The sequence below is a fragment of the Citricoccus sp. K5 genome (assembly GCF_902506195.1).
Lineage (GTDB): Bacteria > Actinomycetota > Actinomycetes > Actinomycetales > Micrococcaceae > Citricoccus.
Window position 1 is genome coordinate 1694830 of the sequence record NZ_LR732817.1, and the last position, 114600, is coordinate 1809429.

General features: G+C 68.7%; 99 protein-coding genes, 1 tRNA gene and 1 rRNA gene (1 of these 101 only partly in view). 34 read left to right on the top strand and 67 right to left on the bottom strand.

The window, feature by feature from the left end; all coding sequences use genetic code 11:
• Positions 1-1177: the 3' portion of a Stk1 family PASTA domain-containing Ser/Thr kinase gene (locus BOSE125_RS07550; protein ID WP_159551379.1), read on the top strand. 1127 nt of this gene lie to the left of the window's left edge; the window shows 1177 of its 2304 coding nt (coding positions 1128-2304); its start codon lies beyond the left edge, outside the window; the stop codon is at positions 1175-1177.
• A 93-nt stretch (positions 1178-1270) separates the two neighbouring features.
• Here the strand turns inward: BOSE125_RS07550 and BOSE125_RS07555 are convergent, their stop codons facing one another.
• Both BOSE125_RS07555 and BOSE125_RS07560 read right to left on the bottom strand, forming a co-directional pair.
• Complete coding sequence (locus BOSE125_RS07555) at positions 1271-2674, bottom strand: class II 3-deoxy-7-phosphoheptulonate synthase (RefSeq protein WP_159551381.1); 1404 nt, start codon at positions 2672-2674, stop codon at positions 1271-1273.
• A gap of 44 nt (positions 2675-2718) precedes the next feature.
• Complete coding sequence (locus tag BOSE125_RS07560) at positions 2719-3417, bottom strand: 1-acyl-sn-glycerol-3-phosphate acyltransferase (RefSeq protein ID WP_159551383.1); 699 nt, start codon at positions 3415-3417, stop codon at positions 2719-2721.
• A gap of 81 nt (positions 3418-3498) precedes the next feature.
• Between BOSE125_RS07560 and BOSE125_RS07565 the strand changes: the two genes are divergently transcribed.
• Both BOSE125_RS07565 and BOSE125_RS07570 read left to right on the top strand, forming a co-directional pair.
• The gene (locus tag BOSE125_RS07565; RefSeq protein WP_159551385.1) at positions 3499-4287 is read left to right on the top strand and encodes a carboxylesterase; all 789 of its coding nucleotides are present in this window, start codon (positions 3499-3501) and stop codon (positions 4285-4287) included.
• The gene (locus BOSE125_RS07570; RefSeq protein ID WP_159551387.1) at positions 4284-4772 is read left to right on the top strand and encodes a hypothetical protein; all 489 of its coding nucleotides are present in this window, start codon (positions 4284-4286) and stop codon (positions 4770-4772) included. Before BOSE125_RS07565 ends, BOSE125_RS07570 begins: the two co-directional genes overlap by 4 nt.
• A 28-nt stretch (positions 4773-4800) precedes the next feature.
• On the opposite strand, the gene BOSE125_RS07575 is transcribed toward BOSE125_RS07570, so the two are convergent.
• Entirely contained in the window at positions 4801-5916 is a 1116-nt protein-coding gene (locus BOSE125_RS07575) for an ROK family protein (RefSeq protein WP_159551389.1), read from the bottom strand.
• A 263-nt stretch (positions 5917-6179) separates the two neighbouring features.
• On the opposite strand from BOSE125_RS07575, the gene BOSE125_RS07580 reads away from it, so the two are divergent.
• Complete coding sequence (locus tag BOSE125_RS07580) at positions 6180-7997, top strand: long-chain fatty acid--CoA ligase (RefSeq protein ID WP_159551391.1); 1818 nt, start codon at positions 6180-6182, stop codon at positions 7995-7997.
• Between the two features lie 3 nt (positions 7998-8000).
• Here the strand turns inward: BOSE125_RS07580 and BOSE125_RS07585 are convergent, their stop codons facing one another.
• Together BOSE125_RS07585 and BOSE125_RS07590 are read right to left on the bottom strand one after the other, a co-directional pair.
• Positions 8001-9431 (bottom strand): mycothione reductase, encoded by a 1431-nt coding sequence (locus BOSE125_RS07585; RefSeq protein WP_159551393.1) that lies wholly within the window; start codon positions 9429-9431, stop codon positions 8001-8003.
• A 61-nt stretch (positions 9432-9492) separates the two neighbouring features.
• Positions 9493-12936, bottom strand: a complete 3444-nt coding sequence (locus tag BOSE125_RS07590) for a pyruvate carboxylase (RefSeq protein WP_159551395.1) — start codon at positions 12934-12936, stop codon at positions 9493-9495.
• A gap of 261 nt (positions 12937-13197) precedes the next feature.
• Here BOSE125_RS07590 and BOSE125_RS07595 point away from each other — a divergent pair, with 261 nt between their 5' ends.
• Positions 13198-14043 carry a ParA family protein gene (locus BOSE125_RS07595; protein WP_159551397.1) on the top strand — a complete coding sequence of 282 codons (846 nt, stop codon included), beginning with the start codon at positions 13198-13200 and terminating at the stop codon, positions 14041-14043.
• A gap of 172 nt (positions 14044-14215) precedes the next feature.
• Here BOSE125_RS07595 and BOSE125_RS07600 read toward each other — a convergent pair whose 3' ends face one another.
• From BOSE125_RS07600 to BOSE125_RS07625, 6 genes are all read right to left on the bottom strand, one after another.
• Positions 14216-14818, bottom strand: coding sequence for a MerR family transcriptional regulator (locus BOSE125_RS07600; RefSeq protein ID WP_159551399.1), 603 nt, complete (start codon positions 14816-14818; stop codon positions 14216-14218).
• 285 nt (positions 14819-15103) lie between these two features.
• Positions 15104-15676 (bottom strand): bifunctional nuclease family protein, encoded by a 573-nt coding sequence (locus BOSE125_RS07605; protein ID WP_159551401.1) that lies wholly within the window; start codon positions 15674-15676, stop codon positions 15104-15106.
• Positions 15677-15686: 10 nt separating this feature from the next.
• Positions 15687-16373 (bottom strand): MerR family transcriptional regulator, encoded by a 687-nt coding sequence (locus tag BOSE125_RS07610; RefSeq protein WP_159554902.1) that lies wholly within the window; start codon positions 16371-16373, stop codon positions 15687-15689.
• Positions 16374-16515: 142 nt separating this feature from the next.
• Positions 16516-16977: an FHA domain-containing protein gene (locus BOSE125_RS07615; RefSeq protein ID WP_159551403.1), complete on the bottom strand. Its 462-nt coding sequence runs from the start codon at positions 16975-16977 to the stop codon at positions 16516-16518.
• Between the two features lie 67 nt (positions 16978-17044).
• Positions 17045-17431, bottom strand: coding sequence for a glycine cleavage system protein GcvH (gcvH, locus tag BOSE125_RS07620; protein WP_159551405.1), 387 nt, complete (start codon positions 17429-17431; stop codon positions 17045-17047).
• Positions 17432-17493: 62 nt separating this feature from the next.
• Positions 17494-18402 (bottom strand): MarR family winged helix-turn-helix transcriptional regulator, encoded by a 909-nt coding sequence (locus BOSE125_RS07625; protein WP_159551407.1) that lies wholly within the window; start codon positions 18400-18402, stop codon positions 17494-17496.
• A 139-nt stretch (positions 18403-18541) separates the two neighbouring features.
• Between BOSE125_RS07625 and BOSE125_RS07630 the strand changes: the two genes are divergently transcribed.
• Complete coding sequence (locus BOSE125_RS07630) at positions 18542-20518, top strand: FAD-dependent monooxygenase (protein WP_159551409.1); 1977 nt, start codon at positions 18542-18544, stop codon at positions 20516-20518.
• A gap of 33 nt (positions 20519-20551) precedes the next feature.
• Here BOSE125_RS07630 and BOSE125_RS07635 read toward each other — a convergent pair whose 3' ends face one another.
• Positions 20552-21061, bottom strand: a complete 510-nt coding sequence (locus BOSE125_RS07635; RefSeq protein ID WP_159551411.1) for a mycothiol transferase — start codon at positions 21059-21061, stop codon at positions 20552-20554.
• A gap of 117 nt (positions 21062-21178) precedes the next feature.
• Between BOSE125_RS07635 and BOSE125_RS07640 the strand changes: the two genes are divergently transcribed.
• Positions 21179-22315: a hypothetical protein gene (locus BOSE125_RS07640; RefSeq protein WP_236557873.1), complete on the top strand. Its 1137-nt coding sequence runs from the start codon at positions 21179-21181 to the stop codon at positions 22313-22315.
• A 40-nt stretch (positions 22316-22355) separates the two neighbouring features.
• Here the strand turns inward: BOSE125_RS07640 and BOSE125_RS07645 are convergent, their stop codons facing one another.
• Complete coding sequence (locus tag BOSE125_RS07645; protein ID WP_159551413.1) at positions 22356-23024, bottom strand: response regulator transcription factor; 669 nt, start codon at positions 23022-23024, stop codon at positions 22356-22358.
• Positions 23021-24256, bottom strand: coding sequence for a sensor histidine kinase (locus BOSE125_RS07650; RefSeq protein ID WP_159551415.1), 1236 nt, complete (start codon positions 24254-24256; stop codon positions 23021-23023). Before BOSE125_RS07650 ends, BOSE125_RS07645 begins: the two co-directional genes overlap by 4 nt.
• 111 nt (positions 24257-24367) lie before the next feature.
• On the opposite strand from BOSE125_RS07650, the gene BOSE125_RS07655 reads away from it, so the two are divergent.
• Positions 24368-25189 (top strand): GAP family protein, encoded by an 822-nt coding sequence (locus BOSE125_RS07655; RefSeq protein WP_159551417.1) that lies wholly within the window; start codon positions 24368-24370, stop codon positions 25187-25189.
• A 57-nt stretch (positions 25190-25246) separates the two neighbouring features.
• On the opposite strand, the gene BOSE125_RS07660 is transcribed toward BOSE125_RS07655, so the two are convergent.
• Positions 25247-26818, bottom strand: a complete 1572-nt coding sequence (locus tag BOSE125_RS07660) for a peptide MFS transporter (protein ID WP_159551419.1) — start codon at positions 26816-26818, stop codon at positions 25247-25249.
• Positions 26819-26935: 117 nt separating this feature from the next.
• Between BOSE125_RS07660 and BOSE125_RS07665 the strand changes: the two genes are divergently transcribed.
• Complete coding sequence (locus tag BOSE125_RS07665; RefSeq protein ID WP_159551421.1) at positions 26936-27169, top strand: DUF2945 domain-containing protein; 234 nt, start codon at positions 26936-26938, stop codon at positions 27167-27169.
• Between the two features lie 4 nt (positions 27170-27173).
• Entirely contained in the window at positions 27174-27719 is a 546-nt protein-coding gene (locus tag BOSE125_RS07670) for a DUF488 family protein (RefSeq protein WP_159551423.1), read from the top strand.
• On the opposite strand, the gene BOSE125_RS07675 is transcribed toward BOSE125_RS07670, so the two are convergent.
• Complete coding sequence (locus BOSE125_RS07675) at positions 27704-29062, bottom strand: MFS transporter (RefSeq protein WP_159551425.1); 1359 nt, start codon at positions 29060-29062, stop codon at positions 27704-27706. The two genes, BOSE125_RS07670 and BOSE125_RS07675, sit on opposite strands and share 16 nt — an antisense overlap.
• Positions 29063-29163: 101 nt before the next feature.
• Positions 29164-29898 (bottom strand): bifunctional 2-polyprenyl-6-hydroxyphenol methylase/3-demethylubiquinol 3-O-methyltransferase UbiG, encoded by a 735-nt coding sequence (locus BOSE125_RS07680; protein WP_159551427.1) that lies wholly within the window; start codon positions 29896-29898, stop codon positions 29164-29166.
• Positions 29899-30013: 115 nt separating this feature from the next.
• Here BOSE125_RS07680 and BOSE125_RS07685 point away from each other — a divergent pair, with 115 nt between their 5' ends.
• A complete protein-coding gene (locus BOSE125_RS07685) occupies positions 30014-30604 on the top strand; it encodes a helix-turn-helix domain-containing protein (RefSeq protein WP_159551429.1) in 591 nt (196 codons plus the stop codon).
• Positions 30605-31079: 475 nt separating this feature from the next.
• The gene (locus tag BOSE125_RS07690) at positions 31080-31364 is read left to right on the top strand and encodes a hypothetical protein (RefSeq protein WP_159551431.1); all 285 of its coding nucleotides are present in this window, start codon (positions 31080-31082) and stop codon (positions 31362-31364) included.
• A gap of 41 nt (positions 31365-31405) precedes the next feature.
• On the opposite strand, the gene BOSE125_RS07695 is transcribed toward BOSE125_RS07690, so the two are convergent.
• The 10 genes from BOSE125_RS07695 to BOSE125_RS07740 form a co-directional block, all read right to left on the bottom strand.
• Positions 31406-31482, bottom strand: a tRNA-Pro gene (locus BOSE125_RS07695).
• A gap of 119 nt (positions 31483-31601) precedes the next feature.
• Positions 31602-32630 carry an NADP-dependent oxidoreductase gene (locus tag BOSE125_RS07700; RefSeq protein WP_159551433.1) on the bottom strand — a complete coding sequence of 343 codons (1029 nt, stop codon included), beginning with the start codon at positions 32628-32630 and terminating at the stop codon, positions 31602-31604.
• 61 nt (positions 32631-32691) lie between these two features.
• Positions 32692-34254: a ribosome biogenesis GTPase Der gene (der, locus tag BOSE125_RS07705; RefSeq protein ID WP_159551435.1), complete on the bottom strand. Its 1563-nt coding sequence runs from the start codon at positions 34252-34254 to the stop codon at positions 32692-32694.
• The gene (gene cmk, locus BOSE125_RS07710) at positions 34251-34994 is read right to left on the bottom strand and encodes a (d)CMP kinase (RefSeq protein WP_159551437.1); all 744 of its coding nucleotides are present in this window, start codon (positions 34992-34994) and stop codon (positions 34251-34253) included. The genes der and cmk overlap by 4 nt, the downstream gene beginning before the upstream one ends.
• Positions 34995-36110, bottom strand: coding sequence for a prephenate dehydrogenase (locus BOSE125_RS07715; protein WP_159551439.1), 1116 nt, complete (start codon positions 36108-36110; stop codon positions 34995-34997).
• Entirely contained in the window at positions 36110-37114 is a 1005-nt protein-coding gene (locus tag BOSE125_RS07720; protein ID WP_159551441.1) for a pseudouridine synthase, read from the bottom strand. Before BOSE125_RS07720 ends, BOSE125_RS07715 begins: the two co-directional genes overlap by 1 nt.
• 65 nt (positions 37115-37179) lie before the next feature.
• The gene (gene scpB / locus BOSE125_RS07725) at positions 37180-37755 is read right to left on the bottom strand and encodes an SMC-Scp complex subunit ScpB (protein ID WP_159551443.1); all 576 of its coding nucleotides are present in this window, start codon (positions 37753-37755) and stop codon (positions 37180-37182) included.
• On the bottom strand, positions 37752-38702 hold the full coding sequence (locus BOSE125_RS07730; protein ID WP_371300582.1) for a ScpA family protein: 951 nt from the start codon (positions 38700-38702) through the stop codon (positions 37752-37754). The genes scpB and BOSE125_RS07730 overlap by 4 nt, the downstream gene beginning before the upstream one ends.
• Positions 38699-39556 carry a ParA family protein gene (locus BOSE125_RS07735; RefSeq protein WP_159554906.1) on the bottom strand — a complete coding sequence of 286 codons (858 nt, stop codon included), beginning with the start codon at positions 39554-39556 and terminating at the stop codon, positions 38699-38701. The genes BOSE125_RS07730 and BOSE125_RS07735 overlap by 4 nt, the downstream gene beginning before the upstream one ends.
• A gap of 218 nt (positions 39557-39774) precedes the next feature.
• Positions 39775-41298 carry a cation:dicarboxylate symporter family transporter gene (locus tag BOSE125_RS07740; RefSeq protein ID WP_159554910.1) on the bottom strand — a complete coding sequence of 508 codons (1524 nt, stop codon included), beginning with the start codon at positions 41296-41298 and terminating at the stop codon, positions 39775-39777.
• Between the two features lie 195 nt (positions 41299-41493).
• On the opposite strand from BOSE125_RS07740, the gene BOSE125_RS07745 reads away from it, so the two are divergent.
• Both BOSE125_RS07745 and BOSE125_RS07750 read left to right on the top strand, forming a co-directional pair.
• Positions 41494-43323 (top strand): ATP-binding protein, encoded by a 1830-nt coding sequence (locus BOSE125_RS07745; protein ID WP_159551445.1) that lies wholly within the window; start codon positions 41494-41496, stop codon positions 43321-43323.
• The gene (locus BOSE125_RS07750) at positions 43313-44110 is read left to right on the top strand and encodes a response regulator (RefSeq protein ID WP_159551447.1); all 798 of its coding nucleotides are present in this window, start codon (positions 43313-43315) and stop codon (positions 44108-44110) included. The genes BOSE125_RS07745 and BOSE125_RS07750 overlap by 11 nt, the downstream gene beginning before the upstream one ends.
• 1 nt (position 44111) lies before the next feature.
• Here the strand turns inward: BOSE125_RS07750 and BOSE125_RS07755 are convergent, their stop codons facing one another.
• Positions 44112-46124 carry an AMP-binding protein gene (locus BOSE125_RS07755; RefSeq protein ID WP_159551449.1) on the bottom strand — a complete coding sequence of 671 codons (2013 nt, stop codon included), beginning with the start codon at positions 46122-46124 and terminating at the stop codon, positions 44112-44114.
• Between the two features lie 140 nt (positions 46125-46264).
• On the opposite strand from BOSE125_RS07755, the gene BOSE125_RS07760 reads away from it, so the two are divergent.
• Genes BOSE125_RS07760 through BOSE125_RS07775 form a run of 4 tightly spaced genes read left to right on the top strand, consistent with a single transcriptional unit; the run spans position 46265 to position 50638 of the window.
• On the top strand, positions 46265-46993 hold the full coding sequence (locus BOSE125_RS07760) for a GntR family transcriptional regulator (protein ID WP_159551451.1): 729 nt from the start codon (positions 46265-46267) through the stop codon (positions 46991-46993).
• Complete coding sequence (locus BOSE125_RS07765) at positions 46990-48507, top strand: MmgE/PrpD family protein (protein ID WP_159551453.1); 1518 nt, start codon at positions 46990-46992, stop codon at positions 48505-48507. The genes BOSE125_RS07760 and BOSE125_RS07765 overlap by 4 nt, the downstream gene beginning before the upstream one ends.
• Complete coding sequence (gene prpB / locus BOSE125_RS07770; protein WP_115931535.1) at positions 48507-49448, top strand: methylisocitrate lyase; 942 nt, start codon at positions 48507-48509, stop codon at positions 49446-49448. Before BOSE125_RS07765 ends, prpB begins: the two co-directional genes overlap by 1 nt.
• A gap of 35 nt (positions 49449-49483) precedes the next feature.
• Positions 49484-50638: a bifunctional 2-methylcitrate synthase/citrate synthase gene (locus BOSE125_RS07775; RefSeq protein ID WP_159551455.1), complete on the top strand. Its 1155-nt coding sequence runs from the start codon at positions 49484-49486 to the stop codon at positions 50636-50638.
• Between the two features lie 100 nt (positions 50639-50738).
• On the opposite strand, the gene BOSE125_RS07780 is transcribed toward BOSE125_RS07775, so the two are convergent.
• The 13 genes from BOSE125_RS07780 to BOSE125_RS07840 form a co-directional block, all read right to left on the bottom strand.
• Complete coding sequence (locus tag BOSE125_RS07780; RefSeq protein WP_159551457.1) at positions 50739-51659, bottom strand: hypothetical protein; 921 nt, start codon at positions 51657-51659, stop codon at positions 50739-50741.
• Positions 51660-51839: 180 nt separating this feature from the next.
• The gene (xerD, locus tag BOSE125_RS07785) at positions 51840-52877 is read right to left on the bottom strand and encodes a site-specific tyrosine recombinase XerD (RefSeq protein WP_159551459.1); all 1038 of its coding nucleotides are present in this window, start codon (positions 52875-52877) and stop codon (positions 51840-51842) included.
• A 10-nt stretch (positions 52878-52887) separates the two neighbouring features.
• Positions 52888-53607 (bottom strand): NUDIX hydrolase, encoded by a 720-nt coding sequence (locus BOSE125_RS07790; RefSeq protein ID WP_159551461.1) that lies wholly within the window; start codon positions 53605-53607, stop codon positions 52888-52890.
• A gap of 32 nt (positions 53608-53639) precedes the next feature.
• Positions 53640-55382, bottom strand: coding sequence for a CTP synthase (locus BOSE125_RS07795; protein WP_159551463.1), 1743 nt, complete (start codon positions 55380-55382; stop codon positions 53640-53642).
• 4 nt (positions 55383-55386) lie between these two features.
• Positions 55387-57183: a DNA repair protein RecN gene (locus BOSE125_RS07800; RefSeq protein ID WP_159551465.1), complete on the bottom strand. Its 1797-nt coding sequence runs from the start codon at positions 57181-57183 to the stop codon at positions 55387-55389.
• On the bottom strand, positions 57180-58358 hold the full coding sequence (locus BOSE125_RS07805; RefSeq protein ID WP_159551467.1) for an NAD kinase: 1179 nt from the start codon (positions 58356-58358) through the stop codon (positions 57180-57182). Before BOSE125_RS07805 ends, BOSE125_RS07800 begins: the two co-directional genes overlap by 4 nt.
• A 70-nt stretch (positions 58359-58428) precedes the next feature.
• Positions 58429-59265: a TlyA family RNA methyltransferase gene (locus BOSE125_RS07810; protein WP_159551469.1), complete on the bottom strand. Its 837-nt coding sequence runs from the start codon at positions 59263-59265 to the stop codon at positions 58429-58431.
• Entirely contained in the window at positions 59262-59480 is a 219-nt protein-coding gene (locus BOSE125_RS07815; RefSeq protein WP_159551471.1) for a hypothetical protein, read from the bottom strand. Before BOSE125_RS07815 ends, BOSE125_RS07810 begins: the two co-directional genes overlap by 4 nt.
• On the bottom strand, positions 59477-60373 hold the full coding sequence (locus tag BOSE125_RS07820) for an HAD-IIA family hydrolase (RefSeq protein ID WP_159551473.1): 897 nt from the start codon (positions 60371-60373) through the stop codon (positions 59477-59479). Before BOSE125_RS07820 ends, BOSE125_RS07815 begins: the two co-directional genes overlap by 4 nt.
• Positions 60374-60376: 3 nt before the next feature.
• Entirely contained in the window at positions 60377-61537 is a 1161-nt protein-coding gene (locus tag BOSE125_RS07825) for a hypothetical protein (RefSeq protein WP_201301161.1), read from the bottom strand.
• Positions 61538-61676: 139 nt separating this feature from the next.
• Positions 61677-61793, bottom strand: a 5S ribosomal RNA gene (rrf, locus tag BOSE125_RS07830).
• 646 nt (positions 61794-62439) lie between these two features.
• Positions 62440-63531, bottom strand: a complete 1092-nt coding sequence (locus tag BOSE125_RS07835) for an IS110 family transposase (protein WP_159551475.1) — start codon at positions 63529-63531, stop codon at positions 62440-62442.
• Between the two features lie 123 nt (positions 63532-63654).
• Positions 63655-64575, bottom strand: a complete 921-nt coding sequence (locus BOSE125_RS07840; RefSeq protein WP_159551477.1) for a YhcG family protein — start codon at positions 64573-64575, stop codon at positions 63655-63657.
• A 373-nt stretch (positions 64576-64948) separates the two neighbouring features.
• On the opposite strand from BOSE125_RS07840, the gene BOSE125_RS07845 reads away from it, so the two are divergent.
• On the top strand, positions 64949-66037 hold the full coding sequence (locus BOSE125_RS07845) for an IS110 family transposase (RefSeq protein ID WP_159554912.1): 1089 nt from the start codon (positions 64949-64951) through the stop codon (positions 66035-66037).
• Positions 66030-67283, top strand: coding sequence for an IS256 family transposase (locus tag BOSE125_RS07850; protein WP_159554914.1), 1254 nt, complete (start codon positions 66030-66032; stop codon positions 67281-67283). The genes BOSE125_RS07845 and BOSE125_RS07850 overlap by 8 nt, the downstream gene beginning before the upstream one ends.
• 106 nt (positions 67284-67389) lie before the next feature.
• Here the strand turns inward: BOSE125_RS07850 and BOSE125_RS07855 are convergent, their stop codons facing one another.
• The 4 genes from BOSE125_RS07855 to BOSE125_RS07870 all read right to left on the bottom strand — a co-directional run bounded on the left by BOSE125_RS07855 (position 67390) and on the right by BOSE125_RS07870 (position 71605).
• Positions 67390-68448, bottom strand: coding sequence for a hypothetical protein (locus BOSE125_RS07855; protein ID WP_159551479.1), 1059 nt, complete (start codon positions 68446-68448; stop codon positions 67390-67392).
• Between the two features lie 327 nt (positions 68449-68775).
• Complete coding sequence (locus tag BOSE125_RS07860) at positions 68776-70149, bottom strand: HEPN domain-containing protein (RefSeq protein WP_159551481.1); 1374 nt, start codon at positions 70147-70149, stop codon at positions 68776-68778.
• Positions 70150-70340: 191 nt separating this feature from the next.
• Entirely contained in the window at positions 70341-70649 is a 309-nt protein-coding gene (locus BOSE125_RS07865; protein ID WP_159551483.1) for a dihydrofolate reductase family protein, read from the bottom strand.
• A 119-nt stretch (positions 70650-70768) separates the two neighbouring features.
• Positions 70769-71605, bottom strand: a complete 837-nt coding sequence (locus BOSE125_RS07870) for a hypothetical protein (protein ID WP_159551484.1) — start codon at positions 71603-71605, stop codon at positions 70769-70771.
• Positions 71606-71972: 367 nt separating this feature from the next.
• Here BOSE125_RS07870 and BOSE125_RS07875 point away from each other — a divergent pair, with 367 nt between their 5' ends.
• Complete coding sequence (locus BOSE125_RS07875) at positions 71973-73805, top strand: DUF262 domain-containing protein (protein ID WP_236557874.1); 1833 nt, start codon at positions 71973-71975, stop codon at positions 73803-73805.
• 1014 nt (positions 73806-74819) lie between these two features.
• On the opposite strand, the gene tyrS is transcribed toward BOSE125_RS07875, so the two are convergent.
• The 5 genes from tyrS to BOSE125_RS07900 form a co-directional block, all read right to left on the bottom strand.
• A complete protein-coding gene (gene tyrS / locus BOSE125_RS07880; RefSeq protein WP_236557875.1) occupies positions 74820-76166 on the bottom strand; it encodes a tyrosine--tRNA ligase in 1347 nt (448 codons plus the stop codon).
• Positions 76167-76249: 83 nt separating this feature from the next.
• Complete coding sequence (locus BOSE125_RS07885; RefSeq protein ID WP_159554918.1) at positions 76250-78490, bottom strand: AAA family ATPase; 2241 nt, start codon at positions 78488-78490, stop codon at positions 76250-76252.
• A gap of 136 nt (positions 78491-78626) precedes the next feature.
• The gene (locus BOSE125_RS07890) at positions 78627-79367 is read right to left on the bottom strand and encodes a DNA-3-methyladenine glycosylase (protein WP_236557876.1); all 741 of its coding nucleotides are present in this window, start codon (positions 79365-79367) and stop codon (positions 78627-78629) included.
• Complete coding sequence (argH, locus tag BOSE125_RS07895) at positions 79364-80845, bottom strand: argininosuccinate lyase (RefSeq protein WP_159554922.1); 1482 nt, start codon at positions 80843-80845, stop codon at positions 79364-79366. Before argH ends, BOSE125_RS07890 begins: the two co-directional genes overlap by 4 nt.
• A gap of 15 nt (positions 80846-80860) precedes the next feature.
• Entirely contained in the window at positions 80861-82108 is a 1248-nt protein-coding gene (locus tag BOSE125_RS07900) for an argininosuccinate synthase (protein WP_159551488.1), read from the bottom strand.
• A gap of 219 nt (positions 82109-82327) precedes the next feature.
• Here BOSE125_RS07900 and BOSE125_RS07905 point away from each other — a divergent pair, with 219 nt between their 5' ends.
• The 3 genes from BOSE125_RS07905 to BOSE125_RS07915 all read left to right on the top strand — a co-directional run bounded on the left by BOSE125_RS07905 (position 82328) and on the right by BOSE125_RS07915 (position 84742).
• Positions 82328-82786 carry an ankyrin repeat domain-containing protein gene (locus BOSE125_RS07905; protein ID WP_159551490.1) on the top strand — a complete coding sequence of 153 codons (459 nt, stop codon included), beginning with the start codon at positions 82328-82330 and terminating at the stop codon, positions 82784-82786.
• Between the two features lie 242 nt (positions 82787-83028).
• Positions 83029-83754 (top strand): resuscitation-promoting factor Rpf, encoded by a 726-nt coding sequence (rpf, locus tag BOSE125_RS07910; RefSeq protein WP_159551492.1) that lies wholly within the window; start codon positions 83029-83031, stop codon positions 83752-83754.
• Between the two features lie 223 nt (positions 83755-83977).
• Entirely contained in the window at positions 83978-84742 is a 765-nt protein-coding gene (locus BOSE125_RS07915; protein ID WP_159551494.1) for a hypothetical protein, read from the top strand.
• Positions 84743-84786: 44 nt separating this feature from the next.
• On the opposite strand, the gene argR is transcribed toward BOSE125_RS07915, so the two are convergent.
• The 6 genes from argR to argC are packed head-to-tail and all read right to left on the bottom strand — an operon-like array spanning position 84787 to position 90833.
• Entirely contained in the window at positions 84787-85284 is a 498-nt protein-coding gene (gene argR / locus BOSE125_RS07920; RefSeq protein ID WP_159551496.1) for an arginine repressor, read from the bottom strand.
• Positions 85281-86306, bottom strand: coding sequence for an ornithine carbamoyltransferase (argF, locus tag BOSE125_RS07925; RefSeq protein WP_159551498.1), 1026 nt, complete (start codon positions 86304-86306; stop codon positions 85281-85283). The genes argR and argF overlap by 4 nt, the downstream gene beginning before the upstream one ends.
• 2 nt (positions 86307-86308) lie before the next feature.
• A complete protein-coding gene (locus BOSE125_RS07930; protein WP_159554924.1) occupies positions 86309-87643 on the bottom strand; it encodes an acetylornithine transaminase in 1335 nt (444 codons plus the stop codon).
• Positions 87644-87652: 9 nt separating this feature from the next.
• Positions 87653-88618 (bottom strand): acetylglutamate kinase, encoded by a 966-nt coding sequence (argB, locus tag BOSE125_RS07935; protein ID WP_159554926.1) that lies wholly within the window; start codon positions 88616-88618, stop codon positions 87653-87655.
• 17 nt (positions 88619-88635) lie between these two features.
• A complete protein-coding gene (gene argJ / locus BOSE125_RS07940) occupies positions 88636-89796 on the bottom strand; it encodes a bifunctional glutamate N-acetyltransferase/amino-acid acetyltransferase ArgJ (protein ID WP_159551500.1) in 1161 nt (386 codons plus the stop codon).
• Positions 89793-90833, bottom strand: coding sequence for an N-acetyl-gamma-glutamyl-phosphate reductase (argC, locus tag BOSE125_RS07945; protein ID WP_159551502.1), 1041 nt, complete (start codon positions 90831-90833; stop codon positions 89793-89795). The genes argJ and argC overlap by 4 nt, the downstream gene beginning before the upstream one ends.
• Positions 90834-90942: 109 nt before the next feature.
• Here argC and BOSE125_RS07950 point away from each other — a divergent pair, with 109 nt between their 5' ends.
• From BOSE125_RS07950 to BOSE125_RS07960, 3 genes are all read left to right on the top strand, one after another.
• Positions 90943-91938 carry a quinone oxidoreductase gene (locus BOSE125_RS07950; protein WP_159551504.1) on the top strand — a complete coding sequence of 332 codons (996 nt, stop codon included), beginning with the start codon at positions 90943-90945 and terminating at the stop codon, positions 91936-91938.
• A 176-nt stretch (positions 91939-92114) separates the two neighbouring features.
• Positions 92115-96263, top strand: a complete 4149-nt coding sequence (locus tag BOSE125_RS07955) for a Pls/PosA family non-ribosomal peptide synthetase (RefSeq protein ID WP_159551506.1) — start codon at positions 92115-92117, stop codon at positions 96261-96263.
• Complete coding sequence (locus BOSE125_RS07960) at positions 96260-97804, top strand: M1 family metallopeptidase (RefSeq protein ID WP_159551508.1); 1545 nt, start codon at positions 96260-96262, stop codon at positions 97802-97804. The genes BOSE125_RS07955 and BOSE125_RS07960 overlap by 4 nt, the downstream gene beginning before the upstream one ends.
• Here the strand turns inward: BOSE125_RS07960 and BOSE125_RS07965 are convergent.
• From BOSE125_RS07965 to pheS, 3 genes are all read right to left on the bottom strand, one after another.
• Positions 97796-98536: a 4'-phosphopantetheinyl transferase superfamily protein gene (locus BOSE125_RS07965; protein WP_159551510.1), complete on the bottom strand. Its 741-nt coding sequence runs from the start codon at positions 98534-98536 to the stop codon at positions 97796-97798. The two genes, BOSE125_RS07960 and BOSE125_RS07965, sit on opposite strands and share 9 nt — an antisense overlap.
• Before the next feature lie 61 nt (positions 98537-98597).
• On the bottom strand, positions 98598-101219 hold the full coding sequence (gene pheT / locus BOSE125_RS07970; RefSeq protein ID WP_159551512.1) for a phenylalanine--tRNA ligase subunit beta: 2622 nt from the start codon (positions 101217-101219) through the stop codon (positions 98598-98600).
• Positions 101220-101225: 6 nt separating this feature from the next.
• Complete coding sequence (gene pheS / locus BOSE125_RS07975) at positions 101226-102296, bottom strand: phenylalanine--tRNA ligase subunit alpha (RefSeq protein ID WP_159551514.1); 1071 nt, start codon at positions 102294-102296, stop codon at positions 101226-101228.
• Positions 102297-102468: 172 nt separating this feature from the next.
• Here pheS and BOSE125_RS07980 point away from each other — a divergent pair, with 172 nt between their 5' ends.
• Positions 102469-102885 carry a hypothetical protein gene (locus BOSE125_RS07980; RefSeq protein ID WP_159551516.1) on the top strand — a complete coding sequence of 139 codons (417 nt, stop codon included), beginning with the start codon at positions 102469-102471 and terminating at the stop codon, positions 102883-102885.
• Between the two features lie 42 nt (positions 102886-102927).
• Here BOSE125_RS07980 and BOSE125_RS07985 read toward each other — a convergent pair whose 3' ends face one another.
• Positions 102928-103917 carry an LLM class flavin-dependent oxidoreductase gene (locus tag BOSE125_RS07985; protein ID WP_159551518.1) on the bottom strand — a complete coding sequence of 330 codons (990 nt, stop codon included), beginning with the start codon at positions 103915-103917 and terminating at the stop codon, positions 102928-102930.
• Between the two features lie 292 nt (positions 103918-104209).
• Between BOSE125_RS07985 and BOSE125_RS07990 the strand changes: the two genes are divergently transcribed.
• Both BOSE125_RS07990 and BOSE125_RS07995 read left to right on the top strand, forming a co-directional pair.
• A complete protein-coding gene (locus tag BOSE125_RS07990; protein WP_236557878.1) occupies positions 104210-105490 on the top strand; it encodes a CynX/NimT family MFS transporter in 1281 nt (426 codons plus the stop codon).
• A gap of 9 nt (positions 105491-105499) precedes the next feature.
• Positions 105500-105880: an iron chaperone gene (locus BOSE125_RS07995; RefSeq protein WP_159551520.1), complete on the top strand. Its 381-nt coding sequence runs from the start codon at positions 105500-105502 to the stop codon at positions 105878-105880.
• 55 nt (positions 105881-105935) lie between these two features.
• On the opposite strand, the gene pcp is transcribed toward BOSE125_RS07995, so the two are convergent.
• Positions 105936-106667, bottom strand: a complete 732-nt coding sequence (gene pcp / locus BOSE125_RS08000; RefSeq protein ID WP_159551522.1) for a pyroglutamyl-peptidase I — start codon at positions 106665-106667, stop codon at positions 105936-105938.
• 56 nt (positions 106668-106723) lie between these two features.
• Between pcp and BOSE125_RS08005 the strand changes: the two genes are divergently transcribed.
• Positions 106724-107842 carry an Rv2578c family radical SAM protein gene (locus tag BOSE125_RS08005; RefSeq protein ID WP_159551524.1) on the top strand — a complete coding sequence of 373 codons (1119 nt, stop codon included), beginning with the start codon at positions 106724-106726 and terminating at the stop codon, positions 107840-107842.
• A 4-nt stretch (positions 107843-107846) separates the two neighbouring features.
• On the opposite strand, the gene BOSE125_RS08010 is transcribed toward BOSE125_RS08005, so the two are convergent.
• Positions 107847-108344: a (deoxy)nucleoside triphosphate pyrophosphohydrolase gene (locus BOSE125_RS08010; protein ID WP_371300763.1), complete on the bottom strand. Its 498-nt coding sequence runs from the start codon at positions 108342-108344 to the stop codon at positions 107847-107849.
• Between the two features lie 113 nt (positions 108345-108457).
• Here BOSE125_RS08010 and BOSE125_RS08015 point away from each other — a divergent pair, with 113 nt between their 5' ends.
• Together BOSE125_RS08015 and BOSE125_RS08020 are read left to right on the top strand one after the other, a co-directional pair.
• Positions 108458-109720 (top strand): MFS transporter, encoded by a 1263-nt coding sequence (locus tag BOSE125_RS08015; protein ID WP_159551528.1) that lies wholly within the window; start codon positions 108458-108460, stop codon positions 109718-109720.
• A 133-nt stretch (positions 109721-109853) separates the two neighbouring features.
• Complete coding sequence (locus BOSE125_RS08020) at positions 109854-110129, top strand: GlsB/YeaQ/YmgE family stress response membrane protein (RefSeq protein WP_159551530.1); 276 nt, start codon at positions 109854-109856, stop codon at positions 110127-110129.
• Positions 110130-110256: 127 nt separating this feature from the next.
• Here BOSE125_RS08020 and BOSE125_RS08025 read toward each other — a convergent pair whose 3' ends face one another.
• From BOSE125_RS08025 to infC, 4 genes are all read right to left on the bottom strand, one after another.
• Positions 110257-111213 (bottom strand): RNA methyltransferase, encoded by a 957-nt coding sequence (locus BOSE125_RS08025; RefSeq protein ID WP_159551532.1) that lies wholly within the window; start codon positions 111211-111213, stop codon positions 110257-110259.
• A 55-nt stretch (positions 111214-111268) separates the two neighbouring features.
• Positions 111269-111655 (bottom strand): 50S ribosomal protein L20, encoded by a 387-nt coding sequence (gene rplT, locus BOSE125_RS08030; protein ID WP_159551534.1) that lies wholly within the window; start codon positions 111653-111655, stop codon positions 111269-111271.
• 88 nt (positions 111656-111743) lie between these two features.
• Complete coding sequence (gene rpmI / locus BOSE125_RS08035) at positions 111744-111938, bottom strand: 50S ribosomal protein L35 (protein WP_159551536.1); 195 nt, start codon at positions 111936-111938, stop codon at positions 111744-111746.
• 126 nt (positions 111939-112064) lie between these two features.
• Entirely contained in the window at positions 112065-113147 is a 1083-nt protein-coding gene (infC, locus tag BOSE125_RS08040) for a translation initiation factor IF-3 (protein ID WP_236557879.1), read from the bottom strand.
• Between the two features lie 360 nt (positions 113148-113507).
• Here infC and BOSE125_RS08045 point away from each other — a divergent pair, with 360 nt between their 5' ends.
• Positions 113508-113879, top strand: coding sequence for a DUF1844 domain-containing protein (locus BOSE125_RS08045; protein ID WP_159551538.1), 372 nt, complete (start codon positions 113508-113510; stop codon positions 113877-113879).
• A gap of 103 nt (positions 113880-113982) precedes the next feature.
• Here BOSE125_RS08045 and BOSE125_RS08050 read toward each other — a convergent pair whose 3' ends face one another.
• Positions 113983-114414, bottom strand: coding sequence for a hypothetical protein (locus BOSE125_RS08050; RefSeq protein ID WP_159551540.1), 432 nt, complete (start codon positions 114412-114414; stop codon positions 113983-113985).
• Positions 114415-114600: the final 186 nt, after the last annotated feature.

Consider the following 114600-nt stretch of genomic DNA (forward strand, 5'->3'; position numbering starts at 1 on the left):
GTTCCTACCACCGGCCGTGCCGCCGTCCGGCCATCACCGGACCTCGGTGCTGCCCACGCTCCAGCCAGACGAGCACGGTAGGCCACCTGCTGTGCCCTCCGACCCGTCCGACTCGTCGGGCTCGTCCGGTGCGCCCGTCTTCGACGCACCGACGACGGACCGACCCGGTAGCACGGGGCGGACAGTCAGGGCACCGGGCCGTTCCTCGTCTGCGCGCCAGGAGCGGCGCCAGGCAGCCCGCCGGGCGAAGACCCCCACGGAGGTCCTCGGTCACCGGAGCGGCAAGCGCATGTGGATCTGGGCCGCCGTCGTCATCATCATCACGGCCATCCTGGTACTGGCGGGCTGGTTCTTCGGTGCCGGCCCCGGCGGCGTGGTCACTGTCCCGGAGGTGGAGGGCCGTAGCAAAGTCTCCGCGGTGGATGCGCTCCAGCAGACAGGAGTCGGCTATGCCCTGGCCAGCGTGCACCATGACGTGGTGGCCGAGGACAGCGTGATCGCCACCGATCCCCGGGGCGGAACCGAGGTGAGGCGGTTCAACACGGTGCTGGTCACCGTGTCCTTGGGACCTGAACTGTTTCAGGTGCCCGATCTGACCGGCCTGGAGCAGGACGAGGCCGAAGCCACCCTCCAGGACGCCGAACTGGTCTTGGGCACCGTGACCCACGAATACTCTGACACCGTGGAGCAGGGCTCCGTCCTCAGCCAGTCCCCCGCCGCCGCAGACGAGCTGCGCCGCAACCACGCGGTCTCCGTCGTCGTCTCGGAGGGACCCCAGCCGGTCGCCGTCCCGGACCTCTCCGGGATGACGGTGGAGGAGGCCACGTCCGAGCTGGAGACGGCCGGCCTGCAACTGGAGATCAGCGGCAGCGAACATTCCGCCTCCGTCGAGGCGGGCCGCATCATCACCCAGGAGCCGGCCGAGGGCGACGTCCTGCCAGGGTCGACAGTCACGGCAGTCCAATCACTGGGGCCGAGGATGATTGCGGTCCCCGATGTCACCGGCCAGTCCCAGGGTGAGGCGCGCCGTCAACTCGAGGAGGCAGGCTTCGAGGTGGAGGAGACCGAGATCCTCGGTGATTTCTTCGGCAGCCGCGAGGGCCGGGTCCGGAACCAGTCACCGGAGTCCGGAGCCGAGGCGGCCGAGGGATCCACGGTGCGGATCCTCATCCTCTAGTCCGCCGGTGCTCTAGGCCTCCCGTGTCCGGCGGCGGGTCGTCCGGACCAATGCGGACGTCCGGCCGATCGGGCCGGACGTCCGCCGCGTGCTCTAGACCGAGCGGCCGGGGTGGGACAGCGCCTCGGTGACCAGGAACGCCATCTCGAGGGACTGCTGATGGTTCAGCCGCGGATCCACCAACGTCTCGTAGCGGTCGGCGAAAGACGACTCGTCGATCGGGTCAGAACCACCCAGGCACTCCGCCACGTCGTCACCGGTCATCTCCACGTGCAGACCACCCGGGTAGGTCCCGGCAGCCCGATGGACCTCGAAGAAGCCACGTACCTCGTCCATGACGTCGTCGAACCGGCGCGTCTTGTACCCGTTGGCGGCGGTGACCGTGTTTCCGTGCATCGGGTCGGTGACCCACAGCGGCTGGGATCCGGAATCCCGGACCGCCTCCACCAGGGCAGGCAGGTTCTCCCGGATCCTGCCGGCACCCATCCGGGTGATGAAGGTCAGCCGGCCCGGCTCGCGTTCGGGATCGAGCTTGTCGATGAGCGCCAGGGCATCCTCGGGTTTCGTGGTGGGCCCGAGCTTCACACCGATCGGGTTCCGGACCTTGGAGAGGAACTCGACATGGGCGCCGTCCAGGTCACGGGTCCGCTCGCCGATCCACAGGAAGTGCCCGGAGGTCGAGTACGGCAGGCCGGAGCGGGAGTCGATACGGGTCAGGGCCCGTTCGTAGTCCAGCAGCAGGGCCTCGTGGGCCGTGAAGAAGTCCGTGCGACGCAGGGCGCTGAAGTCCACGCCCGCGGCGTCCATGAAGCGCACCGCACGATCGATCTCGCCCGCGAGCTCCTCGTAGCGGGAGTAGGCGGGGTTCTTCATGAACCCCTGGTTCCAGGCATGCACGGACCGCAGATCGGCGAATCCACCCTGGGTGAAGGCGCGGACCAGGTTCAGCGTGGCCGCGGAGGTGTTGTAGGCCTGGACCATGCGCTGCGGATCGTGACGCCGGGACTCCGGGGTGAAGTCGAAGCCGTTGACGATCTCGCCGCGGAAGGACGGCAGCGTGACGCCGTCCCGGGTCTCAGTGTCCGAGGACCGGGGCTTGGCGAACTGGCCGGCCATCCGGCCCATCTTCACCACCGGCAGAGAGGCACCGTACGTCAGTACCACGGCCATCTGGAGGATGGTCTTGACCCGGGCACTGATCTTGTTGGCCGTGGCGCCGGCGAAGGTCTCGGCACAGTCACCACCCTGGAGCAGGAAGGCCTCGCCCTGGGCGGCTGCGGCCAACTGGGTGCGGAGCACATCCACCTCACCGGCGAACACCAGCGGCGGGGCGGAGGAGAGCTCCGCCATGGCGGACTCGAACTCGGCCGGATCCTCCCAGGTGGGTTGCTGGGACACCGGCTTCGACCGCCAGTCATCCAGCCCGGGATAGTCGGCCGCCCCATTGGATTGGGCTGAGCCGAAGGCCGGGAAGTCTGTGGTGGGATCCGAAATCATGGTTACAGGGTACGGAACCCGGGCCGTGGATGCGTGCTTGTGACCTACTGCGCGTCCGGTGCGTCGGGGGCAGGCTGGCTCTTCACGGTGGAGGCGTAGACGTCCACGTATTCCTGGCCGGAGAGCCGCCGGATGGCCTCCACGATCTGGTCGGTGACCTGCCGCTCCACGAATCGGTCACCCGCGCGGTCGTAGTACTCCGAGAAGTCCAGGGGCTGGCCGAAGATCATGCCCACGCGGCGGATGCTGGGGATGGTGCGGCCGATGGGCTGAACCTTGTCCGTGCCGATCATCGCAATCGGCACCACGGGAACCCGGGCGTTCAGGGCGAGCTTGGCCACACCCAGCTTGCCCCGGTACAGCCGTCCGTCCGGACTGCGGGTGCCCTCCGGATAGATTCCCAGGAGCTTGCCGTCCTGCAACACCTCGAGGCCGGACCGGAGCGAGTCGAGCGAGGCCTTGCCGCCGGCCCTGTCCATGGGCAGCTGGTTGGTGGCCTCGAAGAACTTCCGGGTGATCCACCCCTTGGGTCCCCTGCCCGAGAAGTACTCCTTCTTGGCCAGGAAATGCACCTGCCGGTCCAGTTGGGCCGGCATGAAGATGGAGTCGGACACCGAGAGATGGTTGCTGGCCAGGATGGCTGCCCCCTCCTCGGGCACATTGTTGAGCCCCTTGACCCAGGGGCGGAACAGGAGGTTCGTCACGGGTGCCACCACGAAGGTCTTGGCGAACCAATAGAACACGGAAGATGAACCTCTCCTCAGACGGCGCGGAACGGCACCAGTCTAGGAGTATGGACCCACCATGGCGGCTAGGCTGGCGTGATGGATCCCCTGCAGAGGCCGATGACGCTGGGCAGCGCCCCGGACGGCGTTCTGGCCCGCGGTCACGGCTCCACCGCTGTTGCGCTGTTCCACGGCTTCACCTCGGGCCCGTTCTCGGTGGCCCCGTGGGCCAAGGCCCTCGCGCAGGCCGGGGCCGACGTCGAGGTGCCCTTGCTGCCCGGCCATGGCACCCGGTGGGAGGACCTGGAACGCGTCACCGCCGCAGACTGGCGTGCCACCGCCCGCCGGACTGTCGATGACCTGCTCGCCACCCACGAGCACGTGTTCGTGGCAGGCCTGTCCATGGGTGGCGCCCTCGCCCTCGACGCCGCAGCCCACCGGCCGGTCGCGGGGGCCGTGGTCGTGAATCCGGCCCTGCGGTTCGCCTCCGCGGCCGCGCCCCTGGCCGGGCTGCTCCGTCTCGCCGTTCGCACCGTCGCGCCCATTGCCAATGACACGGTGCGCCCCGATGCAGACGAACGAGCCTATCCCCGCACCCCGCTGGCCGGCGTGCGCCAGATCGGCGCGCTGCAGGCGGCGGCCCGTCGCGCCCTGCCGGACATCGACTCACCGGTGCTGGCCTTCCGCTCCACCACCGACCACGTGGTGCCGCATTCCTCGATGACCGCCCTGGGGCGCGGACTCACACCGGGACTGCTGAGCGTCCGGCCGCTGTACAACAGCTATCACGTGGCCACCCTGGACTGGGACGCCGGCCTCATCCACGACGAGTCGATCACCTTCATGGCCGCAACGGTGGACTCCCGTCACCGGGAAGGACTGTCATGACTGAGCGCCGGGACGGATCTCACGGTCACGAGAACGACGGCGAAGGAGATCGCGAGGACGAGGACCAGGCTGAGATCGATCGCCAGTGGCAACAGATCGTCGAGGGCCTCGGCCCGATTGAGCCGTCTGGGCCCGCCCCCGGACCGCCCTCGGACGAGCGGTCCGACCTCGCCTCATACTTCTCCGAGACACCGGCGTGGGGGCCTCGGGACTACACCGTCGACGATGAGGACGAGGGTGACTTCGTCCCGCCCGACCCCCCTGCCCTGGCCACGGGACGGCCGGCGATGGTCTTGAGCGTGGTCGGACTGGTCGGCGGCCCGGCGGCTCTGCTGCTGGCCGCCCTCTTCTGGCCTGGCATTCCCGGCATCGTCGTCACGGTCCTCATCGCCGCCTTCGTGGCCGGGGCGGTCGGCTTGTTCCTGTCCCTGCCGCGGGACCAGGACCGCCGTGGCCCGTGGAACGACGACGGCGCGCAGGTCTAGGGGCCCGGCAGGGTTCCGCGGTGGCGGACTACCGTGCCGGCGAGGTGGCTGGACCGGATGACAGCGACCGCACGGGCCAGCCCGCGCGTTCCAGCGCAACGCCCGCTGCCCCCACCCATCCGGACCGATTGCCCAGGTGCGCGACCGAGACCGATGGCAGAGGACGGCGTCGTCCTCCGGGAAGGTGCCGGGCCAGCTCCTCTCGCGCCGGCCCGAGCAGCAACTCCCCTGCGGCGGCCACACCGCCGCCGATGACGAACCGCCCCGGATCCAGGACGGCTGCCAGCGTGGCCAGACCGCGGCCGAGCCAACGGCCGGTGACGGCCACGGCGTCGCGGCAGACCGCGTCTCCGTCCAGGGCGTCGTCGATGGTGGCCCGCGCCGAGGTCCGCCCCGCACGGGCCGCCAGGGCGTCCGCGGAGACCAACAGCTCCCAGCACCCGGAATTTCCACAGGGGCACGGCGGGCCGGCCGGGTCCATGGTCATATGCCCGAACTCACCGGCCATGCCGTGCTGGCCGATGTCCACGGCGCCATCCCGGACCAGCGCACCACCGATCCCGGTGCCGATCGCCACCAGGACCATGCGGTCCGGGCCCGCGGCAGACGGCACCAAGCGGGCCTCGGCCCAGGCCGCCGCGTCGGCGTCATTGATCACCGAAGGCACCGGGACCGTCCCCGGTACGTGACCGCTCGGCCCTCCGGGTGCCAGGGGGAGCCCGGTGAGGTCGGACAGCGCCCGGGAGAGGTCCTGCGGCAGGGCGCGGTCACGCCATCCGCCCAGGTGCGGGCTGAACACCGAATGACCGCTGTGCGGATCTATCCAGGCCGCGGCGGACAAGCCCCAAACGACGGGGAGGCCGGGCCAGCGGGAGCGGAGTCGGCCGTACTGGTCCCGGGCTATGGCGGCACACAGGTCGGACAAGGCGTCTCCGTCAGATTCGACCTGGTGTTCGATCCGGAATTCGGCGGCCTCGATCGCGGAGCCCTGGCCACCCGGCAGGACCGTCCCGGTCACGTCCGTCCCGGTCAGGGTCCCGTCAACGGTCAGCACCACCGTTCCAGCCTTCACGGCGCCCCCGCCCACGTCCAGGCCGATGGCAGCGGCGACCGGAACACTGCCAGCCCGAGCCACGTCACCCACGTCCAGATCCCCTTCGGTCCTCAGCCTGATCCCCCGGTCTCCCGGTGTTCCCGCCCCAGCCAGTGCTCCGGGTACACCGACACGGTACGGCCTCGCACCAAAAGTTACCGACGGGTAGTATCATTACGATTGTGGTACAGGCCACACCGGTGTCGGCCTTGTCCTGTAAGGTCAAAAGTCCCGGGCACCCCCGCCCGGACCGGTCGGCACCGAAGAGCGCCACATCGACACACAGCGGCACCGCCAAGCACCAGGAGCGCACGTTGAAGGAATACATTACCCCTCCCACGGTCCAGGTCCCCCAGGAGACGAACATCACCGATCTCCTCGAACAACAGGTCCTGGCTGATCCCCATCGTCCGCTGTTCGCCCGTCAGGCCGCACCGGGCCAGTGGACCGATGTCAGTTCCTCCGCCTTCCATGAGGATGTCCGCACCTTAGCCCGTGGTCTGGCCGCCGCCGGGCTCGAGGCCGGGGACCGGATCGGGATCATGTCCCCCACGCGCTACGAGTGGACCCTCGTGGACTTCGCCATCTGGTACGCCGGGGCGGTGACGGTCCCCATCTACGAGACCTCCTCCCCCAGCCAGGTGGCCTGGATCGTCTCGGATGCCAACGTGCGTGCCGTCATCTGCGAGACGGCCCGCCACCGCACGGTGGTGGAGACGGCCATCCGTCAGGAACAGCTCGATCCCCTGGTGGACAGCTGGCTGATCGAGGCTGACGGACTGGACGAATTGCGCTCCCTGGCGGCCCGGGGACCGGACGAGGACGTCATGGAGTCTCGCCGCACCGCCGCCGACCTCCCCGATCTGGCCACCATCATCTACACCTCGGGCACCACCGGGAAGCCCAAGGGCTGTGAACTCACCCACGGCAACTTCGCCGAGCTCAGCCTGCAGGCGCTCGGGACGGACCTGGCCGGGATCGTCAATCCCCGCTCCAGCACCGTCATGTTCATCCCCCTGGCGCACGTCTTCGCCCGGTTCATCTCCGTGCTGGCGCTGGCCGCTGGCGCCAAGGTGGGGCACACCTCGGACATCAAACAGCTGGTGCCGGACCTGCAGTCCTTCAAGCCGACCTTCCTGTTGGCCGTCCCCCGCGTCTTCGAGAAGGTGTACAACTCGGCCCAGCTGAAGGCGGAGACGGGCGGCAAGGGAAAGATCTTCGCTGCCGGGGCACAGACCGCCATCGACTATTCGAAGGCCCTGTCCGACGGCAAGGTCCCCCTCGTGCTCCGCGCGAAGCACGCGCTCTTCGGCAAACTGCTGTACGGCAAGATCCGTGATGCCATGGGCGGGCAGGTCGCGCATGCCGTGTCCGGTGGCGGCCCCCTCGGCGCTCGTCTGGGCCACTTCTTTCGCGGCATCGGCGTCAACATCATGGAGGGTTACGGCCTGACCGAGACCACCGCGCCGGTCACCGTGAACGTGCCCAGCGCGGTGAGGATCGGCACGGTGGGCAAGCCCCTGCCGGGCAACGGTGTCCGCATCGCCGACGACGGCGAGATCCTCGCCCAGGGCGTCTGCCTGATGCGCGCTTACCACAACCGGCCGGATGTCACCGAGAAGGAGATTGTGGACGGCTGGTTCCACACCGGGGACATCGGTTCACTGGACGATGACGGCTACCTGACGATCACCGGCCGCAAGAAGGAGATCATCGTCACGGCCTCCGGCAAGAACGTGGTGCCGGCCGTCCTGGAGGACCAAGTCCGTGCGGACGCCCTCGTCTCGCAGTGCGTGGTGGTCGGCGACAACCGCCCGTTCGTGGCGGCGCTGGTGACCCTGGACGCGGAGATCCTGCCGGGTTGGCTCCAACAGCACGGGATCGCGGCAGACACTCCGGTGGAGGAACTGGCCACGCATCCGGTGGTGGTGGAGCATGTGCAGTCCGTGGTGGACAAGTCCAACCAGTCGGTGTCCCAGGCGGAGTCCATCCGAGCCTTCCGCATCGCCCCGGTGGACTTCTCCATCGAGTCCGGCCAGCTGACCCCATCACTGAAGATCAAGCGCAACGTGGTGCTGAAGGATTTCGACGGCCTGGTCGAGGAGATCTACTCGGCGCCCAAACCCGCGTAGGGCCTACACGATTCCGCTGTCCGGAACCTCCAGGCCCAGTAACGCGTTCTCCACGACCTCACTCAGGGCCGGGTGGATCCAGTACTGGCCGCGGGCCAGGGTATGGGCATCCACGCCGAAACTCATGGCCTGCACGAGCAGCTGGATGAGGTTCGGGGCCTCATGGCCGATGAGGTGTGCCCCGATCAGCTGCCCGCTCTGGCGGTCGGCGATGAGCTTGCACAGGCCGGTGGTGTCCTCCATGGCCCAGCCATAGGCGACGTCTCCATACTCCTGCACCTTGACGCTGATGCGCTCACGTCCGTATTCGGCCACCGCCTGGGCCTCGGTCAGCCCGGCTGATCCGATCTGCGGCCTCGTGAACACGGCGGAGGGAACAGGGCCGAGCGTATTGGCCCGCAGGTCGTCCGGATGTTCCAGGTTGTGGGAGACGATCCGCTGATCGTGGTTGGCCACGTGCTTGAGCTGGTGCTCACTGGAGATGTCCCCCAGCGCCCACAGCCCCGGAACCGGCGCTCCGCCAGAGAGCAGCCGTTGGTACTCGTCCACCACCAGCCGGCCGTCGCCGTGCACGTCAAGGCCGGCGGAGGCCGGGTCCAGCCGGTCGGTGTTCGGCGTCCGCCCCTGGGCCACGAGGACCGCCTCGGCGTCGATCACCATCGTGGCGCCCTCCGGCCCCACGAGATGAACCGCCACCCACCCGGACTCCGCCTCCTCGATCCGGGACAGGGTCCATCCGGTCTCGAGCCGCCATTGCCGGGAGGCCAGCTCGGTGAACCGCTCCGAGATCGTCTCGTCATGGGTGCGCAGCAACTGCGAGGACCTGTTGACCTGGACCACCGAGGAGCCGAGGCCGGAGAAGATCGCCGCGAACTCGGCGGCGATGAACCCTCCGCCGAGCACCACCAGCGTCTCGGGCAGTTTCGACAGCCGCATGATCGAATCCGAGGTGTGCACCTGTGGCAGGTCGATGCCCGGGACGTCCGGCCGCACCGGCCGTGATCCCGCGGCCACCACGATGGTCTCCGATTCCAGGACCCGCCCACTCGCCGTCGTCAGCTGGTGGGTGCCGGTGAACCGGCTCTCCTCGGTGATGACGGTGGTGTGTTCGAGTTCCTGGTCGCGGTACCGGAAGCCTCCCGCAGAGATCGCGTCGATCCGGGAGAAGATGCGGTCCCGGATTCCGGCCCAGTCCGTCGAGCCGAGCTCCAGGTCCACGCCCAGCCGTCCTGACTCTGCTGGGACGGCCGCCAAGGAGGCCGGGTACGCGAACATCTTCGTGGGGATGCAGCCGACGTTGAGGCAGGTGCCACCGAAGTCCCCGGCATCGATGATCGCCACCCGCCGGTCGTCCCAGTAGGGGGTGACCAGCGAGTTGCCGGAGCCGGAGCCGATGATGATCAGGTCAAACGATGAGATGGTGTCGGTGCCCATGGTCCCAGCCTACGGTCCACGGGCACCGTCCCCGGCCTGATCTCGCCCGGCGTCGCCGGTGTCAGCCCACGACGAGGAGCAGGTCGCCACCCTCCACCGGGGTGGTCCCGCTCAGCACCACGCGGGACACGGTCCCGCCAGCCTGGGCCGTGATGGCCGCCTCCATCTTCATGGCCTCGATGGTGGCTACGGTGGCGCCGGCCTCCACCGCATCGCCCTCGGCGACGTTGACTGTCACGACTCCGGCGAACGGTGCGGCGACATGACCGGTGGCCGCGGGGTCCGCCTTCTCGGCGGCACGGGCCGTCGATTCCACGGAGCGGTCCCGGACCGTGATCTGGCGCGCCTGCCCGTTCAGGGTCACCATGACGGGCCGCAGACCCTTGGCATCGGGCTCGCCGATCGCCTGCAGCGTGGCCAGCAGGCGGACGCCCTTGCCCAGGGAGATGACGTGCTCCTGCCCCGTCACCATCCCGTAGAGCCAATCGCGGGTGTGGAGTACCGAAGTGTCTCCGAACTCGTCCCGGTTGGCCTCGAACTCCTGCGTGGGGCCCGGGAACAGGAGCCGGTTGAGCGTCGCCTGGCGTGGGGCGCCGGGCTCGGCCAACGACGCGCGGTCCTCAGCTGAGAGCTCGGCCTCCGGACGGCGCTGGCCCCGGTTCTGCAGGGCCCGGCTGCGGAACGGTTCGGGCCAGCCTCCGGGAGGGTCGCCCAGCTCACCGGACAGGAAACCGATCACGGAGTCGGGAACGTCGAAGTCCTGCGGGTTCTCGGCGAAGGCCGCGGGGTCCACGTCCATTCCGACCAGCTGGAGGGCGAGGTCGCCGACCACCTTGGAGCTGGGGGTGACCTTGACGATGTTCCCCAGCATCGCGTTGGCCGCCTCGTACATCTTCTCGATCTGCTCGAAACGGTCCCCCAGGCCCAGGGCGATCGCCTGCTGGCGCAGGTTGGAGAGCTGACCGCCGGGGATCTCGTGGCGGTACACGCGTCCGGTGGGTGCCGAGAGCCCGGATTCGAAGGGCCGGTAGATCTCCCGGATCGTCTCCCAGTACGGCTCGAGTCCCGCGGCGTGGTCCAGTCCCAGTCCGGTGTCCCGCTCCCCGTGCTCCAGTGCGGCGACGAGGGCTGACATCGGTACCTGGCTGGTGGTGCCGGCCATGGAGGCCACGGCGGTGTCCACGGCGTCGACTCCGGCCTCGGCCGCGGCCAACAGGGTCGCCAGTTGGCCACCCGCGGTGTCATGCGTGTGCAGGTGCACCGGAAGGTCGAACTCGCTGCGCAGGGCGCCGACCAGTTCCTTGGCGGCCTGGGGTCGCAGCAGTCCGGCCATGTCCTTGATGGCCAGGACGTGCGCGCCGGCGTCCACCATCTGCCGGGCGAGCCCCAGGTAGTAGTCGAGCGTGTACAGCTCCTCGGCCGGATCCAGCAGGTTGCCCGTGTAGCACAGGGCCGCCTCCGCGACGGCGGTCCCGGTGGCCCGGACCGCCTCGATGGCGGGCGCGATCTGGCCGACGTCGTTCAGGGCGTCGAAGATGCGGAAGATGTCCACGCCGGTGTCCGCCGCCTCCTGCACGAAGGCGTTGGTCACCTCGACCGGGTACGGGGTGTATCCCACCGTGTTGCGGCCGCGCAGCAGCATCTGCAGCGGGATGTTCGGCAGCTCCTCCCGCAGCAGCCGCAGCCGGGCCCACGGGTCCTCGGCCAGGAAGCGCAGCGCGACGTCATAGGTGGCCCCGCCCCAGGCCTCGACGGAGAGCAGCCCCGGCAGGGTGTGGGCGACGGCCGGCGCGGCAGCCAGCAAGTCCCGCGTACGGACCCTGGTGGCCAGCAGCGACTGGTGGGCATCGCGGAAGGTGGTGTCCGTGACGGCCAGTTCGGTGCGGGAACGCAGCTCCGCGGCGAAGCCCTCCGGCCCCTGCTCCAACAGCACCTGCCGCCATCCGGCCGGTGGCTGGCTGGACGACGGGCCGTCAAAGGGGCTGCGGTCAGGCTCCTCGGACTTGTCCCCGGGGAAGTGCGGCAGCTTGTCCCGGGGATCGATCCCGTCCACCCGTGGTCCGTGCGGCTGGTTCACGGTGACGTCGGCCAGGTACTGCAGGGCCTTGGAACCGCGGTTCTGGCTGCGGTTCACCTGGGCCAGCTCGGGGTGTGCGTCGATGAAGTCGGTGGCCACGTCCCCGGCCACGAAGGTCGGGTCGTCCAGCACGTTCATCAGGAAGGGGATGTTGGTGGCGACCCCGCGCACACGGAACTCGGCCAGGGCGCGCCGGGTGCGGCGCACCGCCGTCGGGTAGTCGCGGCCGCGGCAGCTGAGCTTGACGAGCATCGAGTCGAAGTGCGGACTGATCTCGGCTCCGGTGTAGATGGTGCCGCCGTCCAGCCGGACACCGGAACCGCCGGCCGAGCGGTAGGCGGTGATGGTGCCGGTGTCCGGACGGAAGCCGTTCGACGGGTCCTCGGTGGTGATACGGCACTGCATCGCGGCCCCACGGATCCGCAGGTCCTCCTGGTGGATGCCGAGTTCCTCCAGACTGTGCCCCGCCGCGATCCGCAGCTGGGAGGCCACGAGGTCCACGTCCGTGATCTCCTCGGTGACCGTGTGCTCCACCTGGATACGGGGATTCATCTCGATGAACACGTGCTGCCCGGCCCGCTCACCGGCGGTGTCCACAAGGAACTCGACCGTGCCGGCGTTGACGTAGTCCATGGCCCGGGCGAACTTCACCGCGTCGGCATACAGCGCCTGCCGGATGGACTCGTCCAGATTGGGGGCCGGCGCGATCTCGATGACCTTCTGGTGGCGCCGCTGCATGGAACAGTCACGTTCGAAGAGGTGGACCGTCTCCCCCGTCGCGTCGGCCAGCACCTGCACCTCGATGTGCCGGGGCCGCAGAACGGCCTGCTCCAGGAACATCGTGGGATCACCGAAGGCCGTCTCGGCCTCGCGCATGGCCGCGTTCAGGGCGTCCGGCAGGTCTGCCGGGGTCTCGACCCGGCGCATGCCACGGCCGCCGCCGCCGGCAACGGCCTTGACGAAGATCGGGAAGCCGATGTCCTCGGCCTGGGAGACGAGCCAGTCCACGTCCGAACTCGGCTCCGAGGACTTCAGCGTCGGGATCCCGGCGGCCTTGGCCGCTCGCAGGGCCTCGACCTTGTTGCCCGTCAGCTCGAGGACGTCGGCCGGTGGACCGACGAAGGCGATGCCTGCCTCCTCGCAGGCGCGGGCCAGCCCGGCGTTCTCGGAGAGGAATCCATAGCCGGGGTAGATGGCGTCACAGCCCGATTCCGTGGCCACCCGGATGATCTCGTCCACATCCAGGTAGGCGCGGATCGGGTGGCCTTCCTCACCGATGCGGTAGGCCTCGTCCGCCTTCTGCCGGTGGATGGAGTTCCGGTCTTCATAGGGGAACACCGCCACCGTGCGGGCGCCCAGCTCGTAGCAGGCGCGGAAGGCGCGCACGGCAATCTCGCCGCGGTTGGCCACCAGCACTTTGGTGAACATGCCATCGGTCGTCCTAGGGGACATGGGACCTCCTCGGTGGCCGGCGGATCCGCCGGCCGACGTCATCGCGCTGGTCGCGCTTGGGTGAACCACCTCGTTGTGGTTCACATCACGCGACAGTTTCGCACACGCCGGAGCCCAGCCCCTATGACGCCCGTCACACGGGGACCGGCACTAGACTAGAGGCTGGCGCTTCGGCCTTTCGTCGGTCAAGGTCCCACTTCGCCTACCGTGCCCCACCACAGTCAGGATTCTCACGCCGTGCAGATCATCTCCATATCCAGCCTCAAGGGCGGGGTCGGCAAGACCTCGGTCACCCTCGGACTGGCCTCCGCGGCGCGGGCGCAGGGCATTCCCACCTTGGTGGTGGACATGGACCCCCATGCCGATGCCACCACGGGGCTCGGCGTCAAGCAGGGCCAGGACATCCAGGGCAGAGACGACATCGGCACCCTGCTGGACCGTCCCCGGCGAGTGAGCCTGGCCGACCACGTCATCGCCTCCGGCTGGCCCGACCTCACGGCTGGGGCTGCCGAGACCGGCATCCCGGGCGGGACCAAGGTCCTCGACGTGGTGCGCGGCTCCTCCCGTACGTCCCTCTTCGAGCGACCCACCACCCGGTTGCGCGAACTTCGGCGGCTGAGCACCCTGCTGGAGTCCGTGACCAAGTACGCCTTGGTGCTGATCGACTGCCCGCCTGCCCTGAACGGCGTCACTCGCATGGCCTGGGCAGCCTCCACGGACGTACTGCTGGTGGCCGAGCCCAGCCTGTTCTCCGTCGCCGGCACGGAGCGGACCCTGCGGGCCCTCGATCTGTTCCGGAAGGAATATGCCCAGGGCGTCCATACGACCGGGGTGGTGGCCAACCGCGTGCGCCCGGCCAGCACGGAGCACCAGTTCCGCCTGGGTGAGATGGAGCGCATGTATGGCGACCGCCTGCTCCCGGTCGCCATCCCCGAACAGGGCAATTGGCAGCAGATCCAGGGCGCCGCCTGGCCGGTGCACGCCTGGCCCGGGGAAACGGCGGCTCAGTCGGCCGAGCTCTTCGAGGAGCTGCTCTCCGCGCTGCACCGGCCACAGGGCCGCCGCAGTCAACGCCGGCACTGAAGCAGCAGTGGCCGGGTCCACGGCTGAAACCGCATGGAGCCATCGTCGGACCGGCACGGAATGACCAACAGGACCCGTGCACGACGACGGCCCCGCACCTCTCCGGGAGAGGTGCGGGGCCGTCGTCGATCCCCTCCTATACGGGAAGAGGACCTGAGCGTCGCCCTGGGGATCAGGAGGCGGACTTGCGGCGCGTGCGCCGCTGGGACAGTTCGTCACCGGGGAATTCTTCGGGCACACCCGCATGCAGCCGTTCGGACGGCAGCTCGGCCAATGAGCCCTCGACCTCGCGCCACACGCGTCCGACGGCGATGCCGAACACGCCCTGGCCGCCCTGGACCAGGTCGATCACCTCATCGGCAGACATGCACTCGTAGACCGAGGCGCCGTCGCTCATGAGGGTGATCTGTGCCAGGTCGTCCACGCCGCGCTCACGCAGGTGTTCCACGGCCGAGCGGATCTGCTGCAGGGAGACCCCGGTGTCCAGCAGGCGCTTGACGACCTTCAGCACGAGGATGTCCCGGAACGAATAGAGCCGCTGGGTGCCAGATCCGCTGGCGCCCCGAACGGTGGGGACCACCAGGCCGGTGCGTGCCCAGTAGTCGAGCTGACGGTAGGTGATGCCGGCGGCCTTGCACGCGGTCGGACCGCGATAGCCGGCGCCCTCGTCAAGGACGGGTAGGTCTTCGGTGAAAAGCATGCCCTGCGCAGGGGTGCGCGGGGGTGACTCGTGATGCGGATCCGGGGACTGCCCGGCCTCGCCCTTCGGACTCACTGGAACCCTCCTGGTCATGGCTCCACACTGGGGAAGGAAGTGCCCGGCGGTCCGGATCGGCGATCGGTTCCGGGCATCGACCCGGCACCGAACCACCAATCGGTGCGATTGGACCGATGGGCAATGTGGAACCTCTGAACATGACGCTATGCCCGGATGGGTCCACGGTCAAAGACCTCGTGCATTCTTCCCCGTGCGTGTCGCCATCCCGCCGGTCGCCAGGCACGGGCTGCCGGGCCTCCGGCCACGCTCGGCGACCGCACGAATCCGGGGCGGATCCGACGATCAGGACTGGCTGGAGCCGCCGTCGGCGAAGTCCTCGGGGTCCACGTTGTCCAGGAATTCCCGGAACCGGTTGAGTTCCGCATCACGCTCCGCGGCGCCGGTGACCCCGGTGACGGCCTCATCCACCCCGTCTTCGGAATCCTCGGAGTCCTCGTCCACGTCTTCGGCCTGCTCGGGGTCCACGCCGGCAGCCTCCAGCACCTCGGCGGCGCAGAGCACCGGCGCCTCGGCACGCAGCGCGCAAGCGATGGCGTCCGACGCGCGGGCGTCCACTCGCGCGCCGTTGTCCAAGATCAGCTCGGCATGGAAGACGGCATCCTCAACCGATCCGATGCGCACCGATTCCAGGGCGGTGCCCGTGGCTGAGAGGACCTCGATCAACAGGTCGTGAGTCATGGGGCGCGGCGGGGTGAGACCCTGCTGCCACAGGGCGATGGCACTGGCCTCCGGTGCCCCGATCCAGATGGGAACAAGGGTGCCCGTGCCGGGATCCTGGAGAAGGACCAAGGGCTGGTTCCCGGGCAGCTCGACTCGCACGCCCAGCACCGTCATCTCGACATCCGGCAGGCTCATGCGCGCGCCCTCACGTGTCCAGGTCGGCCACGGCTGCCGCCACGAGGGCACTGTGCAGCCCCAGGCAGGCCTCGCTCAGTTCCCGCGCGGCGTCCGCCATCCGAGCGTTGGCGGCGGCGTCCTTGCGCGTGGCCAATGAGGCCGTGGCCCGTTCGATGAGGCCGAGCTCGCGATCGGCCGCAGCCCGGAAGGGACGGAGATGGCGCGGCTCCAGTCCATGGGCGGCCAGTACGACGGCGGACCGCGTCGCCTTGAGGGCGTGCTCGGAGTAGCGCCCGTTCTCATCCGGAGACACCATGCCGAACTGCTCCAGGGAATCCAGCAGCTGCGTGGTGGCCCCGGAGATCCCCTGTAACTCGGCCCGGGTGAGCGGGCGGGTGTGCCCGGCCAACTCCTGGGCCAGCTGGTCGGACACCGAGCGCGGGGTGAGGGTGAGTCCCCCGGGCAGGGATTCGGGGTGCTCGCCGCGGTCCACGGCATCGAGGTAGTCCTTGATGACCTTCAGGGGGAGGTACTGGTCCCGTTGCAGGGCGAGGATGAAGCGCAGGCGGTCCACGTCGGCATCGGTGTACTTGCGGTAGCCCGCGGAGGTGCGGCGGGGCGTGATGAGCCCCTTCTCCTCGAGGAAGCGGATCTTCGAGGCGCTGACCTGCGGAAAGTCGCCCTTCAGCTCCGCCAGGACCTCACCGATGTTCATGACGGCGCGGTTGCCCCCGGTCGCGGCGGCGGATGCGGCGGAAAGGGGGCGGCGGGAAGCTGCTGCGCTCACGGATGTCCTCGGTCGTTGGTCGAAGTGGCGGTCGTCGTCAGGGCGGGCCGGCCCTCGCAGGCCGGTTGACTCAGACGGCGGGGCGCTGGGTGCCGGCGTAGAACGTGAGCCGGAACTTGCCGATCTGCACTTCCATCCCGGACCGCAGGGCCACGGAATCGACCCGGTCGTGGTTCACATAGGTCCCGTTCAAGGAGCCGGAGTCCACGATGACGAAGCCCTCGCCGGAGCGGCGGAACTCGGCGTGCTTCCGGGACACGGTGACGTCATCGAGGAAGATGTCGGCGTTGGGGTGGCGGCCGGCCATCGTCGAGTCCTGGTCCAGGAGGAACCGTGCACCCTGGTTGGGCCCGGCATGGGCCACCAGCAGTGCCGACCCAACGGGGAGGGCATTGATGGCAGCGCGGTCCTCTGCCTCGAGCGAGCGGTCCGGTGACGATCCCAGATCGGGCAGGCCGATGCTGGTGGTCAGCGCCTCCGGCTCGGTACCCGTGTTCCGGCCGTCCGGTTGCTGGGTCCCGTCCTGTGACATGGCTCCTCCGAGGATGTGTCCGACCGATCGCGGTGAAACCGATGGTCGTGGTGGCTTCGTGACCTGACTAGCCTACCTGCTGGCGGTAACCCTCCGCATCGAGCAGGCCTTCAACCTGTGCGGGGTCCGAGACGGTCATCTCCAGGAGCCAGCCGTCCCCGTACGGATCGGAGTTCACCTTGGCCGGATCCGCGTCCAGGGTTTCATTGCGGGCCGAGACGGTCCCGGAGACCGGTGCGAAGAGGTCACTGACGGACTTGGTGGACTCCACCTCGCCGACCGTGGAATCAGCGGTGATCTCCGCGCCCACCTCGGGCAGGTCGACGTAGACCACGTCACCGAGCGCGTCCTGGGCGAAGTCGGTGATGCCGATGCGGACGACGCCGTCGGCGTCCGGCCCGGAGACCCATTCGTGTTCGGCGCTGTAGCGAAGCCCATCGGGGATATTGCTCATGGTTCCTCCAGATCACAGGTGTGAGGTCCGGCCCGTGCAGGCCTCGCGGTACACAGACGACACTACTGGCCTCCGTGGCGGGGTGCCAATGCCCCCGGAGGCTGACTCCCGACGGCGGCCAGCACCTCGACGACCCGGCCCCGGTCCGGCGCGGACACCGGCTCCAGGATCCGCTCCTGGACCCGTTCCACGGCGGGCCAGAGCTCGTCGACGAGCGACCGGCCCACCGAGGTCAGGGAGACCAGGCGGGAGCGACGGTCGTTCGGGTCGGGGCGTCGCTCCGTCCAGCCCCGGGTCTCCAGCCGCCGCAGTACGTCAGAGGCACTGGAGCGGTCGAGCGCGGCCAATCCGGCCACGGCCCCTTGACCCGTGGGACCGGACGTGGCCAGAACCAGCATGACGGCGAACTGCGGGCCGGTGATGATGCCTCCCAGTTCGTCGGCCCACAACACCGTGTGCCGTTGCTGCGCCAGCCGGATCAGGTGACCGGGACGGAGGTCCTCCTCCGTCTGGCGTATCTCGTGGCGGACGGAATCGCCGGACCTCTCCGCCGCGTCGTGATGATCCGAAAGCTCTACCAGCCGGCGCCCGAGCCAGGCGCGATCGGCTGCGGCCAGGGGTGCCATCAGCCGCTCCTGCACTGCGCGGACTGCCGGCGTCATTCCCTCCAAGGCCACCGCGGCGGGCACGGGCAGGGTGATGACATGCCGCCGCGCATCGGCGGGATCACGCTCCCGCCGCAGCCACCCCTGACCCTCCAGGCGGCGGATCACCCCGGCCACCGTGGTCCGGTCAAGCCCCGCGGCCCGGCCCACGGAAAGCTGGTCCAGGGTTCCCTCGGCTGCGGCCACGGTGAACAGCACCGAGTACTGCGGCGATGTCAGCAACCCGCCCACGGCGTCCACCCAGAGCGCATTGTGCACCTGGTGGCATCGGCGCAGCTGATGCCCCACGAGGGCCCTGGAATCCATACGGATCTCCCTTGATATTCAGTACACGGATGAAGATCTGAACCCAGTATACTGTGGTTCACATCACCTGCGTGCGCTATGCTCGGGTCCGAATCGTGCAGTACACGGATGATCTGGCTGATGTTGGAGAAGGAGTCCCATGCAATACCACCTGGACGGCTACCGCTACGGAGATCCCACGATCGAGCCGGCAGCCCCCGGCCGTGACACGGGGCAGGGCCCCCTGCCGGATGAGGTCGATGTCCTGATCGTCGGCACCGGACCGGCCGGCACCGTTCTGGCAGCGCAGCTGGCCGAGTTCCCGGAGATCACCACCCGCGTGGTGGAGCGCCGCCAGGGGCCGCTGCCCGTGGGCCAGGCCGATGGGGTCTCCTGCCGCACCGTGGAGATGTTCGACGCCTTCGGTCTGGCCACCGCACTGTTGGACGAGGCCTACTGGGTCAACGAGACCACGTTCTGGTCCCCGTCCTCCGAGGATCGCGGGGGCATCACCCGCACCGGCCAGATCCAGGACGTCGCGGACGGGCTCAGCGAGTATCCACACGTGATCGTCAATCAGGCCCGCATGCAGGAGATGCTCCTGGCCAAGGCGTCGAAGTCCGCCTCCCGGCTGGAGGTCGACTACGGGTTCAAGGCCCTCGGCGTGGATATCCCGGAGGACCCCGAGGCGCGGGTGACGGTCACCCTGGAGGTGACGGACCAGGACGGCAAGGGCACCGGCACCACCCGCACCGTCCGGGCCCGCTACGTGATCGGATGTGACGGTGCCCGCTCCGTCATCCGCACCTCGATCGGACGGTCCCTGCATGGCGACGCCCAGAACCACGCCTGGGGTGTTCTGGACATCCTCCCGGTCACCGACTTCCCGGACGTTCGCAAGAAGGCCGTCATGCAGTCCGCGTCCGGCTCCCTGCTCCAGATCCCACGCGAGGGCGGGAACCTGGTGCGCTACTACGTGGACCTCGGCGACCTCCCCGAGGGCGACCGCAGCGTCCGCGAGCGCACCACCTTCGAGGACATCCTCGCTGCCGCCCAGAGGGCACTGCACCCGTACACTCTGGACGCCAAGGACGTGGCCTGGTGGAGCGTGTACGAGGTCGGTCAGCGGGTGACGGACGGGTTCGATGACGTGCCGGCAGACGGCGTCGGAGTCCTGGCCCCACGGGTGTTCATCGCCGGGGACGCCTGTCACACGCACTCGGCCAAGGCGGGGCAGGGCATGAACGTGTCCATGCAGGACACCTACAACCTGGGCTGGAAGCTGGCCGCCGTGCTGCAGGGCCGCTCACCGAAGTCGCTGCTGGCCACCTACTCCGGCGAGCGTCAGAAGATCGCTCGGGAACTCATCGACTTCGACAAGCGCTGGTCCAAGATGATCGGCTCCAAGGTCTCCGACCCGAACGACCCGGAGTCCGGAGGCGTCGCCGCGAACGACGTCGAAGCGCACTTCGTGGCCGGCGGGAAGTTCACGGCGGGACTGTCCACGGTGTACGAGCGCTCCCTCCTGACGGGGGGAACGGAGCATCAGGGTCTGGCCCCCGGGTTCGAGGTCGGGACCCGGTTCCACTCGGCTCCGGTCGTCCGTGTGGCGGATGCGAAGCCGGAGCAGCTGGGCCATGTGCACGAGGCGGACGGCCGCTGGCGCCTGTACGCCTTCGGTGACGCCGTTGCCATCGGGTCAGAGACCTCGGCCCTCGGCGCGCTGCTGGAGTTCCTGGACACCTCCGAGCAGTCCCCGGTCCGCCGATTCACCCCGTCCGGGGCACCGGACGACGCCGTGTTCGATGTCCGGGCGATCCTCCAGCAGGAGCACCATTCCGTGGACCTGAACGCCCTGCCACCGTTCCTCCTCCCGGCCAAGGGCAGGTTCGGCCTGCGCGACTACGAGAAGGTCTTCTCTGCCGAGAGGACCAACGGTCACCTGCTCGGCACGGTTCCCGGCCTCCAGGTTACCCAGGACATCTATGACCTGCGTGGCATCGACCGTGAGCGAGGTGCCCTCGTGGTTGTCCGCCCGGACCAGTACGTGGCACAGGTCCTCCCGCTGGGAGCCCACACCGAGCTGGCGGACTTCTTTGCCGCATTCATGATCGATCAGGGCGTCGATCAGGGCTGAGCCCGACGGAGCAGGGCCCGGTGGACAGGCTTCTCAGTCCGCCGGGTCCATCCCGGCCACATAGGCTGCCTGGCCCACGTGCTGCAGTGCGTCGGCATAGACGCTGACCAACCGCACCGCACGGGTGACCGGCGGGTCCCACTGACGGTCGATCACCTCCGCGAGGTCCGCCTCCGTCAGGGTCCCGAGGTAGTCCAGGGACTGCACCGTCACGGCCGCCAGGTACTCGCGCAGCACATCCTTGTCCTGGACGACGACGGCGCGCGCCGTGTCCTCCGACTGGCCGTAGCCATGTTCCTCGGCCGGCACGTCCGGGCCGAACCGATCCACCCAGCCCTGGGCGGTCCACACCTGGTCCTGTCCGCTCAGGTGGGCGATCTGCGCGTCGATCTCACGGCCGGAGTGCCACAGCAGCCAGGCAATGGAGTTGGGGTGGCCGCCCGGGTGGGAGTTCACGTTGGAGGGGCCGATGCGGTCCCAGACCAGGTCCAGCTCATCGAGGGGGCGGCGGGCGAGTTCCTGCAACACGGCGATCGAGTTCATGGCCCCAGTGTGCACCCTCCGCCCGCCTCATCTCCACCATGCCCGTCGGCGCGCACCACCACATCGGGGGACGGCCCAGCTGGTGTACTTTTGTGGCCTCGTGGGTACCGTGTCCCCATGAGTATCGACATACCCTCCGCTGAAGACTTCGCCGAACTCACGCAGCATCGCCATCCCGCGAGCGTGACCGTGTATGTTGCCCCGTCCGGTTCGAGCGAGAGTCGATCGCCGATCGGCAGGAATCCCGAAGCTGCCCAGTTGTCCCTGCGCACGGCCGTGGGTGAGGGCGTCGCCCAGCTGGCTGCCGCCGAGGTCCCCACCGAGGACCTGGACCGGATCACGGACGCCGTTGACCAACTCGTGGACGACCGGGACTTCTGGTCCACCCAGGCACGCTCTCTCGCCGTCTTCGTCTCACCGCTGGGGTTGCGGGCGTTCCGGCTCATGAACAACCTCCGCACCCATTCTGGCGTCGGCGACCGTTTCGACGCCGGGCCGTTGATCCGGGCGACCACCTTCGCCCACAGTGGGTTCGTGCTGGCCGTGACGAAGGGCTCGGTCCGCCTGCTGGTGCTGGAGTCAGACGCCTCCTGCCATGAGGTGGAACTGACCGGGCTGCCCGAGGACCTCGGCCTGGAGTTGCAGACGGCGGACAACGAGGGCCGGATGGACCGTCAGCGGGCGGACGGCGCCCTGCGGCCCAAGATCCAGCGCCGCGACTACTGCTCCACCGTGCAGGAGGCGGTCCTGCGCCAGATCAACGGCTCGAACCACCCACTGGTGCTGGCGGCCAGCCCCGATCTCGAACCGGCCTACCGGGAGATCAACACCTACCGGCGGCTGGTCGAGGAGGGCATCACGGCCAATCCGGCCTCCCTGGGTCTGGACGACCTCGCCCGCCGGGGACGCGACGTCCTGGACCGCAACTATGCTGCCCAGCTCGCCGACTGGAGGGAACAGTTCGGCACCCTCCGCGCCCATGGCCGGGCCAGTGCGAAGCTCCGCGAGATCGCCAAGGCGGCCACAGCCGGCCAGGTGGACGTCCTCCTGTTCGACCTCACGGCGGAACGTGAGGGCACGATCGACGAGTACGGCAACGTCACCCCCGCCGACGAGCCGAGCGCTCACACCTATGGACTGGCGGACGAGGTCGCGGCCCGCGTCCTGCGCACCGGCGGCACGGTCAAGGCGGTCCGCGGGGCTGATCTTCCCGACGGCGCCAGGATCGCCGCGACGTTCCGATCGGCCTCCTGAGGGCACCGGGATCAGACGGTCCCCCAGCGCGTGGCGACGCTCAGGTACTGTCCATCAGGCCGGCGTCGCGGGCCACGAGTGCGGCCTGGGTGCGTGACTGGACCCCGAGCTTGGCCAGTACCCGGGAGACATGGGTCTTCGCCGTGGCCTCGGAGATGCCCAGCTCGCGTGCCAGCTGACTGTTGGAGGCGCCGGCCCCGAGCTGGGTGAGGACATCGCGTTCCCGCACCGTGAGACGTTCCAGCTGCGCAGCGGCCCCGCCTTCCTCCGCCGGGCCGACCCGGGCACTGGCGGTGGCGAGTTCCCGGAGCACGCGCCGGGTCACCTCCGGGGCCACCACCCCCTCCCCGGCGGCCACACGGCGCACGGCGGACACCAGCTCCGCGGCCTCGGCCGTCTTCAGGAGGAATCCGGCCGCGCCAGCCCGGATCGCGGACAGGACCACCTCGTCCTCGTCGAAGGTCGTCAGGACCAGCACGGCAGCGGTGCCCTCGGACACGATCTCCCGGGTGGCGGCCACGCCGTCCACCACCGGCATCCGCACATCCATCAGCACCACATCCGGGCGCAGGGCCCGGGCGTTGACGACTGCCGCCGCGCCATCGGAGGCCTCCCCCACCACCTCGATCCCCTCGGCCCGCTCGAGGATGGCCGTCAGGCCGGAGCGCACGGTGCCGTGGTCATCGGCCAGCACGACCCTGATGCTCATGGCGCAGACCCCGAAGAATCCGAAGACTCCGAAGACTCCAGGTGCCCGGCCGAATCCACGGGCACCTCTGCGCGGATCCGCCATCGGCCGTCGGCCCGCGTGATCTGGACCGTGCCGCCCACGGCCCGTAGCCGCTCACGCATGGAGGACAGGCCGATGCCGGGGCCGGCCGCACCGGAGGCCGATGGCTCGCGAGGACGGGCCGACGTCGGGTTCTCGATGTCCAGGCGGACCACCGTGGGGAGGCCGGACAGGCACAATCGGACGGCGCCGGTCCCATGCTTGGCGGCATTGGCCAGGCCCTCCTGGGCGAACCGCAGCAGCGCTTGGCCCACGGCGGGGCCGACCTCGACCGGCTGCACCTCGGCGGACACCTCCACCCCGGCGGCCTCGGTCCGTTGGAGCAATCCGGGAAGGGCATCCAGCCCGTCCCGCACCTGCAGGTCCAGTGGTTCGCCGGGTTGGTGCAGCAGTCCGATCATGGTGCGCATCTCGTCCAGGGCCGCCAGCGAGGCACTCCGGGTGTGCTGCAGGGCGCGGCGGTCCAGCTCGGTATCCGGTGCACCGGACAGGGCTGCCGCCGAGTGCAGGGCGATCCCGGACAGGTGCGCGGACACGGTGTCATGGAGTTCACGGGCCATGGCGCTACGTTCGCGGCGGACCGCCTCGGCCCGGTCCCGTTCCGCCTCGCGCCGTGCGGTCTCGGACCGTTCGCGTTCCCAGAGGGTGGCGGCACTGGCGCGGGCCGCTCGGTCGTCGCCATTGCGCACTTCGGCTCCCCACCAGAACGGGATGGCGACGCCGGCGGTCAGGGTCAACGCCACGGGCAGCGCATAGTCCTCGCCGTGCGGAAGGGCCGCCACCACCGCCCAGAGCGCGACGACGGCCATCCCGGTCAGCCCGATGGACCAGCGGCGCTGGTGCGGTTCGGCACGCCTGGCCAGGGTGTACGCGGTGTCCGCCCAGGCGAGGAAGACCCCCACGTACAGTCCCAGAGCCGTATCCGCGACGGCGGCCGCGGAGGCCAGGGCGAATCCGGCCGTCACGTGCCGGCGTTGGAGGAGGATGGCGGCGCAGGCCGCCAGCAGGGGCACCACATGCCACACCTCGGACCCAGTCCAAGTCCCGACCAGCGGCGGTGCCATGCCCCAGGTGGAACCGGATGCCAGCAGCGCCAGCCCGACGGCGAGGTACACCAGGGGAGAGAGTGCGGCCAGCCGGGATCGGTTCACGGTCTCCATGCTAGACATCGCCGAGTGGGGGCGAGTCATCCGAAAGGGGTACCTCCCCGGTCAGTCCTTTGGCGGACGACAGCCCGACTCGGCCCGGGAAGGCTGGACGGCATGGACTTCCTGAACGTCATCGACCCGCTCTCCGGCGGACCGCTGTTCGCCATCCTTGCCGTCCTCGCCCTGGTGGACAGCACCAGCTTCGGCACCCTGGCCATCCCCGTGTGGCTCCTGATGGCTCCGGGCAGGGTCCGGGTCGCCCGGATGCTGCTCTATCTGGGGACGATCACCCTGTTCTACTTCGTCGTCGGGCTCGCGGTGCTGCTGGGTGCCGGCTGGATCGTGGAGAACCTGGGACAACTGATGGAATCCCGGCTCGCCATGGCGTTCGGGATGCTCCTCGGGGTGGGGCTGTTCCTCTGGAGTTTCCGCCTGGACTCCCCCGCCACCAAGGAGCGGGCACGGTCCGGCAACGGGCGTCTGGCGGCTTGGCGCCGGCGGGCCACCGGGCAGGAGCCGGGCGGGTTGGGCTCCCTGGTGGGTCTCGCCCTCGGGGCTGGCCTGGTGGAAGTGGCCTCCATGCTGCCGTACCTGGCCGCCATCGGGCTGATCGCGGCCCAGGGACCCGGCTGGCCGGCGTCGACGCTGTGGCTGGCGGGCTACTGCCTGGTGATGGTTCTTCCCGCGTTGGTGCTGCTCGCTGCGCGGTGCGGCGCCGGGCGCCTGGTCGAGCGCCCGCTGGCGCGGCTGGACGCCTGGTTCGCCCGGCATGGGGCGAGCACGGCCGCCTGGGTGGTCGGTGCCGTCGGCGTGGTGCTGGTGCTGAACACCGCACCGGCCGTGCTCTCGGCCGATGCGGTGTCCGATACAGTGCCCGGCGGGCTGCCCGCTGGGCTGTCCACCGGGCTGTTCACTGCCATGGTGGCGCGGACCTGACGGGCCCGGGTGGTCAACCCTGGCGGGATGTGCCGGATCGCCAAACGTGGGAGGGTGTCAGTCGACGCCCTTCATGGCCTTGTGGATCGGCTTGGAGACCAACAGCATGACGACGCCGATACCGATGGTCACGGCCCCGAGGACACCGAAGTAGGTGCCCTCGTTCTCGGCACTGTAGAACCCGGCCAGCGAGCCGGCCAGCGCGGTGCCCAGCGCGACGGACAGGTTGTACAGGGCCACCATCATCACCGGGAAGCTCAGCGGGGCGAGCTTGGTGGACAGGGACAGCCCCACCGGGGAGACCAGCAGCTCGCCCATGGTCGCGGCGAAGAGGATCAGCGCGATCCACAGCACCGGGACGGCAGCGGTGCTCACCATCGGCAGGAACAACAGGAACGCCGAGCCCATCAGGGCGATGCCCAGGGCGAACTTCACCGGGGTGTTCGGCTGCCGCTTGCCCAGCCGGGTCCAGAGCCACGCGAACACCGGGGCGAAGAGGATGATGAAGACCGGGTTGATGGACTGCACCCACGGGATGGGCATCTCCCAGCCGAGGATATCGCGGTCGAGCCGGGTGTCGGAGTACAGGGTGATCACGGTGAACTGCTGCTGGAACAGGGCGAAGAAAGCGGCCGAGCCGATGAACAGCGGAATGAACGCGATGACGCGGGACCGCTCCACCCCAGTCACCTTCGATGAGGCCAGAAGGTAGGCGAAGATGGCGACCGCGGCCGCGGCCGCGAGGATCACCACGACGTCGGCCAGGTTGCCGGCGTGGACCACACCGGTCCCGAGCAGGACGCCCACAACCACCAGGGCGGCCGCGGCGATGGCGATCCACTTGGGGTACTGGCTGCGCGGCAGCGGATCCGGAACGGCGTGCACGTCCTCGGGGAGGTCCTTCCGGCGGACCGAGTATTGCAGGAGGCCGATGCCCATCCCCACCGCGGCGAGCCCGAAGCCGAGGTGGAAGCCCCAGCTCTGCTGGACCCAGCCGGTCAACAGCGGGCCGAAGAGCCCGCCGATGTTGACACCCATGTAGAAGATGGAGAAGCCGGCGTCCCGGCGCGGATCCTCGCGGGTGTAGAGATGTCCCACGAGGTTGGCGACGTTGGCCTTCAGCCCGCCCGAGCCCACCGCCACCAGGAGCAGTCCGAGCACCAGCCCAGGGATGCCCGGGACGAGGGCGAGCGCGATGTGGCCGGCCATGATGAGCAGCGCGCTGTAGAACATGGCCCGCTCGGAACCGATCAACCGGTCCGCCACCCAGCCGCCGAGGATGCAGAAGACATAGACCATGCCGCCGTAGGCGCCCACGATGCCCGTGGCAACGCCCTCGTCGATCCCGAGACCGCCCTCGGTGGTCTGGAAGTACATGTAGATCAGCAGGATGCCCTGCATGCCGTAGAAGGAGAACCTCTCCCACATCTCGACGCTGAACAGGTTGGCCAGGGCACCCGGCTGGCCCAGGAAGGTCCGTCCCGAGGGGTTGCGGTCCACCGCATCCTGCTCGGCGGTCCTGGTCTCGGTGACGTGCGTCAGGCCGGGGTCGCCGGCTCCGCCCAGGTCATGGGGCTCGTTTGAGGAGGGTTTTTTCACCCGTATACCGTGCTCCTGTTTGCCCGTCATTGCAAATCCCGGTACGTCCGGCCCGCTCCGGGCGTACGGTGGGGTCATCCTGAAGGCGTGCCGGGCGGGGCTTCTCAACCGGGCCGCCCGTCATGCTGTCGATGCGAAAGGACCGTGATGACACAGAAATTCTCCGTGGGCGACCACGTGAGCTGGAACTCCGAGGCCGGGCACGTCTCCGGGACGATCACCCAGGTGCACACCTCGGACTTCCAGTACAAGGGCCACACCCGCCGGGCCTCGCGGGACGATCCCCAGTACGAGATCCGCAGCGACAAGACCGACCATGTGGCCGCCCACAAGGGCGGGGCGCTGACAAAGCTGACAGATCCGGCGAAGAAGAGCGGTTGAGCCGTTGGGCACGGCAGCAAGTCCCTTCTTCACCGTCGGTCACTCCAACCGTCCCCTGGAGGAGTTCCTGGGCATCCTGCACGCGGCCGGAGTCGACCTCGTGGTGGACGTGCGCAAGCTGACCGGGTCCCGGCGGAATCCGCAGTTCAACGATGATGCGCTGGCTGGCTCACTGCCCGCAGCGGGCATCGGCTACCGGAAGCTGGAGGCCCTCGCCGGGCGACGGACAGTGTCCCACGAGACCCCCTTCGAGGTGAATGCCTTCTGGCAGAACCGCAGCTTCCACAACTACGCCGACCACGCGCTCACCGACGGCTTCCGGAACGGCCTGGACACGCTCCGCGAGTGGGGTACTGCGCACGCGGTCACCGTGATGTGCTCCGAGGCCGTGTGGTGGCGGTGCCACCGCCGGTTGATCGCGGACCACCTGCTTGCCCGCGGGGAACAGGTCCTGCACCTGATGGGACCGGAGAAGGTGACGCCGGCCGAGATGACGGCTGGCGCCGTCGTCGGTCCCTGGGAGGGGAACGTCACCTATCCGGCCCGGTGATCGGCATCCTCTCCGGATGCCGCCAGCGCGTATTCGACCGAGACACGCCGGTAGACCGGCGTGAGGAACGCCAGGGCGGCGGCCACCACCATGATGAGCCCGGCCAGGAGGAAGACCAGCGCGATACCGCGGGCTGTGCCCTCCCCGAGCAGTGGTGCCAGGACGGCGGCACCGGCCTCGCTGCGGGCATAGGGGATGATCCACACCTCGGCGAGCGGCGCGACCACCAGTGCCGTGACCGGGGCGGCGGACGCCTCGAAGGCCAAGGCGAAGCCGAATACCCGACCCTGCCGCTCGAGCGGGACCACGCGTTGGATGACGGTCTGCTCGGCGGCCTCCACCGCCGGGATCAGGCGCATGTACAGCCAAATGCCCACGACGTACAACCACCCCCATTCGCGCAGGGTGAAGGTGGCCCCGATCAGGCCCATCACCATGACCACCAGCAGCATGGTGCGCAGCGGGTTGCGACCCAGGCCGAACTTTCCGATCACGGCACCACCGATGATGAATCCGGTGGAGGCCAGTGCGAAGACCAGACCCCACGCCTCCACGCTGAACAGTTCGAGGCCGTAGGGGTCCATCAGGGCCATGTAGACGCCGCCGACGAAGTTGTTGAAGGTGCTGAACAGGATCAGGGCGAAGAGGCCGGAGACGGCCATCACCCCTCGCCAGGACCCGGCCAGGTCGAACCCGCCATGGGCATCGGAGAGTACGGGAACCGTCTCCTCCGGAAGGCGAACCGTCAGCAGGTGCAGGTAGGCCGCAGCCGTCAGCACCAGCGCGATGACCACGGTCGGTCCCATGCCGAGCAGCCCGATGGACAGCCCGGAGAGCACGGAGGTGACCATGAAGGCGATGCCCTGCACCATGCCGACCAGGCCGTTGGCATTCGCCCGGCGCTCGTCGTCGATCAGGATGGTGACCGTGGTGGACAGGGCGACGTTGCGCAGGTTCTCCACCACGGCCCCGATGAGCACCAGCAGGGCGAAGACCCAGAACCAGGGCCCGTCCAGCCGGGCGATCTCGGCCGCCGGAGCCAGCAGGAACACCGCTCCCGCAGCCAGGAACATCGCCAGGGTGAACAGGGCCGCCAGGCGCATCAGGTCGAGTTTGCGGTAGCGGTCCACCAGCGTGCCGAAGCTGATGGAGGATCCGGCGAGCAGGAGCATGTACACCCCGCCGGTCACGCCGGTGGCGATGACATTGCGGGTCTCGAGGTAGATCCAGAACGTCAGTCCGAACCACAGGTAGCTGGTGGTCAGGTTGGCCACGGCCGTGTTCGCGAGGATCTGGGCAAAGGTGCGCCAGCGTTCTCCGGCGGGGCGGGTGAGCTGATCCACGCGTAGAGCGTAGGCCCGACCGGGATCCCAGCGGTAGGCGCGGGTGACGGCGGCCGTGGCGGTTCGCGGGCACCGGCACTGGGACCGGCCCCGCGACCGGATCAGACCCGGGTGGCGCGGACGACCACGTCCTGCAGGCTGACGGAGCGTCCCCCTGCCTCCACGGTGCGGGTGTTCTCGTAACCACGCTCCACGGTCCAGCCCGGCGCCGGGAACAGCCCGGTGATCCCGGCCAGGGTGGCCGTGGACCCTTCAGGATGCCCGGATCCGGCCTGTCCGTCATGGCCGTCCTGCTCACGTGGCTCGCCGTGGTCACCGTGGCCGCTGTCCACCCCGTGCTCGCCATGCGCGTGGTGTCCGGCGTGCGGCGCGTGCAGGTGCCCCACGATCAGCAGAGTGCCGCCGGGTGCCACCCAGGAGGCGATGCGCTTGTAGAAGTCCAGCTGCCCGGATTCGGGATGTGCGTAGTGGGTCACCACCAGGTCCCACGTCCGGCCAGGTTCCCACTGGGTCAGGTCCGCCTCCGTCCAGGACACGCGACCAGCCATGCCCTCGGCGTCGGCCCGGACAGCCGCGGCGGTCAAGGCCGTCGCGGAGATGTCGGCACCGGTCACCTGCCAGCCTCGGTGGGCGAGCCAGAACGCCTCGGTCCCGGTCCCGCAGCCCGCGTCCAACGCGGTGGCCGGCCGCAGGTGGCCGATCTCAGCCTCAAGATAGGGGCTCACCGGTGCCAGCCGGCGGGCGTCCTCCCCCGTCTCGGCATCGGGCGTCCAATGCCGCTCCCAGTACTCCTGGTCGAAACGGTGCTGTCCTCGCGGATCGTCTTCTGTGTGCATGTCGTTACCCCTCGGGATGTGGCGTGTTCGTGCCGTCGTCGTTGCCGTGTTCCCTCCAGAATCCCCGCCACCATCCCGAAATGCAAACTCTTGTGCCGAATGGCAAACTGAGGGGATGAACGAAACACCCGAACAGACTCTGGACGCCGTGGGGCCACGCCTGAAGCAGCTGCGGCTACGCCGCGACGTCACGCTCACCCAATTGGCGGCCGAGACCCGGATCTCGGCCAGCACCCTCTCCCGGCTGGAGGCCGGACTGCGTCGACCGACCCTGGAACAGCTGCTGCCCCTGGCCCGCTACTACGGCGTCACCATCGACTCCCTCGTGGACGCGCCGCGCACCGCGGACCCCCGGCTGGACCTGCGACCGATGTCCGGCCTCGACGGGTCGGTGATCATCCCACTGAGCCGCAGGCCTGGAGGCGTCCAGGCCTACAAGTTCGTCCGTCCCACCGGCAGCGATGATCTCGTCCCCGACCCACGGACCCACGAGGGGCATGACTGGGTGTACGTCCTCAATGGAACCCTGCGCCTGGTGCTCGGGGACCAGGACCTCCGCCTCAAGGCCGGGGAGGCTGCCGAATTCGACACCCGCACCCCACACTGGTTCGGTGCCACCAGTGCCGGACCCGTCGAGTACCTCTGCCTCGTCGGCCGCCAGGGAGAGCGTGCCCACCTCAGGGCGGTCGCCTCGACTGCCGACTGACGACGCCGCCCCGGCCCGGAAGACCACCTCTGAGATATCCCGGTCATCGTGAGAATTCCCCGTCATCATGACCGTGATTTTTCACGATCGTCGGGAATGTTCCATTGGGGCGGGGTCAAGGTCAGCCCCAACGCAAAGACCCCCGGAAACCGTGAGGTTTCCGGGGGTCCAACTGCGGAGGATGGGTGTCTGAGTTCACCACATCGTTGACGGCTCTGGCCTTGATCTTTATCCGTGATCGTTTCCCGATGAAGCGCGACATCGTTGACCGGTCAGACCTGGTGATCGTTGACAGATGACTCGGGACATCGACGACACCGCACCGACAGTGGGACCGGCCACGATGTTCCATGGGATCGAAAAACCGCAACCTCGTCATCGTCCAGGCCATCACCCGCCAGGGCCTCACCCCGGCCCAGGCCGCCCAGCGCTTCGACCTGAGTCGGCAGCCCGGAACACACACCCCGAACCGGAAATGCGCACCCGCACCGACCGGGTGGACCGCTACGGCAAGGTCTCCATCCGCTACGCCGGCAAACTACGCCACCTCGGACTGGGCCGGGCACACATCGGAGAGAACGTCCTGCTCCCGATCCAGGACAACCACGTCACCACCACCAACGCAGCCACCGGCGACATCATCGCCGAACACGCCATCGACCCCAGCAAGAACTACCAGAAGCCCCTCAGCCGAACCCCCGACACACCACCACACCCCACCACAACAACCCGAAAAACGAACCCACAAAAAAAGTCCTGAGCCGCGACACCGTTAGTAAACGATGTCGCGACTCAGAACAATGGTCGGGCTAGCGGGATTTGAACCCACGACCTCTTCACCCCCAGTGAAGCGCGCTACCAAGCTGCGCCATAGCCCGCGGAACCGATCCTCACCGGATCAATCCACCAGTCAACTGTACACCAACGTTGAGGTGCCCATGGACCAGTCGGGCGGTGACAGCAGCGGCGAGACCGTCGGCAGCGTCCGCAGCACGCCTCAGCCGACCCGCACCACCATCTTGCCGGTGTTGCCCCCGCGCATCATGTCCAGGAACGCGTCCACGGTGTGCTCGAGGCCCTCCACGACGGTCTCCTCAGAGGTGACGTCTCCGGCCGACAGCCACCCGCTCATACGTTCCCGGAACTCCTCGGTGACCTCCGGATGCTCGGCTGCCACCTCGGCCACGATGAATCCCTGCATCCGCAGGCGGCGGGTGACCATGTTGCCCATGTTGTCCGGTCCGGCCGGGCGTTCGGTGGCGTTGTAACCGGAGATCGCCCCGCACAGGGCCAGCCGGCCGAAGTCGTTCATGACCTCCAGAGCGGCCTCCAGGTGGTCGCCGCCCACGTTGTCGTAGAACACGTCCACGCCCTCGTGCCCCAACGCGTCCACCAGCTGCTCGCGGATCGGCGCGTCACGGTAGTTCAGCGCCACGTCAAAGCCGTACTTGTCCTTCAGCAACGCGACCTTCTCAGCGGACCCGGCGGACCCGATCAGGCGGGCGGCGCCCAGTTGCCGGGCGATCTGGCCGACGGCGGTGCCCACCGCTCCCGCGGCCCCGGAGACGAACACGCTGTCCCCCGGGCGCAACTCGGCGACCCTCGTCAGCCCCACGTAGGCGGTCAGTCCCGGCATGCCGAGCAGACCGAGGTACAGAGACAGGGGCAGCCCCTCGAGCTCCGGCACGGCCTGGAAGGTGGAGGCATCGTCCTGGACCGCGTCGGTCCATCCGTGCTGGTGCAACACCGCGGTGCCCTCGGGCAGGTCGTCCGCCGCGGACTGCACCACCCGGCCGACGGCACCACCGGTGATGGTCTCCCCCAGGCCGTAGGGCTTCACGTAGCTGCGGCCGGCACGCATCCGGCCACGCATGTAGGGGTCAACCGAGATGAACTCGTTGGACACCCGCACCTGGCCGGGTTCCAGCTCGCCGTGGGCCACCTGGTCGATCGAGAAGTCCTCGGGCGTCGGCATCCCCTCGGGGCGGGAGGTCAGGCGGATCTCGGAACTGCTGAACGGGGACATGCACACTCCTTCAGGTCGGTCGTCTCCTGCGACCGACCCTACGCCCCGTCTCTCAGCGCGGTCATCTCTTGCGTGAGCGCTTCTCGCGCACCCGCATGCCCAGCTCGATCGGACTTCCCTCGAAGCCGAAGGTCTCACGCAGGCGCCGGATGATGAAGCGGCGGTAGCCGGGCTCCAGGAATCCGGTGGTGAACAGCACGATCCGCGGCGGCTGGGTGGAGGGCTGCGTCGCGAACAGGATGCGGGGCTGCTTGCCGCCACGCACGGGGTGCGGGTGGGCTGCCACGAGCTCTCCGAGGAAGGCGTTGAGCTTGCCCGTCGGGATACGGGTGTCCCACGAGTCCAACGCCGTGTCCAGGGCGGGCACGAGGCGGTCCTTGTGCCAGCCGGTCTTGGCCGAGAGGTTGACGCGCGGAGCCCAGGCCACGTGGGCCAGGTCCCGGTCGATCTCCCGTTCCAGGTAGGTGCGGCGGTCCTCATCCATGAGGTCCCACTTGTTGAACGCCAGGACCACGGCCCGGCCGGAGTCCAGCACGAGCTGCAGGATGCGCACGTCCTGCTCGGAGAGCACCTCCGAGGCCTCCAGCAGCACCACGGCCACCTCGGCCTTGTCGAGCGCCGACTGGGTCCGCAGCGAGGCGTAGTAGTCGGAGCCGTGGGCCATGTGCTGCCGGCGGCGGATGCCGGCGGTGTCCACGAAGCGCCACATGCGGCCGCCCAGCTCGACGAGCTCGTCCACCGGGTCGCGCGTGGTCCCGGCCGTCTCGTCCACCACCACGCGGTCGGAGCCGGCAAGCTGGTTCAACAGCGAGGACTTGCCCACGTTTGGACGGCCCAGCAGCGCCACTCGACGGGGGCCACCGCGCGGGATGAGCCCACCGTAGGCGGTCACCTCGGGCAGAGCGTCCATGGCCGCGTCCAGCAGGTCGCCGGTCCCCCGGCCGTGCACGGCGGAGACAGGGAACGGCTGGCCCAGGCCCAGGCCCCACAGCGAGGCCGCGTCGGCCTCCTGGGCGATGTCGTCCACCTTGTTGGCCACGAGCAGCACGGGGCGGCCCTTGCGGCGCAACAGCTTGACGACGGCCTCGTCCGTGGAGGTGGCGCCCACCGTGGAGTCCACCACGAACAGGACGGCGTCGGCCACGTCCACAGCGCGTTCGGCCTGCTCGGCCACGCGCTGGTGGATGCCCTTGGCGTCGTGTTCCCAACCGCCGGTGTCCACCACCGTGAAGGTCTTGCCGCCCCATTCGGACTCGTAGCTGACGCGGTCGCGGGTCACACCCGGAACGTCCTCCACCACGGCCTCCCGGCGGCCGATGATGCGGTTGACGAGGGTGGACTTGCCCACGTTGGGGCGCCCGACGACGGCGAGCACCGGGGGTGCCGGTGCCTCCTGGGGCTCGGGGTCACCGTCCTCCCAGCCGCGCAGCAGTGCCGCGTCCTCCTCGTCGAGGTCGTAGTCCTCGAGCCCGGCCCGAAGGGCCTCGGCCCGTTGCTGGGCCTCCTCGTCGGAGAGGGCAGCCAGCTTCTCCTCGATCTGGTCACTGCCGATCGGCTGGTACTCGGTGCCATCGTCCGGCGTTGATGCTCCGGCGTCGCGTGACGCACTGCTCTCGGTGCTCATGCGCGGTCCCCTTCCGGGTTGGTCGTCTGCTTGGTCGTCCGGTTGGACTGTTGGCGGGTGATCTCGGCCAGCATGGCCTCGATGGTCGCCTCGAAATCGAGCTCGGTGGAGTCCACCAGGCCCACCCCGTCGGACGGGCTCATGAAGTCCACCACGGTGGAGTCCTTGGCGTCCCGGCCGGACACCTGCTCGGCCAGGTCCTTCGCCTCCACGGTGCCTCCCAGCTGGGCGGCGCGGCGGGCAGCGCGTGCCTCGGCGGACGCGGTGAGCAGGATCCGCGCGTCGGCGTCGGGAGCCACCACGGTGGTGATGTCCCGCCCCTCGGCCACGATCTTGCGGTGCGCGTCGATCTCTGCTCGCTGGCGGGCCACGAGCAGCTCGCGCACGGCACGGTTGGTGGCCACCACGGACACGACGGCGGAGATGCCGGGTTCGCGGATGGCCTCGGTGATGTCCTCGGTGCCCACCACCACGCGTTCGTGGTCCGGATCCACGGACAGGACCAAGTCCATGTCCTGGACCGCGGCGACGACCGCGTCAGGGTCGTCGAGGACGCCCTGATGGCGGCAGTGCCACGCGACGGCCCGGTACATGGCGCCGGTGTCCAGGTAGGCGGCTCCGAGCCGGCGGGCGATGGCCCGGGAGACCGAGGACTTGCCGGAGCCGGAGGGCCCGTCCACGGCCACGACGAGGCGCTGACTCGGGAGCTGGGGCCCGGTCGGGGTTGTCGTCTCGGTCATTCAGACCACCTTCCATCCCTGCGCTGTCAGCGCGTCCGTCAGATCCTGTTTGCGGCCCGGCAGCACGGAGATCTCCAGCATCCCGACCTCGTGGCCGGCCGAGTGGTCCATGCGCAGGTCCTCCACGTTGACGCCAGCCTCCCCCACATCCTGCAGGACGGCGGAGATCTGCCCCGGGGTGTCGTCCACGATGACGGTGACCACGGCGAAGGCCTGCGGCGGGGCCCCGTGCTTGCCGGGGATCCGGGCGTGGCCGGCGTTGCCCTCGGCGATCAGCTGGGCGATGTCCAGCCGGGCACCGGGAGCCGTGGGCTCCTCCATGGTGGAGATCAGCCGGTCCAGGTCCTCGCGCACCCCGTAGAGGATCTCCAGGATGTCCGGCGCGTTGGCCGCCAGGATCTGCACCCACAGCTGCGGATCCGACGCCGCGATGCGGGTGGTGTCCCGCAGCCCGTTGCCGGACAGGGCCAGGGACTGGGCCGGGGTCTCCTGCAGCCGGGATGACACCAGGGAGGCGGCGATCTGCGGCAGGTGCGAGATCAGGGCCACCGAGGCATCGTGGTCCTCGGCGGACATCCGGTGCACGGTGGCCCCGAGCACCCGGGCGATCTCCTCCGCGACGGACACGGCCTCCGGCGAGGTATCCCCCGTCGCGCAGACCACCCAGGGGGCGGCGGTGAACAAGGCACCGCGGGCGGCCACCGGACCGGAGCGTTCGCGCCCGGCCATGGGGTGGGTGCCCACGTACCGTGCGGCCTGTGCCGGCGTCAGATGCCCGCCCACGACGGCGGCGTCCACCTCGCGCCGGATCGCCCCCTTGACGGAGGCGATGTCCAGCACGACGGCGCCGGGGAACCGAACGAGGGAATCGATGACGACCTGCCCGGCGACATCCGGCGGCGCGGCCACCACGACGACGCCCGGAGACGGGGCTGCCGTGAGGTCCTCCGGGAAGGCCTGTCCGGCACCGATGTCCACGGCGACCGCCTGGGCCGAAGGGGAGGGATCGGAGAGGTACGTGTCCGCACCGGCGGACCGCAGGCCGAGGCCGATGGAGGTGCCCAGCAGCCCGGTTCCGCGGATCAGCACCGGTTCGGGGATACCCCGTGGAGCCATCACAGGTTCACAGCGGCCATGAGGTGGCCCTGTTCCTGGCGGCCCATCTGGCGGATGGTGCCCTGCTTCTGGTCGCCGAGGCCGATCGGCCCGAACTTCACCCGGACGAGGCGCTCGACCGGGTATCCGACCTCCTTGAACATGCGGCGCACGATCCGGTTCTTGCCGGAGTGCATGACGACCTCCACCAGCACGTGGCCCGGAGTGGAGTCCACCAGCTTGAACGAGTCCACCTGGGCGAAGCCGTCCTCGAGCTGCATGCCCTCCTTGAGCTGCGCGCCGACGCCCTTGGCCATCGGGCCGTGGACCTGGACGAGGTAGGTCTTGGGGATCTCGAAACTCGGATGGGTCAGCCGGTTGGCCAGTTCGCCGTCGTTGGTCAACAACAACAGCCCCTCGGTCTCGGTGTCCAGACGGCCCACATGGAAGAGGCGCGTCGAGTCGTACTTGCCCTTCTTGAGGTAGTCGGAGATGCACGGCCGGCCATCGGGATCGTCCATGGTGGAGACGACGCCGCGGGGCTTGTTGAATGCGAAGTACCGCAGGGTGGTGTCCAGCTGCAGGCGGAGGCCGTCCACATGGATGACCGCCGTGTCCGGATCCACGCGGATACCGGTCTCGGTGACGACCTTGCCGTCCACCTCCACGCGCCCCTCGGCGATGAGGTCCTCACAGACACGGCGGGAGGCCACCCCGGCGGAGGCCATGACCTTTTGCAGGCGCACCCCCTCGGGGGTGTGGACCGACGAGAAGTTCTGGTCCCGCTGGGCGCGGTTGGGGCGGACTGGCTTCCGGGCCGCTCCGAGGTTGCGGTCGTATCCCTTCTGGGAGTCCTCGCGGAACGGCCCGCCCCTCTGCCCGGGTCCCGGGGTGCCCCAGGACTTGCGCTGCCCCGGGGAGGACTGGCCCTTGCCGGGCTTGCCCTGCTGCGGCTTGCTCGGCTGCGGTGTGCCGCGGTGGCTGTTGTTCTTCTTTCCGGAGCCTCCCGGCTTGCGGTCATTCATCAGTGCACTGTCCTCTTCGTTGCATTCGGTTGATGGGAATGATGTGCCGTCTTACTGGACGGCGGTCAGGTGTTGAATTCAGTCTGGTCCATACCGGCCAGTTCCGACAGGCCGGGCAGGTGGTTCGAGAGCTTGGGCAGCTCCTGGAGGCTGCCCACCCCCAGCATCTCCAGCAGGTAGCCCGTGGTCTCGTACAGCACCGCCCCGGAGTGCGGGTCGCTGCCGGCCTCCGCCACGAGCCCCCTGCTGACGAGGGTTCTCATGACCGAATCGGAGTTCACGCCGCGGATTCCCGCCACGCGGGATCGCGTGACCGGTTGCAGGTAGGCGACCACGGCCAGGGTCTCCAGGGCGGCCTGGGTCAACCGTGCCGTCTGGCCTTCGACGATGAACCGCTCCACCACCTCTGCATGGGCTGGACGGGAGTAGATGCGCCAACCGCCGGCAAGTTCGCGCAACTCGAAGCCGCGCCGTGGGGAGCCAGACAGTCCATCATAGTCGCTGGCGAGGGCAGAGAGCACATCGGCCACCTGCCGGGCCTCCGCACCGGTCGCCTCGGCCAGTTGGGCCACCGTCACGGGCTCGTCCACGACCATCAGCACGGCCTCGAGTTGTCCGCGCACGTCCTCGGGCTCACTCATGACCACTCCTCGTCGTCTTCCGGACCGTGGTCCGGCCTCTCATCAGGGGCGTCCGGGTCCCACCGGACCACCAACTCGCCCAACGGGACCTCCTGGTCGAAGGTGACGGCGCGGTCCCGGAACATCTCCAACAGCGCGAGGAAACGGGCGACGATCACGAGGGTGGAGCCGGCGTCGGACACCAACTCGCGGAAGGCGAGCCGGCCGGCCTCACGCAACCGGGCGGCCAGCAGGCCGGCCTGTTCGCGGACCGAGACGGGTGGGGCGTGCAGGTGTTCCAGGCTCACCTGTTCCGCCGGCTTCGGGGTCCGGGCGAGGACGTCCTCGGCCAGCGCACCGAACTGTTCGGGGCTCAGTGTCCACACCAGCTCCGGCAACAGGGACGCGAAGCGCGGATCCAGTGTGGTCTGGCGTGGAAAACGGCGGGCCTCGGCCCGCATCTTCTCGCCCAGGAGTGTGGAGATGTCCCGGAAGGCCTTGTACTGCAGCAACCGGGCGAACAGCAGGTCGCGGGCCTCAAGCAGGGCCACGTCCTCCTCCGCGTCCGTGGTGCCGGCAGGAAGCAACCGGGCCGTCTTCAGATCGAGCAGCGTGGCCGCGACCACGAGGAAGGCGCTGGAGGCATCCAGGGCGGCCAGGTTCGGCCGGCGTCGCTGCCCCTCGGTCCGACCGGGATGCTCCTCGAGGTCCAGCCCGGTGCCGGCCTCGTGCCGGAGGGTCCTGACGTAGGCGATGAACTCGTCCGTCACCTCGGCCAGCGCCACCTCGGTGATGTCCATCTGGCGGCGGGCGATGAGGGAGAGCAGCAGGTCGAAGGGTCCGGCGAAGTTGGTCAGGGTGACGGAGAACCCGGAGGGGACACCGTCCTCGGCGTCCAGGTTCTCGGACAGGCCGCCGGCCAGGTTCCTGTCGACGTCCGGGGCGGCTGCCCCGGCGCCTGGGGTCACGGCGCCCCGCCGCGCCAGATCAGCTCGCGGGCCAGCGTGCGGTAGGCCTTGGCACCCTCATGATTCTGGGCGAACGTGGTCATGGGTTCGGCGGCCACGGTGGCATCGGCGAACTTGATGGAGCGTTTGATCACGGTCTCGAAGACCCGGTCGCCGAAGGCCTCGACGAGGCGGCTGACGACCTCCTTGGAGTGCAGTGTCCGGGCGTCGAACATGGTGGCCAGCACGCCGTCGATCTCCAGGTCCGGGTTGATGCGGTCCTGGATCTTCTCGATCGTCTCCACGAGCAGCGCCACGGCGCGCAGGGCGAAGAACTCGGCGGTCAGCGGAATGATCACCCCGTGCGAGGCCGTCAGCGCGTTGACGGTCAACAGGCCCAGGGACGGCTGGCAGTCCACGAGGATGACGTCATAGTCGTCCCGGACCTGGCGCAGTGACCGTTCCAGGACCTGTTCCCGGGCCACCTCGTTGACGAGCTGAACCTCCGCCGCCGAGAGATCGATGTTGGCCGGCAGGAGGTCGATGTCCTCGAACTCCGTCTCCACGATGGCGTCCCGGGCGGTGACAGACCGTTCCATCATGACGTTGTAGACGGTGGTGTCGAGTTCGTGGGGGCTGACGCCGAGGCCGGCGGAGAGGGCCCCCTGGGGGTCGAAGTCGACCATGAGCACCCGCCGGCCGTAGCTGGCCAATGCGGCTCCGAGATTGATGGTGGAGGTCGTCTTGCCGACCCCGCCCTTCTGGTTGACCATGGAGATCACGCGCGCTGGACCGTGTGATTCCAACTGCACCGGCTCCGGGAATTCGTGCTTGGGCCGTCCCGTGGGTCCGATGACCGGGTCACCGGTGATCATGAGGACTGGCGTGGGCTCTTCCTGGTTCACGATGCTGCCGTCTCCTGCCGTAGGTCCAGATGTCCGCCGTGCTGTGAGGTCGCCCACGCTGAACAACGTAAGCTGCTGCGGCATGGATACACCCTAGTCCGGATCGGCGTCCGCCCGGAAAATTTCCCGTTCGTCGCGGCGAGCCTTGACGTTCAACCGAAGCCTGAAGGTGATAGGCCCCCGGGGGTTCAGCGCCGCGGGGCAGGGCCCGCCACGTTGAGGCTGGACTCCGGGTGTCCCTCGAAGGCCTGCTCGGCCGCCGTCGGCGATTCGAGGGGATCGAAGGGGCGCCCCTCCTTCCCGGACTCGGGCGCACCCTGGCCGGCGCCTGACTCCCCACGTTCCGCGGAGCGATCGGCCGGACGAGCATCGGAGTAGTCGCCGAGGCCATGCCCCACCACCATCTCCTCGTCGAACTTGTCCCGCCCGGAGAGGACGTTGTCCGCCTTGACCGGGTCGAACTCACCGACCCACTTGCCGATGAGCATGGTGGCCACGGCGTTGCCGGTGAAGTTGGTCAGGGCGCGGGCCTCGGACATGAACTTGTCGATGCCCACGATCACACCCATGCCGCCGAGCAGCTGCGGCTGGTGTGCCTGGAGACCCGCGGCCAGGGTGGCGAGGCCGGCTCCGGTGACACCGGCGGCACCCTTGGAGGCGATGATCATGAACACCAGCAGGCCGATCTGCTCGCCGAGGCTCATCTCCAGGCCCATGGCGTTGGAGACGAACAGGGCCGCCATGGTGAGGTAGATGGCCGTCCCGTCCAGGTTGAAGGAGTACCCGGTGGGGACGGTGACACCCACCACGGACTTGTGCACGCCGGCGTGCTCCATCTTGGCGATCAGGCGCGGCAGGGCGGACTCAGAGGAGGAGGTCGCGAAGATGAGCAGGTACTCGCGGCCCAGGTACTTCATCAGCTTGAAGATGCTCACGCCGGTGACGAGACGGAGCAGGGTACCGAGCACGACCACGATGAACACGATGCAGGTGGCATAGAAGGCGCCCATCAGCAGGGCCATGGCACCGATGGCGGACCAACCGGTGGAGCCCACGACGGCGGCGATGGCACCGAAGGCGCCGACCGGCGCGATCCACATGATCATCATCAGGATGCGGAACACGACACCTTGGATCAGGGTGAGGCCCTGGAGCAGCGGCTTTCCGGACTCCCCCATCCCCTGGAGGGCGAAGCCCACCAGCAGGGCGACGAACAGTACCGGCAACACCGGCACCGACCCGGGGATGATGTCCAGCAGGAACGCGACGGTCGGATCCAGGTCCGCCTGGGCGGCGTCCGGGTCGTAGGGAGTCAGGGCCAGGCCTTCGCCCGGGTGGATGAGGTTGCCGACCACGAGACCGAGGCCCAGGGCGAAGGTGGACATGGCCATGAAGTACAGCAGGGCCAAGCCGCCCACCTTGCCCACGGTGGCGGCCTTCGCGATGGAGCCGATGCCGAGCACGATGGTGCAGAAGATGACCGGGCCGATCATCATCTTGATGAGCGAGACGAAGCCGTCGCCCAGCGGTTTGAGGGACTTGCCGAACTCCGGGAACAGCAGCCCGACTGCCGCCCCCAGGATCACCGAGGCGATCACCATGATGTACAGCCAGTGCGTGCGGTCCTTCTTCTTCGCCTTCTCCGCCGGTGTGGCCGGCGCCTGGCCTTCCGCGGGACCCGACGCCGGCACGCCGGCGGGGGTGTGCCGCATTGCGGACTGGTCAGATGGGTTCGTCATGGGGGGTGTCCTCTACAGTGGGGGCCGGTGACTCGCGGTCTCTTCGTTGCGACGATCATCACCGTGGGATGTGCGTCACATCACCCTTGCGGTCATAAAGTTCATGGCGCAGAGCACAAGCGGGAGCCGGCGAGACTTCACATCGACGGACCAGAGCGAGGATTCACGGTGGGCAGGACGGCGGGATCGACGGCGGTGGACGGGGTGGGCGAGCGGCGCCGGCGTGCCCGCCGCGACAGGTCCAGAACGTCCCGGCGCCCGTGGAGCATCGCCCGCCGCCTGGCGACGGCCCACCTGGCCGCGCTGCTGATCCTCACCGCCGCCCTGGTGGCCTTCAGCTACCAGCAGACCCAGCGGACGGTCTACGGGCTGGAGCGAGCCAACGTCCTCTCCACGGCGCGCCTGATCGCCGACGAGGAACGGATCCGTGACGGCTTCAGGGCCGCGGACCCCAGCGCGGCGCTCCAATCGCTCACCACCGAGCTCGCCGACCAGGCGCAGGTGGACTGGGTGACGTTCTTCGGCACCGACTACACCCGGGTCGCCCACCGGGACCCGGCACAGAACGGCACCCGGTACCCAGAGGACCTCTCGGCAGTCCTGGCCGGCCAGGGCCAGGTGGACACGGTGGCCACCGGACCCGCAGGCCTCTCCCTCCGCGCACTGGTCCCCGTCCTGTCCTCCGACGCCCCCGGGGCCGAGGTGGTCGGCATCGTCGGCGTGGGGCACCGCGTCTCCGAACTGGACATCGCGGTGACCGCCCAGATCCCGCGCATCCTGCTGGGCATGGGACTCGTCGCCGCCCTTGGGCTGGCCGGCTCCATCGCCCTGGGCCGCTATATCCGCCGGACCACCCACGGACTCGGCCCCGAGGAGCTGGCCCATCGATTCACCGTGCTGGACACCGCCCTGCACAACGTCAACGAGGGCATGGTGCTGGTCTCCGGCACCGGAGAGCTGAGCCTGTACAACGACCGCGCGGCCGAGCTGCTGCATCTCCCGCCCTTCGGCCACCGCGCGGACCACACCCCGGGGACGGTCTCGCTCGCAGACCTTCACCTGCCCGCCCCGTTGGCCGGGCTGCTGGAGTCCGGAAGGGACGCGCGGGACGAGCTGTTCGCCGTCCCCGGACGCATCCTGGTGGTCAACCAGCACCGCACGCGCCCGGCCGGCCCGGCGGCGCGGCTGCGGACACCCGCTGCGTGGCGGCGTGGACGGAGACAGCAGATCCCGGCCGGCGCGGACGGGGGCACGGTGGTGACACTGTACGACCGCACAGAGGTCCAGGAGATGAACCGTGAGCTGGAGAACATCCGATCCCTGACCGACGCGCTGCGTGCCCAGACCCATGAGCACGGCAACCGGCTGCACACCGTGTTGTCCCTCGTGGAACTGGGCCGGATCGATCAGGCACGCGACCTGTTGGCCTCGGGTGTGGCGGCGGGCACCGCCCAGCCTGGCCCGCTGGATCCCACCGGCGAACCGGCGGTGCAGGCCCTCTTGGCGGCCAAGGCCGCCCAGGCCCGCGAGCGCGGGGTGCGGATGGACTACCGGATCGAGGTGGACTCCGCCACCGGATTCTCCGCGCAGGACCTCGTGACGATCCTCGGCAACCTGGTGGACAACGCGATCGACGCCGCGGCGGACCCCGCACGGCCAGCGGAGGACCGTTGGGTGGAGGCAGAGGCCCACGCCGACGCCGGCTGGCTGGTCCTGCAGGTGGCCGACGGCGGCCCCGGTCCTTCCGCGGAGGATCGCGGACACGTGTTCGACCTGGGTTTCTCCACCAAGCCCGCGGGCCCCGCCGGCCGGGGCATCGGCCTGGCCCTGGTCCGGCAGACGGCACTCTCGCTGGGCGGGGACGTCGAGTTGGCCCTGGATTCCGGCACCGTGTTCACCGTGGAGCTGCCCCTGCCGGCGGACGCCGTCCGCCCACCACGGCGACCCGCGGAGAACCCTCCACCCATGACAGCGGGAGGAGGCCACCATGACCGGTGAGCGAGTGCTGATCGTCGAGGACGAGGCCCTGGCAGCCGACACCTACGGGGAGTACCTGGCCCGGGCCGGTGGCTACCAGCCCGTGCATCTCTCCCCCACCCTGGCCGACGCGGTGCGGTTCCTGTCCACCCAGTGGCGTGAACACGGCTCCTTCGGCGTGGACCTGGTGCTGCTGGACATGAACCTTCCGGACGGACACGGCTTGGAGGTGCTCCGCCGGATGCGATCGGCGGGATTCGCCGGGGCGGTGGTGGCCATGACCGCCGCCACCGACGTGCCCACCATCCGCCAGGCCATGGCCCTGGGCGTGATCCAGTACCTGGTGAAGCCCTTCGGCTATCCGGAGTTCGCCGAACGCCTGCGGGCGGCACGGGAGTTGTCCACCGGCCTTGCCGGAACCGGGTCGGTCCGCAGCCAGGCGGAGGTGGACCGGGCGTTCCGCCACCACGGCAGTACCGGCCCGGCCACCCTCCCCAAGGGACTGACCGAGGGCACACTTGACGCCATCGTGGACCTGCTCCGCTCCGACCTGGATGCGGTCCCGCGACCGGCCCCGGACTCCAGCCCCAGGACCGGCCGGGGGTCCGCCGGGGCCGAGGCCGGCACGGTGGCCGGCCGCAGCGCCGGTGAGGTGGGGGCCGCCGTCGGGACGTCCCGGGTGACGGCACGGCGCTACCTGGAGCACCTCTTCCGGCAGGGACTGGTGGACCGCTCGCCCCGCTACGGCACGCCGGGACGGCCGGAGAACGAGTACCGCTGGTCCGGCCGGGGCTCAGCGCCCGGATAGCCTACGGGCCGGTGCGGAGGGTGGGCGCGAGGGCGTCGAGCACGGAACGGTCCTCGATGGTGGAGGGCACCACGTACTCCTCACCATCGGCCATCTGCCGCATGGTCTTGCGCAGGATCTTCCCGGACCGGGTCTTCGGCAGCGCGTCCACCACCGCCACCTGCTTGAAGTCGGCCACGGCGCCAACCGAGGTGCGGACGGTGGCGCGCAGCTCGGCCAGCAGCTCCTCCAGCCCGGCGGAGCCGTCCACCTCCACCCCGGATTTGAGCACCACGTAGCCGGAGGCCCGCTGGCCCTTGAGCGGGTCCGCCAATCCGATCACCGCACACTCGGCCACGGCAGGGTGGGCGGCGAGCGCCTGCTCGAGGGCACCCGTGGAGAGCCGGTGGCCCGCCACGTTGATCACATCGTCCGTCCGGCCCATCACGAAGAGGTAGCCCTCCTCATCGACCAGCCCCGAGTCGCCCGTGGCGTAGTACCCCTCGAAGGCGCTGAGGTAGGAGTCGATGAAGCGCTGGTCATTGCCCCACAACGTGGTCAGGGTCCCCGGCGGCAGGGGCAACCGGAGGCAGATGTTGCCCTCGATCCCGGCCTCCACCGGCTGCCCGCTCCCGTCCAGGATCTCCACGGCGTAGCCGGGAGTGGGCCGGGTGCACGACCCGGTCTTGACGGGCAGCGCCTCCAGACCCACCGGGTTGGCGCCGATCGGCCAGCCCGTCTCGGTCTGCCACCAGTTGTCCACCACCGGCACGCCCAGCAGGTCACCGATCCACCCCTGGGTCTCCGGGTCCAGGCGCTCCCCCGCCGCGAACAGGGTCTGGAGTGCCGACAGGTCATGGTCCCGGGCCAGGTCACCCTCCGGGTCCACCTTGCGGATGGCCCGCAGGGCGGTCGGTGCCGTGAACAGTGAGCGCACCCCGTGCTGGGCGGCCACCCGCCAGAACGCCCCGGCGTCCGGGGTCCCCACGGGCTTGCCCTCGTAGAGCACGGTGGTGGCCCCGACCAGCAGCGGCGCGTAGACGATATAGGAGTGCCCCACCACCCAGCCGACGTCCGAGGCGGTGAACATCGTCTGCCCGGGGCCGACGTCGTAGATGTTCGCCATGGTCCAGGCCAGGGCGACCGCATGCCCGCCTTGGTCCCGGACCACACCCTTGGGCGAGCCGGTGGTTCCGGAGGTGTAGAGGATGTAGAGCGGATCCGTGGCGGCCACGTCCACGGGCTCCGCCGGCTCGGCCTCGGCCACGGCCTCGTCCCAGTCGACCCACCGGGTTCCAGCCTCGGATCCGTTCCCGGCCTCAGTCCCGACGCCGGCCCGCACGCTGTCCCGCACGTCTTCCAGGCGGGTCTCGAAACCCTCGCGTTGCTTGGCCACCACGGCCCCGACCCGGTGCTGCGCCAGTGCCACGGCCTCGGCCACCGCGGGCAGGTACTCCACACGCCGGCTCGGCTCGATGCCGCCGGAGGAGGTCACGATCACCGTCGGCTTCGCGTCGTCGATGCGCGCCGCCAGCTCCCGGGCCGCGAATCCGCCGAACACCACGGAGTGCACCGCTCCGATCCTGGCGCAGGCCAGCATGGCAACGTGCGCCTCCGGCGTCATCGGCAGGTAGATGACCACACGGTCCCCCCGGCCGACGCCCAGGGACACCAGCGCTCCCGCGAAGCGGGACACCCGGTCCGTCAGATCTGCGTAGCTGATGTGCTCCACGGTGCCGAGCACCGCCGAGTCATAGATGATCGCGGTGCGCTCACCGTGGCCGGCCGCCACGTGCCGGTCCAGGCAGTTCACCGCCGTGTTCAACCGGGCCCCGGGGAACCACCGGTAGATCGGTGCCGCCGCATCATCCAGGGCGCGGGTGGGCGGCTCGGTCCAGTCGATGGCAGCGGCCGCCTCCAGCCAGAATCCCTCTGGATCCTCGATGGACCTGCGGTAGACGGACTCGTACGGCTCAGAGGGCTCGGATGGCTCAGAGGACGGGGTGGGCTCACGCATTGAGGACGTTGAGGACATGGGACCAACCTAGGACGTGAGTCACGCCACGTCCACCCTGTGTATACGCAAGACAGGTCCAAAGCTGAAAAATGGCCGGATTCCGGCCTGATTCTCGCCGAATCACCCATCTTCGGCTATTTGTGTATACGCTGGACCCTGTGAGAGCCAGTGAACGTGCGTACCGGACGCTGCGGCAGGAGATCATCGAAGGTCAGCTGCCTCCCGGATCGATCCTGGGCGAGGTCGAGCAGTCGGCCCGACTGGGCCTGTCGCGCACGCCGTTGCGCGAGGCCATCGGACGCCTGGTCTCCGAAGGCCTCGCTGCCCCGTCGAGCGGACGCGGGACCGTGGTCACGGAGGTCTCCCTGGACGAGGCCGACGACCTGTTCGACCTGCGCACGGTGCTCGAGGTGCTGGCCGCGCGTCGGGCCGCCGTGCACGCCGACCCGAAGGTCTTCGGGCAGCTGGCCGCACGCTTCGAGTCCGCCGTGGAACCGCTCCGCCGCAGTGAGGATCCGGAGTCCTACTACCGGCTGACCACGGAGTTGGACGCCGCCGTGGACGCCGCCTGTGCCAACGCCTACCTGGCCCAGCACCTGCGGTCCCTGCGCGTTCACCTCGCCCGGCTGCGCCGCTTCTCCCGCAATGACCCGGCGCGGCTGGCGGCGTCCGCCACGGAGCACGCCTCCATCGCCAGGGCCCTGGCCGATCGGAATCCCGAACTGGCCGCCGCGACCACCACCCTGCACCTGCACCATGCCTTGGCGCACCTGCAGTCACACCAGCCCACCGGCACCCAGACCCACCAGAACCACCAGACCGGACCGGCCGAACCAGCCGGATCTGCCACCGACCACCCCACATCCAGCTTGGAGAGGACCCCATGATCAACCACGACGTCCGCGTCTACCGTTCCGAAGAAAACCTGCAGCGCCAGGACCAGCTCGCCTGGAAGATGGCCGAGGTCGCCACCGACACCGTGGCCATCGACCCCGAGGTGGAGGAGATGGTCATCAACCGCATCATCGACAACGCCTCGGTGGCCATCGCCTCCCTGAACCGCGGACCGATCGTTGCGGCCCGGGCACAGGCCCTGACCCACGCGCCCACGTCCGGCGGACAGGGAGCCTCCGTCTTCGGCATCACCGAGAAGGTCTCCCCGGAATGGGCCGCCTGGGCCAATGGTGTGGCCGTGCGCGAGCTGGACTACCATGACACCTTCCTGGCCGCCGAGTACTCCCATCCCGGGGACAACATTCCGCCCATCCTGGCGGTGGCCCAGCACAGCGGTGCCAGCGGCGCCGACCTGATCCGGGGCATCGCCACCGGCTACGAGCTCCAGGTGGACCTGGTCAAGGCCATCTGCCTGCACGCCCACAAGATCGACCATGTGGCCCACCTCGGCCCCTCCGCCTCGGCCGGCATCGGGACCCTGCTGGGCCTGGACACCGAGACGATCTTCCAGGCCATCGGCCAGGGCCTGCACACCACGACGGCGACCCGCCAGTCCCGCAAGGGCGAGATCTCCACGTGGAAGGCCCACGCCCCGGCCTTCGCCGGCAAGATGGCCGTCGAATCTGCTGACCGTGCCATGCGCGGCCAGACCTCGCCCGTGCCGATCTACGAGGGCGAGGACGGGGTCATCGCCTGGATGCTGGACGGACCGGACGCGAAGTACACGGTGCCCCTGCCGGCGCCCGGCGAGGCCAAGCGCGCCATCCTGGACACCTACACGAAGGAGCACTCCGCGGAGTACCAGGCCCAGGCGTGGATCGACCTCGCGCGCAAGCTGCACGGCGAGCATCCCGAGCTCGCCGATCCCGCCAACGTCGCCTCGATCGTCATCCATACCTCGCACCACACGCACTACGTGATCGGTTCCGGGGCGAACGACCCGCAGAAGTATGACCCGAAGGCCTCCCGCGAGACCCTCGACCACTCCATCCCGTACATCTTCACGGTGGCCCTGCAGGACGGCGCGTGGCACCACGTGGACTCGTACTCCCCCAAGCGGGCCGGACGGCCGGACACCGTGGAGCTGTGGCACAAGGTCACCACGGAGGAGGACCAGGAGTGGACCCGTCGGTACCACTCCCTGGACATCTCGGAGAAGGCCTTCGGCGGCCGGGTCGTCATCACCACCGCCTCCGGCGAGACCATCACGGACGAGATCGCCGTGGCCGATGCCCACCCGCTGGGCGCCCGCCCGTTCGCCCGGGAGCAGTACATCCACAAATTCCGCACGCTGGCCGAGGGCCTCGTGTCCGGCGAGGAGATCGAGCGCTTCCTCGACGCCGTCCAGCGCACCGCGTCCCTCGGCGCCGGTGAGCTGGACCAGTTGAACATCACCGCGGCACCCGGCGTCATCGACCTGGCCGACGCCCCGAAGGGACTCTTCTGATGCTGTATTCGTCACTGACCGCCGCCGAGAAGCGCGTCCGTCTGCGGCAACTGCTGCAGCCCGGTGCCGCCGTGCAGTTCCCCGGGGCCTACACGCCCCTCTCCGGCAAGCTGGTGGAGGAGCAGGGGTTCCAGGGGCTGTACATCTCCGGTGCGGTGTTGGCCAACGAGTTGGCTCTGCCGGACATCGGCCTGACCACGCTGACGGAGGTGGCCCAACGGGCCGGGCAGATCGCCCGGGTCACGGATCTGCCGGCCATCGTGGACGCTGACACCGGCTTCGGAGAGCCGATGAACGTGGCCCGGACCATTCAGGAACTGGAGAACGCCGGGCTCGCCGGATGTCACATCGAGGACCAGATCAACCCCAAGCGATGCGGCCATCTGGACAACAAGGCCGTGGTGGACCTGGCCACGGCCACCCAGAGGGTGGCGGCGGCCGCGAGCGCCCGCCGGGACGAGAACTTCCTGATCATGGCCCGCACCGATATCCGTGGGGTGGACGGCGCCGGCGGTCTGAACGCCGCCATCGACCGGGCCAAGGCCCTGGCAGACGCCGGCGCGGACTCCATCTTCCCGGAGGCCATGAAGGACCTGTCCGAGTTCGAGGCCGTCTGCAACGCGGTGGACGTGCCTGTCCTGGCCAACATGACCGAGTTCGGCAAGTCCGAGTTGTTCACCCGCGAACAGCTGGCCTCTGCCGGCGTGGCCCTGGTGATCTACCCGGTGACGCTGCTGCGCTCGGCCCTCGGTGCCATGGAGCGCACCTTGTCCACCATCCGATCCGAGGGTACCCAGCAGGGCGCCGTCGGTGAGATGCTGACCAGGGCACGCCTCTACGAGCTCGTGGACTACGAGGGCTACAACGGCTTCGATTCCTCCGTCTTCAACTTCCCGGTACCGGGGTTGGAGACCCGGACGGACTCCGGCGCAGACGCCTGAACCCGACCCGACTCCCGTCCCGAAAGGACACTCCCATGACTGACACTGAGATCAAGAAGGGCCTCGCCGGAGTGGTGGCGGACTACACCGCCATCTCCAAGGTCAACCCGGACACCAATTCCCTGCTCTACCGTGGCTATCCCGTGCAGGAGCTCGCCGCGTCTCTGCCGTTCGAGGCCGTGGCCTATCTGCTGTTGAACGGTGAGCTCCCCACGGACGCCCAGCTGGCAGCCTTCACGGACCACGAGCGCTCCAATCGAGCTCTGTCCCCGGATGTCAGGGCCGCCCTGGACATGTTGCCGGTGGCCTGCCATCCGATGGACTCGGTCCGTACCGCCGTGTCCATCCTGGGCGCGCAGCACCCGAAGTCGGAGGACTCCTCACCGGAGGCCGAGATGGAGAAGGCGACGACCCTGTTCGCCCAGCTGCCCGCCGTCGTCGCCTACGAGCAACGCCGGCGCACCGCCGGTGGTCCCACCGAGCCGGTGGCGCCCCGGGAAGACCTGGACTACTCCCAGAACTTCCTGTGGATGACCTTCGGCGAGGAGGCCGATCCCGCTGTCGTCGATGCGTTCCGCGTCTCGATGGTGCTCTACGCGGAGCACTCCTTCAACGCCTCCACCTTCACCGCACGCGTCATCACCTCCACCCTGTCCGATCTGCACTCGGCGGTGACCGGGGCCATCGGCGCGCTCAAGGGCTCCCTGCACGGCGGCGCCAACGAGGCCGTCATGCACACCTTCGACGAGATCGGCATCCGGCCGGACGAGTCCCAGGAGGAGGCCAAGGACCGCGCCAAGGCCTGGATGGAGGACGCCCTGACCCAGAAGAAGAAGGTCATGGGCTTCGGCCACCGCGTGTACAAGCACGGCGACTCCCGCGTGCCGACCATGAAGCAGGCGCTCGACGCGATGATCGAGCACTTCGGCCGCCACGAGATCCTCGGGTTGTACAACGGGCTCGAGCAGGCCATGGACGAGGCCAAGGCCATCAAGCCGAACCTCGACTACCCGGCCGGCCCGACGTACCACCTGATGGGCTTCGACACCGAGCTGTTCACGCCGTTGTTCATCGCCGCCCGCGTCACCGGGTGGACCGCGCACATCATGGAGCAGCGCGCCAGCAATTCGCTGATCCGGCCGCTGTCCGCCTACAACGGGCCGGACGAGCGGCACGTGCCGGGCGCCTGAGCCTGACTGCACCGCACGACGACGACCCGGGCGGGGAAGGAACACTCACGTTCCCTCCCCGCCCGGGTCGTTGTTCAGCGCCGGTGTTCCGGCATCCGGATCAGGGGACCTCGACCTCCATGGAGGTGGCCACGGACCGCAGCTGCCCGTACTCCTCGGTCTCGAGGAACGCCCTCATGGCCTCCTCCCCTTCGAGTCCGGTGACCTCCTCCGCCGTGTCCTGGGTGACGCTGCCGGACAGCAGAGTGGCGGTCCCCTCACCGTCGCCCTGAACCGAGGGCTGCGCGTAGAACCACGAGGACCAGAAGGAGTCGTCGGTCGCCTCGGGGTCGAGGTCCTCGGCCACGTTGACCACCTGCACAGCCAACAGGAATTCCCCGCCCTCGAAGCTCTTGGGGTCCGGCCAGTCCTCGCTGGCCTGGTAGAGGGAGGCCCGGTACCAGACGGGTCCGGAGCCCGTGGCCTCCGGGATGTCCGGCAGTTCCTCGGCCTCCAAGACCTCCACCACATCCAGCTTGGGACCGTCGTTGTCCGTGGGGGCGACCCCGGTGGTGGTCCGGTACTCCACGGTGCCCTCGGGGTCCTGGAAGAGCACCACCTCGTAGGGCACGCCCAGATAGTCCAGGAACTCCTCGTTGTAGTCCTCCTGGCTGGCGCTCCAGGTCTCCGGAAAACTCCACGTGAAGACCCCCGACTCGGAGGTGTAGCTCTGGGTGAGCCCCGTGGTCTGCTCCCCGGACCCGCTGGCGGTCGGTGAGGCGGAGGCCGTCTCGGTCACGGTGGCGCTCGCGGTCGCCGTGTCACTCGGACTCGCGGTCTCCGTGACGGTCTCCACCGGACTCGAACTGGGATCGGTCGTGGCGGAAGGCGATTCCGCGGGCTCGCCACCGGTGCCGCAGGCGGTCAGCACCAATCCAGCACTGAGCCCGAGCCCCACGGCGGCCGCCAGGCGGCGGCTACGGGCTGCGGCTCGGGCGCATCGCCCTGCAGGAAAAGTTCGGTCGGCGGTGCTGGTCATCATGATCCCCTCGTGTGCCTCGGTGTGCTCCGTAGGGCACCTCTTCGGCAGGTGGTGGTCTGGTGGTGGTCCGTCTTCCGCCCGGGGACGTCGTCCGGCTCTCACCATCTGAGCATCGATCCGTGATCGATGTCATCACCGTCCGGCCCGACGTTGTGGGATCGTGATGACCTCTCCCCGGCTTTAGTGGAGGGCGCGGGGGTGCGCCGCGGCGTAGACCTCGCGCAGCGTGTCCGCCGTGACCAGGGTGTAGACCTGCGTGGTGGTGACGGAGGCGTGCCCCAGCAGCTCCTGCACCACGCGCACGTCCGCGCCGCCCTCCAGCAGATGGGTGGCGAATGAATGCCGCAGCGTGTGCGGGGAGACCTCGGCCTCGATGTGCGCCCGTTCCGCGGCCTTCTTGAGGATCGTCCACGCCGACTGTCGGGAGAGCCGCCCTCCGCGCTGGTTGAGGAACAGCGCGGGGCCTCCGGTCCCGGACTGACCGGCCAGCGTGGGGCGTCCGCGGATCAGCCAGGCCTCCAGGGCGGTGGCCGCGTAGGAGCCCAGCGGGACGATGCGCTCCTTGGAGCCCTTCCCGAACAGACGGACGACGGCGGTGCCGGACTCCCCCGGTCCCGTCGCCCCCGGCTCGGGTCGGTTTCCCTGGAGGTCGGCACCGTCCAGCGGGCCGCGGACGGCTCCGACCACGTCGTCGACGTCCAGCCCGACGGCCTCGGAGATGCGGGCGCCCGTGGCATAGAGGAACTCGAGCAGGGCCCGGTCCCGCAGACCCGCCGGGGTGTCCGTAGGCACAGCTTCCAGCAGGGCGGTCACCTGGTCCACCCGAATCGCCTTGGGCAATTCCTGGGCGGGGCGGGGCGGGGTGACGTCCTGTGCCGGATCCGTCTCCGTGACCTGTTCCAGGGTCCAGAAGCGGTGCATACCGCGGACGGCGACGATGGTCCGGGCCGCGGACCGCGGTGAGAGCGGGTGCCCGCCATCGGCACCGGTGGCCAGGGCCTGGAGGAACCCGGTCACGTGCCGGCGCTCCACCTGGCGGGGCTCGTCCACACCCTGGCCCTGCAGCCACGCCAGGTAACGGCTCATGTCCCGGCGGTAGGCGGCCAGGGTATGGGGGGACATGCCCCGTTCCACGGTCAGGTGGTCCAGGTACGCCTCAGCCGGACGGGCCAGGGCGCGCGGCGGACCGTCCGCGGACTCGGCACTCACCACACTCATGACCGGTCACTCACCCGCCGAGGGGACGGCCGTGCCAGGGCGCGTCCGCAGGACGCAGGTCGGCGAAGCCGCCGTCCCGGTGGGCGAGGAGGGCGAGGAGGCCCACCACGGAGGAGGGATTGCGCAGCCGGCCGGCCAGCACGGCCTGAACGGCGTCTGTCACCTGCACCCAGGCCAACGGCATACCGGCCTCCTCGCCGGTGCGTTCGTGGCGTTCCCCCACCGGGACCGGAGACAGGCCCCGGGCCAGGAACACCCGGATGCCCTCGGAGGAGGATCCCGGAGTGGTGTAGAAGTCGGCGAGGACGTCCCACCGGTCCGCGCGCAGGTCGGCCTCCTCGGCCAGTTCCCGCCGGGCGGCCTCGACCAGGTGCTCTCCCGGGACGTCGAGCAGCCCGGCGGGGATCTCCCACAGCTCCTCGCCCACGGGGTGCCGGTACTGCCGGATCATCCGTACCCGGTCCTGATCATCCAGGGCCACCACGGCCACGGCCCCGGGGTGGCGGATGAACTCCCGGACCAACAGGTCCGGATGATCGTCCTCCGTCCCACCCGCGTCCTCCTCCGCGGCGGCGCCCGGCACCATCAGGAAGGCCTCGCGGGTGACGTCCCACACCGCCCCCGCGAAGGCCCTCTCGGTGTGGACCGCGGGCCGCGCGGCGGGCACGTCCGCGAGCGGGCCGCCGTCGTGCTCGGTGTACGGGGCGGGTGGAGGAGTCAGGTGCGTCATGGAGTGGTGGGTGTCCCTGCTGATCAACCTGATCAACTCACCCTGCGGGAGTTCCGGCGTTCCAGTCCCGCGGCCACGAGTCCAGCGAACAGTGGATGCGGGCGGGTCGGCCGGGACTTGAACTCCGGATGGGCCTGGGTGGAGACGTAGTACGGGTGGACGTCCGCCGGAAGCTCCACGAATTCCACGAGCGTGCCGTCCGGGGAGGTCCCGGAGACGATCAACCCCGCCTCCTCCAGCCGGTCGCGGTACTCGTTGTTGACCTCGTAGCGGTGGCGGTGCCGCTCGGTGACCTCGGTGGCCCCATAGGCCCGCGCGACCGCGGAGCCCTCCCGCAGGGTGGCCGGATAGGAGCCCAAGCGCATGGTGCCGCCGAGGTCGCCGCCGCCGGAGACGAAACGCTCCTGCTCGGCCATGGTGGCGATCACGGGGTGCTCGGTGTCCGGTTCGAACTCGGTGGAGGAGGCCTGGGCGAGGCCCAGCACGTTGCGGGCGTACTCCATGACCATGGTCTGCAGGCCCAGGCACAGGCCGAGGGTCGGGATGCCGTTCTCACGGGCATGGCGCAACGCCCCGATCTTGCCGTCGAGCCCTCGGACCCCGAAACCACCCGGGACACAGATGGCGTCGACGCCGTCCAAGGCCTGGCGTGCGCCGGCCTCGGTCTGGCAGTCGTCCGAGGGAACCCAGCGGATGGAGACCGTCGCGTCATTACCGAAACCGCCGGCGCGCAGGGCTTCCGTGACGGAGAGGTAGGAGTCCGGCAGGTCGATGTACTTGCCGACCAGGGCGATCTCCAGCGCATGCCTCGGGTGGTGTACCGCGCCGATCAAGCGGTCCCAGGTGGACCAGTCGACATCCTTGAACTTCAGGTCCAGGGATTGGACCACATAGGCGTCGAGGCCCTGGGCATGGATGATCTTGGGGATGTCGTAGATGGAGGGGGCATCGGCGCAGTTGATGACCGCATCGGTGTCCACGTCGCACATGCGGGCGATCTTGTCCCGCACGTCGGCCGGGACCTCGCGGTCCGAACGGATGACGATGGCGTCCGGCTGGATCCCGATCGAGCGCAGCGCCGCCACCGAGTGCTGGGTGGGCTTGGTCTTCAGCTCATGGGAGGGACCGATGTAGGGCACTAGGGATACGTGCACGAAGAACACGTTGTCCCGTCCGATGTCCTGGCGGACCTGCCGTGCGGCCTCCAGGAACGGCTGGGACTCGATGTCACCGACCGTTCCGCCGATCTCCGTGATGATGACGTCCGGCGCCGGGCGGTCTGCGGCGGCCCGATCCTGCTGCTCCCCGCCCACGGTGGCGTCCTCCGTGGCCGGCAGGCGCATGCGGCGTTTGATCTCATCCGTGATGTGCGGGATGACCTGGACGGTGTCCCCGAGGTAGTCGCCCCGGCGTTCCTTCTCAATGACGGTCGAGTACACCTGTCCGGTGGTGACGTTGTTCAGGCCGTCGAGGTCCTCGTCCAGGAACCGTTCATAGTGGCCGATGTCCAGGTCGGTCTCGGCCCCGTCCTCCGTGACGAAGACCTCGCCGTGCTGGAAGGGGTTCATGGTGCCGGGATCGACATTCAGATACGGATCCAGCTTCTGCATGGTCACGGAGAGGCCTCGTGCCCTCAGGAGATGACCCAGGGAGGACGCCGTGAGCCCCTTTCCGAGGGAAGAGGCCACGCCGCCGGTCACGAAGATCTGGCGGGTAGCGTTGGGCGTTTTCTGGAATCGAGAAGATTTATGCACCACGGAGTTCGATCGTAGCACCCGTTCAGACGTGCGACGCGTCGAGGAGTTCGCGGGCGTGATCGCGGGCTGCCCCGGAGTCGGCGCGGCCGGCGAGCATCCTGGCCAGCTCCCCCACCCGCTGCTCGCCCTCGAGGGTCGCGACGTCCGAGGTGGTGAACCCGGCATCGCCGTCCGAGTTCTTCGTGACCTTCAGGTGCCGGTCCGCGAACGCCGCCACCTGCGGCAGGTGTGTGACCACGATGACCTGGACGTGCCGGGCCAACCGGGCGAGCCGCCGGCCGATCTGGACGGCGGCCTCACCACCGACGCCGGCGTCCACCTCGTCGAACACGAAGGTGGGGACCGGGTCCGTGGCGGCCAGGACCACCTCCAGCGCCAGCATGACCCGGGAGAGTTCACCGCCGGAGGCGCCCTTGCCCAGGGGCCGCGGTTCGGCGCCGGCATGGGGCTGGAGGAGCAGTTGGACCTCGTCGGCCCCGTGGGGGCCCGGCTGGCCGCCAGGGATGACGGCGGCGTGGAACGTGGCGTCCGGCATCGACAGGGCGTGCAGTTCCTCGCTGACCAGTCCGGAGAGGGTGGCTGCGCCGGCCGTCCTCAGCCGGGTCAGCTCACTCGCGCCGGACAGCACGCGTTGTTCGAGGCGTGCAACCTCGGCGGTGAGCTCCTCGATGCGACCGGAGTCCCCCTGCAGAGCGTCGAGGCGCGGCCGGTGGCTCTCGGCCCACCGGATCACATCGGAGAGTTCGGGTCCGTAGAGGCGCATCAGCCGGGTCAGTTCGGCCAGCCGGGACTGGGCGCTGTCCAGGTCGGAGGCGGCGTCGTCATCCAGGCGGGCCGCATAGCCGGCGAGATCCCCGGAGACATCGGCCAGCAGGATCCCCACCTCGGCAAGGCGCTGGGACAGCCCGGTGAGTTCGTCATCCTGGCCCGGGGCCTGCATCAGGGCCTGGCGGGCGGCCTCGATGAGGGCCTCGGCCGATGGGATCTCCACCGCGTCTGCGGCATCTCCGCCGGCGAGGTGGGCGTGGGCGCCCAGGGAGGCCGTGCGCAGCTCCTCGACGTTCTCCAGTCGCTGGATGAGGGCCCTGACCTCCTCGTCCTCCCCCTCCCGGACCGCGGCGTTGTCGATCTCCTCGAGGGAACGCTGCAGGTTCTCCGCCTCGCGGGCCCGGTCCTGCTCGTTACTGGTGATCTCCTGCAGTTCCGCGGCTGCCCGTCTCCAGGCGTCGAAGTCCCGCTGGTAGACGGCCAGGGTCTCGCTCAGCTCCGAACCGGCGAAGGAGTCCAAGGCATGGCGCTGGGCGGCCGGGGACTTCAACCGCAGCTGGTCGGTCTGGCCATGGACGGCCACGAGGTGTTCACCGAGTTCACCGAGCAGGGCCACGGGCACGCCGCGGCCTCCGGCCGAGGCCCGCGAGCGTCCCGAGGTCCCGGCGGCCCCCACGGACCGGGTGACCACGAGTGCCACGTCCCCGCGGCCTCCTGCCGGTGCGCCGACGCCGGCCTCGGAGACCGCATCAGCATCCGCGCCGGTCCCATGGTCTGGACCCTCCTCGTCCAGCACGGCTCCGGCGTCCGTGGCGACCTCGACGGCGGCATGTCCGGCGTCCAGCCGGAAGCCGGCCTCCACGGTGGCCCGGGAGGCCCCGTGCCGGACGGCGCCGGCATCCGCTCGGGCCCCGAGCAGGAGGTTGAGGGCCGTGACGACCATGGTCTTGCCGGCGCCGGTCTCGCCGGTCACCACGGTGAAGCCGGGATCCAGCTCGACGGCCGCGTCACCGATGACGCCCAGCCCGTTGATGGACAGGTATTCGATCATGACTGGTCGGCTCCTCCGCTGTGCGTGTCCGGCTCCTCACTGCCCTCATCTGGGGTGATCCCCGACCGCGCGATCCCCAGGCGCTCGTCCCCTGCCGACACCACGGGCAGGGCGGCCGTGGCCGGCGGTACCACGCCCGGCCTGGGTGCCAGGTGATGGGGCTCAACGATCGAGACTCCGCGGGAGGTGGGGTCCCCCTCGGGCCGACGGGACGCCGTCCGAGACTCGCGGGCGGCAGCCTCGGCCCGGTCCTGTTCGGTGACGGGACCGCGCCAGCCCTTGGTGGGCAGATTGAACTTGCGCACGAGCCGCTCGGTGAACGGCGTACGGGACAACCGGGCGATCCGGACCGGTTGCGGTGAGCGGGTGACCTCGACGCGGGAGCCGAGGGGCAGGTCCACCGTGCGGCGGCCGTCGCACCAGAGCACGCCCGGCTCGTTGGTGCGCGGCAGTACCTCCACGGTGAGCACCGAGTCCGGTGACACGACGAGGGGCTTGGCGAACAGGGCGTGGGCGCTGATCGGCACCATAAGCATGGCCTGGACCTCCGGCCACACCACGGGGCCGCCGGCCGAGAAAGCGTACGCCGTGGACCCCGTGGGCGTGGCCATCACCACGCCGTCGCAGCCGTACGTGGAGATGGGGCTGCCGTCCACGGCGGTCACGACCTCGAGCATGCGCTCACGGTTGGACTTCTCCACGCTGGCCTCGTTCAACGCCCAGGTGCGGGCCACGAGTTCCTCGCCCTGGAAGACCCGGACGTCGATCGCCATCCGCTCCTCGACGCTGTAGTCCTGCGCCACCACGGCCTCGACGGTGCGGGAGAGATCGGTGCGCTCAGATTCGGCCAGGAAGCCCACGTGGCCCAGGTTGACGGCGAGCAGCGGCAGCCCGGAATCACGGACGAGCTCCGCCGCACGCAGCACGGAGCCGTCCCCGCCGAGGACCACACCCAGGGAGACCTCACTCAGGGAACAGTCCACGTCCAGGGTCCGCGGGACGAACTCCAGTGGGGGCACGACGCCGGCTCGTTCGGCCTCGCGGATCGCCGTCACGTCACGGGCCATGAGCACCGGGACCAGCCCGGCCTCCTGCAGTTTGGCGCAGGTGTGGACGGCTGCCCGGATGGCGTCCTCGCGGCCGGTATGGGCAAGGACCAGGATTGAACGGGGCATGGCCCCAAGGATACCCACGTCCAGGCCGGGTCCGGCCGCACCCGCCGGGCTGTGGACGAGGGTCACTCCTTCAGGCCCAGTCGACCGTCTGGGTGCCGAGCCACTCGGCACCGGTGCCGGTCGCCGTCGCTTCGGCCTCCGTCTCGGGGCGGTCCAGCCACAGGAAGAACTCCACGTTGCCGTCCTGCCCCGGCAGCGGAGAGCGGGCGATGCCGCGGGGCCTCAGCCCCGCGTCCAGGGCGGTGTCCAGCACATCGGTGACCGCCCGGCGTCGCTGCTCCGGATCCAGCACGACGCCGGTCTTGGGCAGGGCCCGCCGGCCGACCTCGAACTGCGGCTTCACCATCAGGACGAGGTCCGCGCCCGGCCGGCTCACCGCGGCCAGCGGTGGCATCACCAGACGCAGGGAGATGAAGGACAGGTCCGAGACCACCAGGTCCACCGCTCCGCCGAGGTGCTCCGGCGTGAGGTCACGGACGTTGCACCCCTCGTGGACGTCCACGCGGTGATCGGCGCGCAGTGTCTCGACCAGTTGGTCATGACCGACGTCCACCGCGATGACCTGCTCAGCCCCCGCCCGAAGCAGGACATCCGTGAACCCGCCCGTGGACGCCCCGGCATCCAGGCACCGCCGACCGGCTGTCACGACGCCGGCGAACAGTTCCAGCGCGCCGGCCAGCTTGTGCCCGGCCCGGGAGACGTACCGTGGTCCGCTGGAGCGCAGGGCCACCACGTCGCCGGGGGCGCACCTCAGGGACGCCTTCGTGGCGATGACGCCGTTGACGATCACCTCACCCGCGCTGATGAGGCCGGCCGCCTCGCTGCGGGACCGGGCCAGGCCGCGGTCGGCCAGGGTGATGTCGAGGCGGATTCGGCCACCGCTGCCCGTGGTCCTCGGACTGCTCATGACAGACCGGGCAGCCGCGGTTGTTCCTCCAGCAGCTGCGCCAAGGCGTCCAGCGCCTCACGGTAGGCCGCGATCTCCTCGTCAGGGCTCAGCTCCCCGGCTCCGATGAGACCCGACAGGATCTGGTCCGCGGCAGGGTCACCGGTGGTGGCCGGAGTCCACTCGGTTGGCGGGGATGGCTCGGGCGACTCGGGAAACTCCGAAGACACAGTCATGGCTGGGGTTCCTCCTGGGCTTCGCGGGAGCGCGCTTCCACCGTGGAGTCCGCCAGGAGCATCCGCAGCGAGGGGATGGTCCAGGTGGGTTGGTGGTCCGCCGGCGCGGCCGCGGCGTTTGCCTCGGTGTCCACACCGGTCAGCACGAGGGCGGTGTCGAAACCGGCCCGATTGCCTCCGAGGATGTCCGTGTCCAGACGGTCACCCACGACCAAGGGGTTGCGAGCACCGACGGCCTGGGCGGCCAGGCGGAACAGGACTGGCTCGGGCTTGCCCGCTGCCAGCGGGCGGGTCCCCGTCGCCCGGGACACCGCCTCGATCAGGGCACCGTTGCCGGGCGAGATCCCCTCGGCACGGGGAATGGTCAGGTCCGTATTGGTCGCGATCCACCGGGCTCCCCCGTTGACGGCATAGGAGGCCTGCGCCAGGTCGGTCCAGGACACCGAGGGGTCGAATCCCTGGATCACGGCGTCGGGACGCTCGGCCGCCGTCGTCACCACCTCGTGGCCGGCCCCCGACACCAGTCCACACAGGTAGTCTGATCCGACGACCAGGACCCTCGCCGGGACGGGACGCACACCGGAGGATGCCCCGTCTGCCGACGGATCAGTTGCGGTCCGGGACAGTTCCTGATTCAGGAGGGCCACGCCCGCCGCAGCAGATCCGAAGACCTGATCCCCGGTCACCTCGAGACCGAATCCGAGCAGGTGGTCGGCCACGGATTCCGGTGACCTCGAGGCATTGTTGGTCACGTAGACGACGGGGACACCGCGCCGCCCCAATTCCCGCAGGGTCGGCACGGCGCCATCGATGGCCTCGGTACCGGCGTACACCACGCCGTCCAGGTCACACAGGACGGCGTCATGGCCTCCGAAGAACACCGCTTCCGTCATGGGTCAGCGGTCTCCGCGGTCCTGATCGTCAGCGGGGACCTCACCGTCTGTCTCCTCCGGCTCATCCGCCTCCGGAGACGCTTCCTCGGCCTGGGCCCGCTGAGAGGTCACCATGGACCCGAGATCCTCCTCATCCAGCCGCCCGTCCCCAGCCTGGCCGTCCACGTCCTGAACGCCTTCGTCCCGGCCGTCCGAAGACGCTCCCGGGGGCACCAGGTCACGGGCACGGGGCCGGTCCTCGGAGCCGTCATCGTCCAATCCGAAGTCGATGATCTCCGGATCCTCGAAGGCACCGATGCCCAGCGCCCGTTCAGCCACACTGGCCTGCCGGCGCCAGGCCTTGGCCTCCTCACCACGGCCGGCCTCAGTCAGGACATCCGCATAGGCGCGGAACAGTCGGGGACTGAAGGAGAAACCGCGATGGCGATCGAGCTCGGGAATCTGCAGCACTGCCAGAGCAGAGTCGATATCCCCCTGGTCACGATGGATGCCGGAGAGCACCATGGCCAATTCTGCCCGGATCGCCTTCTCCAGGGACGCCTGGTCGACGTCGCCCGCGAGTTCAAGGGCCTTGTCATGCCGGCCGAGGGCACGTTCACTGTCCACCATCTCCGGCAGGTGGGTATTGTCCCCCGTGATGCGGCGGTAGGTCCGGAACTCCCGCAGCGCCTCCGCGTACTGTCCAGCCCCGTAGGCGGTCAGTCCGACGGCCTCCCGGACGCAACCGAGGCGTCCGCCACGCCGACTGGCAGCCAGGGCGTGTTCGAAGGCCAGCTGCGGATCGATGTCCAGCAGCCGGCCGGCCATCACCAGGTGACGTGCCACCCACGGACGGTTTCGTTCGTCCAGGGTGTCCAGCTCACGGCTGGTCGCGCGGTCTAGCTCCTTGCCGGTCACATCCTCATCGATCTCAGGAGACTTGGCCCGGTCCGGCCGGTTGGAACTGCGCAGGTCCCCCGGATTGTGGGCAGAACCCCGGTTCTCGACGCGCGGGCCACCATCACGTGACCCACGGCGGTCATGCCGAGCTCCTCCGCGTTCCGGCCTGCCCTCCCGGCGGGGACCGCCACCACGGGACCCGGAACCGAATCCCCGCTCGGGCCGTCCCCCGCCGTGACGGCGCGGACGATCAGATGAGCCGGAGCGCTCCTCGTTCTCGGACATCCTGATGATCCTCTCCTCGGTCTTGATGACGGCGGCAGCACGGCATGGCGTACTCCGACGGACAGCTTCACAATCGTAGCCGACACGGTTAAACGAGAAGGGCCCCGCACTCGTGTGCGGGGCCCTTCCCTCAATGGTTGTCCGGCGGCGTCCTACTCTCCCACATCCTCCCGGATGCAGTACCATCGGCGCAGTGGGTCTTAGCTTCCGGGTTCGGAATGGGACCGGGCGTTTCCCCCACGCTATGACCGCCGTAACTCTTTTACCCTACTGTCAACACCCCTGACCCTGGCGTGCGCCGTGGNGAACTGGCACCACAGGGGCTCGATGATTGAGGATGGAAGTGCTGGCACGGGCAAGGGTCCTTCGCCTCGAACGGATAGGTCGCACTTCCATCGAAGCGACAACCCTCCCGTGCCGGCCCACAGCGACACGCCGCCCGCAGGATACGAACCACACCCGCCTATCCGCGCAATCTCTTAGTTCCGATACATAGTTGCGAGAAGCAGCCGGACCCCAAGAAGGCCGGAATTCCGCGACCTCCTCATGTGCTCGCCAAGGCAGCCATGAGACGTCTTGTAACCCATGGGATGCGAGGCAGCTATAGCTGATATGTAGTGGTCTCCTGTCAAGAGGCAGGGCGAGGCGCCCGTCCCTGACCATGGGGGCGGGCGCCTCTTGCTTCGTCCTGGAGGTGTCTGGTGAGCGTGTCTGTGATCGACGCGCGGTCAGGCTGATATGCGCGGGTTGGCTACCGCAGGACGGGGTGTTCGGCAGGAGCGGGACCGCGTGTCTAGGATCGGGCGTCGCCGGGCATGGCGCCCGGCTGCCCATAGCTATCTCGCGGGTCGCTCCACGCGCTGCCACCGGCCACGGCGTCAGGACGAAGCTGTCTATGGGCCTTATTCCTGCATCACGGCCAGCGACCAGCACCAGCCGGCCAGTTCCCGGGCGATGGCCACGTTGGCCACCGTGCCCCGCTTATTGCGCTGAAGGAATCGAACCCACCGGTCATGCAGGCGCCGGTTGCCAGCATCACCACGGAGCCTGGCCTCGGCGGGGGCCAAGTCCCACCGGTCCCGCATGGTCTTGCCGATCCGGTATTGGGGCCGGTGGTGCCAGGCGGCCTCGACCAGCAGGCGACGGGCATGGGTGTTACCGGCCTTGGTGATCGGCCCCTGGACCCGGGACGCCCCGGAGGAGTGCTCCGAGGGGACCAGCCCGACGAAGGAGCCTATGGTGTTGCCGGTGAACCGGTGCCAGTCCCCGATCTCCACCGCCAGGGCGAACCCGGTCAGGGGGGAGACCCCGCGCAGACACCCCAGCCTGTGCACCAGGTCCGTGAACTCCGAGTCCGCGGCCATGGTCCCGATGGCCGCGTCGAGCCGGTCTCGGCGGGCCAGGGTGGCCATCACGGTCTCGTAGTCTGACTCGAACGCCATCTGGGTCGGCCGCTGTGTCAACTGTGGCCGGGCATCGTTGACGAGCCAGGTGTGGTGGGTCCCGGTCCAGGCTTGGCCGCCGTTGTAGACCAGGCCCTGGCGCAGCAATAGTTTCGAGAGCCGGTGGCGGGCGCGCATGAGATCGCCCCGGCAGTCCTCCCGGGCCCGGACCAGGTCCCGGGCCGCTTCTTGGTCCGCGGACGGCACAGCCACCGAAACGACCTCGTCCAGGCGCAGCAGCCGGGCCAGGTGCACCGCGTCCTTCGCATCGGTCTTGACCCGGTCGCCGGCCGGCCGTTGAAGCTTGGACGGGGCCACGACCTCGCACCGGATTCCCGCTGCCGCCAGGGCCCGGTACAGGCCGAATCCGGTGGGGCCGGCTTCGTAGGCTACGGCCACCGGGCCGGGCAGGTCCTGGACCCAGGAGATGATGTGATCGTGTGACGGGGTAAGTCTGGTGTGGATGAGCTCTCCCGTGACGCCGTCGATCGCCGCTGCGGCGACGGATCGTGCGTGCACATCGAGCCCGACACTCGTACGCTCGGTAAACACCGGGGCCTCCCACAACTGTCGGCAAGGCCGGGCAAGGGGCTCCTTGTCCGGTAACCCACGAATCTTTGTGAGTGAGGCCCCGGCCCGCAACCCCTCCATGCCGGACGGGTCACTACATACCGTCTAGGGTTCCTCGTCGGGCAAGGCGTCCAGGGCGGCGGTGAGCTGGTCCTCGGCCGGAACCAGACTCCGGTCGACTGCTGGCAGCTGGTCGTAGGTGTAGGCGGAGACCGCCAGTGGTGACGTTGACCGACCCAGCGCGTATCGGACGGTGTGGTCGTTCTTGCTGCCGCAAATCAGGATCCCCACCGTTGGCGCGTGGGCCTCGCGTTTGAGCCGGTCATCGACCAGGGCGACGTAGAAGTTCAGCTTGCCGGCATACTCCGGTTGGAACTTGCCGGTCTTGAGCTCGATGACGAAGTAACGTAGCTGTTCGACGTGGAAGAACAACAGGTCGATGTAAAAGTCGTCCCCATCCACCTCGAGGTGCACCTGACGCCCCACGAACGCAAAGCCGTGCCCCAACTCCCGCAACGTCTCAGTGATCCGGTCCATCAGGGCCTGCTCCAGGTCCCGTTCAGCGACAGCTCCGGACAAGCCCAGGAACTCGAAGGAATAAGGATCCTTGGCGACCTGCTGCGCCAACTCCGAATCCGGGGCCGCCAGATGGGTGCCGAAGTTCGAGGGGGCGGTGCCGGAGCGCTCCAGGGACCGGTTCATGATCATGTTCATCAGCACGTTCCGGGACCACCCGTGCTCCACGGCAGCGGCGGCATATCGGTCCCGCGCCGATGCGGTGTTGAGCTTGTCCAGCAGGACCCGGACGTGGCCCCACGGCAAATGTCCCACAGGCTGTGGGACATTTGGGTCCCAGTCCGGCCAGGCCGCGGCGAAAGCCCGCATGTAGAACAGGTTGCTCCGGGAGAAGCCCTTCATCTGAGGGAACTCAGCCCGCAGGTCCTGGGCCAGTCGGCCAATGATCCCGCTGCCCCAGCCCTGGTGTTCTTGCCGGGCCAGGATGTCCCGTCCGAAGTAGTGCCCCATAGAGTGGTGTAACGCACGGTGGTCCGGCACGTCGATCCAGACGTAGACGCGGCCACCGGTGTGATCCTTCGAGTCAACCTTGCACAGAATCCTCGAAAGGAGTCACCACGGTGACCGCTCCTCATATTGTCGACAGTGATGATGGAGTTGGGTACCCCGGGCGGGGGTCTGACTCGATTGTCGACGGGCGTCAGTGACTGCCTTTGCATGGGATTTGTCGGCCTCGCAGCCCGGGGTACCACGCACGTGACTGGACCTGTGGTGTGACCTTATAGGAGCTTGTGCAGCAGCCCCATCACTGTCTTGTCCACCTCATGGTGCCGGTCTCGTGCCGTCCCCTGTAGTTGGATCTGAAAGGTGGCACTGCATCATGATGACGGAACATCCTTCGGCCCTGGAGGTCTTTGGCGGAGTTGACACCCACTCGCTCACCCACCACGCCGCGGTGGTCGACACGCTCGGCCGCGAACTGGGCGACCGCGAGTTTCCGGCGACGGTGGCCGGTTACGAGGCCCTGAAGGACTGGCTGGCCGGTTTCGGTCAGCTCGTGAAGGTGGGCATCGAAGGGACCGGTTCCTACGGTGCGGGACTGATGCGGGTACTCACGGGGGCCGGGATCATCGTGGTCGAGGTCGACCGACCTGACCGTACGGCGCGCCGCTCGCTGGGCAAGTCCGACCCGCTGGATGCCTATGCAGCGGCCCGGGCAGCAGCATCCGGACGTGCCACCGGCACGCCGAAGTCGCGCGATGGCATCGTGGAATCGATACGGTGCCTACGCCTTGCGCACCGCTCGGCAGTGAAGGCGCGGACCCAGTGCATCAACCAGATCCGAGCGTTGCTGCTCAACGGGCCGGCCGATCTTCACGAGCACCTCGCGCCACTGCCCAGGGCGAAGATGGTGAAGTCCATCGCCCGTCTGCGGCCCGCCACCAACCTGACCGATCCTCACGTGGCCTGCAAGCTGGCGTTGCGGTCCTTAGCTCGCCGTCACGCCAGCCTGGACGAGGAGGTCAGTCAGCTGCACCGGGGGCTGAGCGAACTGACCCAGGAGGCGGCCCCGCAGCTGCGCGACCGTCCCGGCGTCGGCGTGCTGGTCGCGGCTCAGTTGTTGGTCACCGCTGGTGATAACCCCGACCGACTCGGCTCTGAGGCCTCCTTCGCTCATCTGACCGGAGTTGCCCCGGTCCCAGCCTCCTCCGGGAAGCGCCAGCACCGGCACCGACTCAACCGCGGTGGTGACCGGGCCGCGAACAATGCGCTCTACACCATTGCGCTGGCCCGGATGCGATACCACCCACAGACCCGGGCCTACGTAGAGCGACGCACCGCCGAAGGACTATCGAAGAAGGACATCATGCGTTGTCTTAAGCGCGCGATCGCCCGAGAGGTTTATCGTCTACTCACCAAGCCAGCCGATCCGCCGGCATGGACCATCACGGCACTACCCGCAGCTGCTTGACATCTATAGGAGCATCCCTGCTGGCCTGCTCAGTGAAGCCCTGTCCGAAGCCTCCCCGGACTTGATGCGTTCTCTGTTGCAGACCGTGATCAACTCTCTACTCTCCGCCGACGCCGACGCGGTCGTCGGCGCCGAGTGGGGCAGACCCGCCACGACCCGCACCGCCCAGCGGAACGGTTACCGCCACCGCGAGCTGGATACCCGGGTCGGGATCATCGACGTGGCCATCCCCAAACTCAGATCGGGCACCTACTTTCCCGAGTGGCTGCTGGAACGCAGGAAGCGGGCCGAGTCGGCGCTGATCACGGTGGTGGCGGACTGTTACCTCGCCGGGGTGTCGACTCGCCGGATGGACAAACTCGTGAAGACACTGGGCATCAACGTCCTGTCGAAGTCCCAGGTGTCGCGGATGGCCGAGAACTTGGACGAGCAGGTCGAGGCCTTCCGCCACCGGCCCCTGGACGCGGCAGGGCCGTTCACGTTCGTGGCCGCCGACGCGCTGACGATGAAGGTCCGCGAGGGCGGCCGGGTGGTCAATGCCGTGGTGCTGCTTGCCACCGGCGTCAACGCCGACGGGCACCGCGAGGTGTTGGGCCTGCGGGTGGCCACCTCGGAGACCGGGGCGGCGTGGAATGAGTTCTTCGCCGATCTCGTCGCCCGGGGTCTGGGCGGGGTCCGCCTGGTCACCTCCGATGCCCACACCGGGCTCAAGGACGCCATCGCTGCGAACCTGCCCGGCGCCGCCTGGCAACGGTGTCGGACGCATTACTCTGCGAACCTGATGGGCATCACCCCGAAGTCCATGTGGCCGGCCGTGAAGGCGATGCTGCACAGCGTGTATGACCAGCCAGATGCCGCCGCGGTGAACGCGCAGTTCGACCGGCTCATCGACTACGTGGGCGAGAAGCTGCCCGCCGTGGCTGAGCACCTCGACGCCGCTCGGGCCGACATCCTGGCCTTCACCACGTTCCCGAAGGACGTCTGGACCCAGATCTGGTCCAACAACCCCCAGGAGCGGCTCAACCGCGAGATCCGGCGCCGCACCGACTCCGTCGGCATCTTCCCCAACCGCCAGGCCATCGTCCGGCTCGTCGGGGCCGTCCTGGCCGAACAGACCGACGAATGGACCGAAGGACGCCGCTACCTCGGCCTCGAGGTCCTGCACCGCTGCCGCCTCACCGCCGTCGACGACACCAGAAACGAGGTGAACACCGAACCCGACACCGCCCTCGAACTCAGCGCCTGACAACAACAACGAAGGATCAGACCGTTACACCACTTCCAGGGACTTGACCTGGCGCGTGCGGCAGTGTGGGAATGATGACCAGTGGCGCTAGGACCTCGGAGGGACATCAACGGAGCTGTTCGTTTACCCTCAACAGGTAGTAAAGGTCATGGCGTCGAGCTGTTTCTTTCCGGTCCATGGCTGCCGCTGCCGCCTTACCTGTTGCCCCTAATCCTGCCGAAGCTACAGCTGCAGTGTTCGCAATGACGTCGGACAGATCGGTGGTGGCGCCGATTCCGGCGCAGAACACCGCACCTACCGCACCTACAACGAGGTCCTTCGGGTCTTGGAGGATGTTCCGCGCAGCCTCCCTTAATAGGCCAGTTCCGCTGAGATCTTTCCGCAGTTCCCGGAGACTGGGGTAAACCTCATCACGGTAGAGCTCATTTACCTCAACTTGGAGAGCGGCGTCGAGTGGCCCCGAGGCCAGCTTCGCTGATAACTGCGCAGTGCTGCGTCGATAACGTGACAGTGAGTCGCGGAGATCCTCGCGCGTTTCTAGTACCTGCTCGATATTTGAGTCCGGGAACGCGGGCAACCGCTCGATAAGGCCAGTTCCTGTCGCGATCTTTTTCGCGCGGCTTTCAGTCAAGGGATTCATCGTGGCCACCTCTTCTTTGACCATCAAATCAACAATGCGAGCGGTTGGATGGTCGAACATAAGGTGCGAAGACGGATCCTCGATCAGTCCAGAAAGGCTCTGTTTGTACTTCTCGACGTCCAGGGAGCCATCATCACCCAAAGGCAACGCTTCAGTCGGCAATTCGAGCAGGCCGGATTCCGCCGCCACGGTGAGATCGGAGGCACCGAACTTCACCCACATGTCTTCTGCCCGGGAGGCAACGTCCTGAGCCATTCGCGCCGCAGGTTTTTCAATCGAACGTCGTAGATGTTGAATAGCATCTCGATGTTGAGCGGGAAATGCTCGGCGTTGCTGTCGCGGTATCTTCCGCATTGCTTCCCACTGAGTCATAAGGCGGCGAAATTGTGCGAGGTCCTCCTCAGACACCCCTAGTTGGCATAGGTGTTCATCGGTGAACTGACTCAACATCTGCATCGGCAGAGCCCCACCTACCTCAGACGCGGCCACTGCCATCCCAGCGGTCATCACCGCAATGGGCGACATTAGTCTTACTCGATCGGCATACAGGAGAGCCGACCGCACAAGTCGTACGTCCTCCCGGAGGGAACCTTCTTGGCCGCCGTCGTTAAGGGGGCTGGTGACAACGATGATCTCCAAGTCGCTGCCGCTCGTCAGCAGGAGGGCTGATTTTGCGCGTCGATTCCTGCTCTGCCTGCTGGGCCGTCTCGACGCCTTGCCCATCTTGAGCCCGTCCTTCCTTGATCCATAGCTCTAGTTTGCGGTCCGGCCTTTTCCATCGTCCTCGGCCACCTGCTGGCGCTCTGTATCTGCCGTGATCAGATCAAGGCGAGTTAATGGGACTGCGCCAGGTCACGAAGGTTCTTCAATAGTCTTCAAGTTGGCGTCCTGGAATGCGTCGTATGTGGAGAAATCGGACCAGTACTTTTCTTCGTCGATGTCTGCCAAGGTGTGCAGAAAATCGCTCGAGCGGCGCAACGCCGCCCCTAACTGATCATCGCTGACGAGTTCCTGCAGCAGGCGAATTCTTAGCACCCATCGGCCCGTTCTACTCATCACGTAGTAGAGGGAGACTTCGGCCTGGTTGAAGTCATCATGCTTTGTTAAGGCATGGGCTTGAGTATTCCGGATGTCTCTCAAACTCTTAATCCAGCCCTCCGATGACGGACCTAGCAGCCCTGGAGCGACCTCGGAGACCCTGCCCACGATGTGCTCTATGCGTTCCGCGAAGGTCAGTTCCTCCACGTGCCCTACGGCTTGAGCAAAGGCAGCTTCAACGTCTTTCACATACTCGGGCGATGGATCAAGAGCCTCGACTCCGGCCTTCTTTGCGGCCTTCTTGGCCCTCTTGAGCTCAGCCTTCGGCACCTCTTGAAGTCCGCGGCGCACTTCGTCTGGGTGCAATCTCCGATGCGTGCCCTCCAGCGCTGAGGCGACCACAAAGGCCTCCACCTGTAGCGCCAGGTCACCTGGAAACACCATGAACGGGATAGGGCCAAGCTGGTCCGATCGGTTTAACCACTGGCCCACGATGTCCAAGGTGAGGCTATCTAGACTCAACAACGGTTCGGAGACATGCTTGACGGGTCCGCCGTCATCAATCCGCGCCAGCTCGCACCAGCCGACATCCTCGATGCATACCTGGAGTTCCGTAACCTTATTGATCTTATCGGTCCAAAGGTGGAACAGCGTCGTGAAGACCTGAGGGAACCCGCCCTTAAAATCGTCAATCGAATGTGGGGCGGACGGCCTCCACTCCAGGCCATCGACATGGTTGTCCTCAACCCACGCGCTCAGTGCCCCTGCGGCAGTGATCACTGAACCCTGCTCTGCCCATCCTGTGGGCGGGAAACTAAAGCGCAGGCGGACGGCCGTTGCCTCGACACTTGAGTCCTCAACGTGAGCGCCCCAAAGGATGGAGTGGGCAGAGTAAACTGGCTTCATGCCTAGCGTCGTGCCGACCCGCATGTTGGCTGAAAAAACCGTGAATGGTTGGCCCTCACGCAAACCCCATAGTGTCCGAGAGGACCAGTCGGCTGCCGCATGCTGAGGGTCCGCACTGAGCGCCAGGGCCCCATTGTCTGTTGGCAAAGGGATCACCTGCCGGAGGCTTTCGAACGCCTTCTCGGGATAAAGACGAAAAGCGCCCTCTCCTTCTTCAAGAGTTGCCGGTGACTCAGGGGTCGAACCGACACGTCCAAGCAACACTTGTCGCGGCTCGGTCATGCTGATCACCTTGATCCTTCCCCGCGTCGCAACGCGGCGTACAACGTTTGGCGAGAGAATGTCCTCTGGGGGCCGCAACCTCGGTCTTCGGCAGCCCCAGGTCAATCATGGACTGAGCCTGCTCCACAACGTGGTCAGTGAGCCTGGGTGTCGGCTTCATCAGTCGACGGCACTGTTGTCACAAGTGCTCTTCACTGATCGCCAGACGAGGTGGATACTGGGCCGCAGGGGATCCGCTTGCGGCACGCGCCAGCGGATCGGGTGAATGTGCCGGTGGGGGTGTGTCGGCCCGAGACGTCACGGACTCGCCGGTAGCGCTCGTAGATCACCTCTGAGCCAAACATCCTGGCCTCGACCAGCTGGAGCGGGACAGCGTCGGCGACCGGCGCCAGTAACGGTGTGCCGCCGCCGACGATGATCGGACAGCGGAGCATGCGCAGCTCTTCGACGAGACCGAGCTCGATCGCCTGTGCGGCCAGGCCCGCGCCGCCGATCTCCATATCCTTGCCGGTTGCGTCGAGTGCCGCGGAGCTCGAACGCGAGCTCGAAACCCTGGTCGAGGTGCTGCGCGCCGATGGTGGGCAGTAGAATCCGATGCTCCCGGGCTGTGGGACGAGGGTTACCGGTCGCGTACAGCTTCGGCGGGGTCGTCCAGCAGCTCGCCGTCGACGATCAGGGGATCGCTGGCATGCGCCGCTTCTGGGCGGTGTCCTGGTTTGGTCAGCTCAAGGCTCGCGAGATGCTTCTGCAGTTTCTTCGCCATGGGGAGGAAAGTGCCAAGCGTGAGCCCCCCTGAGAGTACCGCTCCGACGACGGGGATGGCCTTGGCTACTCCACTCGCAAAGATCCTGGTCGTCATTCGAACTCCGAGGTAGCCAGCGACCTTCTTGACGACGGGGTAGATCACGCCCTTGGTGAGTGCTTGCTGCGGTAGTTTCTTCGCCACTTGGGTGGCGATCATGGCTGCTGCTTTCGTAACTCCACCTTGGGCGATCTGGACGCCGAGCATGACGCCGAGGAAGAGCGTGAGGATGCCCTCGGTGGCTTCGTCCATCTCATCGTCGTCTCCGTTGAAGAGATCAGGCCAGCTATAGATGTACGCCAGCTTCTGAGAGACCCGTAGCATGTGGCCGAGATACTGGGCGACGTCGGCGGGTACCGTGCCGATCATGGCGAATCCGCCGGGAACCCCCGCAAGGGCTGACAGACCGGTGACCTTGCTGGTCTCGTGGCGGATCGAAGTATTGGCGGCTTCGGTGATGATCTTGAGCGGTATGCCCGCCGCAGCAGGGCTGTCGGCGATCGCCCGCTCGAGTTGATCCTCTGTGCAGTGGCGCTTCAACGCCGTTCGCAGATAGGCAGCCCGATCGATCCGTACGCCCGGCAACTTTGCCGCAGCGTTCAGTGCCTGGGAGAACGTCGACCCAGCGGTCGCGATCGTGTCGCTGTCATCCATGGGCTGAGAATACCCGGTGCTCCTCACGCGCCATGGCGGCGGCGGCGTGGATCTACGCCGTGGTTGCTCCCCACGTCGATCCGATGGTGCAGTTATCAAAGGCTGGGGACGGACAGCGGCCTACACGGAGTCAGGCGGACGCCAGACGCTCATCCCGCGCGGCATGAACGCGTCCAGGTCACTTTCGCTGATCGGCTCGGGCTCGAAGCGGGCCAGGTTCTCCGGGTCCAGCAGTGGATCGCGGATTCACGCGCGTCGCCGTTGTCGCCTCTGCGGAGCACCGTCACGGCATTGCGAACGCAATCCCGATCCTGCGTCGTTGGCGAGAGGCAACGATTAGGGTAGCAATATGGGGCACAAAGAGCCGATGTCGATCGCAGACGCGCTGCTGCAGATCCTGGACCGAAAGCTGATACTTCCGGCGATTCAGCGGGAGTACGTTTGGAAACCCTCTCAAATCATCCGTTTGTTCGACTCGATCATGCGTGGTTACCCCGTCGGGAACTTTCTCTCGTGGAAGGTGCTTCCCGAGACGATCAGCAAATTCAAGTTCTATGGATTCATGAAGGACTACAGCGCCTTCGACAATCGTCACAACCCCGTCATCGACATCCCCACCGACCGTGAAGTAGTCGCCATTCTTGATGGTCAGCAGCGGCTGACCTCCCTCAACCTCGGGCTTCGTGGCACCTACGCCTACAAGAACCATGGCGGCTGGGCGAACAAGCCGTGGTCTTACCCGGAACGCCGTCTGCATCTGAATCTGGCGGGTGAGGCCCCGGAAAATGAACTCGGCCTCAAGTACCACTTTCAGTTCTTGACCAAGAACGACATCGATTCGTCTGCGGATGACGAGACCAGGAAATGGTTACCGGTGTCAGACGTCTTCGATGCGCCGGAACCTGCCGCAATGATGAAGATCATGGCGAGATACGGAGAGGGGAACAATGAGCGGTCCCTCGATCTCGTTGGGAAGCTCTGGGAACAGGTTCACAAGACTGCCAGCCTCCACTTCTACGAAGAAGACGATCAAGACATCGAAAGGGTGCTCGACATCTTCGTCAGAGTGAATTCCGGGGGCACCGTCCTGTCGTACAGCGACCTGCTTCTTTCTATCGCTACTGCGCAGTGGGAAGGCGATGCTCGTGCCGCTGTTCACGGGCTGGTGGACTCCCTGAATCAGACGGGGAACGGATTCAACTTCTCCAGGGACACGATTCTGAAGTCGGGCTTGGTACTTGCAGACGTCGGTGACATCGGGTTCAAGGTCAAGAACTTCACCACGGCGAATATGGCCAAGCTCGAGGACGGCTGGGACGCCATGAGTACGTCTCTCCAGGTTGCGGTCGGACTTCTGAGCGACTTCGGCTTGTCGGGTGGGTCGCTTACCGCAGACAGTGTGCTGATTCCGGTCGCCTACTACGTCCACCACCGCAAGCTCGACCACTCCTACCGGGAATCGCCGAAGACCCGCGAGGACCGTGATGCCCTCCGGTCATGGGTGCTGCGATCCCTGATCGTTCGAGGCGTCTGGGGTTCAGGCCTGGATACCCTGCTCCGCGACCTACGGGAGGTCATCAAAGCCCAGGGGAACACTGCATTCCCGGTTGCTGCGATCGAGCGGGCGATGTCCCGCCGCGGCAAGCCGCTTGCAGTCACTGACGCCCTGGTCGAGGACATTTTAAGCCTGGAATATGGCAAAGCGCGCACCTTCGCCGTGCTCGCAGCACTGTTCCCACACGTCGACACACGAAACCAGTTCCATGTCGACCACGTCTTCCCGGCTACGCAACTCGACAGGAAGAGGCTGCGCCAACAAAAGAACGCAGATGGCACACCAAGGTTCAGCGCCGACGAGATCAACGACCTCCTCGCCCTGAGAGACCGCCTGCCGAACTTGGAACTCCTTCCCGGTCTCGAGAACATCGGCAAGTCGGACAAGACCCCGGACAGGTGGCTGGCAGCGGAGTTCCCGTCTGAGGATGACCGCAGTGCATTCCTCGCGCGGAACGCACTGCCCCCATCACTTCCCCACTCGGTCGATGAGTTCAAGGACTTTTTCGATCAGCGCCGTGCGAACCTGACCGCTCGCATCTATGACAAGCTCAGGACTCAAACTTCTGCGTCGACAGAGACCGCCGCGAAAGCTCCACTCGTTGATCTTGACGAGGAACTCGCGGAAGGCGACGACTCCGACTGAGGAAGATGCACCGGCGGGCTGCGTTGGGCTCCTCAGCAAAATGCGGGGCTGAGGCCTGATCGGCCCAGACGCTGACGCGGCCGCTTCCCCGTGCTCCGTCCGACCTACACAGCGACCTCCCACCCCGTTGAATATTCGGAGTACTGAGGTCCACTCGTATTGGGGTTGGGAGCCGGTGGCCGGTTGACGCATTTGCTGTCTTCGGAGCCACCGTTATTGTCGTTCGGAGCCACCTGCTTAGGCTCCTTCCGCCGGGTGTAAAGGGCACCCGGCGGAAGGAGCAGTTCTCAATGGTAAGGAAGATTAAGGCCAAGCTCGTGCTGCGGTTGCGGGCCGAGGGTCTGTCGGGNACCCACATGCCACCCAAAAATCCATGGCAAAAAGTCACTGCAAACACACGGGGTGTGTCCCAGCAACCAATCAACCAATTCAAAAAATTGGCATCAACAAACTTGGCACACTATTGAGTTCTCAAACAACAGGTACGTAATAAATACTAACCAGATAAACCCAAATCTTTGGGCCGCTTTCCGGCTTTCCTCATCCGCGGTTCTCAACCTTATCCCTTCGATTTCATCCCGTCAAATCGGCGTTTCCGGCGATTTCTTCGAATCAAATCTCAGTTCTTCGGCTATATCCATCCAGGTGATCCGCGACGGCCGCTCAGGGGCTCAATCACTTCTTCCTGCATGGCCCGTACTTCGTGCGGGACCCTGACATTACACCTTGAAGGGCGCAGTAGTCTAGGCCTGCATTTCAGTTCGGGGTGGCCACTTGTTTTTCCGCTTTCGCGGCTGGCGACTTGAAGAACTATACACACGGATTCGAGTGGCCGCAAAATCCGCCTCTGACAGCGCTCCACGGCCCCGGATGCGTGTGATTCCGGGGTCTTTTCCGGCTTGCGGCCCGGAGCGACCTGAGGTTGTGAGGCAGGTCTCTCCCGCGTTCCCGAGTGATCTGAGACGAAACTGGCCGCCCCCTCCGTGAGGGGACGGCCAGTCGGGGGTCAGATGTTCAGGCGGTCAGGTCCACCAGGGCCATGTTCTTCTTGCCGCGGCGCACCAGGAGGTACTTCCCGTGCAGGGCATCGTCCGTGCCAAAGGTGGCCTCCAGATCGGTGACCTTGACGTTGTTCACCGAGGCACCGCCGTCGTTGACCGTACGGCGTGCCTCCGAGTTGGAGGCCGACAACCCGGTGGAGGTCAACAGGTCCACGATGCCTACGGGACCGTGCGTTCCGAGGCCGGCGGCCGCCGTCGGCAGCTCGGCAGTGGCCGCGGCGAGGGTGTGCTCGTCCACCGACGCCAGATCCCCCTGGCCGAAGATCGCCGCCGAGGCGTCGATGACCTTGCGGGTGGCGTCCTCGCCGTGCACGAGGGACGTGACCTCCCAGGCGAGGGTCTTCTGCGCCTCCCGCCGGAAGGGCTCCTCACGCACCTTGGCCTCGAGCGTCCCGATCTGCTCGCGGGTGAGGAACGTGAAGACCTTCAGGCGGTCCAGCACGTCCGCGTCCGCGGTGTTCAACCAGAACTGGTAGAAGGTGTACGGCGAGCACATCCGGGCGTCCAGCCAGATGGCGTTGCCCTCCGACTTGCCGAACTTGGTCCCGTCCGAATTGGTGATCAGCGGAGTGCCGATGGCGTGGGCAGAGACGCCCTCGACCTTGCGGATCAGGTCCGTCCCCGAGGTCAGGTTGCCCCACTGGTCCGATCCTCCCGTCTGCAGCACGCAGCCGTAGTCGCGGTACAGGTTCAGGAAGTCCATCCCCTGCAGGACCTGGTAGGAGAACTCCGTGTAGGAGATCCCCTCGTCCGAGTTCAGGCGCTTGGCCACGGTCTCCTTCTTGACCATGGTGCCCACCCGGAAGTGCTTGCCCACGTCCCGCAGGAAGTCCAGGGCGCTCATCTGACCGGTCCAGTCCAGGTTGTTGACCATGCGCGCGGCGTTGTCCCCCTCGAAGGAGAGGAAGCGCTCGATCTGTCCGCGCAGGTACCCGACCCATTCGGTGACGGTATCGCGGTCGTTCAGCACACGTTCGGCCGTCTGCCGCGGGTCGCCGATCAACCCCGTGGAGCCGCCCACCAGTCCGAGGGGCTTGTGGCCGGCCAGCTGAAGCCGGCGCAGCAGCAGGATCTGCACCAGGTTGCCCAGATGCAGCGACGGAGCCGTCGGGTCGAAACCGCAGTAGTAGGTGACCGGCTCGCCGTCGAGCAACTCCTCCAGGGCTGCCTCGTCCGTGGAGACGTGGACGAGACCGCGCCACTGCAGTTCCTGCCAGAGGGTGGGGAAGGACGGGTCGTTGCTCTGTCCGGCCAGGGCCGGGTTCGCGGTGGGGGCACCGGTGGTGGACGTGCTGGTCACGGGGAGGGCCTCTCGGGGAGTGTCGATGCGTCAGGGTCAGCGGGTGCGTCGGTGGCGGTGAGGGCCCGACGCCGGCCCGGTGGCTAGTCCAGTCCGGCCGGCAGTTCGCCGGAGGCCAGGATCCGCAGGGTCTGGGTGGACCGGGTCATGGCCACATAGAGATCGCCGACGATGCCGCCGGCCTCGGCCACGATCTGGGCCGGCTCGAGCAGTACGACCGCGTCGAATTCCAGCCCCTTGGCCTCGCCGGGGGTGGTGGCCACGATGTCCTGGCCCAGTCCCCCGCCGCCGGAGCCCACGCGATCGCCGTACTTGGCCCGCAGCAGGGTGGTGACCTGGTCCTCGAGGGAGACCGGCGCGATCACGGCGAGCAGGCCGCCGTCGATCCGTTCCAGGTCTTCGGCGATGCCGGACAGCAGGGCGTCCTGACGGTCCGCAGCGGCCACTCGAGTGACCGTCGGCTCCCAGTCACCCTCTCGCACGGCTTGCGGGTTGGACACCGGCAGGCCCGCCTCCTGGGCCACGCGTGCGGCCAGTCGGGTGATCTTGGCCGGGGTGCGGTAATTCACCGTCAGCTCCTCCAGGTGCCAGCGGTCCTGGACGAACGGCTCGAGGGCTTCGGCCCAGGAGGTCACGTTGGCCGCCGAGGAGGCCTGGGCGATGTCCCCGACGATGGTGAACGACTTCAGCGGACAGCGGCGCACGAGCAACCGCCACTGCATGGGCGAGAGTTCCTGTGACTCGTCGACCACCACGTGTCCGTAGGTCCAGGTGCGATCCGTAGCGGCGCGCTCAGCGGCGGAGACATAGTGGTCCCCGGCCTGATTGGCATCCGCCAGGGCCTCCGCGGAGACCACGCCGTCCACCCCGAAGTCCTCGAGCATGGCGTGGACGTTCTCCAGGGTGGCCTCCGCGTTGGCCACGTCCCGTTTGCGGTCGGCCTGCTGAGTGGCCTGGAGGCGGCCGGCGCTGGCGTCCCACTCCCCCAGCAATTCGGCGGCCTCGTCCAGCAGCGGGACGTCCGCCTCGGTCCAGGGCGCGTCGGCCGCACGCAGCAGGCGGCGGCGTTGCTTCGCCTTGAGGAACGGTGCGGCCATCTCCAGGTGACCCGGTTTGGAGAACAGTTCAGAGAGGAGCTTCTCCGGGGTCAGCGGCATCCAACACAGGTTCAGGGCGATGCGCACGTCCCGAGAGGTCCGGACGTCCTCGGAGAGGTAGGAGCGGTCGATGTTGTTGCCCGCCCCGGAGGACTTCTCCAGCTTGTCCTTCAGCTGGTCGGCGAGCTCGCGCACCATGATCTTGACGAACGTGGTGCGCGCCTCGTTGTGCGGCTTGCCCGTGGCCCGGGCACGGTCGCGGGCCCGGCGGACCTGCTTCGGGCGGATGGTCAGGGTGGTCCCGCCGACGTCCACCCGGCGCGGCCCGTCCGGAAGGCGCTGGCGGTTGGCCACGGCGTTGGCCACCACCTCGGCCATGAACAGCCGGCCCTTCACCTTCGCGACCCGCCGGTCAGCCTCGGGGACGGCCTTGATGCCGGGCATCAGACGGCCGAGAGAGGACATGACCACGCCGGTCTCGCCGAGGGAGGGCAGCACGCGGTCGATATAGCGCATGAACGACTGGGACGGCCCCACGAGCAGCACGCCCGCCGTCTTCAGCCGTTCGCGGTGCGTGTAGAGCAGGTAGGCGGCGCGGTGCAGGGCCACGGCCGTCTTGCCGGTGCCGGGCCCGCCCTGGACCACCAGCACTCCCTTGAGGGGCGAGCGGATGATGGCGTCCTGTTCGGCCTGGATGGTGGCGACGATGTCACCCATCTGGCCGGTGCGCCGGGCCGTGACGGCCGCCAGGAGGGCACCCGCGCCGTGGTGGGTCGATTCATCGTCCAGCAGCGTGGCGTCCAGGACATCGTCCTCGAGGTCGGCCACGGTGCGGCCGCGCAGCATCAGGTGGCGGCGGCGGCGCACCCCCAGCCGTTGATGGGCGGTGGCCTGGTAGAAGGCGCCGGCCTCCGGGGCCCGCCAGTCGACCATGAGCCGGACCTGGTCCTCGTCCGTCAGGCCGATGCGCCCGATGTAGCGTTCGTCGCCTTCGTCCATGTCCAGCCGGCCGAAGACCAGCCGGTCGTCAACGGCGTAGAGCTGGGCGAGGCGGTCCTCGTAGAGACTGGCGAAAGCATCACGCTCGGAGACGTTCTGCACCGAGCCCTGCGGGCCGTCCTTGCGGACACGGGCCAGCTGGCGTTCCTTCTCGGCACGCAGTTCGTCCAGGCGCTCATAGAGCCCGGCGACGTATTCGCGCTCATGCTCCAGTTCGGTCTGGTGGATCGGAACCACATCAGTCATGCCTTGCACACCTTAGGGCTATCGATGGCGCCCGAAGGGTCCGACGAATCCGTCAGAACCCCTGGGCACCTCGGAACGAGTGACCATCCATGGTACAGCCGTTGGGGTGAACGCCGTATTAATCCCGTCTCTCTTCCCGTCTCTCTTCCCGGCTCTCGCGCCGGCGCCGTGGCCGGGACGCCCGGTAGGGAGACACCGAGGGCTCATCCGGCAGCCAGAAGCGCCACGGGTAGTCCGGTCCGCCACCCTCGCCTGAGACCCCGGTGCGTGGACCGCTCAGGGTCCCGGGCCGGCGTCGGGACCGCAGCCCGGACAACCAGATCCCGTCCGGCACCGAGTGCTCCGGGACCGGGTCCAGCACCTGACCGGGTGCCGCGCCGAGGAGCAGGGCTGAGCCGTCGTCACCGGCCCCGATGCCCAGGGCCTGGGCCAGGCGGGCCGGGCCTGAGGCCAGCTGATGGGCTGTCCTGGGCGGTCGGGAACGGACTGCAGCGCCGGCCACGGGACCGGCACCGCGGCGCGCAAGGGCGGTGTCCATCCCCGCGACCACCTCCCCGGCGCGCAACAGCACGCCCGAGCTGGTTCCCTCCGGGCCGCACACGATGTTCACGCACCAGTGCATCCCGTAGGTGAAGTACACGTAGATGTGACCGACCGGCCCGAACATGGTGGCAGTGCGGGCCGTGCGCCCCCGGAAGCCGTGCGAGCCGGGGTCACGGGATCCCTCGTAGGCCTCGACCTCCGTCAGGCGCACGCTGACCGCCGCCCCGTGACGGGCGACGGTCAGCGTGGAGCCCAGCAGCAGCGGTGCCGCGTGCAGGCTCCCGCGTTCCAGAGGCTCCAGTCCTCTCGGAGTCACGGAAGGACCGAGGAGTCCCCGAAGGCGCGCAGCGGTTCCAACTGGGACCTGAGCTCGGACAGCTGCGCCGCAACGGCCACCGGAGCTGTACCGCCCTGCGCGCTGCGAGAGTTGAGTGAGCCCTCGGTGGACAGGACCGTTCGGACCTCCGGGGTCAGGGCCGGGGAGATGGAGGCATAGTCCTCGTCCGTGAGGTCCCACAACTCCGCGTCACGGGACTCGGCTAGCTTGACCGCCTCTCCGGACAGCTCGTGGGCCTCACGGAACGGCACGCCCTGGCGGACCAGCCATTCCGCGATGTCCGTGGCCAGGGCGAATCCCTGCGGCGCCAGCTCTGCCATCTTCTCCGTGTTGAAGGTCAGCGTCGCGATCATCCCGGAGACCGCGGGCAGCAACAGCTCCAGGGTGTCCGCGGCATCGAAGACCGGCTCCTTGTCCTCCTGCAGGTCACGGTTGTACGCCAGCGGCAGCCCCTTGAGGGTCGCCAGCAGACCGGTCAGGTTGCCGATCAGGCGCCCGGACTTGCCACGCGCCAGTTCGGCGACATCCGGGTTCTTCTTCTGCGGCATGATCGAGGAGCCCGTGGAGTAGGCATCGTCCAGGGTGACGAAACCGGCCTCCTTGGTGGCCCAGAAGATGATCTCCTCACTGATGCGGGACAGGTCCACACCGACCATGGCACTCACCCACGCGAACTCCGCGAAGACGTCCCGGGAGGCGGTGCCATCGATCGAGTTCCAGACCGCGGAGTCGAATCCGAGCTCGGTGGCGACCGCGTTCGGATCCAGCCCGAGCGAGGACCCGGCCAGGGCACCCGAGCCGTAGGGCGACACGGCGGCACGGCGGTCCCAGTCCACGAGGCGTTCCACGTCCCGGGCCATCGCCCAGGCGTGGGCCAGCAGGTGATGGCTCAACAGCACCGGTTGCGCGTGCTGCAGGTGCGTCCGGCCGGGCATCGGCGCGTACGGGTGCGCTTCGGCCTGGGCCACCAGCGCGTCGATCGTCTCCACCAGCCGCGCGGCGATCACCCGGGCGTGGTCGCGCAGGAACATCCGGCCCAGCGTGGCGATCTGGTCGTTGCGGGACCGGCCGGCGCGGAGCTTGCCGCCCAGCTCCGGCCCGGCCCGCTCGATGAGTCCACGCTCCAGGGAGCCGTGCACGTCCTCGTCCGCCTCGGAGGCGACGTAGGCGCCCGAGACGACATCGTCCTCCAGGCGGTCGAGGGCGGCCAGCATGCCGGTGAGCTCGCTGTCGTCGAGCAGGCCGGCCTCCTGCAGCACCCGGGCGTGGGCCCGGGACCCGGCAATGTCATACCGGGCCAGCCGCCAGTCGAAGTCGGTGGACTTGCTCAGCGCCGCCAGGGCATCGGCGGGGCCGCCGGCGAACCGGCCGCCCCACAACGAGCCCTCGTTGGTGCCGTGGCGTTCCGCGGGCCCGGACCGTCCTGCGGCCTCGGAGCCCCCACGGTTCCCCGGCACGTTCTCGGGCACGGCTCAGCTCTCGTTCGAGAGCTGGGCGACGTCGGCCAGCGAGTCCACGTCCCCGGCCACGCGCTCGTCGCGTTCGGTGGCCACCTTCGAGGACAGGCCGAAGATGTCGATGAACCCGCGGGCCGAGGACTGGTCGAAGGCATCGCCCTCGTCGTAGGTGGCCAGGCTGAAGTCGTACAGGCCGGTGTCGGAGCGGCGTCCCTGCACGGTGGCGCGGCCGCCGTGCATCTCCATGCGGATGTCGCCGGAGACGTACTTCTGGGTCTCGTCCACGAAGGTGTCCAGGTTCTTCTTCAGCGGGGAGAACCACTGGCCGTCGTAGACGATCTCGGTCCAGCGCTGGTCCACGGTCTTCTTGAAGCGGGCCTGCTCACGCTCGAGCGTCACGTTCTCGAGCTCCCGATGGGCGGTCATGAGCGCCATGGCGCCGGGGGCCTCGTAGATCTCACGGGACTTGATGCCGACCAGGCGGTCCTCGACGATGTCGATGCGGCCGATGCCCTGGGCGCCGGCCCGGCGGTTCATCTCCTCGATGATCTGCAACGCGGAGAGAGAGCGGCCGTCCAGGGCGGTGGGCACGCCCTGGTCGAAGGTCACGGTGACCACGTCCGGAGCCGGCGGGAAGGCCGGGTCGTCCGAGTAGTCATAGACGTCCTTGGTCGGTCCGTTCCAGATGTCCTCGAGGAAGCCGGTCTCCACGGCGCGGCCCCAGACGTTCTGGTCGATCGAGAAGGGGTTCTTCTTCGTGGTGACGATCGGCAGTTCATGGCGCTCGGCATACTCGATGGCCTTGTCCCGGGTCAGGGCAAGGTCCCGGACGGGTGCGATGCACTTCAGGTCCGGGCCCAGGGTCTGGATGCCGACCTCGAAGCGGACCTGGTCATTGCCCTTGCCGGTGCAGCCGTGGGCCACGGTGGTGGCCCCGAACTGGCGGGCGGCGGCGACCAGGTGGCGGACGATGACCGGCCGGGAGATGGCCGAGACCAGCGGGTAGGCGTCCATGTACAGGCCGTTGGCCTTGAGCGTCGGCATGCAGTACTGCTCGGCGAACTCGTCCCGAGCATCCGCAACATAGGCTTCGACGGCGCCACAGTCGAGGGCGCGCTGACGGATGGTCTCCAGGTCCTCGCCGCCCTGGCCCACGTCCACGGCCACGGCGATCACCTCGGCGCCCGTGGCCTCACTGATCCAACCGATGGCCACCGACGTATCCAGTCCGCCCGAATAGGCCAAGACGATGCGCTCTGTCATTGCGTACTCCTTCTGTTGCCTGCGATAGTGCCGGCGTTGCCGCCTGCGAGGGTGCCTGCCACGGGGCCGCGCACCGCGTGCGGAACGGCCGGCCTGCTCTATGCAAGAGTCTACATATTTATGCAGCGCATGCCGAACCACCCTTCGACACCGGGTTGACCGCGCCGCTTTCCCCCAGGGCTTCTGCACGACGCCGTGCCCTCACCGTAATCTGGTGCCATGACGAGCGATACCCCACACGCCAGCCAGTCCGACGACCAGCCGACAGCGAACAGCACGCCGGAGCTGACCGATGAGGAACTGGAGTTCCTGAACTCCCTCTTCGACCTGGCCCGCGCCGGGGACGGCGACCGGCTGCTACCCGTCCTTGACCAGGGTGTCCCCGTCGATCTCGCCAACCACAAGGGCGACACCCTGCTGATTCTTGCCACCTACAACAACCATCCGGGGCTGGTGACGGCCCTGATCGAGCGGGGCGCCGACGTGCACCGGCTCAACGGCCGCGGTCAGTCGGCGTTGTCCTGCGCAGTCTTCGTGCAGAACGAGGAGTCGGTGCGGGCACTACTGGCCGCGGGCGCAGATCCGGACGAGGGCCCCGTGAGCGCCCGCGCCGCCGTCGACATGTTCGGGCTCGAATCGATGCGGACACTCCTGGACGATCCCGAACTCCGCGCATGAGAGCAGGATGAGAATCCACCCCGAATGCCGAGGATAATTTGACGTTATCGTTCTGATGCATTTCACTGGACCTAGTCCTGCTTCGTGATCTTTTCGTGATCTGGCAGGAAGCCTGCGGGGTTCCCCCACCTGCACCGTCCCTTGGGAACCCCGTGCCGTGAAATCCATCGCGGACGGCGGACGGTGCTGCATGGACGGTCGGGGACGGCCTGAGCAGTGGTGGGCCGAAACCCCAAGAAATCATGCAGAAGACTTCCACTGCCTCCCAGTCCACCCGCCGCACCATCATCCGCCGCTCGGCCGCAGGCCTCGCCGGCGTTGCCGTGGCCGGCGCCGGCCTGACCGCCCTCTCCGCACCCGCCACCGCCGCCCCGGCCTCCAGCTGGGACGCCCTGGCCCAGTGCGAGTCCGGAGGCAACTGGTCCATCAACACCGGCAACGGCTACTACGGTGGCCTGCAGTTCTCCCCGAGCTCCTGGAGCGCCGCCGGCGGCTCCGGCATGCCGCACCAGGCCTCCAAGGCCGAGCAGATCCGCGTGGCCGAGAACCTGCTCTCCATGCAGGGCTGGGGCGCCTGGCCCGCCTGCTCCGCCAAGCTGGGCCTCTACGGCAACGGCGGCAGCGCCGAGGTGACCACCCAGTCGGCCGAGACCTCTTCCCAGACCCAGGAGGCCGCTCCGAAGGTCGAGAAGAAGCAGGCCGCGCCCAAGGCCGAGAAGAAGCAGGCCGAGCCGCAGCAGCAGGCACCTCAGCAGCAGGCTCCGGTCCAGGAGGAGCGCGCCTCCGCCGTGTCCCCGGTCGAGAAGTCGGACGAGACCATCACCGTCCAGGCCGGCGACACCATCTCCAAGCTGGCCGACGCCCACGGCGTCGACGGCGGCTGGGAGGCCCTGTACGCGGCCAACTCGGACACCGTGGCTGATGCGAACCTGATCTTCGTCGGCCAGACCCTGCACCTGCCGGCCTGATCCTGACGGTTCAGATCTGCAGCACCGGCTGACGGCACCGGACGGACCAGTGGTCCGCCGGCTGCCAGCAGCACAACGAACGCGTTGGATGGGGAGTACTCCCCATCCAACGCGTTCTGCGTTGGGGGTGGACGCCGATAGGCTGGCGTGGCCCGTGATCGTTTCGCCCTGTCGCACCCTGCGGCCGGACATCACCGGTTCAACAGTCTCGAGGGGGACCTCTATGCCGACGAGCATCACCACCACCCAGCGCAAGCCGCTCCGCGTCCTGGGCATCACCGCACTGGGCGCCGCTGCAGCCCTGACCCTGGCCGGCTGCGCCGGCTCCGGCGTTCCGGCACTGGAGGACGTGTGGCCCGAGGCCCACGCCTCGATCGAGGACGCGACGTCCGTGGCCATCGACGGCAGCGTGAGCCAGGGCGGCCAGGACATGACCGTGGCCATCTCCGGTCAGATCGACAATTCGTCCTACTCCGGCAACGTGGCCATGGGGGACGTCGCGGTCGAGATCCTCGGCAATGACGAGTACACCTACATGAAGCCGAACACCGCGTTCTACGAGGAGAACGGCGGCGGCGCCCAGCTGCAGGAGATGGTGGGTGACAAGTGGCTGGAGATGCCCGCCGAACAGGGCGGTTTCACCATGTCCGCCTTGTGGGAGGCCTTCACCGAGGACATTCCCTCGTCCGATGAATTCAGCGACTCCGAGTACACCTCCGAGGCCGTCGATCTGAACGGCGAAGAGGTCTACAAGTACACCGGCAGCACCGAGGACTCCGATGAACCCGTGAGCCTCTACGTGTCCAAGGACAACAAGCTGGTCCGAGTCGAGGCCGAGGCGGCGTCCTCCGACGACGAGTCCGCCTCCCCTTCGGCCTCCTCCGACTCCTCGTCCGGCACCGGCACGATCGACTTCTCCGAGTGGGACGCCGTGGAGACGGTGGAGATGCCCGCCGAAGACACGATCTTCTCCGTCCCGGGCCTCTAGGACGCCGCTTCACGGACCCGGCCGTCCTTCGGGTCCAGGTGGAGCTACCCCGCGTATTCGAGGAACCGTCCGGCGACGGCGACTCCCCCGTCCGGCGCACGCGTCACGATCATGATCGTGTCATCCCCGGCAATCGTGCCGAGGATGTCCGGTTGGCGTGACTGATCGATTACGCTGGCGAGGAACTGCGCCGCGCCGGGCGGGGTCCGCAGAATGACCAGGTTGGCGCTGGATTCGGCCGCCACCAGGAGGTCCCGGCACAGGCTGGAGAGCCGGTGCTCCAGGGCCTCCGGAGCTCGCCGCGTGGCCAGCTCGCCCGGCACCGGCCCCTCCGGCGGAACCGAGTAGACCAGCTGACCGCTGTCAGCGCGCACCCGGTAGGCGCCCAGCTCGACGAGATCACGGGACAGCGTCCCCTGCGTCACCGAGACTCCCCGGTCGCTCAGCTCCGCCAGCAACTCGGCCTGGCTGTGCACGTCAGTGGCGGCGAGGACGTCCTTGATGGCCGCCTGACGTGCTGTCTTGGTGGCCGGGGCGCTCATCGGACGTCAGAACCGGCGGTGGAGACACGTCCGTCACCGAGGGTCGCGCCGGCCGGCGCGGCGGCCAGACCCGAACGGTAGAGCAGCCAGGCCATCAGTGCCTTCTGGGCATGCAGGCGGTTCTCGGCCTCGTCGAACACCACTGACTGCGGTCCGTCGATGACCTCCGCGGATACCTCGAGGCCCCTGTAGGCCGGGAGACAGTGCAGGAACACCGCGTCCGGCGCGGCCATCGCCATGGCCCGAGCGTCCACGGCGTAGTCACGGAACAGGGTCTGCCGGGCTTCCTTCTCCTCTTCCTGGCCCATGGAGATCCAGGTGTCGGTGACCACGACGTCGGCGCCGTCCAGGGCCTGCGCGGCGTCGGTCGTGATCAGCACCGATCCCCCGGTCTCGGCGGCCCGGGCCTCGGCGGCCGCGACCACGGCCGCGTCCGGCAGGTATCCCGAGGGGCCCGTGACCCGCACGTGCATCCCCGCGGTCACGCCGGCCAGCAGGTATGAGTTGGCCATGTTGTTTGCGGCGTCCCCCAGGTAGGTCATGACCAGGCCCTCCGTGCGCCCCTTGTGCTCGCGCACCGTCAACAGGTCGGCCAGCAGTTGGCAGGGGTGGTAGTCGTCCGAGAGGGCATTGATCACGGGCACGGTGGCGTGCTCGGCCATCTCCTCCAGTCCCGCTTGCGCGTACGTGCGCCAGACGATGACGGACACCATCCGGGACAGCACCTGGGCGGTGTCCGCAATGGACTCCTTGTGGCCCAGCTGAGCCTCGCCGGGATTGACGATCAGGGGCTGCCCGCCGAGGTCGGCGATACCCGCGGCGAAGGACACCCGCGTCCGGGTCGAGGTCTTGTCGAAGAACACGATGCCGGTCTGTGGTCCGGCCAATGGCCGGTGCAGGTAGCGGTCGGCCTTCATGGCCTGCGCCAGGTCCAGAACTTCGGACTGTTCGGCGGCGGTGAGATCGGTGTCGACGAGGAAGTGCCGGAGTGGTGCCGAGGACGGCGAGGTACTGGGGGTCATGCTCAGTTCTCCTGATCGTGCTGTTGCTGGTGCGCCTGCAGGGCCGAGTCCAGGAGCGACGGGAGGTCGGCCACCAGGCGGTCGGCCTCCTCCTCCCCCAGGACCAGGGGCGGGGCCAGACGCAGGGTTGAGGGTCCGGTGGCGTTGAGCAGGTACCCCGCCTCGAGACCGGCGCGGACCACGGCCGGTGCCAGGCCGCCGTCGGGCACCCGGGCTTCCGCGCCGGCGGGCACGGTGATGTCCATGCCGATGAGCAGGCCGTACTGGCGCACCTCGGTGACCGCGTCCACGGCGCCGAGCTTTCGCGCCAACCGGGCGCCGAGGTCATGGACGTGCTCCAGCAGACCGGTCTGGGCGATCGTGTCCAGCACCGCCAGACCGGCGGCCGTGGCGACGGGATTGCCGCCGAAGGTGGTGCCGTGCTGACCGGCGGTGAGCAAGGCGGAGACCTGCGGGCCGAAGCTGATCATGGCGCCGATCGGGATGCCACCGCCCAGGCCCTTGGCCAGCGTCATCGCGTCCGGCACCACCGGCTCATCCTGTCCGGTGACAGCGGGGTTCTGGTGGGCGAACCAGGTCCCGGTACGGCCGGTGCCGGTTTGGACCTCATCGAAGATCAGCAGCGCGCCGTGACGGCGGGTGAGGTCCCGGGCGGTCTGCAGGTAGCCGGCAGGCCAACCGTGCACGCCGGACTCGCCCTGCACGGGTTCGACGATGACGGCGGCCACGGTCTCATCGAGAGCGGCCTCGAGCGCGGCCGCGTCACCGGCGGGGATGAACTCGATGCCCCCGGGCAGGGGTTCGAACGGTTCGCGGTAGGCGGGCTTCCAGGTCATGGCCAGGGCGCCCAGGGTGCGGCCGTGGAAACTGTGTTCCATCGCCAGGACGCGCGTGCGGCGACCGGAGGGGTCCTCGCGGCCATGTCGGCGCGCCAGCTTCAGTGCGGCCTCATTGGCCTCGGATCCGGAGTTGGCGAAGAAGACGGTGGACCCCTCGGGGGCCTCGGCCAGGTCCAGCAGTCGCTCGGCGAGGGAGATCTGCGGGCCGGAGGTGAAGAGGTTGGAGATGTGGCCCAGGGTGCCGAGCTGCTCGGTCACCGCCGCGACGATGGCCGGGTGGGCGTGACCGAGCGCGTTGACGGCGATGCCCCCGAGGAAGTCCGTGTACCGGCGGCCGTCGGCATCCCAGACATGCACGCCCTCACCACGGACCAGGACCCGGCTGGGAGCACCGAAGACTCCGGTCAGCGAGGAAGCATAGCGCCCGAGCAGTCCCGACTGGGCAGAGGCGGCGGAGGCGGCGGAGGCGACGGTGGCGCCAGAGTTCGAATCGTTCATCATGTTCCCTCAGTCAGTGTGGTCATCGGGCAGGACCTGGGTCCCCACCCCGGCCGTGGTGAAGACCTCGAGCAGCATCGAGTGCGGCGCCCGGCCGTCCACGATGTGGGCCTGGGGCACTCCGCCGTCCACGGCATGGAGGCAGGCGGCCATCTTGGGGATCATCCCGGCCTCCAGGGTGGGCAGCAGCTCACGCAGCTCACCGGCGGACAGGGACGAGACCAGCGATGTCCGGTCCGGCCAATGGGAGTACAGGCCCTCCACGTCCGTGAGGACCACGAGCTTCGAGGCACCGAGCGCCACGGCCAGGGCCGCAGCGGCGGTGTCGGCGTTGACGTTGAGCACCTCCCCCGTGGTCAGGCCGTCGGCGCTGATCTCCGGGGCCACCGAGGACACGACGGGGATCCGCCCGTTCTCCACCAGATCCCGGATGGCACCGGGGTTGACCTGGGTGACCTCGCCGACCAGCCCGAGGTCCACCGGTTCGCCGCCCACCTCGGTTCCGGTCCGCTGGGCCTGGAACAGGGCGGCGTCCTCACCGGACATCCCGACGGCATAGGGGCCATGCCCGTTGACCAGGCCCACGAGCTCGCGGCCGACCTGGCCCGTGAGGACCATCCGGACCACGTCCATGGCCTCGGCGGTGGTGACGCGCAGCCCCCCGGCGAACTCCGACTCGATTCCGAGCCGGTTCAGCATGGTGTTGATCTGTGGCCCGCCCCCATGCACCACGACAGGATGGATGCCGCAGTGGTGGAGGAAGACGATGTCCTCGGCGAAGGCTCGGCGCAGTTCATCCGACACCATGGCGTTGCCGCCGTACTTGATCACCATGGTGGTGCCGGCGAAGCGCTTGATCCAGGGCAGGGCCTCGACCAGCACCGCAGCCTTGGCGGCAGCACCGTCTGGGGAACCCGGAGCGTCGGCGTTTCCGGGGCTGTCAGCGGTATCAGTCGTACCGCTGGAGTCGGTCATCTCGCTCATGGTGGCCCTCAGCTCGAATACGCGGAGTTCTCATGCACGTAGTCGTGCGTGAGGTCGTTGGTCCAGATGGTCGCGGTGGCCTCGCCCGCGTGCAGGTCGATCACCACGTTCACCTCGCGTGGGGAGAGGTCCACGAGCTCGCGGTCCTCGCCCACCCCGGAGTCGCGACAGACCTGGACGCCGTTGAAGTGCACGTCGAGACGCTCGGCGTCGAACGGGGCCAGGTCCTCCGGCACCGTGCCGACGGCGGAGATGACACGCCCCCAGTTCGGGTCCTGGCCGAACACGGCGGCCTTGAACAGGTTGGAGCGGGACACGGCGCGGGCCACCGCCTCGGCGGCCTCCTCGGTGCTCGCGTTGACCACCTGGATGGAGATCTCGTGGGCGGCGCCCTCGGCGTCGGCGATCAGTTGCCGCGCCAGGTCCGCGCAGACCGTGCGCAGTCCCTCCTGGAACTCCGCGGTGTCCGGCCGGGTCCCGGTCGCGCCGGAGGCGAGCAGCGCCACGGTGTCGTTCGTGGACATGCAGCCATCGGAGTCCGTGCGGTTGAACGTGGTCCGGACCGCCTCGGTCAGGGCCGCGCCCAGGTCCGCTGCGGCCACGACCGCGTCAGTGGTGATGACGCACAGCATGGTCGCCATTCCCGGTGCGAGCATGCCGGCGCCCTTGGCCATGCCCCCGATCACGTACCCCGGGCCGCGGTGGACCGCGGTCTTGGGCACCGAGTCCGTGGTCATGATGGCCTCGGCCGCATCGCCACCGCCGTCGGCGGCCAGCGCTTCCGCGGCGGCGGTCACGCCCGGGATCAACCGGTCCATCGGCTGGGGCAGCCCGATCAGGCCGGTGGAGCACACGAGCACGTCTCCGGCGGAGATCCCCAGCTGTGCGGCAGCATGCTCTGCGGTGACATGCGTGTCCTGGAACCCCTGGTGACCGGTGGCGGCATTGGCCCCGCCCGAGTTCAGAATCACGGCATCCACTCGTCCGTCCGCGACCACCTGGCGGGACCAGACCACGGGGGCGGCGACCACCCGGTTGGTCGTGAAGACGGCGGCCGCGTGGCGGTCCGGTCCGTCGTTCACGACGACGGCCACGTCCGGTTTCCCGGTCGACTTCAGTCCGGCGGCCACACCGGCGGCACGGAATCCCTGGGCTGTGGTGACGCTCATGGTGCGATCCCCTGTTGGGTCAGGCCCGTCTCCTCGGCCAGGCCGAGAGCGAGGTTCATGGATTGGATGGCGCCGCCAGCGGTCCCCTTGGTCAGGTTGTCCAGGGCGGCGGTGATGATGACGCGGCCGGCGTGCGCGTCCACGGCCAGCTGCATGACCACGTGGTTGGAGCCCAACACGGACTGGGTGGTGGGCCACTGTCCCTCGGGCAGCAGGTGGACGAACTGCTCCTCCCCATAGGCCTGCTCCCAGGCGGCACGTACCTCGGCGGGGTCCACGCCGGGCTTCAGGCGGGCTGTGGCGGTGGCCAGGATGCCGCGAGGCATCGGCGCCAGCGTTGGGGTGAAGGACACCGTGACGGGCTCCCCCGCCGCCTGGGTGAGCCCCTGCTCGATCTCGGGGGTGTGCCGGTGTCCGCCCCCCACGCCATAGGGGCTCATGGAGCCCATGGCCTCACTGCCCAGCAGGTGCGGCTTGAGGGACTTGCCCGCCCCGGAGGTCCCCGAGGCTGCCACGATCACCACGTCCTCCGGAGCGAGGACGCCGGCGGTGAAACCGGGGGCGAGGGCGAGCAGACACGTGGTCGGATAGCAGCCCGGGACGGCGATCCGCGACGCCCCGGCGATCTCCGCCCGCTGTCCGGGCAGTTCGGGCAGGCCGTAGGGCCAGGTCCCGGCGTGGTCGGAGCCGTAGAACCTCTCCCAGGCCTGCGGTGACTGCAGGCGGTGGTCCGCGCCGGCGTCGATCACCAGGGTTCCGGGCGAGAGCAGCTCGAGCTCGGCGGCGATGACACCGCTGGCGCCGTGCGGCAGGGCCAGGAAGACGACGTCATGGCCGGCCAGCACCTCAGCCGTGGTCTCCTGCAGGAGGCGATCGGCCAGGGCATGCAGATGAGGCTGGAGAGCACCCAGTCGCTCCCCGGCGTTCGAGTGGGCCGTGATGGCCCCGATCTCCACTTCGGGGTGGGAGAGGAGAAGGCGCAGGACTTCTCCTCCGGCATATCCGCTGGCGCCGGAGACGGCAACTGTGAGGCTCATGCGCCCATGCTAGGCGAAATATGCAGTGTTGCCAATATTTATGCAGAGTTGGGCTGCCGTACACCCATCACCGACCCACGGGCCGCCGGGCGCGACTACGGTAGGCACCATGACCGAGACTCACCTCCCCAGCACCCAGCATGCCGTTCGCGTCCAAGCCTCCGGGGGGCCCGAGGCGCTGCAGTGGACGGAGGTCCCCGTCCCTTCGCCGGGCCCCGGAGAGGTCCTGGTCAGGACCGCGGCCGCAGGCCTGAACTTCATCGAGACCTATCAGCGCTCGGGCGTGTACCGGATGCCTCATCCGTTCACTCCCGGATCCGAGGGTTCGGGGACGGTGGTCGCTCTCGGCCCCGAGGTCGAAGGTGCGTCCGCGGCGGTCGGTGAAGTGGTCGCCACGGCGGCCGGTGCCGGGACCTACGCCGAATACTTCACCGCCCCGGTGGACCAGTTGCTGCCGGTGCCGAGCGGAGTCGACCCGGCGGAGGCCGCGGCCATCCCCCTGCAGGGCATGACCGCCCACTACCTGTGCCGGTCCACCGTGGAGGTCCAGCCGGGCCAGACGGTCCTCGTCCATGCCGGTGCCGGAGGCGTGGGCCTGCTGCTGACCCAGCTGTGCGTGTCCCACGGCGCCACCGTCATCACCACGGCCTCCACCGAGGAGAAGAAGGCGCTCTCCCGCGCGGCTGGCGCCAGCCACGTCCTCGACTACTCGGGGTTCGCCGACGCCGTGCGGGACCTCACCGGTGGACGCGGCGTTGACGCCGTGTTCGACGGGGTCGGCCGGGACACATTCGACGAGTCCCTGGCCTCCCTGCGGATCCGTGGAACCCTGGCCCTCTTCGGTGGGGCGTCGGGGCCGGTGCCACCAGTGGATCCCCAGCGCCTCAACTCCGCCGGCTCGGTGTTCCTCACCCGCCCCACCCTGGTGCATCACACATTGACCGCCGAGGAGACGCGGTGGCGGGCCGGGGAGCTGTTCTCCGCCCTCGACGCCGGCACCCTCGACTTCCGGATCGGAGCAACCTATCCCCTGGCCGAGGCAGGCCGGGCGCACGGGGACCTCGAATCCCGCCGCACCACCGGAAAGTCCCTGCTGCTGCCTTAGACCAGCCGGCGGCCGGGACGCCGGCGGAGCGCATCGTCGGTCAGTCGTCGGGCGGCGACATCTCCGGACCGACGGACAGGAATCACGATAAGATGACAGGCATTCTTTTTTCGATCCGCATTTTTATCCCGTTTCGATCCCGTTGAACCTGAGCCGGAAGTAGGCCGAACGCCACCGTGTCCCCCCATGTGCCCCAGTTGCCCTCCGCTGAGAAGGCCCCTCCGGTCCGGACCCTGGTCCAGTTGCTGGAGGCCACCGCCCAGCAGCACCCCGAGGCGCCTGCCCTGGACGACGGCGAGACCGTCCTGTCCTACGCGGAACTGCTGGACGAGGTGAAAGTAACAGGCCGAGCCCTGCACAGTGCCGGCCTCGGCGCCGGGGACCGGATCGGCATCCGCATCCCGTCCGGAACAGTGGAGCTCTACGTCTCCATCCTGGCCACCCTGTACATCGGCGCCGCCTACGTCCCGGTGGACGCGGACGACCCGGACGAAAGGGCCCGGCTGGTGTTCTCCGAGGCCAAGGTGGCCGCCATCCTCTCCGGTCAGGGCCGGGTGCAGACATCCTCGAAGCGACCCAAGCCATTCCCCAGTCCCCGTCCACCCGGGCCGGAGGACGATGCCTGGATCATCTTCACGTCCGGGTCCACCGGCACGCCCAAGGGCGTGGCCGTCTCCCACCGCAACGCCGCGGCCTTCGTGGACGCCGAGGCGCGCATCTTCCTCCAGGACGACCCCCTCGGACCCGGCGACCGGGTTCTGGCCGGACTCTCCGTCGCGTTTGATGCCTCCTGCGAGGAGATGTGGCTGGCCTGGCGCCATGGTGCCTGCCTCGTCCCCGCCCCGCGCTCCCTGGTCCGCTCCGGCATGGACCTCGGCCCCTGGCTCGTCTCCCGTTCCATCAACGTGGTGTCCACCGTGCCGACGCTGGCCGCCCTCTGGCCGCCGGAGGCCCTGGAGAACGTGCGGCTGCTGATCTTCGGCGGTGAGGCCTGCCCGCCGGACCTGGCCGCCCGCCTGGCCGAGGACGACCGTGAGCTCTGGAACACCTATGGGCCCACTGAGGCCACCGTGGTGGCCTGCACCGCCCCCATGGACGGCACCGGACCGGTGCGGATCGGTCTGCCCCTGGACGGCTGGGACCTGGCCGTCGTGGACCCCGCCACCGGCATCCCCGTGGCCGAGGGCGAGACGGGCGAGCTCATCATCGGCGGGGTCGGACTGGCCCGCTACCTCGACCCGGCCAAGGACGCCGAGAAGTATGCCCCGATGGAGTCCCTCGGGTGGGACCGCGCCTACCGTTCCGGGGACCTCGTGGTCTGGGACCCGGACGGGCTGCTGTTCGTGGGCCGCGCCGATGAGCAGGTCAAGCTCGGCGGCCGCCGCATCGAACTCGGAGAGGTCGATGCGGCCCTCCAGGCCCTGCCGGGCGTCGCCGGCGGGGCCGCCGCGGTCCAGACGACCCCGGCCGGAACCCAACTGCTCATCGGGTACCTGGCGGTGCCGGCGTCGACCACCGGACGCGGCGAACCCGACTTGAAGGCCTTCCGCCGGCTCCTCGAGAAGGAATTGCCCGGAGCACTGGTCCCCCGCCTGGTCACCGTGGAGACCCTGCCCACCAAGACCTCCGGCAAGGTGGACCGCAACGCCCTGCCCTGGCCGCTGCCGGGTCAGTCGGGAGCTGGTGCGGGCCACGGCGGCTCAGGCCCGAGCACCGACCTTCCTGTGGATCCCGAGTCCCCCGGCGGCTGGGTGCTGACCCAGTGGGCGGACGTGCTGGGCGCCACCCCCGAAGACCTGGATAGCGATTTCTTCGCCTCCGGCGGCGGGTCATTGGCGGCCGCCCAGCTCGTCTCCCGCCTGCGCACCCGCTACCCCTCCGTCACCGTGCGGGACGTCTACGCCCACCCCCGTGCCGGAGCCCTGCTCGAGGCCGTCACCGGCAATGACGGCAGGCCGGTGGAACCTGCTGAGCCCGTGGAGCCGCGCCCGGTGGCCCGTACCGCCCGCAAGGCCCAGGTATTCCAGACGCTGATGGGCATCCCCCTGGTCATCCTCGTGGCCCTGCGCTGGGTCGTCTACCTGGCCGCCGGGTCCAACCTGGCCGCGGCCTGGGGTGTCCTGCCCGGCGCTCCGACCGTCTCCTGGTGGTGGGTGCTGGCCGGCTGGCTCGTGTTCGTGTCCCCGCCGGGCCGCATGGCCCTCTCCGTGGTGGCGGCCCGGCTGCTGCTGCGCGGGATCCAACCCGGCTCCTATCCGCGGTCCGGCAAGGTCCATCTACGCCTGTGGCTGGCGCAGCACATCTCCGACCTCGTGGACCCGGTGTCCCTGGGCGGCGCCCTGTGGGTCCCCACCTACGCCCGGCTGCTCGGTGCCCGGATCGGCAAGCACGTGGACCTGCACTCGGTCCCGCCCATCACGGGGCTGTTGGACCTCGGCTCCGGCGGCTCCGTCGAGCCCGAGGTCGACCTGTCCGGTTACTGGATCGACGGTGACGTGGTGCACATCGGCGCCATCACTGTCGGCGAGGACGCCGTGGTCGGTTCCCGCTCCACGCTGATGCCCGGCGCCGTCATCGGCACGGGGACCGTCATCCAGCCCGGCTCCACGGTGACCGGGAAGGCCAAGGACGGCCTCGAGTACGTCGGTTCCCCCGCCCAGCGTCTCGGCAAGGCCAAGTACGACGGCCCGAACATCGACCCGCCGCGCGCCACCGGATGGCTCGTGCTGTCCACCATCGGCTCCGGTGCCCTGGCCCTGCTGCCAGTCGCCGCGGCTTTGGCAGCCGCCCTCGTAGGCCTGTGGTCCCTGACCTGGTGGCCGGACTGGGAGTCCGGCGGGGCCGGCGCTGCTCCCGAGACCGTGCTCGGCTCCGCCTGGCGGCTGTTGGCCGCCAGCCCCCTGATCGCCGCCGTGTGGTTCGGCGCGAACATGCTCTTCACCGTGGTGTCCGTGCGGCTGCTGTCCCTCGGCGTCGCCGAGGGCTACCACGCCGTCCGCTCCCGCATCGGCTGGCAACTGTGGGCCACGGAACGTGTCCTGGACACCGCCCGTGACCTGCTCTTCCCGCTGTACGCCTCCCGGTTCACCCCGGTGTGGTTGCGCTGGCTGGGGGCCGAGGTCGGTGCCAACGTGGAGGCATCCACCGTCATCCTGCAGCCGGCCCTGACCCAGATCGGCGATGGTGCCTTCCTGGCCGATGACACCATGATCGGCTCCTATGAGCTGCAGCGCGGCTGGATGTACGTGGGGCAGGCGAAGGTCGGCAAGAAGTCCTTCGTCGGCAACTCCGGTATGGTCGCGGCCGGACGCAAGCTCTCCAAGAACGCCCTCGTGGCCGTGCTGTCCGCCACCCCGAAGAAGACCAAGGCGGGCTCCTCCTGGCTGGGGTCACCTCCCGTGCGTCTTCGCCGGACCGAGGTCGAGGCGGACGACGCCCTGACTTATGATCCGCCGGCACGGCTCAAGCTGGTGCGCAGCGCCTGGGAGTGCCTGCGCCTGCTGGCCGTCTGGTGCTCCGTGGTCATCGCCGTGGCCGTGGTGGTGGCACTCAACGGGCTCGCCCAAGTGGGCGGCGGGGCAGCTGACGGCGCCGGGGCCGGGGGCTGGTGGCTCGCGGTCCTGCTCGGCGGAGTGGTGCTCATGGCCGCCGGCGCGTTGGCGGCCGGCTCCTCCGTCCTGGCCAAGAAGGTCCTCGTCGGCCGGATCAAGGCCGGCGAGCATCCCCTCTGGAGCTCCTTCATCTGGCGCAACGAGGTGGTGGACAACTTTATCGAGGTGGTCTCCGCCCCGTGGTTCGGGCGGATCGCCTCCGGCACTCCCTCCCTCGTCTGGTGGCTGCGCGCCCTCGGAGCCCGGATCGGCCACGGCGTGTGGTGCGAGTCCTACTGGCTGCCCGAGGCCGACCTGGTGACCCTGGGCCACTCCTCGACCGTGAACAGGGGCTGTGTGGTCCAGACCCACCTGTTCCATGACCGCGTCATGTCCCTGGATACCGTGCAGCTGGGCGAGGGTTCGACCCTCGGTCCGAACTCCGTGATCCTTCCGGCGGCCTCCATCGACGACGGCGCCACGGTGGGCGCGGGTTCGCTCATCATGCGCGGTGAGATGGTCCCGGGCCACTCCTGGTGGGCCGGCAACCCGGTGGCGCCGTGGAAGGGACCGAAGGTGAAGGGCCGCGCTGCGGCCATCACTAGACTGGAACGGCTCGAGGAGAAGGCCGAGAAGGCAGCCGAGAGGGCCGCCGAAAGGCGATCCTCCGAGCGAGACGCTGAGACAACAGCCGCGACTGCGGCCGAAGACCCTGAGGAGCACAACCGCCCGTGAGTGTGGAAACCCCGGTTCTGCCCGATCCGTACATCCCTGGATCGGGGACGCCGGACTTCACGGTGGGCCACTACGACCTGCAGTTGGAGGTCAAGCTGGCGGCCAATCGGATCGCCGGGAAGGCCCGCCTCGAGGGGACCGTCCTGCGGCCGGCCAAGCGGATCGAGCTCGATCTGCATGAGCTCTCGGTCAGCAAGGTCACCGCTGCCTCGGAGGGCCGTACCGTGAAGGTCGCCAAGTCCGCTGTGCGCCGGGGCCGGCTGGTCGTCGACCTGGCCACCAGGCTCGACGCCGGGGCCCCCCTGACCCTCGAGGTCACCTACGCCGGGGTGCCGAAGATGCTGAACGGGCCCTGGGGTGAGATCGGCTGGGAAGAACTGGACGACGGGGTGCTGGTGGCGGGCCAGCCCAATGGCGCAGCCACCTGGTTCCCGTGCGTTGACCACCCGTCCGTGAAGTCCACCTACCACTTCACCGTGGCCACGGACGCCGGCTACCTGCCGGTCTGCAACGGCCTGCCCACCGGTCACCGCCGCCGGTCCTCCCGTGAGGAGTGGACCTGGGAGCTGCGTGACCCGGCCCCCACCTACCTGGTCACCCTGCAGATCGGCCGGTACCAACTGGTCGCCGTGCCGGAACACCCGACCGGGCGCCACCGCTCCACCGTCTCCTTCCGGCAGCGGGTGCAGGGCCTGGTGCAGGACCTGCTGCCGGGAACGGACGGGCAATGGCGGCCCGGCCATGCCCCGGAGGGCGGCGACGGCCAGGAGGACCAGAGCCGGTACGAGGGCGAGATCCACGGCGAGAGGGCCCCCGCGGGCCTGGCCGAGAACGAGCCGGCTCCCGTGTTCCTGGCGGTCTCGCCGGCCCTGCAGGACCGCGCCCTGGAGGCCCTGGGGCGACAGACCGAGATGATGGCGTGCTTCAGCTGGCACTTCGGCCCCTACCCCTTCGACCGGTACACGGCCGTGGTGACGGACGACGTGCTGGAGATCCCGCTGGAGGCGGCGTCCCTGTCCATCTTCGGGGCGAATCACCTGACGGGTTCCTGGGCCGCCGAGCGGCTGGTGGCCCACGAACTGGCGCACCAGTGGTTCGGCAACGCGCTGACCCTGCGCCGGTGGCAGGACATCTGGTTGCACGAGGGGTTCGCCTGCTACAGCGAGTGGCTGTGGGGCGCGGAGTCGGGGCATGGCACGATGACCTCGCTGGCCCGCACCGCCTGGCGAGGACTGGCGCTGAAGGCCAAGGACCTGGTGGTGGCGGACCCGGGGCCCGAGCTGATGTTCGACGACCGCATCTACAAGCGCGGTGCCCTGACCCTGTTCGCCCTCAACCGGGCCGTGGGCGACGAGGTGTTCACGGACCTGATCCGCTCCTGGGTGGCTGAGCACCGGCACTCCTCCGTGGACACAGGGATGTTCCTGGACCACGCCGATCGCCAGGCCGAGGCGGCCGGACACCCGGCCGGTCACGCACGTGCGGTCATGCGGCCCTGGCTGTGCGAGCCCGCGCTGCCGGCCTTCCCCACGTCACGCTGACGCCGCGGGAGTTCCTTGGAGTTCGGGCCCGGACGGAGGCCGGTCCCCGGCGGGTGGCAGGAGCACGACAGCGCCGAGCAGGTGATCGGGGGCGGACCCCCCTGGCCAGTCACGGTCTGGGACGATGACGGAACCGGGCCGGTCCGGCACCGCCAGCTCCAGGGTCCCGGGCAGTGTGACCGCCACGTCTGCCGGGTCGCCGGTGAAACCGGTGCCATGGGCTTTGGCAAGGCCTTCCTTGGCGCACCACAGCAGGCCGCGGGTTCCCGGGCGCACGCGCTCCTCCAGGGCACCGAGCAGCCGCTCCTCCTCCTCAGAGAAGCCGACGCCGGCCAGTTCAGAGGGCTCGGCGAAGGCCGCGGACCCGGCCTGCTCGAGGTCGACCCCGATCCGCCAGCCCGCCACCGTGTCCGGGACCCCGATCCAGGCGGTGGCGAGCCATCCTCCGGCCCGGCTGAAGCTCACCGCCGGCAGCGGCGCGGCCAGGTCCCCCGGTGCGAGGGCGTCCGGGCCCCGACGGCGCCGGGCCAACCGGCTGTGACGCAGCTCCGGCTGGCCGTGATCCTCGGATCCACAGTGGGAACAGCGGTGGATGACCTCGAAGGTCCCCGGCCGGTGCCCCAGGGACACGGCAAGGAAGTCGAGGGCCTCACGGCGCTGGTCACCGGTCCGGGGACCAGTGACCACCACGTGCCATCCCGGGTCCGACGCCGGCCCGTCACCTGTGCCCATGGTCCCTACTTTCCCTGACTGCCCTGCCGGCGGAGTCCCCGGCCTGGTGGCCGAATACACGCTAGCGCTGCACGGCTCCGTGGCGACGGGCGGCCAGTTCGGTGGCGGCCGTTCGGGCCGCGGAGGCCTCGTCCGCGGTCAGGGTCCGGTCCGGGGCACGGAAGCGCAGCGAGAAGGCCAGCGACTGGTGACCGTCCTCCACACCCTGCCCGGAGTAGACGTCGAAGAGCCTGACGTCCTCGAGCAGCTCCCCCGCCCCCTCGCGCAGGGTCTCCAGGACATCTCCCGCCACCACGTCGTCCGCGACCACGAGGGCCACGTCCTGGCTGGTGAGTGGGAAGGTGGACATCGGCCGGGCCACCACCACGTCGGCTGCTGCGGCGATCAAGGCGTCCAGGTCGAGCTCCATGGCCACGGTGCGGGCGGGCAGGTCGGTGTCCTCGAGCCAGGACGGCAGCAGCTCTCCGGCAACCCCGATGAGGGCGCCGGCGGAATCAACAGAACCGGCCAACCGCAGCACGGCGGTGCGGCCCGGGTGGAAGGCCTGATGGGATCCCTGGGCGACCTGCAGGTCTACGCCGAGGATCGCCGCTGCGTCCAGGGCGGCACCGAGGGCGTCCTGCCAGTCGTACGTACGGGGCTGGTGGCCGGTGCCGGGTGCGGAGTCGTGTCCGGTGAGGACGGCGGCCAGGTGCCGCGGCTGGTCCGGGATGCCGGCCTCCAGGTCCGCCAGCACCTCGTCCGCGGGGCGGGCGCCCAGCGGCGGGATCGTGGCCGAGCCCAACTGCTCACCGGGCAGGAAGACCAGACCCGACTCATAGAGGGCCAGATCCCGGAATCCACGGGAGTGATTGCGGCGGGCGATGTCCAGCAGCCCGGGCAACAGGGAGGTGCGCAAGTACCCGAACTCGGCGGAGATCGGGTTGGCCAGGTGCACCATCCTCTGCGCGGCGCCCGTGTCCTCGGTGGCGGAGCCGAAGAAGCGGTTCTGCGCCTCGGACACGAAGGGGTAGGCCAGCACCTCGGTCAGGCCTGCGTCGGCCAGGCCCTGGACCACCCGGCGCCGGGCTGCCTGTTCCCGGGTCAGCCCGCGCCCCGGAGGGGCCACCGGGAGGGTGGACGGGATCTGGTCGTACCCGATCAGACGCGCGATCTCCTCGACCAGGTCATCCCGGATCTCCAGATCGTGGCGCCAGGTCGGGGCGGTGACCGTGAAGACCGTCCCGGACGGGCCGGCGTCGGGACGTCCCGCGTCCGGTTCCGTGCCGCGCTCGACCGTAGCGCCCAGGTCCCGCAGGGTCGTCTCTATCTGTTCCTCGGTGTACTCGATGCCCATGCGGGCCCCCGGGTAGGAAGCCGGCAGCTCGATGACGTTCGGCTCCGGACGGGTGCCCACTTCGGTGATCCCCGCGTCAGCGGTGCCGCCGGCCAGCTGGACGAGCAGCTGGACGGCGCGTTCGGCCGCCTCGTCCGCGATCTCCCAGTCCACGCCGCGCTCGTTGCGCTTGGAGGCCTCGGAGGGCAGGCGGTGGCGGCGGCGGGTGCGGCCCATGGACACGGGGTCGAAGTGCGCGGACTCGATGACGATCGTGGTGGTGGAATCGGACACCTCGGTCTCGCCGCCGCCCATGACGCCGGCCAGGCCGATCGGTCCACGGTCGTCGGTGATGAGCAGGTCCTCGGCGGAGAGCGTCCGCGACTTGCCGTCCAGGGTGGTCAGCGTCTCGCCCTCGGCGGCGCGGCGGACCACGATCGGGCCCTGCAGCTTCGCCGCGTCATAGAAGTGCAGCGGCTGACCGAGTTCCCACATGACGTAGTTGGAGATGTCCACGGACAGGGAGATGGACCGCATGCCGGCCAGGCGCAGACGCTGGGCCATCCACGGCGGGGTGGGACGGCTCGGGTCGATGCCGGTGACGGTGCGTGTCACGAAGCGGTCGCAGCCGGGGACGCCGTAGATGGGACGCTCGTCCTCCAGACGCACCGGGTGCCCCTGGCCGTTCGGCTCGGGAGCCGTGACCAGGGAAGCCGGATCGGTGAAGGGCAGCCCGGTGGCGTGCGCGTACTCACGGACCACGCCACGGACGGAGAAGGCGTAGCTGCGGTCCGCGGTCACGTTGATCTCGGCGGCCTCGTCCCGCAGGTGCAGGAGGTCGTACACGTCCGTGCCGGGCTCCGGGTCATTGCCGTTCTCGGGCGAGAAGCCGAGGGAGGACAGCACGATGATGCCGTCGTGGTCCTCACCCAGGCCCAGCTCGCGCGCCGAGGCGATCATCCCGGCGGAAAGGTGGCCATAGGTCTGACGCGGCGTGATGCGGAAGTCACCGGGGAGCACGGAGCCGGGCAGGGTGACGACGACCTTGTCCCCCACCTGGAAGTTGTGGGCGCCGCAGACGATGCCCTGCACTCCGGACGGGTCGATGCCCTCGCCGGAGAGAGTCTGTTCCTGGCCCTCGGGCACCACGCGGACCTGGCACCAGTTGATGGTCTTGCCGTTCTTCTGCGGCTCGGGGACCATCTCCAGGACCTCGCCGACCACGAGGGGGCCGGAGAGCTCGTCCAGGGGACGGTGGACGTCCTCCTCCTCGAAGCCGACCCTCACCAGGTCGGCCATGACGTCCTCGGCGGTCGCGTCCGCCGGGACCGGGACATATTCACGTAGCCATGACAGCGGGATGCGCACGGGTGATCAGATCTCCATTCCGAAGTGCTGGGAGAAGCGGACGTCGCCCTCGATCATGTCTCGCATGTCGAGGACCTCATTGCGGAACATCAGGGTGCGTTCCACGCCCATGCCGAAGGCGAACCCGGAGTAGACCTCCGGGTCCAGTCCGGCGGCACGCAGCACATTCGGGTGCACCATGCCGCAGCCGCCCCATTCGATCCACTGCGGACCGCCCTTGGCGCCGGGGTGCCAGATGTCCATCTCCGCGCTGGGCTCGGTGAAGGGGAAGAAGTTGGAGCGCAGCCGGATCGTGGCCTCGGGGCCGAACATCTGGCGGGCGAAGTACTCCAGGGTGCCGCGCAGGTCCGCCATGGTCAGTCCCCTGTCAACCGCCAGACCCTCGAACTGGTGGAAGACCGGGGTGTGGGTGGCGTCCAGCTCATCCGTGCGGAAGGTGCGGCCGGGCGAGAGCACGTACACGGGGACGCCACGCTCGAGCATGGCGCGCATCTGCACGGGCGAGGTCTGCGTCCGCAGCAGGAGGTGTGACTCGGCCGGGTCCACGAAGAAGGTGTCCTGCATCTCGCGCGCCGGGTGGTCCGGCTTGAAGTTCAGCGCATCGAAGTTGTACCACTCCGACTCGAGCTCGGGTCCCTCGGCGATCTCCCAGCCCATGCCGATGAAGATGTCCGAGACGCGCTCCTGCAGCACGGAGAGCGGGTGGCGGGCACCCACACGCCGGCGGCGCACGGCCGTGGTGACGTCCACGGTCTCCTCGACGAGCATGCGGGCGGCGTGCTCGGCCTCGAGGACCTCGGTGCGGGCAGCGAGCGCCCGTTCCATGGACTTGCGGGCCCCGCCCATGAGCTTGCCGGCCACGGCCTTCTGGTCCTTGACCAGCTTGCCGATCCCCCGGTTCGCCAGCGTCAGCGGCGCCTTCTCCCCCGTGTGGGCCAGACGTGCCGCCTTGAGTTCATCGAGGTCGGCGGCGGCGGCAAAGGCCGCCAGGGCCCGCTCGACGGCGGCGTGCACCGCGGTCTCGTCGGCCGGGGAGATCTCCGGCCCGTTGGGGTCCGACTGGGGGGTTTCCGTCATGGTGGGCAACGACCTTCATGTTCTGAGGTTGCGAATGTAAAAAACGTAGCTCTACGGTTTTGACCTTGGGTGTGGCCACCCGCACCCGGCGGAAGGCCTTGGCCAGTCTAATGGCCGGAGGGAGGGCACGGCATACCGACGACGCCTCGGCCTGTCCGGGCAGAATGGGCCCATGCCCCTCCGCCTGCGGTTCCGCCAGCTGTGGAACGCCGCGAACCTGACCACGCCCCTCGGACTGGTGCTGGCCCTGGCCTCGGGTTGCCGGATCCAGTATGGCCCGGACGGCCTGATCCTTGCCTTCGGCTACCGGTGGGCCTTTCCCGACGGCGGCGCCTTCACCGTCGGCAACATGGTCCTGTTCCGGCCCCACACGACTCCGACGGCCCGGCTGCTGGAACACGAGTCCCGGCACGCCACCCAGTACGCGTGGTGCCTGGGGCTGCCGTTCCTGGTGCTGTACTTCACCGCGGCCGGCTGGTCCTTACTGCGTACCGGTGATCCGGCCTCCCGCAACCTTTTCGAACGCCAGGCAGGCCTGGTGGCCGGCGGCTACCGCGAGCGCCCGGTCCGGTGGCCACGGCGGCGGTAGCCGGCTGGTCGGCCGGTGCCTGCCCGTCGAGTCCTGTGGGACTCAGAGCCAGGTTTCGGCCAGCAGTTCCAGGGAGCGGTCCCGCACGGCAGGGTCAAAGGCGTAGGTGACGGTGATGAGCTCATCGGCGCCGGTACGCTCCACGAATTCCTCCAGCTGGGCCTTCACCATCGAGGGGGCGCCAACGGCCTTGATCCGCAGCATCGGGTTCTCCTCACCACCAGGACCGGCAAGGGTGTCCGGGTCCACGGGCGGCTGGAGCTTGCGGCGCTGCCCGCGCTGGATGTCGAGGAACATCTGCTCGATCACCGTGTGTTCACGTGCTGCCTCCTGGTCGGTGGGGGCCACCATCACGTTGATGCCCGCCATGACGTAGGGCTCGTTGATCTGAGCGGTGGGTGCATCGGCCGTGAAGGAGTCCCGGTACACCTGGATGGCCTGATCGAGCTGGTCGGGGGCGAAGTGCGAGGCCAGGGAGAACGGCAGACCCAGCTGGCCGGCGATGGACGCCCCGTTGACGGTCGATCCGAGGACCCAGATGGGCACCTCGGTCCCCGCGGACACGGCGGACATGATGGGCACGCTGTGGGCGGTCCCGGTCTCGCTGAACCAGCCCTGCAGATCGTAGATGCTCTGGGCGAAGGCCTGCGGCTCGGCCGAGGAACGGCTCAAGGCCTGGGCGGTCATCATGTCCGTTCCCGGAGCACGCCCCAGGCCCAGGTCGATCCGGTCCCCGTGGATGTTGGCCAGGGTCCCATACTGTTCGGCCACCATCAGCGGGGCATGGTTGGGCAGCATGACTCCGCCGGAGCCCAGCCGAATCCGTTCGGTGACCGAGGCGGCCTGGGAAATCAGCAGTGCGGTGGCGCTGGACGCCAGATTGGGAGTGTTGTGGTGCTCCGCGAACCAGATCCGGTGAAAGCCCAGCTGATCAGCGGTGCGGGCCGAATCCATCGAGGCGGCGATGCCGTTCCGGGCAGTGGACCCCTCTGAAATGGAGACCAGATCAAGAATGCTCAGGGGCACAGACAATTGTCGAAGTTCCTCACGTTGGCAGAAGCAGGCGCGTACGTCAGGGACAACCACCACTGACGGCCCTTCTATTCCACGGAAGCCGCCGACCAGGACACCGGCCACCCCGTCGTCTTGCCCCGCTCCCCCGTTCCGTCCCAAGCGCCTGAGCGCCTGAGCGTGCTGGTGGGGCCGGCGTCGCCGTCCGTTGACTAGGATCAACACGTTCCGGATTCGGTCCGGTTCTTGTTCTTGATCTTGATCTTGATCTTGTTCTTGATCTTGTTCTTGTTGTTCCCTTGTCCGCTCTCCGTTGGGAGACACCTCGCGCCGCCCTCCTGTCACCAGCCCGATCCTGCCGTGGATCATCGTCGGTATTGTCGTGTTGGCCCTCAATCTCCGGTCACCGATCATCGCGCCCACCGCGATCCTCGGGGAGATTCAGGCCGGGACCGGCCTGAACGCCGCCGGGGCCGGCCTGCTGACCGGGCTGCCGATCCTGCTCTTCGCCCTGGCAACGCCCTTGGCCACCCGGACCATCGGACGCCTCGGTGCCGAGTCCACGGTGTTCGCCTGCCTGGCGGGAGTGCTGGCCGGCACCGTGCTGCGGTCTGCCGGCCCGGCATGGATGGTCCTGGCCGGCACCGTGGTGATCGGCCTGTCCCTGACGTTGGGGAACATCGTGGTGCCCGTCATCATCCGCCGCGAGGTGCCCTGGGACCGGGTGTCTCTCGCCACCGGGCTGTACTCGGCGGGAATGAACCTCGGCGCGATGGCCACCCTGCTCGGGACCGGCCCGCTGGCCGCCGCCGTGGGGTGGCGCTGGGCCCTCGCGCTGTGGGGAGTGCTCGCCGTCGTCGGGATGGCCTATTGGCTGGCACTGGTCCGGCGGCGGCTGCGGGATGCCGCCACCGAGCAGCCCGACGCCCCCGAGACCGGTCCGGCATCCGGGGAGGTGGCTCCGAGCGACCGGAGCACCGCCGGTGACCGGACCACACCGCAGTTCCGCCGTGTCATGTGGTTGCTGGTCATCACCTTCAGCGGCCAGTCAGCCGGCTACTTCACGACCACGACCTGGTTGCCTACGATCCTCATGGAGACCCAGGGTCTGGACACGGCGGGGTCCGGTGCCATCGCGTCCCTGTTCCAGGTCGCCGCCATCGTGGGAGCCCTCGGAGTTCCGATGATGGCAGCCCGTTCCAGGCCCTGGGTTCCCATGGCCGTGGTCGCGGTGCTGTGGCTGTCCCTGCCCATCGGCCTGCTGCTGGCGCCCGATGCCTACGTACTGTGGGCACTCACCGGTGGCGTGGCGCAGGGGGGCGGCTTCACAGCCATCTTCTCGATCATCGCCCGAATGGCCCGCAACGATTCAGAGGCAGCCTCCGGATCGGCCTTCGTCCAGACCGGCGGCTACCTGGCCGCCACGATCGCCCCGCCGTTCGCCGGCTGGCTCCACACCGCCACCGAAGGCTGGACGGCACCGATTCTGCTGGTCCTCGCCGCCACGCTGGCCTTCACCATCGCCGGACTCCTGGCCGTCCAGGCAGCGGGGCGTTCACCCGGCCCTCGACAGGCAGGAGCGGACCCGGCCTAGCCTGGGGACATGAGCACCGAGTCCAAGCCGAGCACCGTCGACGAGTACATCGATTCCGCCCCCGAACAGCTGCGGGGCAGACTTGAGGAGTTGCGGGCGTTGACCCGGTCCGCGACGCCCGAGGTCACCGAGGCACTGAAATGGGGCACCCCGGCCTTCCTGCACCCGAGCGGGACGATCCTGTTCATCGTCAGCGGTCATCAGCGCCACTCCAACGTGGTCTTCACCCCCAGCATCCGCGAGGCCTTCGACGATGAGCTCTCCGATGTCGAGACCGGCAAGGGATCCGTGAAGATCTCCCACGGCGATCCCTTGCCCCGCGAGCTCCTGACACGGATGATGCAGGCCCGCTGGCGCGAGTTCGAGGAACACGGCGTCACCTGGATGTAGCAGGTATGGGCTCCCTGCCGGAGGCGGCGGCTCACCGCCCGTCCGCGAGCTTTCGTCAGTACAGCGAGCCTTCTGGCTCATCGAGGTCCGACTCCGGCCGGGCCGCTTCCAGCGCGGCGATCATGAGCGCCTCGGCCAGCCGGGTGCCCGGCAGGGTCGGCCATGGTTCCGGACGGGCCCTGTCATCGGCGCGGGCTCCCGCCCGTGCTGTTCTTCGCGGCGCGTTCTCGTCCCATGGCACGTGGATGAACCCGGCGGTTCGCACTGAACTGGTTTCAGCCCGGGCCATCAGTGTGTAGAAGAGGTGGTTGCAGACGAAGCTGCCCGCGCTCAGGGACAGCTCTGCCGGGATCTCAGCCTCGCGCAGCGCGGCGACGATGCGCTTGACCGGCAGGGTGGAGAAATAGGCGGCGGGGCCGGCGTCGTCCACGGCCCGCCCTGCCGGCTGGGCCCCGGCGTTGTCCGGGATGCGGGCATCCTGAAGGTTGACGGCCACCCTCTCCACGGCCACCCGCGTCCGGCCGCCAGCCAGGCCGCAGGCGATGACGGTCCCGGGGCGGTGCTCGGCCAGTGCCCGCTCCAGGGCCTCGGTGGATCCGGCGAAGGAACAGGGCAGCCTCACGGCGACCGCTTCGACGCCGCGGTCCCGGAGGCGACGGGCCGCCTCCTGCGCCGCGGGCCACGAGGGGTTGTGCCCATCCCCCGCGAAGGGCTCGAAGCCGGTGAGCAGAAGGGGCGCGAGCCCTGTGCCGTGGTGGGCTGCGATGGCGGGGGCTGGACCGGTCATGGCTTCAGCGTAGCGCCCCCTTGCACCACTGTTAGTACATGTGTTCTAATCGAGGCATGCGATGGGAAGCGCAGACTCTGCAGGCCGGCGACGGGAACGAGCAGGGCGACGGCGGCACTCCAGCCGCACCGGCCGCTCTGCTCCCGCTCTCCGGTCTGCAGCGTTCCATCACCACGCCGGAGTTCGCGGACACCACCTTCCACGAGGTCGTGGCCAAGTCGGCCCTGAACAAGGTCCCGGACTCCTCCCCCATGCCCTTCCGCTGGACCGTCAATCCCTACCGGGGCTGCACCCATGCATGCCGGTACTGCTACGCGCGCAACACCCACGAGTATCTGGACTTCAACGCGGGCGCCGATTTCGATCAGCAGATCGTCGTCAAGGTGAACACCCCCGAGATCCTCCGGCGGGAGTTGGCACGCCCCAGCTGGAATCGCGAGCTGGTGGCCTTGGGCACCAACACGGACCCCTATCAGCGGGCCGAGGGCCGGTACCGGCTCATGCCCGGCATCATCACGGCCCTGGCGGATGCGGGCACCCCCTTCTCCATCCTGACCAAGGGCACCCTCCTGGGGCGGGACCTGGACCTGCTGGCCTCGGCCTCTCGCCAGGTGCCGGTACAGGTCTCCGTCTCCCTGGCCATGCTGGACGCGGGCCTCGCCCACCGGGTCGAGCCGGGCACCCCCACCCCGGCTGCACGGCTCAAGCTCATCGAGAGGCTGTCCTCGGCCGGCGCCCAGGTCACGGTCATGGCCATGCCCCTGCTGCCCTGGCTCACAGATTCCGACCGCCAGCTGGAGGACCTCATGACCGCGCTGGCCGGTGCCGGCGCCCAGTCCGTCCTGGCCGGGGCCCTGCACCTGCGGCCCGGGGCTCGGCAGTGGTATCTGCAGTGGATCGAGGAGGACCACCCGGACCTGCTGGACGGATACCGCCAGCTCTACGGCCGCAGCTCTTATGCGCCCGCCTCCTACCGCAAGGCACTCGGACGCCGAGCCTCCGCCGCAGCCCGGCGTCACGGCCTGCACCACGAGGGGGCCCACCGCATCACCCGCCCGGACGGGGACGGACCGAGCCCGGCGGCCCATCGCCCCGGAGCGGATGACCACCGGCCCCCGACCGGGACCACGGTCCCTGCCCAGCCGGTTCCCGCCCCGCAACTCGCGCTGTTCTAGAGTCTCAGCCCTGGGGGCGCACGAGCTCCACCAGCGCATCCACGATGGGCCGGTCCGCCGGAATCCAGTCCAATTCCTGCAGCGCAGCCCGGTCGAGGGCACGCCACTCGAGCAGGTCGTGGTCCTCCAGCGGCTGGGGGTCGCCCTCGATGATCACCGCGGTGAACACCCGCATCCTGGCCCCGTTGCCCAGCAGCCAACCCTCCGGATGGTCGGCGGTCACCTCGCGGTCCAGCCGGATGTGGACCCCGAGCTCTTCGCGCACCTCCCGGACCAGCGCGGCGCGGGCGTCCTCCCCCGGCTCCACCTTGCCGCCCGGGAACTCCCACAGACCCGCCAGGGCCTCCGGTGCGCTTCGCCGGGCGGCCAGCAGCACCGTCGGGGCCATCTCCTGATCCATGACGGCAGCTCCCACGACCGGCCGGGGCGTTCGGGAGACGGGACGGGACTCCGCATCCGGATCCGTCACCTGGAAGGGCACGGCCGGGGTCTCCGGGGTGATGTCGCTCATCCCCCGAGCCTACCCACCTCCCCCTGCGCCTTCCGGGCGATCTCCACCGGTGGGGATCGCCCGGAAAGCGCGTCGTGGGAGCGTGGGGACCGTAGTCTGGATCAGTGCCGAACACTGCCGACGACCCACCCTCCACCTCACCATCCACGCCATCTCCCGCCTCGCCTTCCTCGTCATCTGCCTCATCGTCCGCTTCGCGCTCCGACCCGCCTGGCCGTCGCGCCATCCTGCCGGGCATCCTCGCGCTGGCCCTCGGCGGCTTCGCGATCGGCACCACCGAGTTCGCCATCATGGGCCTGCTCCCCGAGGCGGTCGCAGACCTGGGCGTCGACCTGCCCGCCGGCGGCATCCTCATCTCCGCTTATGCCCTCGGCGTGGTCATCGGGGCACCGCTGCTGGCCGCCGGCATGGCCCGGATCGACCGGCGTGCCTCCGCCCTGTGGCTGATGGCACTGTTCGTCATCGGCCACGCTGCCAGCCTGTTCGCCCCGGACTTCACCACCATGCTCGTGGCCCGGTTCATCTCCGGCCTGCCCCACGGCGCGTACTTCTCGGCTGCTGCCCTGGCGGCCGCCCACTTGGCCGGACCGGCCCGTCGCGGTCAGGCCATCGCCTGGGTCATGGCGGGATTGTCCGTCGCGAACCTCATCGGGGTCCCGTTGGCCACCTGGTTGGGCCAGAACTCCGGATGGCGGTGGATGTTCATCGTCACGGGCCTCTTCGGCGCCGCCACCCTGGCCGCCGTGGCCTGGCTGGTCCCCCGCGTCCCGGCTCCGGCCGGCGCCTCCGTGCGCAGTGAACTCACGGCCCTGAGATCTCCGGCGCTCTGGAGGGCGATCGTGGTCGGCATCATTGGCTTCGCGGGCATGTTCGCCCTCTACACCTACATCGCTCCCGTCTTCACGGACGTCGGTGGAATGCCCCCGCAGCTGGTGCCGGTCATCATGGGCCTCTACGGCGTCGGCATGGTGGTCGGCACCCTGGTCGGCGGCACCCTGTCCGACCGCTCGGCACGGCGGACCCTGCAGGGGATGCTCGCCATCGTGGCAGTGGCGCTGGCCTGCTTCAGCCTCACCGCTGAATGGTGGATCCTCTCGCTGGTGCCACTGCTGGCCGCCGCCATGGCCGCCTCGGCTCTGGTCCCGTCCCTGCAGGTCCTGCTCGTCGACGCCGCGCCGCAGGCACCCCAATTGTCCGGGGCACTCAACCATTCGGCCCTCAATCTCGCCAATGCCATGGGTGCCTGGGTGGGTGCCGGCGTGATCCAGGCCGGTCTCGGCCTGCAGGTGCCGGCAGGCGCCGGAGCGGCCTTGGCCGTCGTCGGATTCCTGCTCTCCGTGGTCCTGCTCCGGTCCCGCAACACCTGAGAATTCCGCTCCGGCTTGCTATGTTGCGCTCAGGCGCAGTTCCTGGCCGTCCATCAACCGTGGACCGGGAGCGCGCCGTGGACGGACACTATCCGTATCCGTATTGCTTCACGAGCATGAAGGGGTAGACAACATGAGCATCATCAGCTGGATCATCATGGGCCTCGTAGCAGGTGCCATCGCCCGGCTCATCCTTCCGGGCAAGCAGGGAGGTGGCTGGTTCGGTGCCCTGATCACCGGCATCATCGGCGCCGTCTTGGGTGGCTGGATCGGCGGCGCCCTGTTCAACCTCGACCTCAACGAAGGCTTCTTCGACTTCTGGACCTGGGTCTTTGCCATCATCGGTGGCGTCATCGTTGCGTTCATCTGGCAGGCCATCACCGGCCGGCGAGACCGCACGACGGCCTGATCACCCGGGTACGCCAACCAATCTCAATCCCCGACCTCCCCGACCGCGAAGGGCGCCCCCTCATGGAGGGGGCGCCCTTCGTCTTCTCGTGGTGGCGACTGCAGCGGTGATTCCGGCCCGGATCACCTCAGGCAGGGGTGCCGCCGGGCGCGTGCTGCGCCATGGCCGAGGCATAGAGGCAGACGGTGGCTGCCGTGGCCACGTTGAGTGATTCGGCCCGACCGTACAACGGGACCGCCACCCTCTCGGAGGCCAGGGCCAGCTCATCGGCGGACAGGCCCTGGGCCTCGTTGCCGAACAACCAGGCCGTCGGACTGGTCAGCAGGCCCGACGGCGGCCGGTCCAGCACCACGGACCCGTAGCCGTCCGCTGCCAGCACCGCCAGGCCACGGTCGCGAAGCGAGCCCACGGCAGTGGCGGCCTCCACTCCGGTCACGACCGGTACGTGGAACAGCGAGCCGGCGGTGGAGCGCACCACCTTGGGATTGAACACGTCCACGGAACCTGCCGTCAGCACCACCGCGCCGGCCCCCGAGGCATCGGCCGCCCGCAGGATGGTCCCCGCATTGCCGGGGTCCTGGATTCGGCACAGGACGGCGGCCAGCCGTGGTTCCGGAAGCGCAGCGAGGACGGTGGCGGCTCCGGTGTCCGGGATGTGACAGACGGTGATGATGCCCTGCCCGGTGACGGCATCGGCCATCGCATCCAGGACCTCGTCGGTCACCCACCGCACCGTCACGTCCCGCTCGACGGCACGGCGGACCAGTTCCGCCAGCTCCGGGTCACGATCTGCCACCCGAGTGGAGAGGTAGACGGACTCCACGACCCGGCCCGGAATCCACTGGGTGTAGCCCTCCGGACGAGGGGGCTGACGGCCGGCGCCATGGGCGGGGCCGGCGTTGTGGTCTGGACGAGGGCCCAGCATTCCCAGGTGCGCCCGCAGCGCCTCCCGGGATGACTGCGGCCCCTCGGCGAGGAACAGGCCGTCCCGGGAACGCGACGAGCGCCCCGCCAGGCGTGCGACCTTCCGGACCCGGTCTGCCCGGGGGTTGGTCATCACGTCCTGATCGGGGCGCTCGTTCATGGTGTTCCGAGTTCGGTGGCGATCCTGTGCCGCCACCGTCACCGGGTGCGCGTACTTACTTCGCGGCTGCCGGGGCGTTGACGTCTGCCGGCAGGGCCGCGCGGGAGGCCGTCACCAGGGCGGCGAACGCCGCAGAGTCGGACACGGCCAGCTCCGCGAGCATGCGGCGGTCCACCTCGATGCCAGCCAGCTTGAGGCCCTGCATGAAGCGGTTGTAGGTCATTCCGTTGGCGCGGGAGGCCGCGTTGATGCGGGTGATCCACAGCCGGCGGAAGTCACCCTTGCGCTTCTTGCGGTGCTGGTAGTTGTAGACATACGAGTGCAGCAGCTGTTCCTTGGCCTTGCGGTAAAGGCGGGAACGCTGTCCGCGGTAACCGGCCGCGCGGTCCAAGACCACCCGGCGCTTCTTGTGGGCGTTGACTGCCCGCTTCACACGTGCCACGTGCGTACTCCTTCGAATCGATGCCCACCGCGTACTTCGTCAGTCGCGGCGGCTAGCTGTGTGCGGCCGAGAAGGCCACGGGGAAATGTCAGATGCCCAGCATCCGCTTGATGGTCTTGACGTTGGCCTTGGAGACCAACTGGTCGGAGGCCAGACGGCGGGTCAGCGTGGAGGGCTTGTGCTCCAGGTAGTGGCGGCGGTTGGCCTGCTGACGCATCAGCTTGCCGGAACCGGTCACGCGGAAGCGCTTCTTGGCTCCGCTGTGGGTCTTCATCTTCGGCATGGCTGCCGTTCTCCTTCATGTTGGCCGTCCGCCCGTGGGGCGGACAGTGCTACGTGGACCCTCCCGGAGGTGGGGCCGATCTGGTCCGTACCGGTCTGAAGCCGGTGACGAAAGGGTGGTGCTGGTCTACTTGCTTCCGCCCGGCTTGGGGCCGGGCCTCGGCGCTGCACCGGGCTTGGGTGCCGCAGACGGCTTCGGCATGCCCGGCTTGGGAGCCGATGCCGGTTTCGCGGCGGGCTTGGCCGCCGCAGGCTTGGGAGCAGCGGCAGGTTTGGCCACCGCGGGCTTCGGCGCTGCCGCAGGCTTGGCGGCGGCAGGCTTGGCGGCGGCAGGCTTGGCGGCGGCAGGCTTGGCGGCGGCAGGCTTGGCGGTCGCCGGCCTGGCGGCCGGAGCTGCCTTGGCCGGAGCCGGCTTGTCTGCCGGAGCCTCCTTGACCGGAGCCGGCTTGTCTGCCGGAGCCTCCTTGGCCGGAGCAGCCTGCTGGTCTGCAGGCTTCTCGGCCGGCTTCTCCACCGGAGCCTCCGGAGCTTCCGCAGCCGGAACCTCCGTACCGGCCTGGGCCAGCTTCTTCAGCTCTTCCGGCATGGCATCCGACATCGTGCTGGACAGCGGTGCCGAGGAGGTGTCCTCGGCGACCTTCTCCTTCGCCTCACGAGCCGCCACGTCACGGCGGGAACCGACGCGTTCCTGCTTCGGCTCCTGGTGCTTGCGGGCCTCAGCACGGGCCTCTGACTTGTTCTTCAGCGGACCGATCACCATGACCATGTTGCGGCCGTCCTGGCGCGGACTCGACTCGACCATGCCGACGTCGGCCACGTCCTCGGCGAACTTCTGGAGCAGGCGGATGCCCAGCTCGGGACGCTGCTGCTCACGTCCACGGAACTGGATCATGGCCTTGACCTTGTCCCCAGCGGTGAGGAACTTGCGGGCATGACCGGTCTTGGTCTCATAGTCGTGCTTGTCGATCTTCAGGCGGAAGCGGACTTCCTTGAGGATCGTGTTGGTCTGGTTCTTCCGGGCCTCACGGGCCTTGACAGCGGCCTCGTACTTCCACTTGCCGAAGTCCATGAGCTTGCAGACCGGCGGCTTGGCCGTGGGGGCCACTTCAACGAGGTCCAGATCGGCCTCGGCGGCTAGACGCAACGCATCCTCGATGCGCACAATTCCCACCTGTTCGCCCTGGGGGCCGACCAGGCGCACCTCGGGCACGCGGATCCGTTCGTTGATTCTTGGCTCGCTAATCTTGCAACTCCTGTTTCTGGACGCTGTGGATGCGGGGCCGCCATCCCGGTGCGGCTCCCTGCGCTGATCGAGAGACAACTAAGGCCTCCGTGCTCAACGCAGACGGAGGCCTGGCCGACGGACGTATCCGCCGACCCATCGGCCGACTGGTCCCCTTCCGGGGCCGTCCGACCGGTGACCCGGCAACTCGGTCCGCCGTGGCGGACGTGCTGCTGACGCGGGTGGGAGATGGCCTCCACTTCGATGGCTGATCTCGTCACCCATCTCACACACGTACTACAGTGGAATGGGACACGGGACCAGCCGGTCTGTGACAAGCTTACCAGCATGAATGACGAACAGCAGAATCCCTCCCCCTCGGACGATCCCGTCAACGATCGGGTGCGGGAGATCCATGAGGTCCCGGCCGTGGAACTCATCAACACCGCCGCCGTGCACCTCATGACCGCCTCTGCGGTGAAGGTCGGCTTGGCTGACACGCCGAACGCCGAGGAACTGATCGACCTGGATGAGGCACGCAAGCTGATCACCGCGCTGGCCGGCCTGGTCACGTCCGCTGCCCCGGAGATCGGCAGCCAGCACGCCGGCCCCTTGCGCGACGGACTGCGTTCGCTGCAGTTGGCGTTCCGCGAGGCCTCGCCCTTCCCGGATGCACCGGGCAAGGGTCCGGGCGAGAAGTACACGGGTGCCGTGAACTGACATGACCACCGGCCGCACCAGCGGCCACCCTGTGCACAGACTCCCGGGCCTGGCCCCGTCCTCGGACGGTGCCAGGCCCGTATGTTTCGGCCCTGACCGCTCTTCAGCGGTGGAGGCCCGCCAGATGCTCGGCGACCTGGCGGCTGAACATCAAGAACAGGATCCCAGCGGCCGGCACGAGGAAGAGCAGTCCGGTCGCCACGTTCCCGGCGGAGAAGAAGCTGACGGACAGGATCACGGCGAACAGCTCGATCACCACCACGGCGGCCCGGACCCAAGCCCTGCCGGCCCACAGGCTCAGGCCGGCAGCACCGATCCAGAATCCCGCGGCCGCGATCAGGACCACCAGGAAGATCTGCGCGCCCAGGTTCAACACGCCGCTGCCGATCTCGAGGGCGTACACCACGGCGACACCGAGGACCGCGAGGGCCTGGAGGAGTAACAGCGCGGTCAGTGTCACCACCGCCGGCGGCCGGTGCGCGCGATCTTGAGGGGAGGATGACCGGAGGTTGGCCTGGTGTTCTGGCGTGGGCACGGCATCCGGCTTTCTGTTGCTCTGCGGGCTGATGGCCGCACCCTTGACAGTGGTGACGGCGGGCCGGAATAGTCTACGGCACCGGCTCCGCGCTGTGATCAACATCGCATGATAACCGCAAGTTAACCTGCTGGGCCTCTTGTTTACTCGTATTCGACATGAAAAGATATTTCACGAAGTTCAGCG

What these genes read in the sequence shown, in the direction of transcription:
- BOSE125_RS07810 (WP_159551469.1), bottom strand. Translation starts at nt 59,265, where the DNA reads ATGAGCAGTCCGAGGACCACGGGCAGCGGTGGCCGAATCCGCCTCGAC.
- rpf (WP_159551492.1), top strand. Translation starts at nt 83,029, where the DNA reads ATGCAGAAGACTTCCACTGCCTCCCAGTCCACCCGCCGCACCATCATC.
- BOSE125_RS07870 (WP_159551484.1), bottom strand. Translation starts at nt 71,605, where the DNA reads ATGGATGACAGCGACACGATCGCGACCGCTGGGTCGACGTTCTCCCAG.
- BOSE125_RS07715 (WP_159551439.1), bottom strand. Translation starts at nt 36,110, where the DNA reads ATGGCTCCACGGGGTATCCCCGAACCGGTGCTGATCCGCGGAACCGGG.
- BOSE125_RS07605 (WP_159551401.1), bottom strand. Translation starts at nt 15,676, where the DNA reads ATGAGCCTGCCGGATGTCGAGATGACGGTGCTGGGCGTGCGAGTCGAG.
- BOSE125_RS07905 (WP_159551490.1), top strand. Translation starts at nt 82,328, where the DNA reads ATGACGAGCGATACCCCACACGCCAGCCAGTCCGACGACCAGCCGACA.
- BOSE125_RS07585 (WP_159551393.1), bottom strand. Translation starts at nt 9,431, where the DNA reads ATGGGCACCGACACCATCTCATCGTTTGACCTGATCATCATCGGCTCC.
- BOSE125_RS07875 (WP_236557874.1), top strand. Translation starts at nt 71,973, where the DNA reads ATGTCGATCGCAGACGCGCTGCTGCAGATCCTGGACCGAAAGCTGATA.
- pcp (WP_159551522.1), bottom strand. Translation starts at nt 106,667, where the DNA reads ATGACCGGTCCAGCCCCCGCCATCGCAGCCCACCACGGCACAGGGCTC.
- BOSE125_RS07700 (WP_159551433.1), bottom strand. Translation starts at nt 32,630, where the DNA reads ATGTCCCCGTTCAGCAGTTCCGAGATCCGCCTGACCTCCCGCCCCGAG.
- BOSE125_RS07865 (WP_159551483.1), bottom strand. Translation starts at nt 70,649, where the DNA reads ATGGAGATCGGCGGCGCGGGCCTGGCCGCACAGGCGATCGAGCTCGGT.
- BOSE125_RS07720 (WP_159551441.1), bottom strand. Translation starts at nt 37,114, where the DNA reads ATGAATGACCGCAAGCCGGGAGGCTCCGGAAAGAAGAACAACAGCCAC.
- BOSE125_RS07815 (WP_159551471.1), bottom strand. Translation starts at nt 59,480, where the DNA reads ATGACTGTGTCTTCGGAGTTTCCCGAGTCGCCCGAGCCATCCCCGCCA.
- BOSE125_RS08045 (WP_159551538.1), top strand. Translation starts at nt 113,508, where the DNA reads ATGAATGACGAACAGCAGAATCCCTCCCCCTCGGACGATCCCGTCAAC.
- argB (WP_159554926.1), bottom strand. Translation starts at nt 88,618, where the DNA reads ATGACCGACTCCAGCGGTACGACTGATACCGCTGACAGCCCCGGAAAC.
- argR (WP_159551496.1), bottom strand. Translation starts at nt 85,284, where the DNA reads ATGAGCGCCCCGGCCACCAAGACAGCACGTCAGGCGGCCATCAAGGAC.
- BOSE125_RS07900 (WP_159551488.1), bottom strand. Translation starts at nt 82,108, where the DNA reads ATGACAGAGCGCATCGTCTTGGCCTATTCGGGCGGACTGGATACGTCG.
- rpmI (WP_159551536.1), bottom strand. Translation starts at nt 111,938, where the DNA reads ATGCCGAAGATGAAGACCCACAGCGGAGCCAAGAAGCGCTTCCGCGTG.
- pheS (WP_159551514.1), bottom strand. Translation starts at nt 102,296, where the DNA reads ATGACGGAAACCCCCCAGTCGGACCCCAACGGGCCGGAGATCTCCCCG.
- BOSE125_RS07950 (WP_159551504.1), top strand. Translation starts at nt 90,943, where the DNA reads ATGACCGAGACTCACCTCCCCAGCACCCAGCATGCCGTTCGCGTCCAA.
- BOSE125_RS08025 (WP_159551532.1), bottom strand. Translation starts at nt 111,213, where the DNA reads ATGAACGAGCGCCCCGATCAGGACGTGATGACCAACCCCCGGGCAGAC.
- BOSE125_RS07655 (WP_159551417.1), top strand. Translation starts at nt 24,368, where the DNA reads ATGGACTTCCTGAACGTCATCGACCCGCTCTCCGGCGGACCGCTGTTC.
- BOSE125_RS07790 (WP_159551461.1), bottom strand. Translation starts at nt 53,607, where the DNA reads ATGACGCACCTGACTCCTCCACCCGCCCCGTACACCGAGCACGACGGC.
- BOSE125_RS07820 (WP_159551473.1), bottom strand. Translation starts at nt 60,373, where the DNA reads ATGACGGAAGCGGTGTTCTTCGGAGGCCATGACGCCGTCCTGTGTGAC.
- BOSE125_RS07840 (WP_159551477.1), bottom strand. Translation starts at nt 64,575, where the DNA reads ATGGGGCACTACTTCGGACGGGACATCCTGGCCCGGCAAGAACACCAG.
- BOSE125_RS07780 (WP_159551457.1), bottom strand. Translation starts at nt 51,659, where the DNA reads ATGATGACCAGCACCGCCGACCGAACTTTTCCTGCAGGGCGATGCGCC.
- BOSE125_RS07635 (WP_159551411.1), bottom strand. Translation starts at nt 21,061, where the DNA reads ATGAACTCGATCGCCGTGTTGCAGGAACTCGCCCGCCGCCCCCTCGAT.
- BOSE125_RS07915 (WP_159551494.1), top strand. Translation starts at nt 83,978, where the DNA reads ATGCCGACGAGCATCACCACCACCCAGCGCAAGCCGCTCCGCGTCCTG.
- BOSE125_RS07665 (WP_159551421.1), top strand. Translation starts at nt 26,936, where the DNA reads ATGACACAGAAATTCTCCGTGGGCGACCACGTGAGCTGGAACTCCGAG.
- BOSE125_RS07855 (WP_159551479.1), bottom strand. Translation starts at nt 68,448, where the DNA reads ATGTCGCCCATTGCGGTGATGACCGCTGGGATGGCAGTGGCCGCGTCT.
- BOSE125_RS07565 (WP_159551385.1), top strand. Translation starts at nt 3,499, where the DNA reads ATGGATCCCCTGCAGAGGCCGATGACGCTGGGCAGCGCCCCGGACGGC.
- BOSE125_RS07750 (WP_159551447.1), top strand. Translation starts at nt 43,313, where the DNA reads ATGACCGGTGAGCGAGTGCTGATCGTCGAGGACGAGGCCCTGGCAGCC.
- BOSE125_RS07590 (WP_159551395.1), bottom strand. Translation starts at nt 12,936, where the DNA reads ATGTTCACCAAAGTGCTGGTGGCCAACCGCGGCGAGATTGCCGTGCGC.
- der (WP_159551435.1), bottom strand. Translation starts at nt 34,254, where the DNA reads ATGAGCACCGAGAGCAGTGCGTCACGCGACGCCGGAGCATCAACGCCG.
- BOSE125_RS07625 (WP_159551407.1), bottom strand. Translation starts at nt 18,402, where the DNA reads ATGGATTCCAGGGCCCTCGTGGGGCATCAGCTGCGCCGATGCCACCAG.
- BOSE125_RS07980 (WP_159551516.1), top strand. Translation starts at nt 102,469, where the DNA reads ATGCCCCTCCGCCTGCGGTTCCGCCAGCTGTGGAACGCCGCGAACCTG.
- BOSE125_RS07995 (WP_159551520.1), top strand. Translation starts at nt 105,500, where the DNA reads ATGAGCACCGAGTCCAAGCCGAGCACCGTCGACGAGTACATCGATTCC.
- BOSE125_RS07800 (WP_159551465.1), bottom strand. Translation starts at nt 57,183, where the DNA reads ATGATCGAATACCTGTCCATCAACGGGCTGGGCGTCATCGGTGACGCG.
- BOSE125_RS07555 (WP_159551381.1), bottom strand. Translation starts at nt 2,674, where the DNA reads ATGATTTCGGATCCCACCACAGACTTCCCGGCCTTCGGCTCAGCCCAA.
- BOSE125_RS07825 (WP_201301161.1), bottom strand. Translation starts at nt 61,537, where the DNA reads ATGTCCGAGAACGAGGAGCGCTCCGGCTCATCTGATCGTCCGCGCCGT.
- gcvH (WP_159551405.1), bottom strand. Translation starts at nt 17,431, where the DNA reads ATGAGCAATATCCCCGATGGGCTTCGCTACAGCGCCGAACACGAATGG.
- BOSE125_RS07685 (WP_159551429.1), top strand. Translation starts at nt 30,014, where the DNA reads ATGAACGAAACACCCGAACAGACTCTGGACGCCGTGGGGCCACGCCTG.
- BOSE125_RS07640 (WP_236557873.1), top strand. Translation starts at nt 21,179, where the DNA reads ATGAGTATCGACATACCCTCCGCTGAAGACTTCGCCGAACTCACGCAG.
- BOSE125_RS07660 (WP_159551419.1), bottom strand. Translation starts at nt 26,818, where the DNA reads ATGACGGGCAAACAGGAGCACGGTATACGGGTGAAAAAACCCTCCTCA.
- BOSE125_RS08020 (WP_159551530.1), top strand. Translation starts at nt 109,854, where the DNA reads ATGAGCATCATCAGCTGGATCATCATGGGCCTCGTAGCAGGTGCCATC.
- BOSE125_RS07740 (WP_159554910.1), bottom strand. Translation starts at nt 41,298, where the DNA reads ATGCGGCACACCCCCGCCGGCGTGCCGGCGTCGGGTCCCGCGGAAGGC.
- BOSE125_RS07615 (WP_159551403.1), bottom strand. Translation starts at nt 16,977, where the DNA reads ATGTCACAGGACGGGACCCAGCAACCGGACGGCCGGAACACGGGTACC.
- argC (WP_159551502.1), bottom strand. Translation starts at nt 90,833, where the DNA reads ATGAGCCTCACAGTTGCCGTCTCCGGCGCCAGCGGATATGCCGGAGGA.
- BOSE125_RS07930 (WP_159554924.1), bottom strand. Translation starts at nt 87,643, where the DNA reads ATGAACGATTCGAACTCTGGCGCCACCGTCGCCTCCGCCGCCTCCGCC.
- argF (WP_159551498.1), bottom strand. Translation starts at nt 86,306, where the DNA reads ATGACCCCCAGTACCTCGCCGTCCTCGGCACCACTCCGGCACTTCCTC.
- BOSE125_RS07645 (WP_159551413.1), bottom strand. Translation starts at nt 23,024, where the DNA reads ATGAGCATCAGGGTCGTGCTGGCCGATGACCACGGCACCGTGCGCTCC.
- argJ (WP_159551500.1), bottom strand. Translation starts at nt 89,796, where the DNA reads ATGAGCGTCACCACAGCCCAGGGATTCCGTGCCGCCGGTGTGGCCGCC.
- BOSE125_RS07735 (WP_159554906.1), bottom strand. Translation starts at nt 39,556, where the DNA reads ATGATCACCGGTGACCCGGTCATCGGACCCACGGGACGGCCCAAGCAC.
- xerD (WP_159551459.1), bottom strand. Translation starts at nt 52,877, where the DNA reads ATGAGTGTGGTGAGTGCCGAGTCCGCGGACGGTCCGCCGCGCGCCCTG.
- BOSE125_RS07690 (WP_159551431.1), top strand. Translation starts at nt 31,080, where the DNA reads ATGCGCACCCGCACCGACCGGGTGGACCGCTACGGCAAGGTCTCCATC.
- BOSE125_RS07775 (WP_159551455.1), top strand. Translation starts at nt 49,484, where the DNA reads ATGACTGACACTGAGATCAAGAAGGGCCTCGCCGGAGTGGTGGCGGAC.
- BOSE125_RS08005 (WP_159551524.1), top strand. Translation starts at nt 106,724, where the DNA reads ATGCGATGGGAAGCGCAGACTCTGCAGGCCGGCGACGGGAACGAGCAG.
- BOSE125_RS07845 (WP_159554912.1), top strand. Translation starts at nt 64,949, where the DNA reads ATGACGGAACATCCTTCGGCCCTGGAGGTCTTTGGCGGAGTTGACACC.
- scpB (WP_159551443.1), bottom strand. Translation starts at nt 37,755, where the DNA reads ATGAGTGAGCCCGAGGACGTGCGCGGACAACTCGAGGCCGTGCTGATG.
- BOSE125_RS07805 (WP_159551467.1), bottom strand. Translation starts at nt 58,358, where the DNA reads ATGCCCCGTTCAATCCTGGTCCTTGCCCATACCGGCCGCGAGGACGCC.
- BOSE125_RS07610 (WP_159554902.1), bottom strand. Translation starts at nt 16,373, where the DNA reads ATGAACATCGGTGAGGTCCTGGCGGAGCTGAAGGGCGACTTTCCGCAG.
- prpB (WP_115931535.1), top strand. Translation starts at nt 48,507, where the DNA reads ATGCTGTATTCGTCACTGACCGCCGCCGAGAAGCGCGTCCGTCTGCGG.
- BOSE125_RS07680 (WP_159551427.1), bottom strand. Translation starts at nt 29,898, where the DNA reads ATGCACACAGAAGACGATCCGCGAGGACAGCACCGTTTCGACCAGGAG.
- BOSE125_RS07860 (WP_159551481.1), bottom strand. Translation starts at nt 70,149, where the DNA reads ATGACCGAGCCGCGACAAGTGTTGCTTGGACGTGTCGGTTCGACCCCT.
- BOSE125_RS07965 (WP_159551510.1), bottom strand. Translation starts at nt 98,536, where the DNA reads ATGGGCACAGGTGACGGGCCGGCGTCGGACCCGGGATGGCACGTGGTG.
- BOSE125_RS07765 (WP_159551453.1), top strand. Translation starts at nt 46,990, where the DNA reads ATGATCAACCACGACGTCCGCGTCTACCGTTCCGAAGAAAACCTGCAG.
- BOSE125_RS07570 (WP_159551387.1), top strand. Translation starts at nt 4,284, where the DNA reads ATGACTGAGCGCCGGGACGGATCTCACGGTCACGAGAACGACGGCGAA.
- cmk (WP_159551437.1), bottom strand. Translation starts at nt 34,994, where the DNA reads ATGACCGAGACGACAACCCCGACCGGGCCCCAGCTCCCGAGTCAGCGC.
- BOSE125_RS07755 (WP_159551449.1), bottom strand. Translation starts at nt 46,124, where the DNA reads ATGTCCTCAACGTCCTCAATGCGTGAGCCCACCCCGTCCTCTGAGCCA.
- BOSE125_RS07630 (WP_159551409.1), top strand. Translation starts at nt 18,542, where the DNA reads ATGCAATACCACCTGGACGGCTACCGCTACGGAGATCCCACGATCGAG.